102 protein-coding genes, 1 other RNA gene and 20 pseudogenes (2 of these 123 only partly in view) are annotated in these 110,839 nt (G+C 70.6%); 81 read left to right on the top strand and 42 right to left on the bottom strand.

The features are described 5' to 3' along the window. On the bottom strand, positions 1-251 hold the beginning of the coding sequence (locus tag LRS04_RS27300; RefSeq protein WP_308238228.1) for a PQQ-dependent sugar dehydrogenase. It extends 649 nt beyond the left edge of the window; the window shows 251 of its 900 coding nt (coding positions 1-251); its start codon is at positions 249-251; its stop codon lies beyond the left edge, outside the window. A gap of 23 nt (positions 252-274) precedes the next feature. Between LRS04_RS27300 and LRS04_RS27295 the strand changes: the two genes are divergently transcribed. From LRS04_RS27295 to LRS04_RS24630, 3 genes are all read left to right on the top strand, one after another. Further along, positions 275-505: a hypothetical protein gene (locus tag LRS04_RS27295; protein ID WP_308238227.1), complete on the top strand. Its 231-nt coding sequence runs from the start codon at positions 275-277 to the stop codon at positions 503-505. 364 nt (positions 506-869) lie between these two features. Next, complete coding sequence (locus LRS04_RS24635; RefSeq protein WP_257818709.1) at positions 870-2,039, top strand: acyl-CoA dehydrogenase family protein; 1,170 nt, start codon at positions 870-872, stop codon at positions 2,037-2,039. Beyond that, entirely contained in the window at positions 2,036-3,118 is a 1,083-nt protein-coding gene (locus tag LRS04_RS24630; RefSeq protein WP_257818708.1) for an acyl-CoA dehydrogenase family protein, read from the top strand. The genes LRS04_RS24635 and LRS04_RS24630 overlap by 4 nt, the downstream gene beginning before the upstream one ends. Before the next feature lie 14 nt (positions 3,119-3,132). Here LRS04_RS24630 and LRS04_RS24625 read toward each other — a convergent pair whose 3' ends face one another. Continuing rightward, on the bottom strand, positions 3,133-3,321 hold the full coding sequence (locus LRS04_RS24625) for a DUF3008 family protein (protein WP_257818707.1): 189 nt from the start codon (positions 3,319-3,321) through the stop codon (positions 3,133-3,135). 137 nt (positions 3,322-3,458) lie between these two features. On the opposite strand from LRS04_RS24625, the gene LRS04_RS24620 reads away from it, so the two are divergent. From LRS04_RS24620 to LRS04_RS24600, 4 genes and pseudogenes are all read left to right on the top strand, one after another. Further along, a complete protein-coding gene (locus LRS04_RS24620; RefSeq protein ID WP_257819247.1) occupies positions 3,459-4,220 on the top strand; it encodes an ion channel in 762 nt (253 codons plus the stop codon). An 84-nt stretch (positions 4,221-4,304) separates the two neighbouring features. After that, positions 4,305-5,381, top strand: coding sequence for a substrate-binding domain-containing protein (locus tag LRS04_RS24615; protein ID WP_257818706.1), 1,077 nt, complete (start codon positions 4,305-4,307; stop codon positions 5,379-5,381). A 102-nt stretch (positions 5,382-5,483) separates the two neighbouring features. After that, positions 5,484-6,676 (top strand): annotated as a pseudogene (locus LRS04_RS24605) (FAD/NAD(P)-binding protein). Next, positions 6,655-6,834: a hypothetical protein gene (locus LRS04_RS24600; protein WP_257818704.1), complete on the top strand. Its 180-nt coding sequence runs from the start codon at positions 6,655-6,657 to the stop codon at positions 6,832-6,834. Before LRS04_RS24605 ends, LRS04_RS24600 begins: the two are co-directional and overlap by 22 nt. A gap of 49 nt (positions 6,835-6,883) precedes the next feature. On the opposite strand, the gene LRS04_RS24595 is transcribed toward LRS04_RS24600, so the two are convergent. From LRS04_RS24595 to LRS04_RS24585, 3 genes are all read right to left on the bottom strand, one after another. Further along, positions 6,884-7,318, bottom strand: coding sequence for a glyoxalase/bleomycin resistance/extradiol dioxygenase family protein (locus LRS04_RS24595; protein WP_257818703.1), 435 nt, complete (start codon positions 7,316-7,318; stop codon positions 6,884-6,886). 79 nt (positions 7,319-7,397) lie between these two features. After that, positions 7,398-8,108, bottom strand: coding sequence for a YceI family protein (locus LRS04_RS24590; protein ID WP_257818702.1), 711 nt, complete (start codon positions 8,106-8,108; stop codon positions 7,398-7,400). A 23-nt stretch (positions 8,109-8,131) separates the two neighbouring features. Next, complete coding sequence (locus LRS04_RS24585; RefSeq protein ID WP_374576976.1) at positions 8,132-9,793, bottom strand: sigma-70 family RNA polymerase sigma factor; 1,662 nt, start codon at positions 9,791-9,793, stop codon at positions 8,132-8,134. A gap of 194 nt (positions 9,794-9,987) precedes the next feature. Here LRS04_RS24585 and LRS04_RS24575 point away from each other — a divergent pair. Further along, positions 9,988-10,458: pseudogene (locus tag LRS04_RS24575) on the top strand (MFS transporter); the annotation flags it as partial. 53 nt (positions 10,459-10,511) lie between these two features. Beyond that, positions 10,512-11,297, top strand: a complete 786-nt coding sequence (locus LRS04_RS24570) for an MFS transporter (protein ID WP_257818700.1) — start codon at positions 10,512-10,514, stop codon at positions 11,295-11,297. Here LRS04_RS24570 and LRS04_RS24565 read toward each other — a convergent pair. Beyond that, complete coding sequence (locus LRS04_RS24565) at positions 11,186-12,136, bottom strand: serine hydrolase (protein WP_257818699.1); 951 nt, start codon at positions 12,134-12,136, stop codon at positions 11,186-11,188. The two genes, LRS04_RS24570 and LRS04_RS24565, sit on opposite strands and share 112 nt — an antisense overlap. On the opposite strand from LRS04_RS24565, the gene LRS04_RS24560 reads away from it, so the two are divergent. From LRS04_RS24560 to dusA, 3 genes are all read left to right on the top strand, one after another. Then, complete coding sequence (locus LRS04_RS24560) at positions 12,135-12,269, top strand: hypothetical protein (protein ID WP_257818698.1); 135 nt, start codon at positions 12,135-12,137, stop codon at positions 12,267-12,269. The two genes, LRS04_RS24565 and LRS04_RS24560, sit on opposite strands and share 2 nt — an antisense overlap. A 163-nt stretch (positions 12,270-12,432) precedes the next feature. Continuing rightward, entirely contained in the window at positions 12,433-12,921 is a 489-nt protein-coding gene (locus LRS04_RS24555) for an OsmC family protein (RefSeq protein ID WP_257818697.1), read from the top strand. 135 nt (positions 12,922-13,056) lie between these two features. Continuing rightward, entirely contained in the window at positions 13,057-14,076 is a 1,020-nt protein-coding gene (dusA, locus tag LRS04_RS24550) for a tRNA dihydrouridine(20/20a) synthase DusA (RefSeq protein ID WP_257818696.1), read from the top strand. Here the strand turns inward: dusA and LRS04_RS24545 are convergent. From LRS04_RS24545 to LRS04_RS24535, 3 genes are all read right to left on the bottom strand, one after another. Continuing rightward, positions 14,020-14,562 carry a TIGR02281 family clan AA aspartic protease gene (locus LRS04_RS24545; protein ID WP_257818695.1) on the bottom strand — a complete coding sequence of 181 codons (543 nt, stop codon included), beginning with the start codon at positions 14,560-14,562 and terminating at the stop codon, positions 14,020-14,022. The two genes, dusA and LRS04_RS24545, sit on opposite strands and share 57 nt — an antisense overlap. A gap of 98 nt (positions 14,563-14,660) precedes the next feature. Further along, complete coding sequence (locus LRS04_RS24540; protein ID WP_257819246.1) at positions 14,661-14,849, bottom strand: DUF1289 domain-containing protein; 189 nt, start codon at positions 14,847-14,849, stop codon at positions 14,661-14,663. A gap of 28 nt (positions 14,850-14,877) precedes the next feature. Next, complete coding sequence (locus LRS04_RS24535; RefSeq protein ID WP_257818694.1) at positions 14,878-15,300, bottom strand: PaaI family thioesterase; 423 nt, start codon at positions 15,298-15,300, stop codon at positions 14,878-14,880. 191 nt (positions 15,301-15,491) lie between these two features. Between LRS04_RS24535 and LRS04_RS24530 the strand changes: the two genes are divergently transcribed. Continuing rightward, positions 15,492-15,833 carry a hypothetical protein gene (locus LRS04_RS24530; protein WP_257818693.1) on the top strand — a complete coding sequence of 114 codons (342 nt, stop codon included), beginning with the start codon at positions 15,492-15,494 and terminating at the stop codon, positions 15,831-15,833. Positions 15,834-16,000: 167 nt separating this feature from the next. Then, positions 16,001-17,476: a phospholipase D-like domain-containing protein gene (locus tag LRS04_RS24525; RefSeq protein WP_257818692.1), complete on the top strand. Its 1,476-nt coding sequence runs from the start codon at positions 16,001-16,003 to the stop codon at positions 17,474-17,476. On the opposite strand, the gene LRS04_RS24520 is transcribed toward LRS04_RS24525, so the two are convergent. Beyond that, complete coding sequence (locus LRS04_RS24520) at positions 17,454-18,194, bottom strand: endonuclease/exonuclease/phosphatase family protein (protein ID WP_257818691.1); 741 nt, start codon at positions 18,192-18,194, stop codon at positions 17,454-17,456. The two genes, LRS04_RS24525 and LRS04_RS24520, sit on opposite strands and share 23 nt — an antisense overlap. A 251-nt stretch (positions 18,195-18,445) precedes the next feature. On the opposite strand from LRS04_RS24520, the gene LRS04_RS24515 reads away from it, so the two are divergent. From LRS04_RS24515 to ligA, 30 genes and pseudogenes are all read left to right on the top strand, one after another. Continuing rightward, entirely contained in the window at positions 18,446-19,648 is a 1,203-nt protein-coding gene (locus tag LRS04_RS24515) for an acyl-CoA dehydrogenase family protein (RefSeq protein WP_257818690.1), read from the top strand. Positions 19,649-19,697: 49 nt separating this feature from the next. Next, a complete protein-coding gene (locus LRS04_RS24510) occupies positions 19,698-20,111 on the top strand; it encodes an endonuclease domain-containing protein (protein WP_308238226.1) in 414 nt (137 codons plus the stop codon). 9 nt (positions 20,112-20,120) lie between these two features. After that, positions 20,121-21,263: an acyl-CoA dehydrogenase family protein gene (locus tag LRS04_RS24505; RefSeq protein ID WP_257818688.1), complete on the top strand. Its 1,143-nt coding sequence runs from the start codon at positions 20,121-20,123 to the stop codon at positions 21,261-21,263. After that, positions 21,232-21,861, top strand: a complete 630-nt coding sequence (locus tag LRS04_RS24500; protein ID WP_257818686.1) for a DUF3052 domain-containing protein — start codon at positions 21,232-21,234, stop codon at positions 21,859-21,861. Before LRS04_RS24505 ends, LRS04_RS24500 begins: the two co-directional genes overlap by 32 nt. A gap of 82 nt (positions 21,862-21,943) precedes the next feature. Next, a complete protein-coding gene (locus LRS04_RS24495) occupies positions 21,944-22,837 on the top strand; it encodes a DMT family transporter (RefSeq protein WP_257818685.1) in 894 nt (297 codons plus the stop codon). Beyond that, a pseudogene (locus tag LRS04_RS24490) lies at positions 22,834-23,554 on the top strand (N-acetylmuramoyl-L-alanine amidase). The gene LRS04_RS24495 and the pseudogene LRS04_RS24490 overlap by 4 nt, the downstream one beginning before the upstream one ends. After that, on the top strand, positions 23,554-24,159 hold the full coding sequence (locus LRS04_RS24485) for an FMN-binding negative transcriptional regulator (RefSeq protein ID WP_257818684.1): 606 nt from the start codon (positions 23,554-23,556) through the stop codon (positions 24,157-24,159). The pseudogene LRS04_RS24490 and the gene LRS04_RS24485 overlap by 1 nt, the downstream one beginning before the upstream one ends. Before the next feature lie 45 nt (positions 24,160-24,204). Beyond that, an RNA gene (gene rnpB, locus LRS04_RS24480) (RNase P RNA component class A) lies at positions 24,205-24,588 on the top strand. Positions 24,589-24,868: 280 nt separating this feature from the next. After that, complete coding sequence (locus LRS04_RS24475) at positions 24,869-25,336, top strand: division/cell wall cluster transcriptional repressor MraZ (RefSeq protein WP_257818683.1); 468 nt, start codon at positions 24,869-24,871, stop codon at positions 25,334-25,336. After that, on the top strand, positions 25,333-26,268 hold the full coding sequence (gene rsmH / locus LRS04_RS24470) for a 16S rRNA (cytosine(1402)-N(4))-methyltransferase RsmH (RefSeq protein ID WP_257818682.1): 936 nt from the start codon (positions 25,333-25,335) through the stop codon (positions 26,266-26,268). The genes LRS04_RS24475 and rsmH overlap by 4 nt, the downstream gene beginning before the upstream one ends. Positions 26,269-26,757: 489 nt before the next feature. Continuing rightward, positions 26,758-28,440 carry a penicillin-binding protein 2 gene (locus LRS04_RS24465; protein WP_257818681.1) on the top strand — a complete coding sequence of 561 codons (1,683 nt, stop codon included), beginning with the start codon at positions 26,758-26,760 and terminating at the stop codon, positions 28,438-28,440. Next, positions 28,440-29,902 (top strand): annotated as a pseudogene (locus tag LRS04_RS24460) (UDP-N-acetylmuramoyl-L-alanyl-D-glutamate--2,6-diaminopimelate ligase). The gene LRS04_RS24465 and the pseudogene LRS04_RS24460 overlap by 1 nt, the downstream one beginning before the upstream one ends. Beyond that, on the top strand, positions 29,895-31,292 hold the full coding sequence (gene murF, locus LRS04_RS24455; RefSeq protein WP_257818680.1) for a UDP-N-acetylmuramoyl-tripeptide--D-alanyl-D-alanine ligase: 1,398 nt from the start codon (positions 29,895-29,897) through the stop codon (positions 31,290-31,292). The pseudogene LRS04_RS24460 and the gene murF overlap by 8 nt, the downstream one beginning before the upstream one ends. Then, positions 31,289-32,398 (top strand): phospho-N-acetylmuramoyl-pentapeptide-transferase, encoded by a 1,110-nt coding sequence (gene mraY, locus LRS04_RS24450; RefSeq protein WP_257818679.1) that lies wholly within the window; start codon positions 31,289-31,291, stop codon positions 32,396-32,398. Before murF ends, mraY begins: the two co-directional genes overlap by 4 nt. A gap of 19 nt (positions 32,399-32,417) precedes the next feature. Beyond that, positions 32,418-33,835: pseudogene (gene murD / locus LRS04_RS24445) on the top strand (UDP-N-acetylmuramoyl-L-alanine--D-glutamate ligase). Beyond that, positions 33,832-35,004 (top strand): putative lipid II flippase FtsW, encoded by a 1,173-nt coding sequence (gene ftsW, locus LRS04_RS24440; protein ID WP_257818678.1) that lies wholly within the window; start codon positions 33,832-33,834, stop codon positions 35,002-35,004. Before murD ends, ftsW begins: the two are co-directional and overlap by 4 nt. Before the next feature lie 13 nt (positions 35,005-35,017). Next, entirely contained in the window at positions 35,018-36,112 is a 1,095-nt protein-coding gene (murG, locus tag LRS04_RS24435) for an undecaprenyldiphospho-muramoylpentapeptide beta-N-acetylglucosaminyltransferase (RefSeq protein ID WP_257818676.1), read from the top strand. A gap of 172 nt (positions 36,113-36,284) precedes the next feature. Further along, positions 36,285-36,902, top strand: coding sequence for a hypothetical protein (locus tag LRS04_RS24430; RefSeq protein ID WP_257818675.1), 618 nt, complete (start codon positions 36,285-36,287; stop codon positions 36,900-36,902). Positions 36,903-37,265: 363 nt separating this feature from the next. Further along, positions 37,266-38,687, top strand: a complete 1,422-nt coding sequence (gene murC / locus LRS04_RS24425) for a UDP-N-acetylmuramate--L-alanine ligase (protein ID WP_257819245.1) — start codon at positions 37,266-37,268, stop codon at positions 38,685-38,687. Further along, positions 38,684-39,589 carry a UDP-N-acetylmuramate dehydrogenase gene (gene murB / locus LRS04_RS24420; protein ID WP_257818673.1) on the top strand — a complete coding sequence of 302 codons (906 nt, stop codon included), beginning with the start codon at positions 38,684-38,686 and terminating at the stop codon, positions 39,587-39,589. Before murC ends, murB begins: the two co-directional genes overlap by 4 nt. A 93-nt stretch (positions 39,590-39,682) precedes the next feature. Beyond that, positions 39,683-40,662: pseudogene (locus LRS04_RS24415) on the top strand (D-alanine--D-alanine ligase). Further along, positions 40,598-41,497 (top strand): cell division protein FtsQ/DivIB, encoded by a 900-nt coding sequence (locus LRS04_RS24410; RefSeq protein WP_257818671.1) that lies wholly within the window; start codon positions 40,598-40,600, stop codon positions 41,495-41,497. The pseudogene LRS04_RS24415 and the gene LRS04_RS24410 overlap by 65 nt, the downstream one beginning before the upstream one ends. A gap of 16 nt (positions 41,498-41,513) precedes the next feature. After that, on the top strand, positions 41,514-42,854 hold the full coding sequence (gene ftsA, locus LRS04_RS24405; RefSeq protein WP_257818669.1) for a cell division protein FtsA: 1,341 nt from the start codon (positions 41,514-41,516) through the stop codon (positions 42,852-42,854). Positions 42,855-43,110: 256 nt separating this feature from the next. Continuing rightward, a pseudogene (gene ftsZ / locus LRS04_RS24400) lies at positions 43,111-44,558 on the top strand (cell division protein FtsZ). A 249-nt stretch (positions 44,559-44,807) separates the two neighbouring features. Beyond that, positions 44,808-45,716 (top strand): UDP-3-O-acyl-N-acetylglucosamine deacetylase, encoded by a 909-nt coding sequence (gene lpxC / locus LRS04_RS24395; RefSeq protein WP_257818668.1) that lies wholly within the window; start codon positions 44,808-44,810, stop codon positions 45,714-45,716. Positions 45,717-45,778: 62 nt separating this feature from the next. Then, positions 45,779-45,985, top strand: a complete 207-nt coding sequence (locus tag LRS04_RS24390) for a hypothetical protein (RefSeq protein WP_257818665.1) — start codon at positions 45,779-45,781, stop codon at positions 45,983-45,985. Continuing rightward, positions 45,972-46,388, top strand: coding sequence for a pyridoxamine 5'-phosphate oxidase family protein (locus tag LRS04_RS24385; RefSeq protein WP_257818664.1), 417 nt, complete (start codon positions 45,972-45,974; stop codon positions 46,386-46,388). Before LRS04_RS24390 ends, LRS04_RS24385 begins: the two co-directional genes overlap by 14 nt. 121 nt (positions 46,389-46,509) lie before the next feature. Then, positions 46,510-47,451, top strand: a complete 942-nt coding sequence (locus LRS04_RS24380) for an outer membrane protein assembly factor BamD (protein ID WP_257818663.1) — start codon at positions 46,510-46,512, stop codon at positions 47,449-47,451. Between the two features lie 39 nt (positions 47,452-47,490). Continuing rightward, positions 47,491-49,181 (top strand): annotated as a pseudogene (gene recN, locus LRS04_RS24375) (DNA repair protein RecN). 35 nt (positions 49,182-49,216) lie between these two features. Further along, a pseudogene (ligA, locus tag LRS04_RS24370) lies at positions 49,217-51,555 on the top strand (NAD-dependent DNA ligase LigA). A gap of 79 nt (positions 51,556-51,634) precedes the next feature. Here the strand turns inward: ligA and LRS04_RS24365 are convergent. From LRS04_RS24365 to LRS04_RS24350, 4 genes and pseudogenes are all read right to left on the bottom strand, one after another. Further along, complete coding sequence (locus LRS04_RS24365) at positions 51,635-52,270, bottom strand: class I SAM-dependent methyltransferase (RefSeq protein ID WP_257819244.1); 636 nt, start codon at positions 52,268-52,270, stop codon at positions 51,635-51,637. Between the two features lie 121 nt (positions 52,271-52,391). Continuing rightward, complete coding sequence (locus LRS04_RS24360; RefSeq protein WP_257818661.1) at positions 52,392-52,769, bottom strand: M24 family metallopeptidase C-terminal domain-containing protein; 378 nt, start codon at positions 52,767-52,769, stop codon at positions 52,392-52,394. A 7-nt stretch (positions 52,770-52,776) separates the two neighbouring features. Then, positions 52,777-53,262, bottom strand: a pseudogene (locus LRS04_RS24355) (M24 family metallopeptidase); the annotation flags it as partial. Further along, positions 53,145-54,203: an aminopeptidase P family N-terminal domain-containing protein gene (locus tag LRS04_RS24350; RefSeq protein WP_257818659.1), complete on the bottom strand. Its 1,059-nt coding sequence runs from the start codon at positions 54,201-54,203 to the stop codon at positions 53,145-53,147. The pseudogene LRS04_RS24355 and the gene LRS04_RS24350, both read right to left, overlap by 118 nt. Before the next feature lie 96 nt (positions 54,204-54,299). Between LRS04_RS24350 and LRS04_RS24345 the strand changes: the two genes are divergently transcribed. Then, positions 54,300-54,650: a GIY-YIG nuclease family protein gene (locus LRS04_RS24345; protein WP_257818657.1), complete on the top strand. Its 351-nt coding sequence runs from the start codon at positions 54,300-54,302 to the stop codon at positions 54,648-54,650. Here the strand turns inward: LRS04_RS24345 and LRS04_RS24340 are convergent. Further along, a pseudogene (locus tag LRS04_RS24340) lies at positions 54,647-55,512 on the bottom strand (50S ribosomal protein L11 methyltransferase). The gene LRS04_RS24345 and the pseudogene LRS04_RS24340 overlap by 4 nt on opposite strands. A 42-nt stretch (positions 55,513-55,554) precedes the next feature. Continuing rightward, positions 55,555-56,052: a hypothetical protein gene (locus LRS04_RS24335; RefSeq protein WP_257818654.1), complete on the bottom strand. Its 498-nt coding sequence runs from the start codon at positions 56,050-56,052 to the stop codon at positions 55,555-55,557. A 121-nt stretch (positions 56,053-56,173) separates the two neighbouring features. Here LRS04_RS24335 and LRS04_RS24330 point away from each other — a divergent pair, with 121 nt between their 5' ends. Further along, positions 56,174-56,659, top strand: a complete 486-nt coding sequence (locus LRS04_RS24330; RefSeq protein WP_257818653.1) for a hypothetical protein — start codon at positions 56,174-56,176, stop codon at positions 56,657-56,659. A 3-nt stretch (positions 56,660-56,662) separates the two neighbouring features. Here the strand turns inward: LRS04_RS24330 and LRS04_RS24325 are convergent. Then, positions 56,663-58,994: pseudogene (locus LRS04_RS24325) on the bottom strand (UvrD-helicase domain-containing protein). Between the two features lie 103 nt (positions 58,995-59,097). Between LRS04_RS24325 and LRS04_RS24320 the strand changes: the two are divergent. Next, entirely contained in the window at positions 59,098-59,319 is a 222-nt protein-coding gene (locus tag LRS04_RS24320) for a hypothetical protein (RefSeq protein WP_257818651.1), read from the top strand. Between the two features lie 12 nt (positions 59,320-59,331). Here the strand turns inward: LRS04_RS24320 and LRS04_RS24315 are convergent, their stop codons facing one another. Then, positions 59,332-59,559, bottom strand: coding sequence for a ribbon-helix-helix domain-containing protein (locus LRS04_RS24315; RefSeq protein WP_257818649.1), 228 nt, complete (start codon positions 59,557-59,559; stop codon positions 59,332-59,334). A gap of 103 nt (positions 59,560-59,662) precedes the next feature. Here LRS04_RS24315 and LRS04_RS24310 point away from each other — a divergent pair, with 103 nt between their 5' ends. Next, complete coding sequence (locus LRS04_RS24310) at positions 59,663-60,421, top strand: ubiquinone biosynthesis protein COQ4 (RefSeq protein WP_257818647.1); 759 nt, start codon at positions 59,663-59,665, stop codon at positions 60,419-60,421. Here the strand turns inward: LRS04_RS24310 and LRS04_RS24305 are convergent. Both LRS04_RS24305 and LRS04_RS24300 read right to left on the bottom strand, forming a co-directional pair. Further along, positions 60,418-60,594, bottom strand: a complete 177-nt coding sequence (locus LRS04_RS24305; RefSeq protein WP_257818646.1) for a DUF4169 family protein — start codon at positions 60,592-60,594, stop codon at positions 60,418-60,420. The genes LRS04_RS24310 and LRS04_RS24305 overlap by 4 nt on opposite strands. Continuing rightward, positions 60,594-61,046, bottom strand: coding sequence for a DUF2214 family protein (locus LRS04_RS24300; protein ID WP_257818643.1), 453 nt, complete (start codon positions 61,044-61,046; stop codon positions 60,594-60,596). Before LRS04_RS24300 ends, LRS04_RS24305 begins: the two co-directional genes overlap by 1 nt. A gap of 90 nt (positions 61,047-61,136) precedes the next feature. Here LRS04_RS24300 and LRS04_RS24295 point away from each other — a divergent pair, with 90 nt between their 5' ends. Then, positions 61,137-61,373, top strand: a complete 237-nt coding sequence (locus LRS04_RS24295) for a DUF2171 domain-containing protein (protein ID WP_257818642.1) — start codon at positions 61,137-61,139, stop codon at positions 61,371-61,373. A gap of 6 nt (positions 61,374-61,379) precedes the next feature. Here the strand turns inward: LRS04_RS24295 and LRS04_RS24290 are convergent, their stop codons facing one another. The 3 genes and pseudogenes from LRS04_RS24290 to LRS04_RS28535 form a co-directional block, all read right to left on the bottom strand. Further along, positions 61,380-62,582 (bottom strand): pyridoxal phosphate-dependent aminotransferase, encoded by a 1,203-nt coding sequence (locus tag LRS04_RS24290; protein ID WP_257818641.1) that lies wholly within the window; start codon positions 62,580-62,582, stop codon positions 61,380-61,382. A gap of 134 nt (positions 62,583-62,716) precedes the next feature. Continuing rightward, positions 62,717-63,469 (bottom strand): calcium-binding protein, encoded by a 753-nt coding sequence (locus tag LRS04_RS24285; protein WP_257818639.1) that lies wholly within the window; start codon positions 63,467-63,469, stop codon positions 62,717-62,719. 27 nt (positions 63,470-63,496) lie between these two features. After that, positions 63,497-63,553, bottom strand: a pseudogene (locus LRS04_RS28535) (hypothetical protein); the annotation flags it as partial. Here LRS04_RS28535 and LRS04_RS24280 point away from each other — a divergent pair. From LRS04_RS24280 to modA (LRS04_RS24255), 6 genes are all read left to right on the top strand, one after another. Continuing rightward, positions 63,528-63,962, top strand: coding sequence for a hypothetical protein (locus LRS04_RS24280; protein WP_257818638.1), 435 nt, complete (start codon positions 63,528-63,530; stop codon positions 63,960-63,962). The pseudogene LRS04_RS28535 and the gene LRS04_RS24280 sit on opposite strands and share 26 nt — an antisense overlap. A 95-nt stretch (positions 63,963-64,057) precedes the next feature. Beyond that, positions 64,058-64,762 carry a TVP38/TMEM64 family protein gene (locus LRS04_RS24275; protein WP_257818637.1) on the top strand — a complete coding sequence of 235 codons (705 nt, stop codon included), beginning with the start codon at positions 64,058-64,060 and terminating at the stop codon, positions 64,760-64,762. Between the two features lie 253 nt (positions 64,763-65,015). Beyond that, the gene (locus LRS04_RS24270; protein WP_257818636.1) at positions 65,016-66,611 is read left to right on the top strand and encodes a 2-isopropylmalate synthase; all 1,596 of its coding nucleotides are present in this window, start codon (positions 65,016-65,018) and stop codon (positions 66,609-66,611) included. A gap of 165 nt (positions 66,612-66,776) precedes the next feature. After that, the gene (locus LRS04_RS24265; protein ID WP_257818635.1) at positions 66,777-67,658 is read left to right on the top strand and encodes a DMT family transporter; all 882 of its coding nucleotides are present in this window, start codon (positions 66,777-66,779) and stop codon (positions 67,656-67,658) included. 426 nt (positions 67,659-68,084) lie between these two features. Next, entirely contained in the window at positions 68,085-68,633 is a 549-nt protein-coding gene (locus tag LRS04_RS24260; RefSeq protein ID WP_257818633.1) for a kelch repeat-containing protein, read from the top strand. 75 nt (positions 68,634-68,708) lie between these two features. Next, positions 68,709-69,488 carry a molybdate ABC transporter substrate-binding protein gene (gene modA, locus LRS04_RS24255; protein WP_257818631.1) on the top strand — a complete coding sequence of 260 codons (780 nt, stop codon included), beginning with the start codon at positions 68,709-68,711 and terminating at the stop codon, positions 69,486-69,488. Here modA (LRS04_RS24255) and modB read toward each other — a convergent pair. Continuing rightward, complete coding sequence (gene modB, locus LRS04_RS24250) at positions 69,485-70,159, bottom strand: molybdate ABC transporter permease subunit (protein ID WP_257818628.1); 675 nt, start codon at positions 70,157-70,159, stop codon at positions 69,485-69,487. The two genes, modA (LRS04_RS24255) and modB, sit on opposite strands and share 4 nt — an antisense overlap. 3 nt (positions 70,160-70,162) lie before the next feature. Beyond that, entirely contained in the window at positions 70,163-70,903 is a 741-nt protein-coding gene (gene modA, locus LRS04_RS24245) for a molybdate ABC transporter substrate-binding protein (protein WP_257818627.1), read from the bottom strand. 58 nt (positions 70,904-70,961) lie between these two features. Here modA (LRS04_RS24245) and LRS04_RS24240 point away from each other — a divergent pair, with 58 nt between their 5' ends. The 7 genes from LRS04_RS24240 to rodA all read left to right on the top strand — a co-directional run bounded on the left by LRS04_RS24240 (position 70,962) and on the right by rodA (position 77,912). Continuing rightward, the gene (locus LRS04_RS24240; RefSeq protein WP_257818625.1) at positions 70,962-71,600 is read left to right on the top strand and encodes a TOBE domain-containing protein; all 639 of its coding nucleotides are present in this window, start codon (positions 70,962-70,964) and stop codon (positions 71,598-71,600) included. After that, positions 71,597-71,746 (top strand): TOBE domain-containing protein, encoded by a 150-nt coding sequence (locus LRS04_RS24235; RefSeq protein ID WP_257818624.1) that lies wholly within the window; start codon positions 71,597-71,599, stop codon positions 71,744-71,746. Before LRS04_RS24240 ends, LRS04_RS24235 begins: the two co-directional genes overlap by 4 nt. 247 nt (positions 71,747-71,993) lie before the next feature. Then, complete coding sequence (locus LRS04_RS24230; RefSeq protein ID WP_257818622.1) at positions 71,994-73,037, top strand: rod shape-determining protein; 1,044 nt, start codon at positions 71,994-71,996, stop codon at positions 73,035-73,037. A gap of 61 nt (positions 73,038-73,098) precedes the next feature. Next, a complete protein-coding gene (mreC, locus tag LRS04_RS24225) occupies positions 73,099-74,085 on the top strand; it encodes a rod shape-determining protein MreC (protein ID WP_308238225.1) in 987 nt (328 codons plus the stop codon). 142 nt (positions 74,086-74,227) lie between these two features. Further along, positions 74,228-74,752 (top strand): hypothetical protein, encoded by a 525-nt coding sequence (locus LRS04_RS24220; RefSeq protein WP_257818621.1) that lies wholly within the window; start codon positions 74,228-74,230, stop codon positions 74,750-74,752. Continuing rightward, positions 74,752-76,761, top strand: a complete 2,010-nt coding sequence (gene mrdA / locus LRS04_RS24215; protein ID WP_257818620.1) for a penicillin-binding protein 2 — start codon at positions 74,752-74,754, stop codon at positions 76,759-76,761. The genes LRS04_RS24220 and mrdA overlap by 1 nt, the downstream gene beginning before the upstream one ends. Further along, entirely contained in the window at positions 76,758-77,912 is a 1,155-nt protein-coding gene (rodA, locus tag LRS04_RS24210; protein ID WP_257818617.1) for a rod shape-determining protein RodA, read from the top strand. Before mrdA ends, rodA begins: the two co-directional genes overlap by 4 nt. Positions 77,913-77,915: 3 nt before the next feature. Here rodA and pip read toward each other — a convergent pair. From pip to LRS04_RS24200, 3 genes and pseudogenes are all read right to left on the bottom strand, one after another. After that, positions 77,916-78,907 (bottom strand): annotated as a pseudogene (gene pip / locus LRS04_RS24205) (prolyl aminopeptidase). A 9-nt stretch (positions 78,908-78,916) separates the two neighbouring features. Next, entirely contained in the window at positions 78,917-79,336 is a 420-nt protein-coding gene (locus tag LRS04_RS27285; protein ID WP_308238224.1) for an alpha/beta hydrolase, read from the bottom strand. Continuing rightward, on the bottom strand, positions 79,237-79,896 hold the full coding sequence (locus tag LRS04_RS24200; protein ID WP_308238223.1) for an alpha/beta hydrolase: 660 nt from the start codon (positions 79,894-79,896) through the stop codon (positions 79,237-79,239). Before LRS04_RS24200 ends, LRS04_RS27285 begins: the two co-directional genes overlap by 100 nt. Positions 79,897-79,957: 61 nt before the next feature. Between LRS04_RS24200 and LRS04_RS24195 the strand changes: the two genes are divergently transcribed. Further along, complete coding sequence (locus LRS04_RS24195) at positions 79,958-81,142, top strand: multidrug effflux MFS transporter (RefSeq protein ID WP_308238222.1); 1,185 nt, start codon at positions 79,958-79,960, stop codon at positions 81,140-81,142. A 22-nt stretch (positions 81,143-81,164) separates the two neighbouring features. Here LRS04_RS24195 and LRS04_RS24190 read toward each other — a convergent pair whose 3' ends face one another. From LRS04_RS24190 to LRS04_RS24175, 4 genes and pseudogenes are all read right to left on the bottom strand, one after another. After that, a complete protein-coding gene (locus LRS04_RS24190; protein WP_257818615.1) occupies positions 81,165-81,500 on the bottom strand; it encodes a DUF423 domain-containing protein in 336 nt (111 codons plus the stop codon). 1 nt (position 81,501) lies between these two features. Further along, on the bottom strand, positions 81,502-82,110 hold the full coding sequence (locus LRS04_RS24185) for an amidase family protein (RefSeq protein WP_257818614.1): 609 nt from the start codon (positions 82,108-82,110) through the stop codon (positions 81,502-81,504). An 85-nt stretch (positions 82,111-82,195) separates the two neighbouring features. Next, positions 82,196-82,924 (bottom strand): annotated as a pseudogene (locus LRS04_RS28530) (amidase); the annotation flags it as partial. Positions 82,925-82,932: 8 nt separating this feature from the next. Beyond that, positions 82,933-84,210, bottom strand: coding sequence for an aminotransferase class III-fold pyridoxal phosphate-dependent enzyme (locus LRS04_RS24175; protein ID WP_257818612.1), 1,278 nt, complete (start codon positions 84,208-84,210; stop codon positions 82,933-82,935). An 88-nt stretch (positions 84,211-84,298) separates the two neighbouring features. Here LRS04_RS24175 and LRS04_RS24170 point away from each other — a divergent pair, with 88 nt between their 5' ends. From LRS04_RS24170 to LRS04_RS24155, 4 genes are all read left to right on the top strand, one after another. Beyond that, the gene (locus tag LRS04_RS24170) at positions 84,299-85,462 is read left to right on the top strand and encodes an MFS transporter (protein WP_257818611.1); all 1,164 of its coding nucleotides are present in this window, start codon (positions 84,299-84,301) and stop codon (positions 85,460-85,462) included. Between the two features lie 21 nt (positions 85,463-85,483). Next, on the top strand, positions 85,484-86,242 hold the full coding sequence (locus LRS04_RS24165; RefSeq protein WP_257818610.1) for an N-acyl homoserine lactonase family protein: 759 nt from the start codon (positions 85,484-85,486) through the stop codon (positions 86,240-86,242). A gap of 89 nt (positions 86,243-86,331) precedes the next feature. Next, the gene (locus LRS04_RS24160; RefSeq protein ID WP_257818609.1) at positions 86,332-87,348 is read left to right on the top strand and encodes an NAD(P)-dependent alcohol dehydrogenase; all 1,017 of its coding nucleotides are present in this window, start codon (positions 86,332-86,334) and stop codon (positions 87,346-87,348) included. Between the two features lie 5 nt (positions 87,349-87,353). Beyond that, the gene (locus tag LRS04_RS24155) at positions 87,354-87,992 is read left to right on the top strand and encodes a carboxymuconolactone decarboxylase family protein (protein ID WP_257818608.1); all 639 of its coding nucleotides are present in this window, start codon (positions 87,354-87,356) and stop codon (positions 87,990-87,992) included. Between the two features lie 10 nt (positions 87,993-88,002). Here the strand turns inward: LRS04_RS24155 and LRS04_RS24150 are convergent, their stop codons facing one another. Continuing rightward, a complete protein-coding gene (locus LRS04_RS24150) occupies positions 88,003-88,509 on the bottom strand; it encodes a GAF domain-containing protein (protein WP_374577317.1) in 507 nt (168 codons plus the stop codon). A 115-nt stretch (positions 88,510-88,624) separates the two neighbouring features. Next, a complete protein-coding gene (locus tag LRS04_RS24145) occupies positions 88,625-88,975 on the bottom strand; it encodes a DUF6152 family protein (RefSeq protein ID WP_257818606.1) in 351 nt (116 codons plus the stop codon). A gap of 232 nt (positions 88,976-89,207) precedes the next feature. On the opposite strand from LRS04_RS24145, the gene LRS04_RS24140 reads away from it, so the two are divergent. From LRS04_RS24140 to LRS04_RS24125, 4 genes and pseudogenes are all read left to right on the top strand, one after another. Then, a complete protein-coding gene (locus tag LRS04_RS24140; RefSeq protein ID WP_257818605.1) occupies positions 89,208-89,723 on the top strand; it encodes a hypothetical protein in 516 nt (171 codons plus the stop codon). Positions 89,724-89,827: 104 nt separating this feature from the next. Then, positions 89,828-91,009 (top strand): CIA30 family protein, encoded by a 1,182-nt coding sequence (locus LRS04_RS24135; RefSeq protein ID WP_257818603.1) that lies wholly within the window; start codon positions 89,828-89,830, stop codon positions 91,007-91,009. A gap of 140 nt (positions 91,010-91,149) precedes the next feature. Next, positions 91,150-91,635, top strand: a pseudogene (locus tag LRS04_RS24130) (TonB-dependent receptor plug domain-containing protein); the annotation flags it as partial. Positions 91,636-92,950: 1,315 nt separating this feature from the next. Next, the gene (locus LRS04_RS24125; protein ID WP_257819243.1) at positions 92,951-93,601 is read left to right on the top strand and encodes a TonB-dependent receptor domain-containing protein; all 651 of its coding nucleotides are present in this window, start codon (positions 92,951-92,953) and stop codon (positions 93,599-93,601) included. A 672-nt stretch (positions 93,602-94,273) separates the two neighbouring features. On the opposite strand, the gene cysN is transcribed toward LRS04_RS24125, so the two are convergent. Then, positions 94,274-96,178, bottom strand: coding sequence for a sulfate adenylyltransferase subunit CysN (cysN, locus tag LRS04_RS24120; protein WP_257818602.1), 1,905 nt, complete (start codon positions 96,176-96,178; stop codon positions 94,274-94,276). Continuing rightward, positions 96,178-97,129, bottom strand: a pseudogene (cysD, locus tag LRS04_RS24115) (sulfate adenylyltransferase subunit CysD). Before cysD ends, cysN begins: the two are co-directional and overlap by 1 nt. 201 nt (positions 97,130-97,330) lie before the next feature. Between cysD and LRS04_RS24110 the strand changes: the two are divergent. The 8 genes and pseudogenes from LRS04_RS24110 to LRS04_RS24075 all read left to right on the top strand — a co-directional run bounded on the left by LRS04_RS24110 (position 97,331) and on the right by LRS04_RS24075 (position 104,084). Beyond that, positions 97,331-98,149, top strand: coding sequence for a TIGR02587 family membrane protein (locus LRS04_RS24110; protein ID WP_257818601.1), 819 nt, complete (start codon positions 97,331-97,333; stop codon positions 98,147-98,149). 2 nt (positions 98,150-98,151) lie between these two features. Then, the gene (locus LRS04_RS24105) at positions 98,152-98,574 is read left to right on the top strand and encodes a hypothetical protein (protein WP_257818600.1); all 423 of its coding nucleotides are present in this window, start codon (positions 98,152-98,154) and stop codon (positions 98,572-98,574) included. Between the two features lie 207 nt (positions 98,575-98,781). Then, positions 98,782-99,339 (top strand): biliverdin-producing heme oxygenase, encoded by a 558-nt coding sequence (locus tag LRS04_RS24100; RefSeq protein ID WP_257818599.1) that lies wholly within the window; start codon positions 98,782-98,784, stop codon positions 99,337-99,339. Continuing rightward, complete coding sequence (locus LRS04_RS24095) at positions 99,336-101,255, top strand: GAF domain-containing protein (RefSeq protein ID WP_257818598.1); 1,920 nt, start codon at positions 99,336-99,338, stop codon at positions 101,253-101,255. The genes LRS04_RS24100 and LRS04_RS24095 overlap by 4 nt, the downstream gene beginning before the upstream one ends. Then, positions 101,228-101,587: an ATP-binding protein gene (locus LRS04_RS24090; RefSeq protein ID WP_257818597.1), complete on the top strand. Its 360-nt coding sequence runs from the start codon at positions 101,228-101,230 to the stop codon at positions 101,585-101,587. Before LRS04_RS24095 ends, LRS04_RS24090 begins: the two co-directional genes overlap by 28 nt. After that, the gene (locus LRS04_RS24085) at positions 101,580-102,032 is read left to right on the top strand and encodes a response regulator (RefSeq protein ID WP_257818595.1); all 453 of its coding nucleotides are present in this window, start codon (positions 101,580-101,582) and stop codon (positions 102,030-102,032) included. Before LRS04_RS24090 ends, LRS04_RS24085 begins: the two co-directional genes overlap by 8 nt. Before the next feature lie 332 nt (positions 102,033-102,364). Further along, a pseudogene (locus LRS04_RS24080) lies at positions 102,365-103,570 on the top strand (ATP-binding protein); the annotation flags it as partial. A gap of 181 nt (positions 103,571-103,751) precedes the next feature. Beyond that, complete coding sequence (locus LRS04_RS24075) at positions 103,752-104,084, top strand: response regulator (protein WP_257819242.1); 333 nt, start codon at positions 103,752-103,754, stop codon at positions 104,082-104,084. Here the strand turns inward: LRS04_RS24075 and LRS04_RS24070 are convergent. The 5 genes and pseudogenes from LRS04_RS24070 to LRS04_RS24060 form a co-directional block, all read right to left on the bottom strand. Beyond that, positions 104,074-105,840 (bottom strand): response regulator, encoded by a 1,767-nt coding sequence (locus LRS04_RS24070; RefSeq protein WP_374577313.1) that lies wholly within the window; start codon positions 105,838-105,840, stop codon positions 104,074-104,076. The genes LRS04_RS24075 and LRS04_RS24070 overlap by 11 nt on opposite strands. After that, the gene (locus LRS04_RS28525; protein WP_374577311.1) at positions 105,837-105,992 is read right to left on the bottom strand and encodes a YfiR family protein; all 156 of its coding nucleotides are present in this window, start codon (positions 105,990-105,992) and stop codon (positions 105,837-105,839) included. Before LRS04_RS28525 ends, LRS04_RS24070 begins: the two co-directional genes overlap by 4 nt. A gap of 55 nt (positions 105,993-106,047) precedes the next feature. Then, a pseudogene (locus LRS04_RS28520) lies at positions 106,048-106,329 on the bottom strand (YfiR family protein); the annotation flags it as partial. Between the two features lie 33 nt (positions 106,330-106,362). Then, positions 106,363-107,265: a TonB-dependent siderophore receptor gene (locus LRS04_RS24065; RefSeq protein ID WP_257819241.1), complete on the bottom strand. Its 903-nt coding sequence runs from the start codon at positions 107,263-107,265 to the stop codon at positions 106,363-106,365. A 505-nt stretch (positions 107,266-107,770) separates the two neighbouring features. Then, positions 107,771-108,301 (bottom strand): TonB-dependent siderophore receptor, encoded by a 531-nt coding sequence (locus LRS04_RS24060; protein ID WP_257818592.1) that lies wholly within the window; start codon positions 108,299-108,301, stop codon positions 107,771-107,773. A 135-nt stretch (positions 108,302-108,436) separates the two neighbouring features. Here LRS04_RS24060 and LRS04_RS24055 point away from each other — a divergent pair. Then, positions 108,437-109,153, top strand: a pseudogene (locus LRS04_RS24055) (carboxylesterase family protein); the annotation flags it as partial. A gap of 73 nt (positions 109,154-109,226) precedes the next feature. Further along, the gene (locus tag LRS04_RS24045) at positions 109,227-109,985 is read left to right on the top strand and encodes a carboxylesterase family protein (RefSeq protein WP_374577310.1); all 759 of its coding nucleotides are present in this window, start codon (positions 109,227-109,229) and stop codon (positions 109,983-109,985) included. On the opposite strand, the gene LRS04_RS24040 is transcribed toward LRS04_RS24045, so the two are convergent. Continuing rightward, positions 109,982-110,839, bottom strand: the end of a protein-coding gene (locus tag LRS04_RS24040; RefSeq protein ID WP_257818591.1) for a PAS domain-containing sensor histidine kinase. Its footprint extends 858 nt past the window's final position; only the last 858 of its 1,716 coding nucleotides appear in the window; its start codon lies off the right edge, out of view; it ends in the stop codon at positions 109,982-109,984. The genes LRS04_RS24045 and LRS04_RS24040 overlap by 4 nt on opposite strands.

Raw genomic sequence — 110,839 nt, 5'->3', positions numbered from 1 at the left:
GCCGTGGCGATGTCGAACTCCCAGATCGCGGCGCGGCCCTGCTCGTTGTCCATGCCGTTCTCGCCGATGTTCGAGTTCGAGCCGACGGTGGCGTAGAGCTTCGCGCCGTCCGGGCTGGCGACGACGTTCTTGGTCCAGTGGTGGTTGATGGGCGGGCCGGGCAGGTCGAAGACCTTCGTGCCGCTTCCCTGAACGGCGGTGGCGCCGGGCTGGTAGGGGGAAGGCCACCACGCCGTCCGAATTGGCGACATACAGCAGGCCGCCCACCAGGGTCATGCCGAACGGCTGCTTCAGGCCGGTGGCGAAGTCGGTCCGGGTCTCGGCGACCCCGTCGCCGTCGGCGTCGCGCAGCAGGACGATCCTGTTCGGACTGGGCTTGGCCGAGCCCACCTTCTTCATCAGCATCTTCTGGAAGAAGCCCCGGATCCCCTGGTTGGACTTGCCCGCCTTGCTGGGTTCCGATGCGCTCTCGGCGGCCAGCACGTCGCCGTTCGGCAGGACGTAGAGCCAGCGCGGATGGTCGAGGCCCTGGGCGAAGCGGATCACCGTGAAGCCCGGCGGCGCCGTGGGCGCGGCCCCGTCCGGCCAGCCGACCACTTCGGGGACCCCCAGCATCGGCAGCAGGCTCGTCTGCGGCTTCGGAAGCGGCGGGTTGGGGCCGAAGCCCACCAGGGGATCGGAGGATCCCGGGCTGGAACAGCCGGCCAGCGCCAGCGCGCTGGCGCCGGCCACGATCAGAACGCTGCGCATGGCCCCATCCTCCCTGGTGGATTCAACCCACGGCCAGCTTGACCGGTTTCAAGGGTGACGTCGCGGCGCCGTTGCGAACGCTCCGCCATCGGGTCCAGGCTGGCGGCCGGGAGGATTCCATGGACCTGAGGCTCACGCCGGAGATGGCGGTGTTCCGCGACGAGGTGCGCGCCTTCCTGGCCAACCATGCCGACGAGTATCGTGACGGCCAGGCGAAGGACGTGCTGGCCTGGCAGCGCCTGCTGATCGCACACGGCTACGCGGCGCGGACGATCCCCAGGGCCTACGGCGGCTTCGGCGCCGAGCCGGACGTGCTGAAGGCGCGGATCATCGCCGAGGCCTTCATCGCCGCCGGGGCGCCGCGCGGCATCGCCAACCAGGGCGTCTCCATGCTGGTCCCGACGCTGCTCGAGGTGGGCTCCGAGGACCAGAAGAAGCGCTGGATCGGGCCGACCCTTCGCGGCGAGGTGGTCTGGTGCCAGGGCTACTCCGAACCGGGCGCGGGCTCCGACCTCGCCAGCCTGCAGACCAAGGCGGTCGAGGACGGGGATGACTTCATCATCTCCGGTTCGAAGATCTGGACGAGCACGGCGCACGCCGCCCAGATGATGTTCTGCCTGGTGCGCACCGAGCCCAACGCGCCCAGGCACGAGGGCATCAGCTATGTCCTGATCCCCATGGACACGCCGGGGATCGAGGTCCGGCCGCTCAAGACCATGACCGGCCAGGCCGAGTTCAACGAAGTCTTCTTCACCGACGTCCGCGTGCCTCAGGCCAATGTGGTCGGCGGCCGGGGCCGCGGCTGGTTCGTGGCGAACACCACGCTGAAGCACGAGCGCGGGATGCTGGGCGATCCCAACGCCACGGAGGCCCGCCTGAACAGCCTGATCGAGGTCATGAAGACCGAGACGGTGGATGGCGAGCGGATCCTCGACAACCCGGTGTTTCGCGACCGGCTGATGCAGCTTCAGGCGCGGGTCTTCGCCATGAAGTTCAACGGCCTCAGGATCATGACCGACGACACCGCGGGGCTCGCCCGGCTGGTCGTCAAACTGCAGGGGTGCGAGCTGAACCACCAGATCGCCGCCCTGGCGATCGATGCGCTCGGCGAACTCGGCGTCCTCTACCACGACGGCCCCCACCTCAGGGCCAAGGGGCGCTGGCAGTGGAACTACATGTTCGACCTCGGCCTGATCATCGGCGGGGGCACGGCGCAGATTCAGAAGAACATCATCTCGGAACGGGGCCTCGGCATGCCGCGCGAGCCCAGCAGCAGGGCGGCGTCATGAGGTTCGCGCTCTCGGAGGACCAGCGGATCCTGCAAGCCAGCCTCGGCAGGGCGCTGGCGGAGCTTTCGCCTCTGGACCGGGTGCGGCGGTTCGCCGATGGCGGCGAACAGACCGCACCCGACATCTGGCGGGGCCTGGCGGAGCTGGGCCTGCCCGGACTGCTCGTCCCGGGGAGTACGGCGGCCTGGGCCTGGGCCTCGTGGAGGCCGCCTTGGCCGCGGAGGCCCTGGGCGCAGCGGTGGCGCCGGCGCCGTTCCTGGGGTCCGTCCTGGGCGCCGCTGGCGCTCAGGGGCGGGACAGCCGAGCAGCGGGCGCGCTGGCTGCCGAAGCTGGCCGGCGGCGAGGCGACCGCCGGCGTGGCGATCTCGGAGGTCGTGGCCGGCGCGCGGGACGGAGCCGGGGTCACGGCCGAGGGTGGTCGGCTGACCGGCAAGGCCCTCTTCGTCATCGACGCCCCCGGCGCCCACCTGCTGATCGTCGCCGACCGGACCGGCGCGCTGCACCTCGTCGAGACCCCGCCGGCCCCGGTGGAGATGCCGAACATCGACGCCACGCGCCGTCTGTCCGAGCTGGTGTTCGACGGAACGCCAGCCGAGCCGCTGGGCGGGAACGACGGCCTCGCCCGTCTGCGCGACGCCGCCTGGGTGCTGCTGGCCGCCGACAGCCTGGGCGCGGGGCAGGTCATGCTCGACAAGGCCGTCGCCTACGCCAAGGAGCGCAAGCAGTTCGGCCGGGTGATCGGCTCGTTCCAGGCGGTGAAGCATCTCTGCGCCGAGATGGCCGCCGAACTGGAGCCGGCGCGGGCGCTCGTCTGGTACGCCGCCTACGCCTTCGACAATCCCGGAGACGTGGCCCCGGAGGAGGCGACCGTCATGGCCGCCCACGCCAAGGCGCACCTGTCCGAGATCGGCCGGTTCGTGGCCCGCACCTCCACCGAGGTGCACGGCGGCATCGGCATGACCGACCTGCTCGGCCTGCACTACTGGTTCAAGCGCATCGGCCTGAACCGGCAGCTCCTGGGCGGGCCCGAGCGGGTGCGCGAGGCCGCCGCCCGGGCGCAGGGGCTGGTTGCGGCCTAGGCGACCGGCGGGCGTCAGTCTCGGTCGACGTGCTCCGGCTTGCCCTTGCGCTTGGTGTGGGCGAACTCCTCGAGCTGCTTCTCGGTCATGGAGTCGGCCATCTGTTTGGAGGCGCCCTTGAGCTTCGACTTCGGCGTGTCGCCGCGCTTGGCGGAGAGCGCCGCGCCGGCGGCCTTCTGCTGGGCGGCGGATTTGGCGGGCATGGCTTGTCCTCCTGGCTGGACCGGGCGATGAGTGCCCGGCGCCGACGGGAAACCCGCGGGCGCCGCGGCCGGTTCACGGCCGCGAGGAGGATCCGGATTTGACCAGCCAGGCCGCGCTCACCGACCGTCGCCGGCGGATGCCCCGCCTGCGCGTCAAGCTGCGCGAGCTCTATCATGGCGACAGCCCCGGCGCGGTCCGCTTCCGCTACGGGGTGCTGATCCTCGATCTGATCCTGATCGCCTTCTTCATCGCCGCGCCGTTCCTGCGGGAGTATCCGGTCTTCCTGGTGATCGACTACGCCGTGGCCTTCGTGCTCTGCCTCGACATCGCGGCGCGCGCGCTGGCCTCGTCGAGCTTCCAGGGCTGGCTGATGCGGCCGATCCTCTGGGTGGATATCTTCGTCCTCCTGACGCTGCTGTTCCCGATGTGGCTGTTCAACCTGGCCTTCCTGCGCGTGCTCCGCCTCTGGTCGCTGGTGCACTCCGACTTCTTCTGGGAGACCGTCGGCCGCCGCTTCGACGACACGCGCTGGGAAGATTCCGCGAAGGCGCTCGCGACGCTGGTCACCTTCATCTTCGTGGTCACCGGCTTCGTGTACGCCAGCTTCGCGCGCGAACATCCCGGCATCACCGGCTACGTGGACGCCCTCTATTTCACCGTCACCACGCTGACGACCACCGGCTTCGGCGACATCACCCTGCCGGGCACGTGGGGCAAGCTGCTGACCATCTTCATCATGCTCTCGGGCATCTCCCTCTTCGTGCGCTTCGCCCAGACGCTCTTCCGGCCCTACAAGGTGCGCTTCACCTGCACGACCTGCGGACTCCTGCGCCACGACCCGGACGCGGTCCACTGCAAGGCTTGCGGCAAGCTGCTGAACATTCCCAACGAGGACTAGTGGCGTAATCCCCATCGTTACGATGGGGATTTCACAAGAGTGTCACAAGGCGCTGATAGGCCGCCGCAATCAACGGAGCCCAACATGCGACTCACTCTCCTCCTGACCGCCGCGGCGGTCGCGCTCACCGCCTGCGGCCAGCAGCCCGAGCCCAAGGTCGACGCCCAGGTCAGCGGCGGCGGCGGCGCCCGTAACCAGGTGTGGGCGGCGGGTTCGTCCACGGTCTTCCCGTTCGCCACGCGCGTCGCCGAGACGGTCGGCCGGACGACCGGCGGGACCGCGGCGAAGGTGGAGAGCCTGGGCACCGGCGGCGGCATCAAGCTCTTCTGCTCCGGCACCGGCGCGGGCTTCCCTGACATCGCCACGGCCTCGCGCGCCATGAAGAAGTCCGAGTGGGACGCCTGCCAGGCGGCCGGCGTCACCGAGATCGTCGAGCTGAAGTTCGGCTTCGACGGCATCGTCGTCGCCGACGCAAAGTCGGCCCCGACCTTCGCCGTCACCCGTGAGCAGATTTACAGGGCGCTGGCCGCCGAGCTGCCGCAGGGCTCGGGCTTCGCGCCCAACACCGCCGCCACCTGGAGCGCCGTGGCGCCCGGCCTGCCGAACGAACGGGTCCTGGTCTACGGCCCGCCGCCGACCTCGGGCACCCGCGACGCCTTCGTCGAACTCGCCATGGAGAAGGGCGCCGAGAAGCTTCCGGCCATGGCGGCCCTGAAGAAGTCCAACGAGGACGAGTTCAAGGCCAAGTCCCATACGCTGCGCCGCGACGGCGCCTGGGTCGACGCCGGCGAGAACGACAATGCCATCGTCCAGACCCTGGAGAAGACGCCTGGCGCGGTCGGCGTGTTCGGCTACTCCTTCCTCGAGAACAACCTCGACAAGGTGAAGGCGGCCAGCGTCGAGGGCGTCGCCCCGACTTTCGAGACCATCTCGAACGGCAGCTACCCGCTGGCGCGCTCGCTCTACATCTACGTGAAGAAGGCCAATGTCGGCGTGACGCCCGGCCTGCGCGAATACGTCAACGCCTTCGTCTCCGACGCGGCGGCGGGCAAGGGCGGCTACCTCCAGCAGCGCGGCCTGATCGCCCTGCCGCAGGCCGAGCACGAGCAGGTGAAGGCGACCGCCCAGGCGCTGACCCCGATGGCCGCGCCGACCAAGTAAGCGGCCCTGGGCCCCGGCCCAGAGAAACTGACTGGCGGCCGCCGCTGAATTCCTACAGAACTGGTGGAGATTTAGTCTCCATCAGTTCGAGGACTTCAGGGCATGTCGCTTTCGGACCCGCCCACCGTCGCCGTGGTCGGCGGCGGCTTCAGCGGCCTTCTTACCGCGATCCATCTCCTGGCGCGGGATCCCCGCCTGGTCGTCCGGCTGGTCGAGCGCGCGCCCCGGTTCGGTCGCGGCCGGGCCTACCAGACCCAGCATCCCGACCACCTGCTGAACGTGCGGGCCTCGAACATGAGCGCCTTCCCCGACCAGCCGGACCATTTCCTCGAATGGCTGGCGCGGGAGGACGGCGGGGGGCCGACACCTTCGTCAGCCGCGGCCGCTATGGCGACTACCTCCAGAGCCTGCTGCGGGACGAGGTCAGCGCCCCGAGCCGCGCCGGCCGCTTCTTGCTGGAGGCCGATGAGGCGGTGGCGCTGCAGCGCACGGGCGAGCGGTTCCGGGTCGCGCTCAGCGTCGGCCGCAGCTTCGAGGCCGATGCGGTGGTGCTGGCGCTCGGGCTGCTGCCGCCCGCTCCGCCGCCCGGTGCGACGGCCGAGGTGCTCGCCCACCCGGCCTATGTGGCCGATCCCTGGCGGCTGGACCCGGACACCGCGCCGGAGGGCGACGTCCTGCTGCTCGGCTCCGGCCTGACGATGGTGGACGTGGCGCTCAGCCTGGCCGGCGACCGCCGCCGGCTCACCGCCCTGTCCCGCCACGGACTGGTGTCGCGCAGCCACGGGCCGACCGCGACCGCGCCGCCGCCGGAGGGGGCCCTCGCCACGCCGCGCGCGGCGCTGCGCACGCTCCGGACCCAGGCGGAGAAGGTCGGCTGGCGCGCCGCCGTCGACAGCATCCGCCCGCTCACCGCGGACATCTGGCGAAGCTGGTCGATCGCCCAGCGTCGGCGGTTCCTGCGGCACGCCCGCCCCTGGTGGGACGTCCACCGCCACCGGATGGCCCCGGTCATCGCCGCGCGCCTGTCCGGCCTCGTGGTCTCTGCCGAGCTGGAGGTGCTGGCGGGCCGTCTCGAGTCGGTGGACACGGCGGGGGAGGGGTTCGCCATCCGCTACCGGCCGCGGGGCGAGCGCCAGGCCGCGAGCCGGCGTTTCGCCGCCGTGGTCAACTGCACGGGCCCGCGCGGCGACCCTGAGGCGGTGAGCTCCGGCCTGATCGCCGACCTGCGCGCGCGGGCGCCCTGCGGCGCGATCCCCTGGGTCTGGGCCTCGACGTGGACGACCACCTGCGGGTGATCGGCGCGAGCGGCGCGCCGACGCCAGGTCTCTACGCGGTGGGGCCGCTCACCCGCGCGGCGGTCTGGGAGGCGCTGGCCGTCCCCGACCTGCGCAACCAGACCGCCGAGGTCGCCGCGACGGTGGCCGCCGGCCTCGGGCTCCGGCGAGCCGCCTGACGTCGGCGGGGTCGGTCGCGGTCTCAGCCCGGCGCCATGGTCCCGGCCTTCAGCGCTTCGGCTGGTTCATCGCCCAGGTGACGCCGTAGGGGTCGACCAGCTCGCCATAGGTGTCGCCCCAGAACATCACCTGCGGCTCCACCTTGCCGGTGCAGCCGGCGTCGATGGCGCGTTTCCACCAGCCCTGGATGTCGTCGTCCGGGATCATGATCATCACGCTGAACGCCTGCGGCGCGACCTTCTCGAAGCCGTGTTCCGGGTAGAAGTCGCTGAGCATCAGCGAGCCGCCGTTGATGTAGACGTGCGCATGCATGGTCCGGCCCTGTTCGTCCGGCGGGATGATCGAGGCGATCTCCGCCCCGAAGGCCTTCACGTAGAACTCCGCCGCGGCCTTGGCGCCGTCGACGTTGAGATAGGTCACCAGCCCGCCCTTCACCGGGACCTGGGCGGCGGCTTCCGGGGCGGCTTCGAGGGTGTCGCTCATGTCGGTTGTCTCCCTTTTCCATGGCGGCCCTGGCCGGGCCGTCCCAAGGACGCACGGGCCGGGCCTGCGCCGACACAGCTCAGCCGGCGGGCGCGGCGGCCATGCTCCATTCGGTCTCGATGGCGACCGCGACCTCGTCGCCGACGCCCATGCTGGTCCCGGGCGCCGGCACGCCGTAGCCCATGCCGAAGTCCGAGCGCTTGAACGCCCCCTTCGCCGAGAAGCCGACGCGCGCGCCGCCGGGGTCCATGCCGCCGGGCGGATAGCCGCCGTTGAAGGTCGCCTCCAGGGTCACGGGCCGGGTCACGCCATGCAGGGTCAGGTCGCCGGTGACCCGGGCGGCGCGCGGTCCGGTCGGCTCGACCTTGGTGGAGCGGAAGGTGATCTGCGGGTGTTTGCCGACGTCGAACCATTGGGCGCCCAGCAGCTCGGTCTTGAAGCCCGCCGGCGGGGCCGGCAGGTCGAGCGAGGCGACGTCGATGGTCGCCTCGACGCTCATCGCCGCCGGGTTCGCGGGATCGAACTGCAGCGCGCCGCCGAGCTGGTCGAAACCCGCCGTATAGTTCGAGAACCCCAGGTGGCTGACCTGGAACGTCACGGTCGAGTGCGTCGGGTCGAGGGCGTAGCGCCCGGCCGGGGCGGTGATCGGTTGGACGGCGTTGATCTCGGCCAGGGTCTTGGGCGCGCCGGCCGCGGGCGCGGCCGCAGCCTGAGGCTCGGCGGCCTTCTCGGCGGGCGGGGAGCAGGCCGTGAGCGTGAGAGCCGCGCAGGCCAGGAGACGCAGACGCATGGGGAACTCCTCCTTGGGACGTATCAGCCGGCTGCGCGTGTCGCGCCGGCCCGGCTTTCCTCGATCAGGCGGTCGAGGTGCTTGCGGATATGGGCGGCCTCGGCGGCGGTGTTGGCGAGCGCGATGGCCTGGTCGAAGGCCGCCTTGGCCTCCTGCTCGCGGCCGAGCTGCAGGAGCAGCGCGCCCTTCACGCCGAAGAAGTGGAAGTAGCCCGAGAGCCGACCGGCGAGCGGCTCGATCATCTCCAGCGCCGCCTCGGGGCCCTTGACCTTCATCACCGCCACGGCGCGGTTCAGGGTGACGACCGGCGAGGGCTGCATGCGCTCCAGGGCGGCGTAGAGCAGGTCGATCTGCGCCCAGTCGGTGTCGTCGAACCGCTCGGCGCGGGCGTGCAGCGCGGCGATCGCCGCCTGGGCCTGGTAGGGGCCGGGCCTCGAATGGCGCATGGCCTTGTCGATCAGGGCCAGGCCCTCGGCGATCAGCTGGCCGTTCCACTGCGACCGGTCCTGGTCCTCCAGGAGGACGATCTCGCCCTCGGCGTCGAGGCGGGCGGGCGTGCGCGAGTGCTGCAGCAGCATCAGCGCTGTCAGGCCCATGATCTCGGGCTCGGCCTGGAACATCCGGAGCAGCAGGCGGCCCAGCCGGATCGCCTCGTCGCAGAGCTGGGCCCGCTCGGCGTTGTCGCCCGCCGAATAGCCCTCGTTGAACACCAGATAGACCATGGCGGCGACGGCCCCGAGCCGTTCGGAGCGTTCGGCCGGGCCCGGCGTCTCGAAGGGCGCGTCGCCGCCGGCCACGATCCGCTTGGCCCGCGTGATCCGCTGCTCCATGGCCGCCTCCGAGACCAGGAAGGCGCGGGCGATCTGCTTCACGCTGAGACCCGAGACGATCCGCAACGCCAGCGCGATCTGCTGGGTGGCCGGCAGGTCCGGATGGCAGCAGATGAACAGCAGCCTGAGGACGTCGTCCCGGTAGTCCGCGCCGTCCAGCCGCTCGGCCATCGGCGTCTCGACGTCGTCGAGGTCGGACAGCCGTTCCTCGTCGGGCAGCGCCTCGAGCCGCGCACGCTTGCGCACCCCGTCAAGGGCGGCGTTGCGCCCGACCAGGATCAGCCAGGCGGCCGGGTCGCGCGGCGGCCCGTTTTTCGGCCAGTTCTTCAGGGCCCTCAGGCAGGCGTCCTGGAACGCCTCCTCGGCGGTCTCCAGATCGCGGAAGTAGCGCAGCAGGGCGCCCACGGCCTGGGGACGGGCGGCCGTGATGGCGGCGTCGATCCAGGCCAGGTCGGTCATGCGGTCTCCGTGGCCTCGGCCGCGACGGTCTCGGCGGTGACGGGAGAGAAGACGCCGACGGGCCGGATCTCGTAGCAGCCGGTCGACGGGGTTCGCCTTGGCCAGGTCGCGGGCGATGCCGAGGGCCTCGTCGAGGCCGGCCACGTCGACGATGTAGAAGCCGAGGAGCTGTTCCTTGGTCTCCGCGAACGGCCCGTCGAGCACGAGGTCGTCGCGGCCCTTGCGCAGGGTGGTGGCCGCGGTGGTCGGCAGCAGGCGGGCGACCGGCCCGAGCTTGCCTTCCCGGGCCAGTTTGGTCTGCACGACGGCAAGCCTGGCCATGCAGGCGTCGTCCTCCTCCTTCGTCCAGGAGGAGACGCTGGCTTCGTCGTCGTAGCAGAGGATGGCGTAGAGCATGGCGGTCGGGCCTCGTTCGAGCGTAGGACGCCCAAGTATGCCCCGCCCCGACAGCTCGGGGCAGAAAAATGCCCGGGGCCGGTCCTGCGCCGGCGCGGCCTGCAGCCTCCAGCGCCTTGCCGCCGCGCCGGGCTCAGAGGCCGATCGGTCCGCCGCGGGTGGTCATCCGGGCACGGCGGGGTTAAGCGCGGTGCATGGCTCCCCGCCGACCTCCCGCGCCGCCGGACAGCAACCTCGCCGTGCCCGTGCTGCTGCTCATCGTGTTCGTCAGCCTGATCGGCTTCGGCGTGGTGATTCCGCTGCTGCCCTTCTACGCCAGCGTGTTCGACGCCTCGCCCTGGCAGGTGACGCTGATGTTCGCGAGCTTCTCCGCGGGCCAGTTCCTGGGCGAGCTCACCTGGGGCCGGCTCTCGGACCGGATCGGGCGGCGGCCGGTGCTCCTGATCACCATCCTGGCTTCGGCCGCCGGCTATGTGGCCCTGGCCTACTCGCCGACCATCTGGATCGCCATCCTGGTGCGCGGCCTGGCGGGCTTCTTCAGCGGCAACATCTCCACGATCCAGGGCTACATCGTCGACGTGACCCCGCCCGAACGGCTGCCCGGCCGACTGGGGCTTGTGGGCGGCGCCTTCGGGGTGGGTTTCGTCGTCGGCCCCTGGCTGGGCGGGGTGCTGGCCCGGCCCGAGCTCGGGCCGCCGGCTTCCATCCGCCGCTGCTGGTGGCGGCGGGGCTCTGCCTGGCGGCGACCGTCGGCGTCGTCGCCTTCGTGCGCGAGAGCGTGCGGCACGAAACGGCCCAGTTCGGCCGCCGGCCGGGGCCGCTCGCCTCCCTGCACGAAGCCTGGTCCGACGCCGTCCTGCGGCGGCTGATCGGCATGACCTTCATGGGCTTCGCCTCGTTCTCGGCCATGTGGGCGATCTTCGGCCTCTGGGGCGAGGCCCGCTTCGGCTGGGGCCCGAAGGAGATCGGCCTGGTGATGGGCGTGACCGGCGTGGCCGCCGCGCTCAGCCAGAGCTTCCTGTCCGCCGCCCTCGTGCGCCGCATCGGCAGCGTGTCCACCATCGTCGCCGGCCTGCTGGTGACCAGCGTCTTCCTCCTGGTCCAGGCGGCCTCGCCCTGGGTGTGGCTCTGCGTCGTGGCCATGACGCTCGCGGTCACCGGCCACACCATGACCCAGCCGGCGACCAGCACCCTGATCTCGCAGGCCGCCACCCCCGGGCCGCCAGGGCGCGATCCTCGGCGCCAACAACGCCGCGGGGTCGGCGGCGCGGGTGGCGGGGCCGGTGATCGCCGGCGTGCTGTTCTCCAGCACGACGTCCTGGGCGCCGATCGTCTTCTCGGCGCTCGGCATGCTGCCCGCCGCCTGGCTCGCCTGGCGCGCGGGGCGGCAGATCAGGCTGAGGGCCCGGGGCTAGGGCCGGCGCCCGCTTCCGCGGCGGGCACGATCCCGTCGGCCAGCAGGCGGTGCAGGGCGCCGATGTGGTCGCCTTCCCGCGGCGCGTAGGGGTCCGAGGTCATCACCACGGTCAGCCGGAGGTCCGGCACGATGTAGAGCATCTGGCCGCCATAGCCCCAGGCGAAGCGCACGTCGTGGCCGCCGGCCTCGCTCAGGAACCAGCCATAGCCATAGGAATTGCCGCTCCACGGCGAGACCGTGCGCGGCCGCCAGCTCTCCGCGATCCACGCCTCCGGCACGACCTGGCGGTCCCCGACGCGCCCGCCGTTCCGGTAGAGCTCGCCGAAGCGCGCCAGCGCGCGCGGGGAGAGCAGCATGTCGTTGCCGCCGAAGTAGATCCCTTGCGGATCGCGGGGCCAGGCCGGGATCTGGACGCCCAGCGGCTCCCCCAGCCAGTCCTGCGCCAGCGCCAGGGTGCTGCGGCCCGACGCCCGGGTGAGCATGGCCGAGACGAGGTGGGAGCTGCCGGTCGAATAGAGCATCCGGCCGCCGGGCTCGTCGACGAAGGGGCGGCCCAGCGCATAGCGCACCCAGTTGGGGCTGGAGACCCAGCGGCCGTAGTTCGCGCCCGACGTGCGGTCGAGACCCGCCTGCATGGACAGCAGATGCCCGACCGTGAGGCGCTGGAGTCGGGGATCGGGATTGGCCGGCGCATCGCGCCCGAGCACCGAGAGCACCGGCTGTTCGGCGCCTGTCAGGACCTCTTTCGAGATGGCGATCCCCACCAGCGCCGAGAGCACGGATTTCGAGGCCGACTTGACGTTCACCGGCCGGTCCAGCGGCGGGCCGCCGTTGAACCGGTGCTCGGCCAGGGTCTCGCCGTCCCGCAGCACCACGAGCGAACGGAGGCGGGGAAGCTGCGCGGCGTCGCGGACGACCTGCTGCATGCGGCTCGCCTCCAGGCCGCGTGTCGGCGCCGCCGGCGACGAGGCCTCGGTGCGCGAGGACGAGACGCTTTCCGCCGAGCATCCGCTCGCCCCGGCGACCGCAAGCGTCAGCGCAAGGACGATGGACCGTTGAAGCATGGATGCAACTTGGGGACCGGATTCCTCCGTTGAAGGCCCGCATCCGCGAAAAGCGCCGTCGGCGGGACCCTCGAACGCATGAGCCGCGCGCGTCGGCCTTGCCGGTTCGATATCCTGGCCTGCGCGGCAGCGCCGAAGAAGAGCGAGAGGAGCACCCTATGTCACCGCGGATCGAGCCCGGCGTCGTCGAGGTCCAGGAGACCCGGCGCGGACAGTTCCAGGTGGAAGTCCGGACGGGCGAAGCGTGCTTCCTGGCCGACGAGCCGGAGGCGGTCGGAGGCCTTGGATCCGGCCCGACGCCCTACGAGCTGCTGGCGTCGGCGCTCGGCGCCTGCACGGCGATGACCGTCCGGATGTACGCCGGCCGTAAGGGTTGGCCGCTGGAGGACGTGACCGTGCGCCTGCTCCATCGCCGGCCGGGTCCGCAGGCCCGGGATCACTTCGCCCGCGAGATCGTGCTGAAGGGGGCGCTCACCGACGACCAGCGGAGCCGCCTCCTGGAGATCGCCAACCGCTGCCCGGTGCACCAGACACTGGAGCGGGGGGCCGAGATCGTCACGGTCCTGGCGGAGACGCCTCACATCCATGGCCCCAGGCCCGCGGATGACGACCATGTGCGGGACATGGCGGACGTCTGCACGGTCTGACCCCCGAGGCGCGGCGCCGCGCCTCCCATGGGAGCGGGACGGTCTTCTTTCCGCGGGGACGTCCCCCTATATACCGCCGCCTGCACCGACGGCGGTGCGCCCATCGACGGCTCCGACACCCAGAATGACCGGCTAGTGCAGCGCCTTCCGCCCCACACACTTTCCGTCGCCCCGATGATGGACTGGACGGACCGGCATTGCCGGGTCCTGCACCGGACGCTGAGCGGCCGCGCGCTGCTCTATACGGAGATGGTGACCACCGGGGCGGTGCTGAACGGCGACCGGGAGAAGCTGCTGGGGTTCGATCCCGTGGAGCATCCGGTGGCGCTGCAGCTCGGCGGCTCGGAGCCGGCGGACCTCGCCGAGGCCGCGCGGATCGGCGAGGCCTGGGGCTACGACGAGATCAACCTCAACGTCGGCTGCCCGTCGGACCGGGTGCAGTCGGGCCGGTTCGGCGCCTGCCTGATGCGCGAGCCGGAGCTGGTCGCCGAGTGCATGGCCGCCATCGCCGAGGCGGTGAGGGTCCCGGCCACCGTGAAGTGCCGGATCGGCGTCGACGACCAGAACCCCGAGGAGAGCCTGTTCGGCCTCGTCGACCTCTGCGCCCGGGCCGGCGTCAGCCACTTCGTGGTCCATGCCCGCAAGGCCTGGCTGAAGGGCCTGTCGCCCAAGGAGAACCGGGACATCCCGCCGCTCGACTATCCGCTGGTCTGGCGGCTGAAGGCCGAGCGGCCGGAGCTGACCATCGTGATCAACGGCGGGGTCGCGTCGCTGGACGAGGCCGAGGACCACCTGCGCCACGTGGACGGCGTCATGCTGGGCCGCGCCGCCTACCATACGCCCGGACTGCTGGGGGAAGCCGACCGCCGGATCTTTGGAGACGGCCAGGATGTCGATGGCTTCGAGGCCGTCCGGCGCTACATCCCCTACGTCGAGCGGCAGCTTTCGGCCGGCGTCCATCTGGCGGCCATGACGCGCCACATGCTGGGCCTGTTCCACGGCATGCCGGGCGCGCGCGCCTGGCGGCGGATCCTGACGGTCGAAGGCGTGAAGGCGGGGGCCGGCGTCGAGGTGATCGAGCGCGCCCTGGCCGAGATCTCAGGGCTGCAGGAACAGCGCCTGGCGCGTGGCCTGGAAGCTGGAGAGGCGGCCTAGGTAGGTCATCCCGAGGAGCGAGCTGTCCAGCCCTTCCTCGATGACCAGGGCGTCGACGTTCTCGATCCGCGCGCCGTCCACCGAGACGGAGGCGAGCCTCACCGGCGCGGCGCGGGTGCGGCCGGCGGCGGTGCCGACCGTGTAGTCGAACTTCAGTTGCTCGATGCGGATGCCCAGGCGCTGGGCGTCGTTGGGGGTCAGCGCCACGGCGGTCGCGCCGGTGTCGACCAGGAAGCGCACGGCCTGGCCGTTCACCTCGGCCTGGGCCCAGTAGTGGCCGTCGGCGGCCTTGGGGATCTCGGCGCGCTCGCCGGCCGCGGGGTCGGCGGCCAGGGGCATGACCATGGCGGCTTCGGCGCGGGCGGCGCGCAGCTGCGGGGGCTTCGGGGCGAAGGCCACGACGGCGCCGGCCGACGCGAAGGCCGAGGCCGAGGCGACGAACGCCACGAGGGCATATCGCACGAGACTGGACGCCCGCTCGCTCATCCGTTTCGGGTTCCGCTCCGCCGCTTTGAAGGGCGAAGCCTAGGCCCGATCCGTTGTTAAGGGATGAACGACGGCGGTTAGCGGGCGGAAAGGCCGCGCTATCGGAACATCGCCAGCTTCTCGGGCCGAATGCGGCGCTTCCGCTCGGGCAGCTCGGCCATGATCGCGTCCCGCTCGGCGTCCGACAGCCTGGCCCACCCCGCCACCTCGTTGAGCTGGCGGTAGCAGCCCATGCAAAGGCCGCTCTCGCCGTCGACGACGCACACCTTGATGCAGGGGGTCCTGATGGCCTTCGGGGGCCGCCCGGCGGCGCGCTCATGTCCGCGCCTCGGGGAGCGGCAGGGCGTAGGCGACGCTGGCCTGGGCGGCCAGTCGGTCGGGGCTCTCGGTCCACAGCCGTACGTCGCAGACCGCGCTGCGGCGGCCGAGGTGCAGAAGCTCGGCCTCAGCGTGGATGTCGCCGGGCTTCGCGCCGCGCAGGAAGTTGATGGTCAGTTGCGAGGTCACGGCCATCAGCTGCTCGCCGATGTGGGCGAGGATCAGCGCATAGGCGGCGGTGTCGGCCATCGCCATCAGGTTTGGGCCGGAGACCAGCCCGCCGGGCCGCAGCATGACGTCGGCATAGGGGCGGACCGTCGTGCATCGGCCCGGCGCCACCGTCGTCACCCGCCATTGGGTCTCGGAATCCGTCCCGGGGAAGGCGCGCGACATCAGCGCATTCACCTCGTCGGCGGTCATGCAGGGCTCAAATCGCGCCATGCCGCCTTCATGCCCGGCCAGATCGAACATTACAAACAATTTATAGTCACAAGTAACAACGGTGTATCATTGCAGAAGTTTAATCCGAGTCTACTGAACATTGCCGGTAATTCATTTGAAGTAACGCAGGCTGCGGCGCAGTTTCCGTTCAGGAAGTTTCTGAGGGAGACGTGAGTATGAAAGTCGCCGCCATCGCCATCGCAGCTCTGGGTCTTGTCGCCGCCGGCCAGGCGGGCGCCGCTGAACGCGCGTCGGACCTCGACTACATGAAGGCCAACCGCTGCAAGGGCCTCGCCGAGACGCTCGGTTCGGTCGATACGGCTGGCCTCGACACCTATCTCAAGGCGCAGAAGAAGGGCCGCCAGAGCTTCGTGCTCGAACGTGGCGAAAGCGAATTCGACAAGGCGCGCCGGGAGGCCAAGAGCCCCGACCGCAAGGACCGCCTGAACGCCGAACTGACCGGGGCCTGCATGGCCTACATGGGGCCCGACAAGGCCGTCGCCGTCCGCTGACCCTCCGAGCCTGGCCCCAACTCCAGGTTCCGGCGCGCCGCTTCCCCCGGGGCGGCGCGCCTTTTTTTTTTTGCGAATCCGCCCTGGCGCTTTCGCTTGCACGGAACCCATCTTGGCGGCCAAGCTTTTGAGCGCTTCGAGCGCCGTTGGGGCGACCGGGGAGCATGATGTCGGCCTTGAGATCTGGTGATACCGTCTGGCGGACCGCGCGGGCTGACCGCGCCGCGTTCCTCATCGACACCGAGGCCTATTTCACCGCCGTCTTCGACGCCTTCCACAAGGCCCGCCGCTCGATCCTGCTGCTGGGCTGGGGCTTCGACCCCCGGACGCGCCTGTTCCCCGACGGCTACGATGGACCGGACGACCCGGACGAGGTCGGCCGCATCCTGGTCGACCTGGCCTGCGCCCGGCCCGACCTCGACGTGCGCCTGCTGATCTGGAAGTCGGCCCTGCCGATCAGCGCCACCCAGGAGTTCTTTCCGCACAAGGCGCGCAAATTCTTCAAGGACACGCCGGTCAAGTTCGTGCTCGACGACCACGTCCCGTTCGGCGCCTGCCACCACCAGAAGGTGCTGGTGATCGACGACCGTCTGGCCTTCTGCGGCGGCGGCGACATCGCCGTCGACCGCTGGGACACGGCGGGTCACCGCGACGACGACCCGCGCCGGATCATGCCCAAGCAGGAGTGCCACGCCCCCCGGCACGAGGTGATGATGATGGTCGACGGCCCGGCGGCGGCGGCGCTCGGCGACCTCGCCCGCGAGCGCTGGCGGCGGGCGACCGGCGAGACGGTGGCGCCGCCGCCGGACGCCGGCGGCGATCCCTGGCCCGACCATGTGCCGCCGCACCTACGCGAGGTCGAGGTCGGCATCGCCCGCACCGAGCCGGACTGGAAGTCCTATCCGCTGGTCAACGAGATCCAGAAGCTGACCCTGGCGGGGATCGCCGAGGCGACCGACACCATCTATCTGGAGAACCAGTATTTCACCTCGCCGCTGGTCTGCGAGGCCCTGGCCGCCAGGCTGGCCGAGCCCAATGGCCCGGAGGTGGTGATGATATCGACCGGCGTGGCCCCGAGCTGGTTCGACCGGCTGACCATGGACCGGACGCGCGGGACGATGATCTGGCGCCTGCGCGCCGCCGATGTCTTCGGCCGCTTCAAGGCCTTCTATCCGCGGACGCAAGGGGGCGAGGTGATCATCGTCCACTCCAAGGTCAGCGTCTTCGACGACCGGCTGGCCCGGGTCGGCTCGGCGAACCTCAACAATCGGTCCGGCGGCTTCGACACCGAGTGCGAGCTGGCGGTGGAATGCCACGACGAGGCCCACCGGCTGACCATCTCCGCCTTCCGCGACCGCCTGGTCGGGCACTTCATGGGCGTGACGGGCGACGCGGTCGCCAAGGCGCGGGCGGAGTTCGGCGGCCTTTGCCCCGCCATCGACGCCCTGAACCGCGAGGGCCGGCTCGCGCCCATCGAGCCGCCGATGATGACCGGGGTGGGCGAGTTCATCGCCGCCTACCACATCGGCGACCCGGTCGACACGGCCGACTCCTGGCGGCTCGCCCGGCGTCGCGAACGGCTGATGCGCGAGGCGCGGCAGGTCGCCGACGACCGTTCGCTCACGCCTCCGGGCGAACGCTGAAGTCCATCACCAGCGGCAGGTGGTCGGACGCCACCCGCCACGCCGGATCGAAGGGCACGAAGACGTCCCGCACCTCGATCTCGCGGCTGACGAAGATGTGGTCGATGCGCAGCACCGGCAGCGGGGAGGGGAAGGTCGCCGTCGGCGTCTTCTTCGGCGCCAGCCGGCGCGCGGGCTCCAGGCGGGCGGACAGCGTGCGGTAGACCACCGAGGTGGCGGTCGCGTTGAAGTCGCCCAGCAGGATGCGCGGGCCCTTGCAGCGCGGATGCTCCAGCCAGCCATGGCCGGCGAGGAAGGCCGCCTGGATCTGCTGCTCCTTCGGCACCAGGCCCAGGTGGGTGTTGATGATCTGGACCGGCCGGTCCTCGATCTCCACCTCCACCCACAGCGCGCCCCGCGGCTCGAGCTGGGGCAGCCGGGGATGGCCCGGCAGGGGGCCGGTCTGGATCAGGGTCTCGGGATAGGCCGTGAGGATCGCGTCGCCGTAGAGCTCCTCCTCGACCTTCAGCGCCGGGTGGAAATGGCTCGCCATCCGCAGCCGGTCGGCGATCTCGTGGGCCTGGTCGACGTTGTTGGTGCGCGCGCGCCCGACGTCCAGTTCCTGCAGGGCGACGATATCCGGCTCCAGGGTCGCGAGCACGTCGGCGATGCGCGGAACGTCCAGGCGGCGGTCGTTCCCGACGCAGCGGTGGACATTGTAGGTGACGATCCGGGGCATGGGGCGCGGATGTGTGGGCCTGTTCCGGGACGAGCGCAAGCTGGGCGAACGCCGGCGTCCCGCCCGGGAACCGCCGCCGCCGTCTGACTGCCTGAAACGCACGAGACGCCCTCTCGGCGGCGCCCCGCTCCGCTGACCTCCGAGGATAGAAATGACGTTGACGTAAGCGTCATCTTCCCATTTCGGCGGCTCAAGCGTATGGTCCGCGGCCTAGCGCCATACGCTGTAAAGACAAGCGACGGGAGACGCCCATGAACCTCGACTTCACGCCTGAAGAGAACGCCTTCCGCGACGAGGTCCGGGCCTTCATCCGCGACAACTATCCGGCCGAGCTGCGCGCCGCGCAGGACGAGCACCGGGCGCTGACCAAGGAGGAGTACCTCCTGTGGCACCGGATCCTGGCGAAGAAGGGCTGGGTCGCCCCGTCCTGGCCGGTGGAGCACGGCGGCACGGGCTGGACGCCCACCCAGAAGTACATCTGGTCCGAGGAGCTCGCCAACGCCGACGCCCTGCCGGTCCTGCCGTTCGGCGTCAGCATGCTGGCCCCGGTGGTCTACACCTTCGGCACCGAGGAGCAGAAGCAGCGCTTCCTGCCGGGCATTTACAACGGCGACGTCTGGTGGTGCCAGGGCTACTCCGAGCCGGGCGCCGGCTCCGACCTGGCCAGCCTGAAGACCCGCGCCGAGCGGATCACCGCCGACGACGGCAAGGAATATTACATCGTCAACGGCCAGAAGACCTGGACGACGCTCGGCCAGCACGCCGACTGGGGCTTCTTCCTGGTCCGCACCGACCCGGACGCCAAGCCGCAGTCGGGCATCTCCTTCCTGCTGATCGACATGAAGACGCCCGGCATCACCGTGCGCCCGATCATCACCCTGGAGGGCGGCCACGAGGTCAACGACGTCTTCCTCGACAATGTGAAGGTGCCGGTCGAGAACCGCATCTTCCACGAGAACCAGGGCTGGACCTGCGCCAAGGCGCTGCTGGCCCACGAACGCTCCGGCATCGCCGGCGTGGCGCGCTCCAAGCGCAACCTCGAGAAGCTCAGGACCATCGCCAAGACCGAGCGCTCGGACGCGGGCGGCTCGCTGCTGGGCGACGCCTTCTTCCGCCGCAAGGTGGCCGAGCTGGAGATCGACCTCTCGGCGCTGGAGTTCACCGAGCTCCGCACGCTCGCCGGCGAGAGCAGCGGCAAGGGCCCGGGTCCGGAGAGCTCGATCCTCAAGATCAAGGGCACCGAGATCCAGCAGCGCCTGCAGGAGCTCGCCCTCGAGGCCGTCGGCCACTACGGCGCGCCGTTCCTGCGCGACCTCGGCGACAACTTCCAGGCGGGCCCGGACTACGCCCGCGGCCTGGCCGGCGAGTACTTCAACGGCCGCAAGACCTCGATCTACGGCGGCTCCAACGAGATCCAGCGCAACATCATCGCCAAGATGGTGCTGGGGCTCTGATTTCGGCCGCAACGGAGAGCTCCCTCCCCCTTGCGGGGAGGGGCTGGGGGTGGGGGTGCCTGAGCGAACGCCTGGAGCGATCCACAAGTTCGACCGCGCAGCGTCTGCTGCGCGTCGGATGCGGCGCGAGCCCACGTACTCCGAGAAACAGCTCTGGAAAGCTCTCCGCACGACCGACCTGCATTTCCGGCGGCAAGCGCCTTTCGGGCCCTACGTCGTGGATTTCGTCTGCCACCAGCATCGACTGATCGTCGAACTGGACGGGGGCGTCCATGACCTGCCCGAGGTCGCAAGTCGCGACGCCGCCCGCGACACCTGGCTGACAGGCCGCGGCTACCGCGTTATGCGGTTCCGCAACGACCAGCCGGTGGACGACGTGCTGCAGATGATCTTCGCCCGGCTCAGCGCCGACACCCCCACCCCTAACCCCTCCCCGCAAGGGGGAGGGGGACGACGAGAGTAGGTCCTTCCGATGGATTTCAGCTTCACCGAAGAACAGTCGATGCTGCGCGACACGGTCGCGAGCTACCTGGCCGACACCTACGACTTCGACAAGCGCCGCGCGGCGATCTCGAAGGAGCCGGGCTGGCGTCCGGAGGTCTGGAAGGCCTTCGCCGAGGAGCTCGGCATCCTGGGCGCGCCGTTCTCCGAGGAGCTCGGCGGCCTGGGCGGCGGCCCGATCGAGAACATGATCGTCATGGAGGAGTTCGGTAAGGCGCTGGTCGTCGAGCCCTACCTGCCCACCGTGGTGATCGGCGGCGGCTTCCTGAAGCACTCCGGCCACGCGGGCGCCGCCGACCTGATCGGCGAGATCATCGCCGGCACGGCCACCTTCGCCTTCGCCTATGCCGAGCCCAAGGGCCGCTACAACCTCGCCGACCTGACCACGACGGCGAAGAAGGACGGCGCCGGCTGGGTGATCAACGGCATGAAGGCGGTCGTCGTCGGCGCGCCCTTCGCCAGCCACCTGATCGTCACCGCCCGCACCTCGGGCGGCCAGCGCGACGCCCAGGGGATCTCGGTGTTCGTCGTGCCGAAGGACGCCCAGGGCGTGTCCACCCGCGACTACCCGACCGTCGACGGCAACCGGGCTTCGGAAGTCACCTTCGAGAACGTCAGCGTCGGCGCCGACGCCCTGCTGGGCCCGGCCGACAACGGCCTGCCGCTCATCGAGAAGGTCGTCGACGAGGCGATCGCGGCGACCTGCGGCGAGGCCATCGGCGTGTTCCGCAAGCTCCACGAGGGCACGCTCGACTACACCAAGCAGCGCAAGCAGTTCGGCGCCCCGATCAGCTCGTTCCAGGTGCTGCAGCACCGGATGGTCGACATGTTCATCCAGCTCGAGCAGTCGATCTCGATGACCTACATGGCCACCATCAAGCTCAGCGACGACGCCGAGCGCTCCAAGGCGGTCTCCGCCGCCAAGGTGCAGATCGGCAAGGCCGCCAAGTTCATCGGCCAGAACGCCATCCAGCTGCACGGCGGCATGGGCATGACCGACGAGATGGCCATCGGCCACTACTTCAAGCGCGCCACCCTGATCGAGAGCGCCTTCGGAAACACCGATCACCACCTCGGCCGCTATGAGTTCCTCAGCCTCGGCCAGGCGGCTTAGGGGCCATGGGCAGGAGGCGCAGGTCAAGGCGACCTTCGCCGACGGCGAAGATGAGGGGCGGCTCCAGCTGGAGCCGCCCCGTCTCGTTTTCCGGGGCGCGCAACGCCGTGTCTTCGAGGGCGAGGCGCTGCAGGGCGTCCGCGCCGAGGGCGACGACCTCGTGCTGGCCGACGGCTCACGCTTCGCGCTGGGCGAGAAGCGGGCCGCCGCCTGGGCCGACTCCATCCTCAATCCAAGGACCCGGATGGCGAAGATCGGGGCGAAGCCCGGCATGCGCGCCGCCGTGATCGGCGTGGCGGACATCGACCTCACCCGCGAGCTGGCCGAGGCCGGCGCCCAGCCGGTGACCGAGCTCGCCGGGCTCGACCTCCTCTTCTACGCCGCCGACAGCGCCGAGGCGCTCGCCCGCATCGGCGACCTCGTCCCGACGCTTTCGGACATGGGCGCCCTCTGGGTCCTCTCGCGCAAGGGCAAGGCCGCCACTGTCAAGGACGTCGAGGTCATGGCCGCCGCCAAGGCCGCCGGCCTGGTGGACAACAAGGTCGTCGGCTTCTCCGACACGCTCACCGCCCTGCGCTTCGTCCGCCGCAAGGCGTGACGATGGGCTGCATCGAGGCTCCACCGGCCCTGCACGCGGCCGAGGTTGCCCGTCGGCCCGCAGCACCCTAACCGGAGAGGCGATGTCTCCCCGCGATCTCGGCCTGATGGTGATGGTGTGCCTGATCTGGGCCGCCAACAACGTGCTGTCGAAATATGTGGTCAGCGGGCTGAACGTGCCGCCGCTGGCCTATGCCGGCCTCAGGTTCGCCGTCGTGCTGCTCTGCGTCTTCCCCTGGCTGTTCCCGGCTCCCAGGCCGCTCTGGCGGATCGTGGTCGTGGGCCTCCTGATGGGCGGCGCGAACTTCGCCCTGCTGTTCGTCGGCCTGAAGACCGCCACGCCGTCGTCGGCGGCGGTGGTGCTGCAGCTCGGCATCCCCATGAGCATCCTGCTCTCCGTGCTCCTGCTGGGCGAGCGCATCCGCTGGCGCCGCGGTCTGGGCATCGCGCTGACCTTCGCCGGCGCCATGACGGTGATGTGGGATCCGCACGGCTTCGCGATCTCCACCGGCCTGCTGCTGGTCGCCGCCGCCGCCTTCGGCGGGTCGCTGGGCTCGGTGCTGATGAAACAGCTCGAGGGCGTGAAGCCCCTGCAGTACCAGGCCTGGGTCGGCTTCACCTCGCTCCTGCCGCTGACCCTGCTCTCGGCGGTCTTCGAGCCCGGGCAGGTCGAGAAGGTCATCGCCGCCGGCTGGCCGTTCCTGGGCGCGCTCCTGTTCTCGGCGCTGATCGTCTCGCTGTTCGCCCACTCCCTGTTCTACGTCCTCGTCCAGCGGCACGAGGCCAACCTCGTCTCGGCGTTGACGCTGATGACCCCGCTCGCCACCATCGCGCTCGGGGTGGCGGTCATGAACGACCCGTTCGGGCCGCGGATGGCCATCGGCAGCGCCGTCGCCCTGGTGGGCGTCCTGATCATCGCGCTGCGCGGCAACCAGGTCTGGCCCATGCTGCTCGCCATACGGAACCGCGCCCAATGAACGTCATCGAAGCCCCGTCGCCGAACTGGGACGCCCGGACCGCGCCGCCGGACACGCTGATCCTGCACTACACCGGCATGCCGACCGGTCAGGAGGCGATCGACTGGCTGCGCAACCCGGAGTCCAAGGTCTCCTCGCACTACGTCGTCGAGGAGGACGGCCGGGTCTTCCGGCTGGTGCCCGAGGAACGCCGCGCCTGGCATGCCGGCGTCTCCTTCTGGAAGGGCCAGCGGGCGCTGAACGGGACCTCCATCGGCATCGAGATCGTCAACCCCGGCCACGAGTGGGGCTACCGGCCGTTCCCGGAGGCGCAGATCGCCTCGGTGATCGCGCTCGTGGCCGACATCCGCACGCGCTGGACCATCGACGACGGCCGCATCGTCGGCCATTCCGACGTGGCGCCCGACCGCAAGGACGATCCCGGCGAGCTGTTCCCCTGGAAGCGCCTCGCCGAAGCCGGCCACGGCCTGTGGGCCGAGGCGCCCGCGGCGCCCGGCGCGCCGATCGGGGAGGGGGGAAACGGGCGCCGGGGTCTTCGCCTTCCAGGCCGGCCTCACCCGGCTCGGCTATGCCTGCCCGCCGTCCGGCCAGTACGACGCCCAGACGGCGACGGTCGTGCGCGCCTTCCAGCGCCACTGGCGGCCGGAGACGGTCGACGGCATCGCCGACGGCGAGACCCGCGCGCGGCTGATCGCGCTCCTCCGGCTCGGCGCCTGATGCATCCGGCCAGGCTCTTCCATGTGGAGGACGCCGGGCGGCTGGTCGCCCAGCTTGGCGCGCAGCCGTTCGTGACCATCTGCGCCGCCCCGGACGGCCGGCCGCGCGTGGCCCACGCGCCTGCGGTGGTCCGGCGGCTCGACGGCGGCCTCGCCGTCGACTTTCACCTGTCGCGCGGCAATGCGCTGAGCCCGTTCCTCGCCACGGGCTTCCGGGCCGTCGCCGTCAGCCTCGGCCCCGAGGCCTACGTCAGCCCCGACTGGTACGAGAGCCCCGACCAGGTGCCGACCTGGAACTACGTCTCCGTGGAGGCCGAGGGGCCGGTGGCGATCCTCGACGAGGCGGGCCTGATCGCCCAGGTCGACGCCCTGTCGGCCCAGGAGGAGGCCCGCCTGCTGCCCAAGCGGCCCTGGACCCGGGCCAAGATGAGCCCCGGCGTGTTCGAGAAGATGGTCCGCGGGATCGTCGGCGCCCGGCTGACCGTGGAGCGGCTGGAAGGGATCTCCAAGCTCTCCCAGAACAAGGCCGAGGCCGACCGGCTGGGCGTCATCGCCGCGCTCGGCGACCATCCGGTCGCGCGGCTGATGGAAAATGGGCCGGAATGACACCGGCTTGACCCCGCGGGGCCAAACGACCACTTTCCGCGCGGATCAGACGGCCGGGCGGTCGCGGCCCTTCGGGGTCGAGGAAAGTCCGGGCTCCACGACGACATGGCGGCGGGTAACGCCCGCCGGGGGCGACCCCAGGGATAGCGCCACAGAAAGCAAACCTCCGCCCCCTCGGGGACGGGAAGGGTGAAAGGGTGGGGTAAGAGCCCACCGGGAGGCTGGTAACAGTCGCCGCATGGCAAGCCCCGCCAGGAGCAAGACCGAATAGGGACCGCGCGCCGGGAGCAATCCGGGCAGGACCGTCGTTGGTCCGAGCAGGTCCGGGTAGGTCGCGAGAACCGGCCCGCGAGGGTCGGTCCAGAGGAATGGCCGCCGCGTCTCCTTCGGGAGGCGGCACAGAACCCGGCTTACAGGCCGTCTGATCCGTTCATCCTCAAGCCCCCCAACGGCGCCGTTTCGCCCCAGGTGTTAAAGCGTTCTCTGTATGTTCGGTGGATAAGTCTTATCGCCCCATTCTACTGCCTGCCGAGGGCATTGTTTTTGCGTGATTGAGTCTTCTGGAGTCATTGTATCCCAGTTGATCCCGTGTTAACCCAATCATCATCCGCTCACCCTGTCGCCCGACCCCGTTTCGGGGCGCCGGGCGACACCGGGGAGCGGTGACGGGGCGGCCGGGCGGCGGTCGCAGGGCAGGGGTTTTTCAGGCGTGTTTCTCTCGACCTTCGAGAAACAGTTGGACGCCAAGCGGCGCATCGTCGTGCCGCAGGACTTCCGCGCGCTCGCCGCCGGGCCGTTCGACGGCGTGTTCTGCTTCCCCTCCATCGAGGCCGACTGCATCGAGGGCGGCGGCAAGGCCCTGTTCGACCGCTACAACGGCGTCATCGAGGAGCTGGAGTTCGGCGACCCGCTGCGCTCGGCGCTGGAGACCTCCGTGCTCGGCGGCATGGCGCGCCTGTCCTTCGACACCGCCGGCCGCATCACCCTGCCCGAGACGCTCTGCGAGATGTTCGGCCTGACCGACTGGGTCGTCGTGGTCGGCATGGGCGACCGCTTCCAGATCTGGCAGCGCGAGGCCTTCCAGGCTCACCGCGCCGCCCAGCGCGAGCTGGCCCGCGACGGCCTGGCCCAGCTCCGCGCCCAGCAGCGCGCCGCCCGCCTCGGGGGCGGCCAATGAGCGAGGCTGCGCACGTCTCCGTCCTGCGCGACGAGGTGGTCGAGGCCCTCGCCCCCAAGGCCGGCGAGACCCACGTGGACGGCACCTTCGGGGCCGGCGGCTACACCCGCGCGATCCTGGCGACCGGCGCGTCCGTCGTCGCCTTCGACCGCGACCCGTCCGCCCGCCGCTTCGCCGGCGACCTGCCCGCCGACCGCTTCCGCCTGGTCGAGGCCCGCTTCTCCGAGATGGACGAGGTGCTGGGGGAGGCCAGCGTCGACGGCGTCGCCCTCGACCTCGGCGTCTCGTCCATGCAGCTCGACGAGGCCGAGCGCGGCTTCTCCTTCATGCGCGACGGGCCGCTCGACATGCGCATGGGCGATACCGGCCAGACCGCCGCCGACCTGGTCAACACCGCCGAGCCGGTCGAGCTGGCGCGCATCCTCTATGTCTACGGCGAGGAGCGGCAGAGCCGCCGGGTCGCCGCCGCCATCGCGCGCCGCCGCGCCGAGCAGCCGTTCACCCGCACGCTGGAGCTGGCCGACTTCATCGAGAGGGCGCTGGGCGGCCGCCGGGGCGCCAAGACGCACCCCGCCACCCGCTCGTTCCAGGCGATCCGCATCGCGGTGAACGAGGAGCTGTCCGAACTGGAGGCCGGCCTCGTCGCGGCTGAGAAGACCCTGAAGGCCGGCGGTCGCCTCTGCGTCGTCACGTTCCATTCGCTCGAGGATAGAATCGTCAAAAGCTTCCTGTCGGTGCGGGCAGGTAGAACGCCGGCTGGGTCGCGCCACGCGCCGCCGGTGGAAGCCGGCGCCGCCCCGAGCTTCCAGCTCCTGTTCAACGGCGCGAAGGCGCCGGGCGACGCGGAGCTGGCGGCCAATCCCAGGGCCCGTTCGGCGAAGTTGAGAGCGGCCGTGCGCACCGATGCGCCGGTCTGGAGAGATGCGGCATGACCTTGCTCGATCGGAGGGTTCGCGGGTTCCGCCTGGTCGACCTGGTCGCGCTGGGCCTGCTGGTGACGCTGATCCTGGGCGTCTACCTGGCCAAGACCGTCGCCGGCCGCGAGCGCGCCGAGATCGCCCGCATCGAGCGGCAGATCGGCGCCGAGAAGGCCCGCATCCGCCTGCTGCAGGCCGAGGTCAGCCACCTGGAGCAGCCGGCTCGGGTCGAGCACCTGTCCACCGCCTATCTCGGGATGAAGCCGGTCTCGGTGAAGCGCGAGGCCACCGTCGAGAACCTGCTCGACATCGCCCGCAACGCCCCGCCCGTGGTGCTGGCCGCCGCCGCGCCCGGCGACCTGCCGCCCGTCGTGATCGAGGAGACCGGCGCCGCGCTGGAGGCGGCCCCCGCCGTGTCCGCGACCCCCCGCCGAGGCCGGCCAATGAGCCTCGGCCTGCAATCCCTGGGCGGGGGCGCCGCTGTCGCGCTGGCTGGCCCGCTGGATGTGGGGCCTGGAGCACGCCTTCGAGCGCGCCCGGGCGTCCGGCCGGGCCGAGGACGACACCCGCCTGCGGATCTTCTTCGTCCTGGCGCTCTTCGCCACCGCCTTCCTGACGCTGGCGTTCGGCGCCACCCGTGCGGCGATGTTCTCGGGCCTGCGCCATGCCGACGGCCTCGCGCCCATCGCCGGGGCCGCGCGCGCCGACCTGACCGACCGCAACGGCCAGATGCTGGCCGCCGACCTCCTGCACTACGGCCTCTACATCGACCCGCGCGAGATCTGGGACACCGCCGAGACCCGCGCGGCGCTGGCCCGCACCCTGCCGGAGCTCGACCACCGCCGGCTGGAGCGCGCGCTGCGCGGCGAGCGCCGGGTGTTCGTGATGGGCGCGCTCACGCCCGAGCAGCGCGCCCGCGTGCACGAGCTCGGCCTGTCCGGCGTCTCCTTCGAGCCGGAAGAGCGCCGGGTCTATCCGCTGGGCTCCACCGCCGCCCACCTCCTGGGCTTCGCCGACACCGGCGGCGAGGGCCTGACCGGCGCCGAGGCCGCGCTCAACGAGGAGATCCGCCAGGCGGCCGCCCGCGGGGCGACGGTGCCGCTGTCCATCGACCTGCGCGTCCAGGCGGCGCTGGAGGACGAGCTCAACACGGCGGCCCGGGAGTTCAGCGCCAAGGGCGCCGTCGGCATCGTCACCAATGTCCACACCGGCGAGATTCTCGGGATGGCCAGCTATCCCACCTACGACCCGAACAAGCCGGGCGCCGCCAGCGACGACGCCAAGCTGAACCGCGCCGCAGCGTCGGTCTTCGAGATGGGCTCGACCTTCAAGGCGTTCACCGTGGCCATCGGCCTCGACGCCGGCGTCGCCACGCCCAGCTCCACCTTCGACGCCCGTGAGCCCTACAAGCTCGGCTACCGGACGATCCACGACTTCCACGCCGCCCGGAAGATCCTGACCCTGGTGGAGGTGTTCCAGCACTCCTCCAACATCGGCACCGCCAAGCTGGCCGTGGCCATCGGGCCGCAGCGGCTGTCGCAGTACTTCACCAACCTCGGCCTCACCAGCACCGCCAAGGTCGAGCTGATCGAGAGCGCGCGGCCGCTGACGCCGAAGAAGTGGGACGAGGACGCGGTGGCCTCCACCTCGTTCGGCCACGGCATGAACGTCTCGCCGCTGTCCCTGGTGATCGCCTACGACACCCTGATGAACGGCGGCCTGCTGAAGCCGCTGACCATCCGCAAGCTGCCGCCCGGCCAGGCGCCGGAGGGCCGCCGGGTGATGAGCGAACGCACCTCCGCCCAGATGCTGCAGATCATGCGCGCCAACGTCACCGGCGGCTCGGGCAAGTCGGCCAACGTCCCGGGCCTGTCGGTCGGCGGCAAGACCGGCACCGGGGAGAAGTACGATCCGGCGATCCGCGGCTATAATCACCAGCGGCAGGTGTCGTCCTTCGCCGCCGCCTTCCCGACGGAAGGGGCCATCGAGGACGACCGCTACATGGTGCTGATCCTGATGGACGAGCCCCGCGGCACGGCGAAGAGCTTCGGCCTGTCCACCGGCGGCGCGGTCGCCGCGCCGGTGGCCGGCCAGGTGATCTCGCGCATCGCCCCCTTCCTGGGCGTGCAGCGCAAGGCCTCGCTGGTCCCCGAAGGCGCGGCCTCGCCGTTCGCGGGAGAGTACTGATGCCCCGCCTGTCCGAACTCCTGCGCCGCGGTTTCGCCGACGATCCGGAGATCACCGGCGTCACCGCCGACAGCCGCAAGGTGGAACAGGGCTTCCTGTTCGCCGCCCTGCCGGGCTCCAAGGCCGACGGCGCGTCCTTCGCCGCCCAGGCCGTGGCCGCCGGCGCCGCGGCGGTGATCGCCGAGCGCGACCTCGACCTCTCCGCGCCGACCGTCGTGACGCCGGACCCGCGCCGGTCCTATGCGCTCGCCGCCTCGCACTTCTGGGGCGCCCAGCCGGCCACCTGCGTCGCGGTCACCGGCACCAACGGCAAGACCAGCGTCGCCAACTTCTGCCGCCAGATCTTCGCCCACGCCGGGCGCACCTCGGCCAGCATGGGCACCCTGGGCGTCACCGTCAGCCATCCCGACGGCCGCAACGACCAGATCACCCCGCCCGGCCTGACCACGCCCGACGCCGCCGACGTCGCCGAACTGCTGGCGAAGATCACCGAGATGGGCGTCACCCACTTCGCCATGGAAGCCTCGTCGCACGGCGTCGACCAGCGCCGGCTGGACGGCGTGCGCCTTGCGGCGGCGGGCTACCTCAACTTCACCCAGGACCACCTGGACTACCACGGCAGCATGGAGGCCTACCGGGCGGCCAAGCTGCGCCTGTTCGACACCCTGCTGCCGCGCGGCGGCATCGCCGTGCTGAACGCCGACTCCGGACGACTTCCCGGCCTTCGCCGCCGCCGCGGCCTGCGCGGGCCAGACGGTGTTCACCGTCGGCGAGGCGGGGCAGGGGCTGAAGCTCGTCTCCCGCACCCTGCTGCCCGAAGGCCAGCGGCTGGAGATCCTCGCCGAGGGCCGGACCTACACCGTGACCCTGCCGCTGGCCGGGGGCTTTCAGGCCTCCAACGCGCTCGTCGCCGCGGGCCTCTGCCTGGCCGCCGGCCTGACCCACGCCGAGGTGTTCGCCGGCCTGGAGGCGCTGGAGGGCGCGCCGGGCCGCCTGCAGCGCGTCGGCCACGGTCCGAACGGCGGCGAGGCCTACGTTGACTACGCCCACACCCCCGACGGCCTGGAGACCGTGCTGAAGGCGCTCCGCCCGCACGTCACCGGCAGGCTGATCGTGGTGTTCGGGGCCGGCGGCGACCGGGACCGGACGAAGCGCCCGATCATGGGCCGCATCGCCGCCGAGCTGGCCGACGTGGCCATCGTCACCGACGACAACCCCCGCTCCGAGGACCCCGCTGCGATCCGCGCCGAGGTGCTGGAAGGCGCCCATTCTTCAAGCAAAGGACGCGGCGCGAAGGACGTCGGCGACCGCCGCGCCGCGATCCGCGCCGCCGCCGCCATGCTTTCCGAGGGCGACATCCTGGTCGTCGCCGGCAAGGGCCACGAGCAGGGGCCAGACCATCGCCGGCGTCACCCATCCCTTCGACGACGTCACCGAGACCCGGGCCGCCCTCCATGGCTGACCCGCTCTGGACCGCTGAGGAGATCGCGGCCGCGACGGGCGGAAAGGTGGCGGGCGGCTTCCAGGCGGTCGGCGTCTCCATCGACACCCGCACGATCGAGCCGGGCGACCTGTTCGTCGCCCTGGGCGGCGTCCGCGACGGCCACGAGTTCGTCGCCCAGGCCCGGTCCAAAGGCGCGGCCGGCGTGCTCGCCTCGCAGCCGGTGGAGGCCCCGGCGGTGATGGTCGAGGACACCTTCGCCGCCCTCGAGAAGCTCGGCGTCGCCGCCCGCGAGCGCGCGCCGCAGGTCCGGCGCGGGGCCGTCACCGGCTCGGTCGGCAAGACCAGCGTCACCCAGGCGATCATGGCGGGCCTGCGCCTGGCCGGCCGGGCGCACTCGTCGGTGAAGAGCTACAACAACCACATCGGCGTGCCGCTGACGCTCGCCCGGATGCCGCGCGATGCCGAGCGGGCGGTGTTCGAGGTCGGCATGAACCACGCCGACGAGATCCGGCCGCTGGCGAAGTTCGTCCGTCCGCACGCCGCGGTGATCACCACCGTCGGCCCTGTCCACGTGGAGAACTTCCCGGACGGCGAGGCGGGCGTCGCCCGCGCCAAGGCCGAGATCTTCGAGGGCCTGGCGCCCGGCGGCGTCGCCGTGCTGAACGCCGACAACGTCTGGTTCGACCTGCTGAAGACGGAAGCGGAAAAGGTCGGCGCGACCATCCGCACCTTCGGCACGGGCGAGGGCTGCGACGCCCGGCTGATCGACTTCCAGGGGGCCGGCGGCCACGCCGTCGTCCAGGCCCGGCTGCACGGCAAGGCGCTGGACTTCCCGATCCTGCAGACCGGCTTCCACTGGGGGCTGAACAGCATGGCCGTCCTGCTGATGCTGGAGGCCCTCGACGTCGACCTCGGCGACAGCCTGGCGGCCCTGGGATCCTTCGAGCCGCTGGAGGGCCGCGGCGCCGAATACCTCCTCCGGCTGAAGGGCGGGACCGCCACCCTGATCGACGAGAGCTACAACGCCAATCCGGTCTCCATGGCCTCGGCGATCCGCACCCTCGGCGCCCGGTCCGTGGAGGGGCGGCGCATCGTCGCGCTGACCGACATGCTGGAGCTCGGCGGCGAGGCCCCGGCCTTCCACGCCGCCCTCGCGGAACCCCTCGATCGTGCGCAAATCGACCTCGTGTTCTGCGCCGGACCTTTGATGAAAAGCCTCTGGGACGCCCTTCCGCCGACTCGCCGGGGCGCGTACGCCGAAAGCGCGGCGGAACTCGCGCCGCGGATCGTCCAGGCCGTAGAGCCCGGCGATCTGGTGATGGTGAAGGGGTCGAACGGGTCCAAGGCCGGCGTGATCGCGCAGGCCCTGCGCGCGCTCGACTCCGCGGGTGAGGAGGGCGGCGCATGATCTACTGGCTCTACGAGCTTCTGGCCGCCGGCGGTTACATCCCGGGCCTCAACATCCTGAAGTACCAGACCACCCGCACGGGCCTGGCGATCTTCACCGCCCAGTTCATCGTCGTCCTGATGGGCTCGCGCTTCATCCGCTGGATGCAGGCCAAGCAGGGCAAGGGCCAGCCGATCCGCAAGGAAGGCATCGAGCGCCACATCGTCGAGAAGGCCGGCACGCCCACCATGGGCGGGGTGATGATCCTGGCCGGCCTGCTGGGCGGGACCCTGCTCTGGGGCGACCTGTCGAACCCCTACATCTGGGCCGTCGTCATCGTCACCGCGGGCTACGGCGCGCTCGGCTTCATGGACGACTACGCCAAGGTCACCAAGCAGACCACCGAGGGCGTCTCCGGCCGCGTCCGCCTCCTGCTGGAGGCGCTGATCGCCATGGCGGCGGTGGCCATCATCATCCTCTTCGCGGCCCGACCGCCGGAAAGCCCGGACCTGCTGACGTCCGTCACCTTCCCGATCTTCAAGCAGGCCTACCTCAACCTCGGCTGGGCCTATCTGCTGTTCGGCGCCTTCATCATCGTCGGCGCGGCCAACGCCGTGAACTTCACCGACGGCCTGGACGGCCTGGCCACGGTGCCGGTGATGATCGCCGCCGCCGCCTACGGCCTGATCGCCTACATCGTCGGCAACTTCGTCTTCTCGAACTACCTGCAGCTCCACTTCGTCCCGGGCGTGGGGGAGATCGCGGTGTTCTGCGGGGCGCTGATCGGCGCGGGCCTGGGCTTCCTCTGGTACAACGCGCCGCCGGCCAAGATCTTCATGGGCGACACCGGCTCCCTGGCGCTCGGCGGCGCGGTCGGCACCATCGCGGTGGCCACCCGGCACGAGATCATCCTGGCGGTCATCGGCGGCCTGTTCGTGGCCGAGACGCTGTCGGTGATGATCCAGGTCGCGTCCTTCAAGCTGACCGGCAAGCGCGTCTTCCGCATGGCGCCGGTGCACCACCACTTCGAGAAGCTCGGCTGGTCGGAGTCGACCGTGGTGATCCGCTTCTGGATCGTCGCGGTGATGCTGGCCCTCGTCGGCCTCGCCACCCTGAAGCTCAGGTAGGGGAGGGATCGCGCCAGCCATGATCCCGGTCCGCGGCTTCGAGGGGAAGACGGTGGCGGTGTTCGGCCTAGCCCGGACCGGCCTCGCCGCCGCGCGCGCCCTCATCGGCCGGCGGCCAGGTGGCGCTGTGGGACGACCAGCCCGCGACCCGCGCCGCGGCCCAGGCCGAGGGCTTCGAGCTCACCGACCTGACCACCGCCGACTGGAGCGCCTTCGCCGCGCTCATGCTGTCGCCGGGCGTGCCGCTGACCCACCCCGCCCCGCACTGGACCGTCGAGCGCGCCCGCGAGGCGGGCGTCGAGATCCTCGGCGACATCGAGCTCTTCGCCCGCACCGTCAACGCCGCGCCCGAGCACAAGCGGCCGAAGATCGTCGCCATCACCGGCACCAACGGCAAGTCGACGACCACCGCCCTGATCGCCCACATCTGCGCCCAGGCCGGGCGCGACACCCGCATGGGCGGCAACATCGGCGTGGGCGTGCTGGGCCTCGACGACATGCACGGCGGCGCCGTCTATGTGCTCGAGCTCAGCTCCTACCAGCTCGACCTGACGTCCAGCCTGCACCCGGACGTGGCGATCATCCTGAACGTCAGCCCCGACCACCTGGACCGGCACGGCGGCATGGAGGGCTATGTCGCCGCCAAGCGCCGCATCCTCGCCAACCAGGGCAAGGGCGACACCGCCGTCATCGGCGTGGACGATCCCTGGGGCGCGCGCATCTGCACCGAGATCACCGCCGCCAACCGCCGGACCATCGTGCCGGTCTCGGCGTCCAAGGCCATGGGCCGCGGGGTCTACGCCCTGCAGGGCATGCTCTACGACGCCACCGGCGAGCGCGCCGTCGAGGTCGCCGACCTGACCCGCGCCCGCTCGCTGCCGGGCCGGCACAACTGGCAGAACGCGGCCGCCGCCTACGCCGCCGCCAAGGGCCTTGGCATCCCGCCGGAAGAGGCGGCCGAGCACCTGATGAGCTTCCCGGGCCTCGCCCACCGGATGGAGACGGTCGGCGCCATCGGCCGGGTCCGCTTCGTCAACGACAGCAAGGCCACCAACACAGACGCCGCCCGCCAGGCCCTGTCGAGCTATCCGAAGGTCTACTGGATCGCCGGCGGCCAGCCGAAGACCGGCGGCATCGAGGCGCTCGCCGACCTCTTCCCGCGCATCCAGAAGGCCTATCTGATCGGCGAGGGCGCGCCGCTCTTCGCCGACACCCTCAAGGGCAAGGCCGAGGTCCAGGCGTGCGGGACGATGGCCGCCGCCGTCCAGGCCGCCTACGCCGACGCCGCCGCCTCGGGCCAGGACGCCATCGTCCTGCTGTCGCCGGCCGCCGCCTCCTTCGACCAGTTCAAGGACTTCGAGGACCGCGGCGAGGCCTTCCCGCGCCGCCGTCGCCGGCCTGCAGAACCCCGCCGCCGCCAACAAGGGCGCCGCATGACGCCCTCCCAGGCCCACGCCTTCGCCCGCTCCGACCGCACGCCGATCGGTGTCTGGTGGTGGACGGTGGACCGCTGGATGCTGGGCGTCGTCGGCCTGCTGATCTTCATCGGCGTCCTGATGTCGTTCGCCGCCAGCCCGGCGGCGGCCGTGCGGATGAACCTCGGCGACCCGTTCCACTTCGCGGTGCGCCAGTGCGTCTTCGCCGGCGCCTCGGCCGTCGTCCTGATCGCCGCCTCCATGCTCGACGTGAAGGGGGTCCGCAGGGCCGCCTTCTTCATCTGGCTGGCGGCCATCGCGGTGATGATCGCCCTGCCGTTCATCGGCCACAACGCCAAGGGGGCGACCCGCTGGCTGGAGTTCGGCGGCTTCACCTTCCAGCCGTCGGAGTACATGAAGCCGGCGCTGATCATCCTCGTCGCCTGGATGTTCGCCGAGGGCCAGAAGGGGCAGGGGGTGCCGGGCGTCTCCATCGCCTTCGGCCTCTACTTCATCTCGGTCGCCCTGCTGCTGATCCAGCCGGACGTCGGCCAGACGGTGCTGATCACGGTGGCCTTCGGCGCCGCCTTCTGGATGGCCGGCGTGCCGCTCTCCTGGGTGATGCTGCTGGGCGCGACCGCGATCGCGGGGCTCAGTTCGACCTACTTCCTGTTCCCCCACGTGGCGAGCCGCGTCGACCGCTTCCTCAGCCCCGACAAGGCCGACACCCACCAGGTCGACCGCGCCGCCGAGGCCATCGCCGCCGGCGGCTTCTTCGGCCGCGGGCCGGGGGAGGGCGTCATGAAGCGCCATGTGCCCGACCTGCACACCGACTTCATCTATTCGGTGGGCGCCGAGGAGTACGGCCTCATCTTCTCCCTGCTGCTGATCAGCCTCTTCGCCTTCATCGTGATCCGCGGCCTCTACCGGGCCATGAAGCTCTCCGACCCCTTCGAGCAGGTGGCCGCCGCCGGCCTCTTCGTGCTGGTCGGCCAGCAGGCCTTCATCAATGTGGCGGTGAACCTCAACCTGATCCCGACCAAGGGCATGACCCTGCCGTTCATCAGCTACGGCGGCTCGTCCATGATCGCCATGGGGCTGACGCTGGGCCTGGCCCTGGCGCTCACCCGCCGTCGTCCCGGGGCCTACCTGGCCAACGAAGGGCTCGCCAAGGCCGGCGCGTTCGCTTAGTGGCCTCGGCATCATGAATAAGCTCGCGGTCGTCGCCGCCGGGGGCACCGGCGGTCACCTGTTTCCCGCCCAGGCGCTCGCCGAGACGCTGATCGCGCGCGGCTGGCGCATCGTGCTGGCCTCCGACGAACGCGTGGCGGGCCTGGCGCAGGACTTCCCCGCCGAACAGCGCATCGGCCTCTCGGCCGCCACCTACAAGCCGGGCGACCCGATCGGCATGGCCCGCGCCGGCTTCGCCGTGCTCGGCGGCGCCCTGAAGGCCCGCCGCGAGTTCCGCAAGCTCGATCCCGCCGTGGTCGTCGGCTTCGGCGGCTATCCGTCGGCGCCCGCCCTGGTCGCCGCCATCCTCGACCGTCGCCCGACGGTGATCCACGAGCAGAACGCGGTCATGGGCCGGACCAACCGGATGCTGGCCAGCCATGTGAAGACCGTCGCCTGCGCGTTCCCGACCCTGCAGAAGGCTCCGCCGAAGGTGGCCGGCAAGGCGATCGTGGTCGGCAATCCCGTGCGCCCGCCGATCCGGGCGCTCGCCGAGCTGTCCTACACGCCGCCCGAGCCGGGCGGCCCGGTCCGCCTGCTGGTCACCGGCGGCAGCCAGGGCGCGCGCCTGCTCTCCGAACTGGTGCCCGAGGCGATCAAGGTCCTGCCCGAGGACCTGCGCCAGCGGCTTTCGGTCCAGCAGCAGACCCGCGCGGAATCCATGACCCAGGCCCGCCGGGTCTATCGCGACGCCATGGTCGACGCCGAGATCGCCCCCTTCTTCCGCGACCTCGCCGGCCGGCTGTCCGCCGCCCACCTGGTGATCGGCCGCTCGGGCGCCGGCACGGTCTGCGAGCTGGCGGTGGCCGGCAAGCCCTCGATCCTCGTGCCGCTGGCCATCGCCATCGACGACGACCAGGGCCAGAACGCCCGCCTGCTGGCCGAGGCCGGCGGCGCCGAGGTCGCCCGCGAGCACCAGCTCACCGTCGACAGCCTGGCCGGCGCCCTGGAGAAGCTGCTGAACAACCCGGCCCGCCTCACCCGCATGGCCGCCGCCGCCCGCTCCGTCGCCATCCCCGACGCCGCCGAGCGCCTCGCCGACGTGGTCGAACGCACCGCCCGCAGCTAGCCCTCTCCCTACCCTCTCCCTCTCGGGCTTCGCCCGGGGGAGGAGGAGTGGAGCTGAGACTCAAAGCCATCACCTCCTCTCCCCCGCGAAGCGGAGAGGGAGAGAGGGGGAGAGAGGCCTGCAGCCGAAAAACCTTGACTTGTCGGGCCTGGTATGTTCTCGTTTCGTTCTCATGGCCGACGACGCAGCCCAGCTTGGAGAAGACCGTCACACCGTGACGCTCCGCGCGCTCGCGGGGATGAGCCTCGAGCTCTGCCGCGACCTGCAGCGGCGGGCGCTGGACGCCGAGAGCCCCGAAGACGCCGTCCGCCTCGCCACCGCCTTCCACCGGGTCAGCCGCGGCCTGCGCCAGACGCTGGCGCTCGAACTCAAGCTGGTCCGCTACAAGGACGATCTGCACTTCAAGGCTCAGGAGAAAGCCGACCTCGCCGAAGCCCGGGCGAAGGCCGAAGCCGACCTGCACGAGGTCGCCGTCGACCAGCGCCGGAAGGACGTCTGGGAACAGGTCGGCGACTGCTTTTGGACCGAGCACGAAGGCGCCGACTGGAACCTCCCCGACGACGGGATCGACAAGCCCGACCGCCCGCCGCCCGAAGACCCCATGTGGGACAGGCTCGACGCCTTCCTCGATGAACAGGAAGCCAAGCCCGACTTCCTCACCCGCGACTTCGACCTCCTGGTCATCGAAGCCTGCGACGCCATCGGCGCCGACCCCACCCTCATCTACGACATCCGCGGCCGCGAATGGGCCGAACCCGAGACCGAGCCCGAGACCGCCGACTCCAGCTAACCCCCCTCCGCTCATCCCGGCGAAAGCCGGGATCCAAGCCAGAGTCCGCAGCCGCGCCGCGGGAATGAACCACAGAACCACACAGAACCACACAGAAGGCGGGCCACCGGATGGCCAGGCGCCTCCATCACCATGCGCGCCTTCCAGGCGCGCGATTCACGCTCGCCATCTCACCGACCTCAACCCGCTCGCCCCTTCTGTGTGGTTCTGTGTGTTTCTGTGGTTCCAAACCCGGACCGCACCCAGACCCGCCGGCCAGCACCCATCCGGGTGTCTCGTTGCGAAACCGGGATGACGGACGAAGGGGAAGAGGACGCGCTGCCGCCCCTTTCGTCTCCCGGCCTTTCCGCCTATTCCGGCTTCATGACTCGCCGCCCCGTCCCCTTCGAGATCGGTCCCGTGCACTTCGTCGGCATCGGCGGCATCGGCATGAGCGGCATCGCCGAGATCATGCTGCGCACCGGCTATACGGTGCAGGGCTCCGACGCCAAGGCCAGCGCCAACACCGAGCGGCTGGAGAAGCTGGGCGCGAAGATCTTCATCGGCCACGACGCGGCCAATGTCGAAGGCGCCTACGCCCTCGTCTATTCGACCGCCGTGAAGGCCGACAATCCGGAGATGGTCGCCGCCCGCGAGCGCCGCCTGCCGTTGGTCCGCCGGGCCGAGATGCTGGCCGAGCTGATGCGCCTGCAGTTCTCCGTGGCGGTGGGCGGCACCCACGGCAAGACCACGACGACCTCCATGGTCGCCTCCCTGCTGGACGCCGGCGGGCTCGACCCGACGGTGGTCAACGGCGGCATCATCAACGCCTACGGCACCAATGCGAAGGTCGGCGCCGGCGACTGGATCGTGGTCGAGGCCGACGAGAGCGACGGCACCTTCCTGAAGCTCAAGTCGACGGCCGCCATCGTCACCAACATCGACCCCGAGCACCTCGACCACTACGGGGACTTCGAGGCGGTGAAGAAGGCTTTCCGCGACTTCGTGGAGAACATCCCGTTCTACGGTTTCGCGGCGGTCTGCATCGACCACCCCGAGGTCCAGGCCATGACCGCCCGCGTCGAGAACCGCCGGCTCGTCACCTATGGCGTGAACCCCCAGGCCGAGGTCCGCGCCCACGACGTCAGCATGGGCCCCGAGGGCGCCCGGTTCTCGGTGACCATCCACGGCCGCGAGGCCGAGCCGGTGGTCTATGCCGACCTGCGCCTGCCGATGACCGGACAGCACAACGTCCAGAATGCGCTGGCCGCCATCGCCGTCGCCCGCGAGCTTGGCGTCGACGCCGAGGCGATCCGCAAGGGCCTGGCCGAGTTCGGCGGGGTGAAACGCCGCTTCACGACCACCGGCGTTGCCAACGGCGTCCGCGTCGTCGACGACTACGGCCACCACCCCGTGGAGATCGCCTCGGTGCTCAAGGCCGCCCGCGCGGTCACCGAGGGCAAGGTGGTCGCCGTCGTCCAGCCGCACCGCTACACCCGGCTCCGCGACCTCTTCGACGACTTCTGCCATTGCTTCAACGACGCCGACACGGTGATCGTCGCCGACGTCTATGCGGCGGGCGAGGCGCCGATCGAGGGTGTCGACCGCGACGCCCTGGTGGCCGGCCTGCGCCGCTACGGCCACCGCCGCGCCATCCCGCTCGCCTCGCCGAAGGAGCTCGCCGGCCTCGTGCAGGTGGAGGCCAGGGCCGGCGACGTGGTCGTCCTGCTGGGCGCCGGCGACATCACGAACTGGTCCTACGCCCTGCCGGGCGAGCTGGAAGCCCTGGGCCAGGCCGCCGAATGAGCTGGCTCGACGCCCTGCCGACCGTGCGCGGCAAGCTCCTGAAGGGCGAGCCGCTCGGCCCCTTCACCTGGTTCCGGGTCGGCGGTCCGGCCGATGCGATCTTCCTGCCCGAGGACGAGGACGACCTCGCCGCCTTCCTGAAGGCCCTGCCGGCCGAGGTCCCGGTGACCCTGCTGGGCGTCGGCTCCAACACCCTCGTCCGCGACGGCGGCGTGGACGGCGTGGTGATCCGCCTGGGCAAGGCCTTCGCCAGGGTCGAACCGCGCGGCGGCAACCGCATCTACGCCGGCGCGGCCGTGCTGGACGCGACCCTGGCGCGCGAGGCCGGCAAGGCCGGGATCGCGGGCCTCGAGTTTTACCGCGGCGTGCCGGGCTCCATCGGCGGGGCGCTGGTCATGAACGCCGGCTGCTACGGCTCCGAGACCAAGGACGTCCTGGTCGAGGCCTATGCGCTCACCCGCGCCGGCGAGCGGATCACCCTCTCCAACGCCGACCTCGGCTACAGCTACCGCAAGTCCGCCCGGGCCGCGGCCGAGCCGCTGATCTTCCTGGGCGCGCTCTTCGAGGGCCGGCCGGACGACCCGGCGGCGATCGCCGCCCGCATGGACGAGATCACCGCGCGCCGCGAGAAGACCCAGCCGATCCGCGAGAAGACCGGCGGCTCCACCTTCAAGAACCCGCCGGGCCATTCGTCCTGGAAGCTGGTCGACGACGCCGGCTGGCGCGGCAAGCCGTTCGGCGGGGCGATGTTCTCACCGCTGCACTCCAACTTCCTGATCAACACCGGCGAGGCGACGGCCGCCGACCTCGAGGGCCTGGGCGAGGCGGTCCGCGCCGACGTGAAGGCCAAGTTCGGCGTCGACCTCGACTGGGAAATCAAGCGTATCGGCAAGCCGGGCTAGGGGGCTGACAATGAAAGCATTCTTCCCGGCGACTGCCCTGGACACCGTCGCCGACCGCGACATCGACTTCCGCCAGTATCCTAAGGAGGCGAAGTGAGCCTTCCCCTTACCGGACATCACGTCGCCGTCCTGCTGGGCGGCCCCTCCTCGGAGCGCGAGGTCAGCCTCGTGTCGGGCCGCGAATGCGCCGACGCCCTGGAGCGCCTCGGCGCCAAGGTCAGCCGCGTGGACGCCGGCCGCGACCTGGCGCAGGTGCTGACCGGGCTGAAGCCCGACGTCTGCTTCAACGCCCTGCACGGCGAGTGGGGCGAGGACGGCTGCGTCCAGGGCGTGCTGGAGACGCTGCAGATCCCGTACACCCACTGCGGCGTGCTGGCCTCCGCGCTGGCCATGGACAAGGCCAAGGCCAAGGCGGTGCTGGCGGCGGCCGGCGTCGTGGTCCCGGGCGGCGGCCTCTTCAATCGTCACGACGTGGCCGCCGGCCATGTGATCGCGCCGCCCTATGTGGTGAAGCCGAACGCCGAGGGCTCCTCGGTCGGCGTGTTCATCGTCCACGAGGGGCGCCAATACCCCGCCGCAGGAGGTCGTGGCCCCGTCCTGGACCTTCGGCGAGGAGGTGATGGTCGAGCCCTACATCCGCGGTCTCGAGCTGGCCGTGGGGGTGATGGACGGCAAGGCCATGACCGTCACCGAAATCGTTCCGAAGACCGCCTTTTATGACTACGAGGCGAAGTACGGGGGAGGGCGGCTCGGAGCACGTGGTTCCGGCCAGGATTCCGCCGCATGCGATTGAAAAGGCGAAGAAACTTTCCGAGATGGCGCACGCCGCTCTTGGTTGTCGGGGCGTTACCCGGTCGGACCTGCGTTATGACGACATTAACGACATCATGGTCCTTTTGGAGGTCAACACCCAGCCCGGCATGACGCCCACCTCGCTCGTCCCCGAGCAGGCGGCGGCGCAGGGCGTGGGATTCGACGACCTGGTGCTGTGGATCACGGAGGACGCCTATGCCCGCGGCGGTGCGGGGAGGATCGCAAACTCAGGCGAAGCCTCGGGGCAAGCAGCCCCCTAGCGCCAAGCGCGCCCCGGCCCGCAGGCCGGCGGCGACTGCGGCTCCGCGCGCCGAGGGCGCCGGCATCTCTCCGAAGATGGCCCTGATCGCCTCCGTCGCCGTGCTGGCCATGGTGGGGGCCGGCGTGCTCGCCACCGGCGGCCGCGGCGAGCGGCTCGTCCACGACGTGGGCGTGGGCGTTGACCACCGGTTCGGCGCGGCGGGCTTCCGGCTTGCCGCCGTCCACGTGGAAGGCGCCTCGGCCATGGCCACGCCGGACATCGTCGCCGCCACCGGCGTCTACAAGGACCAGCCGCTGCTCGGCCTCGACCTGGAAGCCGTCCGCCAGTCCGTGGAGCAGGTGGGCTGGGTCAAGGAAGCGCGCGTCGTGCGCCTGCTGCCGGACACCCTGGTCATCGCCGTCGTCGAGCGGAAGCAGCTCGCCGTCTGGCAGCATGGCGGCCGGACCCTGGTCATCGACGAGCGCGGCCAGCCGATCCCCGAGGCCGATCCCGGCCGCTTCCCGACCCTTCCGCTGGTGGTCGGCCTGGGCGGCGCCGAGATGGCGCCCGGCATCCTGCCGACGCTGGCCCAGCGTCCCCGGCTGATGGAGCGGATGGAGGCGCTGGTGCGCGTCGACAACCGCCGCTGGGACCTGCGGATGAAGGACGGCTCGATCGTCCAGCTTCCCGCGGTCGGCGAGGAGGAGGCCCTGGGTCAGCTCGAGCAGCTGGACCAGCGCAGCCACATCCTCGAGCTCGGCTTCGAGCGCATCGACCTGCGCAACCCCGATGTGGTGGCCGTCCGGCCCCGACAGGCCGTCCCGGCCGGCCAACTCGTCGCAGAAGGCGCATGAGGACGTAAGGAAAGAGATGCTCAAGACCGCGTCGCGCGAAGAACAGAAGAAGAAGGAAGGCCGCGAAGGCCTCCGGGCCGCCATGTCGCGGCCTCAGGTCGTGGCGGCCGTGGACCTCGGCGCGTCCAAGGTCACCTGCTTCATCATGAAGCCGGACGGCGTGCGCCGCGGCGACCGCACCCTCACCACCTCCGGTGTCGGCTATGTCCAGTCGCGCGGCATCCGCGGCGGCTCGATCGTCAATCTCGACGAGGCGTCGGAAGCCATCGCGCAGGCCGTCGAGCGCGCCGAGAACGTGGCCGGCGTCAGCGTCCAGGGCGTCACCGTCGCCACCGCCGGCGGCCAGCTCACCTCCACCCGCGTGGCCGGTCGCGTCAGCCTTGGCGCGCGCCCGATCAGCGACAACGACCTCGTCCGGGCGATCAGCCACGCCCTGGCCCAGATCAAGCTGCCTGGCCGCCGGGCCGCCCACATCCTGCCGATCGCCTGGGCGGTGGACGGGCAGGGCGGGGTGCGCGACCCGCGCGCCATGTTCGGCCGCACGCTGGGCGTCGAGCTGCTCGTCGTCTCGGTGTCGGAAGCCGTCTTCCAGACGCTGGGCGCCTGCGTCGAGCGCGCCCACCTGCAGTTCGACGGCGTGGTCGCCGCCCCGTTCGTCTCCGCGCTCGCCGCGCTGGAGGAGGACGAGATGGACCTTGGCGCCGTCTGCATCGACATGGGCGGCGGCTCCACCTCGGCGGCGGTGTTCAACGCCGGCAGCCTCGTGCACGTGGAGACCGTGCCGGTCGGCGGCCAGCACGTGACCCAGGACATCGCCCGCGGCCTGTCGACCTCCATCGCCGGCGCCGAGCGCATCAAGACCCTGCACGGCTCGGCCATCGCCTCGGCCAACGAGGACCGCGAGATGATCGAGGCCCCGCCGCGCGGCGACGACCCCGGCGCCGGTCCCGTCGTGGCGCCGCGCTCGCTCCTGAAGGGCATCATCGCGCCGCGGGTCGAGGAGACGCTCGAGCTGCTTCGCGACCGGCTCAAGGCCAGCCATGCGCCGGTCGAGCCGGGCGCCGGTCTTGTCATCACCGGCGGCGCGAGCCAGCTCGCCGGCGTCCGCGAAGTGGCCGTGCGCGTGTTCGATCGCCCGGTCCGCCTCGGCCGTCCGCGCCGCGTGCCGCATCTCGCCGACGCGGCCTCCGGTCCGGCGTTCACCGCCGCCGCCGGCATCCTGCACCGCGCCGCGTTCGGTCCTCGCGAGGCGGTCAGCGCCAAGGCGCTCGCATCCGCCAAGCTCCGCCGCGAGCCCCTGGATCCCCGCGCCAACCCGGTCGCCAAGGCGGCCTCCTGGCTGCGCGACAACCTTTAGCGCTACCAGTCCGCCTTAAGCTTTACGGCCAAGCTCCGGGTTGCGAGACATGCCGTCGCAGCCTCCGCGCGATTCGCGCGACCCTTGTGGAGCAAGGGGAAAATTAGGGTCCGGGCGGGTCGAACGCCGTCCGACTCACGGTATGGCCTTAACCCTCGCTTAAGGATGACGGCGCAGATTTTCACCCATCCTTAAGGAGACGCTGGCCGGGCGGTCGGTCGGCGTTGATACGGTTTTGGGAAGGACGCAGGGTCCGATGGCAATTTCTCTTTCAGCTCCGAAGGCGACAGAACTGAAGCCTCGGATCGTCGTGTTCGGCGTCGGCGGCGCGGGCGGCAACGCCGTCAACAACATGATCGAGGCGGGGCTCGAAGGGGTCGAGTTCGTCGTCGCCAACACCGACGCCCAGCAGCTGCAGTTCTCCAAGACCGACCGGCGCATCCAGCTCGGCGTGCTGGCCACCCAGGGCCTGGGCGCCGGCGCGCACCCGGAAGTCGGGATGCACGCGGCCGAGGAGTCGATCCCGGAGATCGGCGAGCACCTGGACGGCGCCCACATGGTCTTCATCACCGCCGGCATGGGCGGCGGCACCGGCACCGGCGCGGCCCCGATCATCGCCAAGTGCGCCCGCGAGCGCGGCATCCTGACCGTCGGCGTGGTCACCAAGCCCTTCCACTTCGAAGGCCGTCACCGCATGCGCCTGGCCGACGCCGGCATCGGTGAGCTGCAGCGCTACGTCGACACGCTGATCGTCATCCCGAACCAGAACCTGTTCCGCGTGGCCAACGAGCGGACGACCTTCGCCGAGGCCTTCGGCATGGCCGACCAGGTCCTGCACTCGGGCGTGCGCTCCATCACCGATCTGATGGTGCTGCCGGGCCTGATCAACCTCGACTTCGCCGACGTCCGCACGGTGATGACCGAGATGGGCAAGGCGATGATGGGCACCGGCGAGGCGACCGGCGACGACCGCGCCCTGATGGCCGCCCAGAACGCGATCCAGAACCCGCTGCTGGACGAAGTGTCCCTGAAGGGCGCCAAGGCCGTGCTGGTGAACGTCACCGGCGGCCTCGACATGACCCTGCTGGAAGTCGACGAAGCGGCTAACGCCATCGCCGAGCAGGTCGACCCGGAAGCCAACATCATCTTCGGCGCCGCGTTCGATCCGGCGCTCGACGGCAAGATCCGCGTGTCGGTGGTCGCCACCGGGATGGACGGCGTCTCCATCGCCGCCATCGAGCCGCGCTTCGAGCGCCGCGCCAACACCACGGCCCAGCCGCTGACCATCCAGCCGGCCGCGCCGGCCGTGGAGCCGGAGCCGGTCGCCGCCGTGGAGGCCGAGCCTGTGACCGCCTTCGCCCAGGCCGAGGAAGAAGAACAGCCCGACCTCTATGCCGCGCCCGTGGCCGAGGCCCAGCCGGTCACCCGCATCGTCGATCCGGCCGTCGAGGATGTGTCCCACGACGAGCCCCTGTTCGCCGAGCCCTACGAGTCCCGGCGTCCGCGCGGCGGCTTCCTGAGCCTGTTCGGCGGCCGTCCGCGCTACGAAGCCCCGCCGCAGGCGGCGGCTCCGGCCCCCGCGCCGCGTGCGGCGGCGAGCCGCGGCGGCCCCCCTGCCGCCGGAAGCGCCGCAGGCCGCCGAGGAGCCCGACACGGGCGAGGACCTGGAGATCCCCCTCCTTCCTCCGCCGCCTCGCGAACTGAGCGGCCGCGACACCCGGCCGACGGTCTGAAAGTCCGCCCCGCAGCGCAGGCTGCGGGGCGTTTTTCGGTTGCCCGTGGGGCGGCGCCCATGACGGTTCTGCGACCTCGGACTAGGCCGCTGTTCACCGTCCCAAAGCGAAACAAAGCGAAACAGGAAGTGCTTTGCTGCGCTGCGGCAAACACCTTAGCCAGACGTTGGGACGTAGTGCGGCCTTCGCGGCCACTCGGACGATCACAGGAAATTCCCCTTTGGCCGCAGACGCATTTCAAGACCGGGCGTTCCAGCACACGCTCCGGGCCCCGGCGCTCTTTGCCGGCGTCGGCGTGCACACGGGCGCCTATACGCGCGTCGACGTGCGTCCGGCTCCGGTCGACCATGGGATCGTCTTCGTCCGCACGGACGTGATCGACCGCGACAACCGCGTGCCCGCGACGGGCGGGGCGGTCTGCAAGACGCAGCTCGGCACGGTCATCGGCAACGCCGCCGGGGTCACCGTCTCCACCATCGAACACCTGATGGCGGCCTTCGTGATGCTGGGCGTCGACAACGCGGTCGTCGAGCTCGACGGCCCCGAGATGCCGATCATGGACGGCTCGTCCGAACCCTTCGTGCGCATCCTCGACCGCGCCGGCCGCCGGGCGCAGGACGCCGCGCGCCGCTACATCGAGATCCTGGATGTCATCGAGGTCGTGGACGGCGACAAGCGCGCCGCCCTGGTGCCCGCCGAACGCTTCGAGATGGCGTTCGAGATCCGCTTCCCGACCGCCGTGATCGGCACCCAGGCCATCGACATGGTGATGGATGGCCCGACGTTCCGCCGGGAACTGGCCGATTGCCGGACCTTCGGCTTCGCCCACGAGGTCGAAGCCCTGCGCGCCATGGGCCTGGCCCGCGGCGGCAGCCTGGAGAACGCGGTGGTCATCGAGGGCGACCGTATCCTCAACCCGGAAGGCCTGCGCCGTCCGGACGAGTTCGTGCGCCACAAGGCTCTGGACGCCATCGGCGACCTCTATGTCCTGGGCATGCCGATCGTCGGCCGCTTCGAGGGCTCGCTGGCCGGCCATGCGATCAACAACCAGCTCGTCCGCGCGCTCCTGGCGCGCCCGGCCGCCTGGCGCGTGAAGACCTTCGTCGAAGACCTCGCCGAGGCCGTCTGAGGCCTGGGCTGTTGCGAGTCGTTCGCAGCGGGTGTTGACTGCCTCCGAAGAGGAGGCCTTCCATGACCGACGAGCCGATGCAGGCCGCGCTGGCGAGGCTCTACAAGCCGCCGCATCAGTTCACTGTCGCCAAGGCCATCGATCACATCGATCCACACGGTCGGAAGTTCATCGCGCATTCGCCTTTCGTGGTGATCGGCACGATGGGGGGAGGGCGGGCTCGACGTTTCGCCCCGCGGCGGCGGCCCAGGCTTCGTGAAGGTCGATGAGGCGGGCAAGGCGCTGTTCATGCCCGACCGGCCGGGCAACAACCGCATCGACAGCCTGAAGAACCTGTCCGAAACCGGCGAGATCGGGATGATGTTCATGATCCCGGGCATGGACGACGTCTACCGGGTGAACGGCCGAGCCGAACTCGTGAACGACCAGGACCTTGCCGAGGCCTTCATCGAGTTCGGAAAAGCGCCGCGTTCGGTGTTGCGTATCGAGGTCCGCGAGGCCTTCCTGCACTGCCCGAAGGCCCTCATGCGCGCCGACCTGTGGGGCGACACCCACCGCATCGAACGCGCGGAGTTCCCCTCGCTCGCCGAGATGGTGAGCGACCAGATCGGCCTGCCGAAACCGCAGACCACCCACGAACAGCAGGTGGCGCAACTGAAGGAAAGTCTCTAAGCGCCCTACCTCCGCCGCTTTCCCGCGGCATGGCAGCGCCTGTGGCCGGTTCCGTTTGCGGGTCCGGCCCGGCGTGGTTTAGAAGCGACTCCTCGCGTGGGGGCGCGCGTCTGTCCTTGAGGTGAAGGTGTCTCTGCTTCGCAATTCGTGGGCTCGTCCGGTTCTCATCGCCGGCGTGTGCGCTCTCGCCCTGACCGGATGCGCCGGCCGCCAGAAAAAGCCCCGGCTCGTCTATGAGGAGCGTCCGGTGGAGCTGCTCTACGCCACCGGTGCGGACCGTCTCGACCGCCGCCAGTGGGATCAGGCGGTGAACTACTTCCAGGAAGTGGAACGCCAGCACCCCTATTCGGAGTGGTCGCGCCGCGCGATCCTTATGCAGGCCTTCGCTCACTATCAGTCGAACGACTATGTGGAGGCGATCGGCGACGCCGACCGCTTCATCCAGCTCTATCCGGGCAATCCGGCGGCCGCCTACGCCCACTACATCAAGGCCATCTGCTACTTCGAGCAGATCGTCGACGTGGGCCGCGACCAGGCGGCCACGGGCCAGGCGCTCGGCAACCTGCAGGAAGTCGTCCAGCGCTATCCGCGCTCGGAGTACGCCGCCGACGCCCGCCTGAAGATCGACATGGTCAACGACCAGTTGGCCGGCAAGGAAATGACCATCGGCCGCTGGTACCTGCGGAACGGCGACACGCTGGCCGCCATCGGCCGGTTCCGGACCGTCGTCGACCGCTTCCAAACCACCAGCCACACGCCGGAAGCCCTCTATCGCCTGGTCGAGGCCTATCTGACCCTCGGCCTCTTGGATGAGGCCAAGCGCAACGGCGCGGTGCTCGGCCACAACTTCCCGGGCGATGCCTGGTACGGCGATGCTCACAAGCTGCTGACCTCGCGCGGGCTTCGTCCGGCGGTCGAGCCGAACAATGCGTCCGGCCGGCGCGGCTTCCTGAAGATCCCCTTCGTCAAGAACAAGTCGCAGACCATTGCGCCGCCGGCTGCGGCCGCCGCGCCGCCTGCGACCGACACCGCGGCGACGACGGAACCTAAGGCGAACAACTAGGGCTTCCCCGAGGCCCTGATTCCGGGCGATCCTCCCGCCGTGCTCATCGGACTCTGGATCCGCGACGTCGTCCTCATCGAGGCCCTGGACCTGTCCATCGGGCCAGGCCTGACCGCGCTTACCGGCGAGACAGGGGCCGGCAAGTCGATCATCCTGGACGCCCTAGGCTTGGCCACAGGCGCCCGCGCCGACGCCGGCCTCGTCCGCCGGGGTGCGCCACAGGCGGCGGTTTCCGCGGTCTTCGCGCCGGCCGCCAGCCACCCGGTCTGGGACCTCCTCGAGGAGAAGGGACTGTCCTACGCCAAGGACGAGGACCTGGTGCTTCGTCGCACCCTGGCTGCCGACGGCCGCAGCCGCGCCTTCGTCAACGACCAGGCGACCGGCGTGGGCGTGCTCAAGGAGGTCGGCGAGCTGCTGCTGGAGGTGCACGGCCAGCACGAAACCGTCGGCCTGCTGGACGCCCGCACGCACCGGCCGCTGCTGGACGCCTACGGTGATGTCGGGGCCCAGGCCGGGACCGTCGCCCAACACTGGAAAAGCTGGCGCGAAGCCCGCGAGCGGGCCGACGCCCTGCGTGAGGCCGTCGGCCGCTGGGCCGCCGAGACCGAGGAACTGCAGCTTCGCCTCTCCGAGCTCGACCGGCTCGATCCGAGGGAAGGGGAGGAGACCCAACTCGCGGAGGAACGCGCCGTGCTCGGCGCGGCGGAGAAGGCGCTGGCTGACATTTCCCAGGCGCGCGAGACCTTCGATGGCCTGGGCGGGAGGGTCGCCGGCGCGATCCGGGCGCTGGAGCGGGCGCGGGAGCGGGCGGTGACCGCCGGGGCGGCGGCGGACGGCTCGGCCGTCGGCCGGCTCACCCAGGCGTCCGAAGCCCTTGACCGCGTGCTGATCGAGGCCGGCGAGGCCGAGGCCGCCATCGACGCGGCGGCCGAAGCCTTCGAGTTCGAGCCCGACCGCCTGGAGAAGACCGAGGAGCGGTTGTTCGACCTGCGCGGCCTCGCCCGCAAGCTGAACGTCTCGGTGGAGGAGCTGCCGATCCTGCGCGTACGCTTCGCCGAGCGCCTCCGGGCCGTGGAGAACTCCGAGGGGGCCCTGAAGGCGGCCGAAGCCGAACTGGCCGCTGCTCGCGACGCCTACCTCGACGCCGCCAGGGACCTCACCGCCGCCCGCCGCGCCGTCGGCGACCGGCTGGCCGCCGCCGTGATGGACGAGCTGGGCCCGCTAAAGCTGGAGAAGGCCCGCTTCCGCGTCGCTGTCGAGCCGTTGTCCGAGGACCGTGCGGGGCCGGCCGGCCTCGACCGCGTGGCGTTCGAGATCGCCACCAACCCGGGGCGCCGTTCGGCGACCTGGGCGCCATCGCGTCCGGAGGAGAGCTCGCCCGCTTCGCGCTCGCGCTGAAGGCGGCGCTGGCCGGCCGCAGCGGCGGGCCACAGCCGTTGATGATCTTCGACGAGGTGGACCAGGGGGTGGGCGGCGCGGTGGCAGACGCGGTGGGCCTGCGCCTCAAGAAGCTGGCCGGCGACGCCCAGGTGCTGGTCGTCACCCACTCGCCGCAGGTGGCGGCCCGGGCGGAGGCTCACTGGCGGATTTCGAAAGCCGGGGAGGTGGCGCGCACGGCCGTCGAGGTCCTGTCGCCGGACGCCCGCGAGGAGGAGATCGCCCGCATGCTGGCGGGCGCCCAGATCACCGACGCCGCCCGCGCCGCGGCCCGGGCGCTGATCGGGGCCTAGTTTTCTCCGGCGCGGGATCGGCTAGGGTCCGCGCCATGGATTCCCGCAAGCCCGTCGACCAGCTCACCGAAGCCGAAGCCGTCGAGGCGCTGACCTTCCTCGCCGACGAGATCGCCCGGCACGACATCGCCTACCACCAGGAGGACGCGCCGGTCATCCCGGACGCCGAGTACGACGCGCTGAAGCGGCGGAACGACGAGATCGAGGCCCGCTTCCCCCCATCTGGTCCGGGAGAATTCGCCGTCGCTGAAGGTTGGCGCGGCGCGGTCGGAGAAGTTCAAGGCCGTCGAGCACGGCGTGCCGATGCTCAGCCTCGACAATGCCTTCGCCGATGAGGAGGCGATCGAGTTCGACGCCCGCATCCGCCGGTTCCTGCGCCTGCCCGCCGACGAGACGGTGGGCTACACGGCGGAACCCAAGATCGACGGCCTGTCCTGTTCGATCCTCTACCGGAACGGCGACCTCGTCCGCGCGGCCACCCGCGGCGACGGACGGGTGGGCGAGGACGTCACCGCCAACGTGCGCACCATCGGCGAGATTCCCACAGACTGGCGGGGGCGGGCTGGCCCGACGAGATCGAGGTCCGCGGCGAGATCTACCTGGGCCACGAGGAGTTCGCGGCCCTGAACGCCGCCGCCGCCGAGGCCGGGCAGAAGACCTATGCCAACCCGCGCAACGCCGCGGCGGGTTCGCTCCGCCAGATCGATCCGACCATCACGGCCCAGCGGCCGCTGAAGTTCTTCGCCTATGCCTGGGGCGCCCACTCCCCAGCCGTTCGCCAAGACCCAGTGGGAGGCGCTGCACAAGCTGAAGGCCTGGGGCTTCCAGACCACGCCGGAGAGCTGCCGGGTTGAGAACGCCAAGGGTCTGCTCGAGGCCTATGCGAAGATGGAGCAGGTGCGGCCCCACCTCGGCTACGACATCGACGGCGTGGTCTATAAGGTCGACCGCCTGGACTGGCAGCAGCGGCTGGGCTTCGTCTCCCGTGCGCCCCGCTGGGGCATCGCCCGGAAGTTTCCGGCCCAGCAGGCCCGCACAATCCTCGAAGCCATCGACATCCAGGTGGGCCGCACCGGGGCGATCACGCCGGTGGCGCGGCTGCATCCGGTAACGGTCGGCGGCGTGGTGGTGGTCAACGCCACCCTGCACAACGCCGACGAGATCGCCCGCAAGGACATCCGGGTGGGCGACACGGTGATCCTGCAACGGGCGGGTGACGTGATCCCGCAGATCGTCGCTATAGTGCCCGAGGAGCGGCCCGCGAACTCGGAGCCGTTCGCCTTCCCGACCCATTGCCCCTGCCCGCTTCACACCGAACTGGTGCGCGAGACGACGGCGTCCGGAGCCGAAACCGTCGTGCGCCGGTGCTCGGGCGAGTTCGCCTGTCCGTTCCAGAAGCTGGCCCACCTGCGCCATTTCGTCAGCCGCCGGGCGTTCGACATCGAGGGCCTGGGCGAGAAGCAGCTCACCCTCTTCACCGAAAAGGGCTGGCTCAATTCGCCCGCCGACATCTTCCGGCTGAGGGACCATCGCGACGAGATGCTGACGCTGGAGCGGTTCGGGGAAACCAGCGTCGGCAACCTGCTGGCCAGCATCGAGGACCGGCGGCGCATCGATCTCGACCGGTTCATCTACGGCCTGGGCATCCGTCACATCGGCGAGACCACCTCGCTGGCGCTGGCCCGGCACTTCGAGACGGTGGAGCGGTTCGTGGAGACCTCGAAGGCGGCTGCCGGTCAGACGGCCGGTCCGATGTACGCCGAGCTCTCCGATCTCGACGGCCTCGGGCCTACGGCGGTCGCCGCGGTCCTGGAGTTCGCGCGCGGCGGCCAGGGCGTCCTCGTCCCTCCGGACATCTCGTTCGACGGCCATCTCCGGCTCGTGATCCCGAAGCTGAACGCCCGGGCGCGGGCGGCTCTGGAGGCCCGCTTCGGCGACTGGGCAAGCTTCGAGGCCGCCGCACGCCAGGCAGCGGCCGAGACGCCGGGCGACGCCTTCCTGGAGGTCGCTTCGGTGGACGCCGTCGGCGTGGTGGCGGCGCGGATGATCGCCGAGTTCTTCGGCGAGGATCACAACCGCGCCCCTGGTGGACGACCTGCTCTCCGAACTGACCGTCATCCCCGCCGAACGCCCGAAGACCGACACGGCGGTGGCCGGCAAGACCGTGGTCTTCACTGGCGCCCTGGAACGCATGACCCGCGACGAGGCCAAGGCCCAGGCCGAGCGGCTGGGAGCCAAGGTCTCGGGCTCGGTCTCGAAGAAGACGGACCTGGTCGTGGCTGGTCCCGGGGCCGGCTCCAAGCTCAAGACCGCCACCGACCTCGGCATCCAGGTGATGACCGAAGACGAGTGGCTGGCGATGGTCGGGGGCTAGGGCGCCCGCGCCGTCACGATCCAGGTGGCGCTGTCGAGCTTCACGCCGTCCGGGCCGTCATGGCTGGCCAGGGCGTCCCTCACGGCGTCGACGACCGCGGGGCGCCGCTCCGGGTTCTCGCGCAGCAGGGCGCCCAGCGGGCCGACGCGCAGGCCCACTTCCGTGGCGGTGGGCAGGTCGTTGCCGCCGATCTTCTCGTCGTGCGGCGTGATCGCGACATCGGCGAAGCCCGCGGCGTCGAGGATGCTCCGCACCCGCTCGGGGTCCGCGAAGGCGAAGGGCCCCGGCGCCTGGGGATCGGCTTGCGGGGGAGGGGCGGAAGCAGGTGGGCCGCCGCCGCCATGGGCGTGGTCATGACCGGGTTCTCGGCCGCCGCGCGCCAGCAGACAAAGGCCAGGCGTCCGCCGGACTTCAGCGCCCGGCGGATGTTGGTGAAGGCGGCGACGGGATCCGCGAAGAACATCACCCCGAAGCGCGAGAAGACGCCGTCGAAGCTGCCGGGCGGAAAGGCATGCGTCTGCGCGTCGGCCTCGATGAACTCGACGCCGCTGGGCGCAGCTCGCGCGCGGGCGGCCTCCAGCAGCGGGCGCGAGATGTCGAGGCCGACCACCGCGCCGCCCGGCTGGACGCGCTCCGCCAGTTCGATCGTCGTCTCGCCGGCGCCGCAGCCGATATCTAGCAGCCGTTCGCCGGCGCTGGGCGCCAGCGCCGCCATGACCGCATGGCCGAGAGGGCGGAGCTGGCGGTCGAGCGGCGCCTGCATGGCGACCCAGGTCGGGCCCGAGGCCTCGTTCCAGAGCGCGATCTGACCCGCGTTGGGAGCCTCGCTCATGGCCTCAGACCGGCGCCGTGGCCTGTTCGAGCCAGGTCCGCACCGTGGGCTCCACCTGCGGCCCGACTACGGCCAGAACGCGGGCGTGATAGGCGTTGAGCTGGGCGCGCTCGGCGTCGGTGAGCAGCTTGGGCTCGATCAGCCGCCGGTCGATCGGCGCCAGCGTCAGGGTCTCGAAGCCCATCATCGGCCGCTCGCCGCCCGGGATGTCGGTGGGGGCGGTGACCACCTGCAGGTTCTCGATCCGGATGCCGTAGGCGCCTTCCTTGTAGTAGCCGGGCTCGTTGGAGAGGATCATGCCGGGGGCGCAGCGCGACGTTGTTCGGCGCCTTGGAGATCCGCTGAGGCCCCTCGTGGACGCCCAGGTAGCTGCCGACGCCATGGCCGGTCCCGTGGTCGTAGTCGAGGCCGTAGGCCCAGAGCGGCGCGCGGGCGAGCGCATCCAGAGCCGAGCCGGTGGTGCCGGCGGGGAAGCGGATGGCCGCCAGCGCCAAGTTGCCCTTCAGGACCAGGGTGAAGCGTTCGCGCATCTCCTGCGTGGGTTCGCCAATGGCCACCGTGCGCGTGATGTCCGTGGTGCCGTCGAGGTACTGGGCGCCGGAATCCACCAGGAGCAGGGAGCCCGGCTCGGCGCGCTTGTTGAGCCGCTCGGTTGGGCGGTAGTGGACGATGGCGCCGTTGGAGGCGGCCCCGGCGATGGTGTCGAAGGAGAGGTCCTTCAGCGCCCCGGTGGCCTCCCGGAAGCCCTCCAGGGTCTTCACGGCGGTGATCTCGTCGGGCGGGTTGATCTGCCCCTCGGTGGCCAGCCAGTGCAGGAAGCGGGTGACCGCCGCCCCGTCGCGGGCGTGAGCGTTGCGCGCGCCCTGGATCTCCACCTCGTTCTTGGCCGCGCGGGGAGCGCGCAAGGGTCGTCGGCGCGGACCGCCTCGGCTCCGGCGCCGGCCAGGGCCTCGAAGTACCAGGCCGAGGACTGGCCCGGATCGACCACCACCTTCCGTCCACGCAGCTCGGCGATGGCCTGGGGCAGGTCCTCGGGCGTCTCCAGGCGCACCTGATTGCCGAGCCAGGCCGGCAGTTCCGGCGTGACCTTCTGCGGATCAAGGAACAGCCGGGCCGACCCGTCGCGGTTCAGGATCGCCTGGCCGAGCGGCAGGGGCGAGCGGATGACGTCGCCGCCGCGGATGTTGAACAGCCAGGCGATGGAGGCGGGCGCCGTGAGGACCGCGGCGTCGGCTCCGCCGGGGAGCGACCCGCCGATGCGGGCGCGCTTCGAGGCGGAATCCTCGCCGGCGTATTCCTGCGGATGAGGGACGACCGGGGCCGTCGGCTGCGGCGGCCGGGCCTCGCCCCAGGCCTTGTCCAGCGGATTGGGCGTCACGGGACGGAGCTCCGCGCCGGCCTTGGAGGCGGCGGCCTTCAGGCGCTCCAGGGCGTCCGGGCTGTGCAGGCGCGGGTCGTAGCCGATCTTCTGGCCCGAGCCGGCGGCGGTCTCGAGATAGGCCGGCACGCCGCCTTCCACGAGGTCGCGGATCTCGAAGACGCCCTGGTCGACCTGGTCGCGGACCTGCAGGGTGTAGCGGCCATCCACGAAGACGGCGGCCTTGTCCTTCAGGATCACCGCCGCGCCGGCCGACCCGGTGAATCCGGTGGCCCAGGCCAGCCGGTCGTTGGCGGCGGGCAGGTATTCGTTCTGGTGCTCGTCCTCGTGCGGCACGAGGAAGCCGTCGAGGCCCTGCTCGGCCATGGCCTGGCGGATCAGCGGCACATGCCGGGGGCCGAAGGAACGGTCGGTGGTTTCGTCGAAGGTCTGGCGCATGGGAAGGGATTTAGTCGCTTCCCATGGCGGGGCAAAGGCAGGCTATTTCACCCGGGTATAATTGACGGCGAACCGGATGCCGCGTACGGGAGGGCCATGAGCAAGTCCGACCGCCGCGCGCTGATCCGCGACTACAAGGAGCAGAAGCCCCAGGTGGGCGTCTTCGCCGTGCGCTGCGCGGCGACCGGCGAGGCCTGGGTCGGCATCTCGAAGAACCTTGGCCAGCAGCGGAACGCGATCGCGTTCTCGCTGAAGATGGGCGGCGGCGGACGGCTGCATCGCGACCTTCTCGCCGCCCATCTGCGGCATGGGCCCGATGCTCTCGCCTACGAGATCGTCGAGGCGATCGACACCGAGGAGCTCGGGACCTACGGCATCGAGAGCCAGCTCAAGGACCGTCTGGCCCACTGGCAGGCTGAGCTCCCGGCGAAGAAGGTCTTCGGCTAGGCCCGCTTCAGGACCAGCGTCGCCCAGGCGTCGCGGTGCAGGCGCCGCACGAGGCGGAAGCCCTTGGACGTATAGGCGGCCAGCACGCGACGTTCCTGGGTGCGCAGCAGGCCCGACAGGATCGCCAGGCCGCCCGGCTTCAGGGCGAGCTTGATGTCGTGGCTGAGCGCCACCAGCGGGGAGCCAGGATGTTGGCGAACACCAGGTCGTAAGGGCCCTCGGCGCGGACCTTCTGGTCGTCGAGGCCGCTGGCGTGGATGAAGCGCGCGTTCGACTGGTTGAGGGCGGCGTTCTCGTTGGCGATCCGGACGGACGGGGCGTCGATATCGGTGCCGATGGCGACGCGGCTGCCGGTACGGGCCGCCGCGATGGCCAGCACGCCCGTGCCGCAGCCGACGTCCAGCACGCGCTCGAACCGCTGCGCCTTGAGCAGGTCGTTGAACGCCTGCAGGCAGCCGACGGTGGTGCCGTGGTGGCCGGTGCCGAAGGCGGCGCCCGCCTCGATGCGCAGGTTGACGGTGCTGGCCGGGGCCAGGCCCTTGTCGTGGGCCCCATAGACGAAGAAGCGGCCGGCGCGGACCGGCGGAAGACCGGACAGCGCCATCGCCAGCCAGTCGGCATCGGCGAGCTTCTCGGAGCCCACCCGCAGCCCGGGACGAGCGGCCAGCACTTCGAGGGCCGCGTCGCGCTCCTCGTTGCTCGTCGGGAAGGCGTCGATCCGCCAGATGTCGTGGTCCTCGTCCTCCTCGAGGATCGAGTAGGTGAGGGTCTCGGTGGCTGGGGTCTCGTCCAGCATGGCCGCGGCGGCCTCGGCCTCGGCGCGGGGCCCGCGGGCGGTGATCTGGAACGCGTCGTCGCTCATGCCGCGCCCCTTAAAGGGCGGAGCGCGGGATGGCTATGGGGTTCAGCCCTCGACGATGACCGTGGTGTCCCCGGTCGCCTCGGGCATGACCTCCTCGTCGAACGCCGGCGGCGGGGGCGGGGCGGCCTCGGCCGGGCGGGCATGGTCGTACCTCACCCCGCCGGACAAGGACGGATAGCTCGGCGCCTCGGGCGGTGGCTCCTCCCAACGGGCGGCGGCATATTGCACAGGCTCATGGGCCGCGGCGTCGAAGGCGCTGGCCTCGGCGGCCGGCGCGACCTCGACCGGCTCAGGCCCCTCCTGCCAGGCCACGGTTTTCCAGTCGGTGCCGACGACGTAGTCGGGGAGTTGGCCTTCCACATAGGCGAGGGTGCGGCCGTCGTCGAAGGGGCCCGTGGAGCGCGCGCCTGACCAGCCGGCGAAGATCTGCGGGCCCTCGGGCCGGTCGCCCGCGCCCAGATCCGGCTTCATCGCCCCGCCGAGCAGCAGGCCCGAGGCGGCGGCGATCCCGATCCCCAGGAGAGGCTTACTCCAGTCCACGGCGCTAACCTTCGTCTGTTTGGTTCCAAGGCCGCTACAGCGCGCAACTCGTGGGTTGGTTCAGCGCCAAGCTGGCGCCATCTGTGCCTCCACGCGTTCAGCCCCCGCGGGAGACCATGGCATGAAGAAATACCAACCCTTGTCGGAACGCCTGGCGGGCCATGAAGGTCCGGAATGGCAGGCGAGCTTTGCCGAGATCGAGGAGGTGCTGGGCTTTCCCCTGCCGAAGGTCGCCAGGTCCGGCCGGGCCTGGTGGGCCGACGCGGAGAAGCCGCACGCAAAGACCTGGAGCCAGCACGGCTTCCAGGCGCACGTGGATCCGGGGGCGGCGAAGGTGAGCTTCAGGCGCAGCGACATCGCCGCGGCGCCGGTCGCCGCCGTCCTGGCCCCGGTGGGCGAGATCGCCGCTGAACAGGTGAAGGCCGAGCCGGAGTCGGAGCCGCCGAAGCCGCCGTCCGCTGCGCTTGCACCGAGCACGCCCGGCGCGCCGCCTGCGCCGAAGGCCGGGGTCCCCGCCCTGGGCATCGCGGCCCTGGTCGCCGGCGGCGTGGCGCTGCTGGCGGGCATGGGCGCGCTGGCGGCGCGGCGGTTCGGCCGCCGGGCCTAGGCCTCAGGCCTTCTCCACGAAGCTGTCGAGCACCTTCTTCTCGCCGGCCTTCTCGAAGTCGACGGTGAGCTTGTTGCCGTCGACGCCGCGGACCTGGCCGTAGCCGAACTTGATGTGGAACACGCGGTCGCCGCGCTTGTAGGCGCTGGCCGCGGAGCTCTCGGCGACGAGGCGTCCCTCGCCCTCGATCACCTGCTGGCGGCCGGGATGGCTGCCGCGGTAGTTGGCGGCCTGGGCGCGCTTCCAGCCGGGGGAGGAATATCCGGCGCCGAAGGACGGGCTCTCGTCCCAGCGGCTGCCGTGCTGCTGCATGCCGGGTCCGCCGCCGTAGTAGCCGGTCTCGGAACTCGCCTCGACGTTGGCCAAGGGCAGCTCGTCCACGAACCGCGACGGGAGCTGGCTGGTCCACCTGCCATAGACCTGGCGATTGGCGGCAAAGGAGATGCGCGCTTCCTCGCGGGCCCGGGTGATGCCGACGTAGGCCAGCCGGCGTTCCTCCTCGAGGCCTTTCTCGCCCTTCTCGTCCATGCTGCGCTGGGACGGGAAGACGCCTTCCTCCCAGCCCGGCAGGAAGACCAGCGGGAACTCCAGCCCCTTGGCCTGGTGCAGCGTCATCATCTGCACCGCGTCGTCGCCGGCGTCGCGCTCAAGGTCCAGCACCAGCGAGACGTGCTCCAGGTAGGCCTCCAGCGTGTCGTGGGCCGCCATGGAGTTGACCAGTTCCTTGAGGTTTTCGAGCCGCCCCTGCGCCTGCGGCCCGCGGTCGAGCTTCAGCATGTCGGTGTAGCCGCTCTCCTCGAGGATCTGCTCCATGAGGCGGGGGTGCGCGATCCGCTCGGCGTCGGCGCGCCACCGGTCGAGGTCGCGCAGGAAGTTCGACAGCGAGGTTCGAGTCCGCGCGGCCAGCTCGTCGGTCAGCACCACCTGGCGGGCGGCATGGACCACGGGCACGCCGTTCAGCCGGGCGATCTGCAGCAGTTTCTGGACGGTGGTGTCGCCGATGCCGCGCTTCGGCTGGTTGACGATCCGTTCGAAGGCCAGGTCGTCGGCCTCGGACTGGATGAGCCTCAGGTAGGCGTGGGCGTCGCGGATTTCGGCCCGCTCGAAGAACCGCTGGCCGCCGATGATCTTCAGCGGGATCTGGAGCAGGGCGAAGCGCTCTTCGAAGGACCGCATCTGGAACGACGCCCGGACCAGGATCGCCATGTCCTTGTACTTGCGGCCGCTACGCTTGGCCTTCTCCACCTCGTCGGCGATCAGCCGGCTCTCGGCGTCGCCGTCCCAGACGCCGCGGACGATGACCTTCTCGCCGCCCTCGGCCTCGGTCCAGAGGGTCTTGCCGAGCCGGCCCTTGTTGGCGGCGATCAGGCCCGAGGCAGCGGCCAGGATGTGGCTCGTCGAGCGGTAGTTGCGCTCCAGGCGCACGACCTTGGCGCCGGGGAAGTCGCGCTCGAAGCGCAGGATGTTGTCCACCTCGGCGCCGCGCCAGCCATAGATCGACTGGTCGTCGTCGCCGACGCAGCAGACGTTCTGGCGGGCCTGGGCCAGAAGTCGCAGCCAGAGGTACTGGGCGACGTTGGTGTCCTGGTACTCGTCGACCAGCAGGTAGCGGAAGCGGTCGTGATACTCGGCGAGCACGTCCGGCTGGCTGGTGAAGATGGTGATGTTGTGCAGCAGCAGGTCGCCGAAGTCGCAGGCGTTCAGGACCCGCAGGCGCTCCTGATAGAGGCGGTACATCGCCTGGCCGCGGCCGTTGGCGAACTGGGTGTTCTCGGCCGCCGGGAGTTGGTCCGGGCGCCAGCCGCGGTTCTTCCAGTGGTCGATCAGGCCGGCCAGCATCTTCGCCGGCCAGCGCTTGGCGTCGATGTTCTCGGCCTGGAGGATCTGCTTGAGCAGGCGCTCCTGATCGTCGTCGTCAAGGATGGTGTAGTTGGACTTCAGCCCCACCAGTTCGGCATGGCGGCGCAGGATCTGGGCGGCCACGGAGTGGAAGGTGCCCAGCCAGCGCAGACCCTCGGCCTGGCCGCCGATCATGTGGGTGATCCGCTCCCGCATCTCGCGGGCGGCCTTGTTGGTGAAGGTGACGGCCAGCAGCTCCCAAGGCCGCGCCCGGCCGGTGGCCAGGATGTGGGCGAGGCGGGTGGTCAGCACGCGGGTCTTGCCGGTGCCGGGCGCCGGCGAGCACGAGCACGGGCCCCTCGGTCGCCTCCACGGCCTCGCGCTGCTCGGGGTTCAGGCCCTCGAGGTAGTCGCCGGGCCGCGCGTCGACGCGCGCCAGATCGCCGACGCGCGGGGCAGGGGGCTGGTACTCGGACTGGGATTCGGGCGGGGACATCGGAACATATGTAGCACAAAGACCCGCCGGCTTAAGGGGCGGGAGGAACTTCGCGAAGGGCGCCTCGTTCCGAAACCGGGGCAGGCGACGGAGGTGGCTGACCATGGCCGAGAGCCGACGCGAGCGGAAACCGACCTGGGCGGTCGCAATGGCCGCCGTCGTGGCGGCCTTGCTCGTCTTCGCCATCATATTCGCCTGGGTTCAGATGCGCGGCGCGGCCAGCGAAGCCGACTTGCGTATGGGGCCGTCCGTGCCAGAGCTGCCCACGCCCAGGCTGCCCGAGGCGCCGCGCCTGCCGGACGCGCCGATTCCGCGGCCCCAGTAGCAAAGGGGCCGCTCAGCGCTCGGGCGAGGCGGCTTCGCGGGCGTGCTTCAGGGCCGCCACCCGGCACGCCGAGGCCAGGGCCCGCTCGCCGCGCTGGGCGTCGATGCGGCCGATCAGGCCCGCGAGGCTGCCGCCGCGCGCCTGGGCCATCTCCTCCAGCACCGCCCAGAACTCCGGCTCCAGCGCGATGGAGGTCGCGTGGCCGGACAGGAGGACGGAGCGTTTCCGCAGGCTCGGCATAGCCTTTGTTTACGGCGCTCGCGTATTTCGGCCAACGGGTCTTGCAAAAAGATGACGCCTGCGTCATTTTTAGGCCGCTGAAATCCGCCAAGGGCTCCCCACCATGGCCATGACCGCCGATACTCTCGACGCCAAGTACGTCCCGCCGCGCGCCTCCACGAAGATGGACTGGCCGCACGCGTTCCGGGCGCTGCGCCGCCTGCTGGCCGACAAGGAAGACACCACCGCGGTCTTCGAGATCATGCGGTCGCTGAACGGCGCCTCGACGGCCAAGAACTACCACCGGCTGCTGAATACCCCGCAGGGCGGGCGCATCGCCTACCAGCGCGAGGAATTCGCGCGCCGGCTGATGGACGACGCCTGGCTGGACAGCCTGCCCGAGGGCTCGGTTGGCGCGGCCTACCGCCACTTCATCCGCTCGGAACAGCTTTCGGCCGAGGGCCTCGCCGAGGTCAGCCGCCAGGGCCTGTCGCAGATCGACGAGCCGCATCCCTACGCCTGGTTCGGCCGCCGCACCCGCGACGTGCACGACATCTGGCATATCCTCACCGGCTATCACCGCGACGCCCTGGGCGAGGCCTGCCTCGTGGGCTTCTCCTACGCCCAGACCAAGGGACTGGGCTGGCTGCTCATCGCGCTGGGGGCCAGCTCGCGGGCCGGCCGCCACAAGGGCTATCCGTACCGCAAGGCGATCTGGCAGGGCTACCAGCGCGGCAAGGCCGCCAAGTGGCTGCTGGCTGAGGACTACGAGGCCCTGATGGCCGAGCCGCTGGAAGCCGCCCGCAAGCGGCTGAACATCACCCCGGCCACGATCTACGATTCGATCCCGGCGGACGCTCGCGACCTGGTCGTCGCGCGCTAGTCCTCCCGCCGGGTCTGGTCGTGAAGGCGCCTGGCCTTCTCGGCCTCCAGCTTCGAGACCGTCTTCTCGCTCTTCGTGCGGCCGAACCGGACCCGGTTCTCGGCGGCGGTCTTCTGCGCGTCCACCTTCGCACGGGCCTTGCGCGTCTTGTTGAGGTTGATCGGCTCGACCATCAGAAGGCTGCGGCGCGGGCCATCACCGCGGCAAAGACCGGGATGAGGGCGAAGAGGGCCAACTCGGCGAACAGGAAGGCTCGGACCCGAGAGACCTCCTCCTCGAACGGGCAGAAACCCGGCTCGACCTTCAGCCGCCTCCGCCAGCGGAAGATGGCGATGGTGGGCGGGGTGGAGAGCAGGCCGACGCCGGCGAAGGCCGCCATCTTGGCCCAGAACCACGGGTTGGGGACATAGGCGTCCGGCCCCTTGATCCCGTAGATCACGCGCAGCACGCCGACGACGATGATCAGGCCGGCGAAGAGGCCATAGTGGGCGTCGACGATCCCCAGGCGCTTCAGGCCCGTGGCGGTCATGCCCGGCCGCAGCATGGCAAGCTCGGCGGCCAGCAGGACGGCGAGCCCGAACGCCAGCAGGTGGTGGGTGATCGCCAGGATCAGGTCGAGGGTCATGGCCGGGACCATGACACGGGCGGAGGCGAGCGCAACCGGCGCCTTGGCTTCCTCGTTTGGCCCCCGCGAACCGCCACACGAGGAAGCCCCATGATCCAGCCCGCCGAGATTCACCCGCACATGGAAGTCATCGGCTCCGACGGCGACCACGTCGGCAAGGTCGACCATGTGCTCGGCGACGAGATCGAGCTCGCCAAGTTCGACATCGGCTCCGGCCTGAAGCACCACATGGTGCCGCTGAGCTGGGTGGACCGGGTCGAGGACGACAAGGTCTGGCTGAACCGCACCAAGGACGCCGCCAAGGCCGCGTGGAAAACGCGGATGTAGGGCGGCCTACCGGACGCTGGCGCAGAACCGCTGGATGCGGCCGCAGGCGTCCTCCAGCACGGTGTTCGAGGTCGCGTAGCTGATCCGGAAGAACGGCGAGAGGCCGAACGCCGCGCCGTGCACCACGGCCACGCCTTCGGTCTCCAGCAGCTCGGTGGCGAAGTCGGCGTCCGAGCCGATGACCTTGCCGCTCGGCGCGGTCTTGCCGATCAGCGCCTCGCACGACGGATAGACGTAGAAGGCGCCTTCCGGGGTGGGGCAGTGCAGGCCGCTCGCCTGGTTGAGCATGGAGACCACCAGGTCCCGGCGCTCCTGGAACAGCTTCTGGTTCGGCTTGATGAACGCCTGGCTGCCGTTCAGCGCCTCGACCGCCGCCCACTGCGAGATGGAGGTCGGGTTCGAGGTCGACTGGCTCATCACCTTGCGCATCAGGTTGATCAGCTCTTCCGGGCCGGCCGCGTAGCCGATCCGCCAGCCGGTCATGGCGTAGGCCTTGGAGACCCCGTTCATGGTCAGGGTGCGGTCGTAGAGGCCGGGCTCCACCTCGGCGATCGTCGAGAACTCGAAGTCGTCGAACACCAGGTGCTCGTACATGTCGTCGGTGAGAATCCAGACGTGCGGATGCTTCAGCAGCACGTCGGCGAGGCCGCGCAGCTCCTCGCGGGTGTAGGCCGCGCCCGACGGGTTCGACGGGGAGTTCAGGAGGACCCAGCGGGTCTTCGGCGTGATCGCCGCCTCGAGCTGCTCGGGGCGGACCTTGAAGCCGGCCTCGGCCGAGGTCATCACCGCCTTCGGCTCGCCGCCGGCCAGCAGGACGATGTCCCAGTAGCTCACCCAGTAGGGCGTGGGCACGATCACCTCGTCGCCCGGGTTCAGGGTGGCGACCATGGCGTTGTAGATCACCGGCTTGCCGCCCGGCGACACGTTCACCTGGCTGGGCTTGTACTTCAGCCCGTTCTCGCGCTCGAACTTGGCGCAGATGGCTTCCTTCAGCTCGGGGATGCCGTCGACGTTGGTGTACTTCGTCTTGCCGTCGCGGATGGCCTTGATGGCCGCTTCCTTGATGTTGTCGGGCGTATCGAAGTCGGGCTCGCCGGCGGCCAGGCCGATGACGTCGCGGCCCGCGGCCTTGAGTTCCCGCGCCTTCTGGTCGGCCGCCAGGGTGGCGGACGGCTTCACGCGCGAAAGAGCGGCAGACTGCAGCGGCATGGGAATGGGCCCCCGGGGTTTGTGCAATGCGGGATTGGGGGCGGTTTAACGAGAAGCCGCCCCCGGGGCAAACCCGAAGCAAGCGGAGATTCCGCTGAGCTTCGGCGCCCCGGAGGCGTAGAGACGCCTGGGGCTCAGGCGATGTAGAAGTCGTCGCCGAGGAAGTTCTGCAGGCTGATGTCCGCCAGCGTCCTTCCGATCAGCAGGACGGCGATGTCGGCCCCGTTGGTCGCGTCGCCGTCGGTGTCGGCGAAAACGATCAGGTCGTCGCCCACCTGGGCCACGGCGTACTGGGCGCCGGTATGCTGGATGTGCTCGTCGGCGATGGCGTGGGCCTGGGCGTAGCCGTCGGCCACGAACTCCGAATAGCCGCGCGGCAGGATGGTGTAGATGCTCACCTGGGCGAAGCTGATGGTGTCGCTCACGTCCCAGTCCGCGATCACGTGGTCGGCGCCCTCGGTGGGCCCGAACTTGGCGGCGAACTCGAACCTGTCGCGGCCCTCGCCGCCGTAGAGCAGGAGCTGGTCGTTCGACGCCGCCACCAGGGTGTCGTTCCCGGCTCCGCCGTCGAGCAGCGAATGGCCGAACCCGTAGGCCACCAGCATGTCGTCGCCTTCGCCGCCGAGCAGGGCGTCGGAGCCGTCCATGTTGGTGATGGTGTCGGCGCCTTCGCCGCCCATGGCGAAGTCGTCGCCGGCCCCGGTGATGATCTCGTCGTTTCCGCGGTCGCCCCGCAGGACGTCGTCGCCGTCCTTGCCGCCGATGAAGTCGTCGCCCTGGCCGCCGTAGATGATGTCGTCGCCGTCGCCGCCGACGATCTCGTCGTTGCCCTGGTTGCCGTGCGCCCAGCCGCCACGGGTCTCGCCGTAGCTGGCCACATAGATCACGTCGTGGCCCTGCCCGCCGTAGAGGGTGTTGGCGCCCTGATCGCCCTCGAGCGTGTCGTTGCCGGAATTCCCCCTGCAGCAGATCGTCGCCGCCGTAGCCGCGCATGTAATCGTCGCCGCCGCCGCCGTAGAGAGCGTCGGACGCGGTCCAGCCGCCCATGCCGTCGGGCCCAGAGCCGCCGATCCGAAGCACCGATCCGTCTTCGGCGAGGGCGTAGCCGCGCTGGCTGATCGTGGCGAGCTCCGCGCCGAACTCCACCGTGCGGTCGCCGTAGGTCACCGTGATCCGGCCGGGCACGGGCAGGTTGGCGGGGCTGAAGGCCACGCTGATGCGGTTGGCGGAACCGCCCGCGAACGTCAGCCGGTCGCCGGCCTGGATGTTGAGCGCCTGTTCGGCGGTGATGGTCTCGAAGGCGTAGGTCGCCACTTGAAGCCTCTTAAGAACGAAATCCCTCTCGGCCGACACGAGCTTGGCCGTAACGACGGTAGATGAGTGATGTTGCGTAAAAACGCAACACAGAAAAACGCAACTGGGCGCGGGAGCCGGCATGCTTGACCCATCCGCCCTGATGGGCGACCTGAGCGCCGATGCGCGGCCTTCTGCAGTTCCTCTCGGACATGGACGCCAAGGCCTGGCGGGCGCTGGCGGTCTCCTTCGTGCTGTTCGGCGGGGTCGGCGTGGTCTTCCTGTTCGGGGGCCAGGTGCTGGGCTTCGACGGCGAGGCGACGGTGGAGCGCTGGATGGGGGCGGGCGCCGGGGCGTGGGCGCTGCCGGTGGCCGTGGCGGCCTTCGCCCTTCTGGCGTTCGTGGGCGTCCCGCAGATCGTGCTGATCGCCGCCGCCGTGGTCGCCTTCGGCCCGGTGACCGGCGCGGTCTACTCCTGGATCGGCACGATGGTCTCGGCCCTGGTCGGCTTCTACCTGGGCCGCGCGGCGGGGGCGAAGACCCTGGAGCGGTTCTCCGGGGCGGGCGTCCAGCGGTTCATGCGGATGGTCGGAGAGAACGGCTTCCTGGCCAGCCTGATCGTCCGGCTGGTGCCCTCGGCGCCGTTCATCGTGGTCAACATGGCGGCGGGCGTGACGCCCATGCGCAGCCTGCAATTCGTGGCCGGCACCGGCATCGGCATCGTGCCGAAGATCGTGCTCACCGCCTTCGCGGGCGCCTCCATCGTGCAGCTCATGCGCGGCGAGATCGGCCGCCACGCGTGGACCATCGCCCTGGTCGCGGTGCTCTGGCTGGGTCTTGGCTGGCTCGCCCGGGGCTGGCTCAGGCGGCGGGAGCGGAACGGCTGAGCTTGGGGTGGACGGGCAGAATCTTGCCGTAGACGTCCGAAAACCCCTGCGACACGCAAGATGCTTGCCCCGAAGCGCCCGCTTCGGTACAGACTTGCGCCATGCAAACGCGGCGCGACAGCCTGCTTCTTCTCTCGCTGGGGCTTAGCCGCCCCTGGGCCTCTCTAGGCCCGCGAGACTTCGCGGCCGGGCGCTCAGGGGCTTTCGAACCCCCGCCCGACGACCCGAAAACCTCCGCGAAGAGACTTCTCCCATGACCGCCCAAGCTTCGGACACCGTATCCGAGATCGCACCCCGCTCCGAAAAGGACCGGGTCATCGTCTTCGACACCACCATGCGCGACGGCGAGCAGTCGCCCGGCGCCTCCATGTCGCTGGACGAGAAGATCGAGCTCGCCAAGATCCTCGAAGACCTGCGCGTCGACGTGATCGAGGCCGGCTTCCCGATCGCCTCCAACGGCGACTTCGAGGCGGTCCGCGCGATCTCCGAGATCGTCACGGAGAGCACGGTCTGCGGCCTGGCCCGCGCGGGCATGGCCGACATCGAGCGGTGCGCCGAGGCGATCCGCAAAGCGAAGCGCGGACGGATCCACACCTTCCTCTCCACCAGCCCCTCTCACCGGGACCACATCCTGCGCGCCAGCCAGGAGGACATCCTGGAGATGATCACCAAGTCGGTGACCCACGCCCGCAACCTGTGCGGCGACGTGGAGTGGTCGGCCCAGGACGCCACCCGCACCGAGCAGGACTTCCTGCGCCGCTGCGTCGAGGCCGCGATCCGCGCCGGGGCCCAGACGATCAACCTGCCGGACACGGTGGGCTACAGCTACCCGTCCGAGTACGCGGACATGTTCCGCGACATCATCGAGAACGTCGACGGCGCCGACCGGGTGATCTTCTCCACCCACTGCCACAACGACCTGGGCCTGGCCGTCGCCAACAGCCTGGCCGGCGTGCAGGGCGGCGCGCGGCAGGTCGAGGTGGCGGTCAACGGCATCGGCGAGCGGGCCGGCAACGCGGCCCTGGAAGAGATCGTCATGGCGCTGCGGGTCCGCGGCGACACCCTGCCGTTCTTCACCGGCATCGAGACCCAGCACATCACCCGCGCCAGCCGCTACGTCTCCGCGATCACCGGCTTCCCGGTGCAGTTCAACAAGGCGATCGTCGGCAAGAACGCCTTCGCCCACGAGAGCGGGATCCACCAGGACGGGATGCTGAAGGACCGCGGCACCTACGAGATCATGCAGCCGGAGGACGTGGGGCAGGGCTCCTCGAACCTGGTGATGGGCAAGCACTCCGGCCGCCACGCCTTCCGCGAGAAGCTGAAGGCGCTGGGCTACGAGCTGGGCCAGAACGCCCTGAACGAGGCGTTCCAGCGCTTCAAGGACTTGGCCGACAAGAAGAAGCACGTCTTCGACGACGACCTGGTCGCCCTGGTCGACGACGCCCTGGCCAGCCAGGCCGACCGCGTGCAGGTGAAGCACCTGCGGGTGATCGCCGGCACCGAAGGGCCGCAAGAGGCCTTCCTGACCGTCACCATCGACGGCGCCGAGAAGTCCGCCAACGCCACCGGCGACGGACCGGTCGACGCGGTGTTCAACGCCATCCACGAGGTCGTGCCGCACGAGGCCATCCTGCGCCTGTTCCAGGTGCACGCGGTGACGGAGGGGACCGACGCCCAGGCCCAGGTCTCGGTCCGCCTCGAGGAGGACGGCCGCATCGCCACGGGACAGGCCGCGGACACCGACACGCTCACGGCGTCGGCCAAGGCCTACGTGAACGCCCTGAACAACCTCATGGCGCGCAAGGAGAAGAGCGCGCCGGACGCCCGGGTGGCGAGCGGGTTCTGAGACGTATCATCCCTCCCCTTCAGGGGGAGGGTGGAGCGCGGCAGCGCGCGACGGGTGGGGCTTCACGTCCAGGCGCCGTGCTTGATCGTGGCTTCCCCACCCCGCTCGCCCTTGGCGAGTCGTTCCCTCCCCTGAAGGGGAGGGATGACGTGGGATTCTATTGCCATGCTCTGGGTTTTCCTGGCCGCCGTGGCCGCGCCGCTGCAGGTGGCGCGCAACGCCATGCAGCGCGGGCTGGTGGGCGACGCCGGCCCGTGGGGCGCGACGCTGGTCCGCTTCCTGTTCGGCCTTCCGTTCTCGATCCTGATCTTCACCGTCGTGGCGCTGCTGACGCGCGACGCCAAGCCCGATCCGTCGCTGCGATTCTGGCTGGGCGCGATGGTCGGCGCCATCGCCCAGGTCGCGGCCACCGGCTTCCTGTTGATGGCCATGCGACGGTCCGGCTTCGCGGTGGCGAGCGTGCTGCAGCAGTCGGCCCTGCCGCTTGGCGCCTTGCTCGGCTGGGTGGCGCTGGGCGACGACCTCGCGGCCCACGCCTGGAGCGGGATCGCGCTGGCGACCGTGGGCCTGGGCGTGCTGTCGTGGCCCAGGCGCGACCAGATGGAGCACGGCCTGGCCGGCGGTCTGCTCGGCCTAGCCGCCGGCGCAGGCTTCGCGGTCGCTTTCAACGGCTACCGGCAGGCGGGCCTGGCGCTGGATCCGGCCCACCCGATCTTTTCGGCCACCGCGGCCCTGGTGGTCGCTCAGGTCATGCAGTCGGCGGTGCTGACCGGCCTGCTCGCGGCGACCCGGCCCGAGGCGCTGCGGGCCGTCGCCACCTCCTGGCGCTCCTCGCTGGCGGCGGGCTTTTTCGGATCTCTGGCCTCAGCCTGCTGGTTCGCGGCGCTCGCCTTGTCGCCGGCCGGGCCGGTGCGCGCCGTCGGCCTGATCGAGACGCCGATCGCCGCCGCCGTCGGCCATCGCCTGTTCCGCGAGCGGCCGAGCGCGCGCCAGTGGGTCGGCGGCCTGCTGACGACGCTGGGTGTGCTGATGACGACGCTCGGCTGAGGCGCCAGATTGGCCGGATGATCGATCGCCGAACCGTCCTCGCCGCCGGCCTCGCCGGCGCTGTGCCCGCCGCGGCGGGCGCCGCCGCCCGGTGGAGCCCCTGCGCCGACATCCCCTGGACCGTGCAGGAGGTCTATGGCGCGGCCTTCCGCGGCCAGGTGGCGATCGCCGGCGGCATGTCGCCGGGGCTTCAGGGCCTCCGCGCCGGGATCAACCCGCAGGACCGTCTCGGCCTCTACAATCCCACGACGGACCGCTGGACGGAGGGGCCGCGGCTGCCGTTCGCGCGCCACCATCCGGTTCTGGCCGCCGCCCGCGACCGGCTCTACGCCTTCGGAGGCTTCCAGGTGACGGAAGAGGGCGGCTGGGTGGCGATCCCCGACACCCTCGCCTTCGACGGCAAGGCCTGGACCCCCCGCGCCGCCCATGCCGCAGCTCCAGTGCGAGACCGTGGCGGTGACGCTGGGCGACCGCATCCACATCGCCAGCGGCCGGGCGCCGAAGGGCGCCTCCAACCGCGCCTGGAACGACCAGGGCGACATCGCCCTGCACCAGGTGTTCGACGCGCGGGCGCAGCGGTGGTCGATCGCCGCGCCTTGCCCGCTGGCCCGCAACAGCGCGACCGGCGCGGTCCTGGACGGTGTCTTCTACCTGGCCGGCGGCCGTCGCGTGGGGGAGGGCAACTCCGCGCGGCTCGACCGCTATGATCCGAAGACCGACCGCTGGGAGACCCTGCGCCCCATGCCCCGCGCCGCGGGCGGGCTGGCGGGCGCCGCGGCGGGCGGCAAGCTCTATGTGTTCGGCGGCGAGGGCGGTCCGGGCGTGATCCCCGACTGCTGGGTCTATGATCCGGCGACGGACCAGTGGGCCGCGGGGCCGGCGATGCGCACTCCGCGCCACGGCCTGGCCGGCGTCGCGATCGGCGGCAGGGTGTTCGCCGTGGGCGGCGGGGCGAAGGATCCGGCGGCCAGGTGACCGCGGTCACGGAGGTCCTGGCCGGAATCTGAGACGCCTTGGCTTCGCCCTATTCCAAGCTCTACTAGAGGATCGATGACCTCCCGGCGCGCCACCCTGCAGATGGCTGTGGCTGCGGCCCTCGCGCCGCGGGCGGTCCTGGCGCAGCCGGCGCCGGTTATCGCCGCGGCCTCCGACCTCGCCGACGCCTTGCCCCTGGTGATCGCCGCCTACCAGAAACGCACCGGCAAGACCGTGCGGGTGCTCTACGGGCCCAGCGCCGGGTTCGCCCGGCAGATCCAGGGCGGCGAGACACGGTTCGAAGTGTTCATGGCCTCGGACGAGGCCTATGTGGACCAGCTCCAAAAGGCCGGGCTCACCGCCAATTCGGGTGCGCTCTACGGGATCGGACGGCTTTGCCTGTTCGTGCCCAAGGCCTCGAAGGTCCGCCTGGACGCCCGCCTGCGCGACCTCGCCGCGGCGGCGGAGGACGGCCGGCTGCAGAAGCTCGCGCTCTTCACCACCAATGGTCCCTATGGCCGCGCCTCCCGCGACGCCCTGACCCAGGCGAAGGTGTGGATGCCCCTGCAGCCGAAGGTCGCCCTCGTCGAGACATCGACCCAGATGGCCCAGGTCGTCACCTCCGGGGGCGTCCAGGCGGCGCTGCTGCCGCTCAGTATCGCGGTCGTCCCGAAGGTGCAGGGGGCCGGGACCTACGTCCTGGTCCCGGAGACTGCGCACAAACCCATGCGCCAGCGCGCGGTGGTGCTGAAGGGCGCGAGCGCCGGGGCGGAGATGTTCTACCGGTTTCTGCGCGATCCCGAGGCCCGGGCGATCCTCAAGACCCACGGCTTCAGGCTGCCTGGGGGGCGCTAGAGGTCTTCCGTCGCCGTCCGCGCGACACGTCGCTCGAGCATCAGGAGCGCCAGCATGACCGCGAAGCCGAAGGCGACCAGCAGGCCGGCCAGCACATGGGCGTCGCGCCATTCGAGGGCCTCCACCAGCCGGTAGATCTCGATGGAGAGCACCTCAGTTTTCCCCGGGATGCCGCCGCCGATCATCAGCACCACCCCGAACTCCCCCACCGTGTGGGCGAAGGTCAGGATGGCGGCGACGAAGTAGCCGGGCGCGGCCAGCGGCAGGGCGATGCGGCCGAAGACGGTCAGGGGATGGGCGCCCAGGGTGGCGGCGGCGTCGAGGTTGTGGCGTCCCACGGCCAGGAAGGCGTTGCGCAGCGGCTGGACCGCGAAGGGCAGGGAATAGACCAGCGAGCCGATGACGAGGCCGGTGAAGGTGAAGGCCAGGGTGCGGACGCCCAGCGCCTGCAGCGGCGCCATCAGCAGGCTGTCGGGGCCAAGCGCGAGCAGCAGGTAGAAGCCCAGCACCGTCGGCGGCAGCAGGATCGGCAGGCCGACGACCGCGCCGACGATCTCCCGCGCGACCCCCTGTCCCCGGGCCAGCCACCAGGCGATCGGCGTCGCCAGCACGAGGAGCAGGACCGTCGTGAGGCCGGCCAGGCGGGCGGTGGTCCAGATCACCTCGGCCATGCGTCAGCGGACCTGGTAGCCGTACCGGCGGATCACGGCCTTGGCCTCCGGGCTTTTCAGGAACTGCAGGAAGGCGACGGCGGCCGGATTGCTTCGGCCGGTCCTGAGCAGCACGGCCTGCTGGTCGATCGGCGTGTGGAGGCTGGCCGGGACCAGCCAGCGCGAGCCGCCCGTCCCGGCGACCGCCTGTGAGAGCGCCACGAAGCCGACCTCGGCCGCTCCGGTCTGGGTGAACTGCCACGCCTGGGTGATCGAGGCGCCCTGGACGATCTTCGGCGCGAGCCTGTCGTAGAGGCCGAGCTTGCGCAGCGTCTCCACCGCCGCGACGCCGTACGGGGCGGTCTTCGGGTCGGCGATGGCCAGCTTCTCGAAGCCGCCCTTCCGGAGCACCTCGCCCCGTCCGTCGACCCGCCCGCCGTCGCGGCTGTAGAGCACCAGGCGGCCGGTGGCGTAGGTGAAGCGCGTGCCGGGAACCGTCAGGCCCGCGGCCTCCGCCCTCTGCGGCCGTTCCGCGTCGGCGGACAGGAAGACCTGGAAGGGCGCCCCGTTGGCGATCTGGGCGTAGAACTGGCCCGACGAGCCGAAGCTCAGCGTCGCCGTGTGACCGGTGCGGGCCCTGAACCGCTCGGCGATGATGCGGGCCGGCTCGGCGAAATTCGCGGCCACGGCCACGGACGCCTCGGCGGCGCCGGCCGTGGCGGGCGCCAGCAGAGAGGCGGCCAGCGCCAGCAGTCCCCTGAGCATGCCCCTCTCCGATATGTGGTAAGACTACATAACGCCTCGACGCCGCCCTGGAAACCACATGACCGAAGACCTCCGCGCCAGCCTGACCTTCCGACGCGGCGGCGCCCGCGTCGGGCTGGAACGCGTGGCCCTGCTGGAGGCGGTGGCCGAACTCGGATCGATCAGCGCCGCGGCGCGGAAGCTGGACCTCAGCTACAAGACGGCCTGGGATGCGGTGCAGGCGCTCAACAACCTCTTCGAGGCCCCGCTGATCGCCGCGGCGCCCGGGGGCCGGCAGGGCGGAGCTGCGTCGCTGACGCCGAAGGGCCATGCGGTGGTCGCCGCCTTCGGCCGCGTGCGGGCCGAGATCGACGCCGCGCTCGCCAAGCTCGAAAGCCACGTGGCCGCCGAACCGGTCGGCGACCTCTTCTGGAGCCTCGGCATGCGGACCAGCGCGCGCAACGCCCTTCGGGGCCGGATCAGTCACATCACCGGGGGCGCCGTCAGCGCCGAGGTGACGCTGGACATCGGCGAGGGCGTGGCGATCGTGGCGAGCCTTACCCGGCGAAGCGTCGAGGAACTGGGCCTTGCCGCCGGCCAGCCGGCGATCGCCCTGATCAAGGCCAGCTTCGTGGTGCTGGCGCGGGGGAGGGCCTGCGCACCTCGGCCCGCAACCAGATCGCGGGCGTCGTGGTCCGCCGCGAAGACGGCGCCGTGAACAGCGAGATCGCGCTCGACATCGGGGCCGGCAAGACCCTCGTCGCCACCGTGACACTGGAGAGCGCCGAGGCGCTCGGCCTCGCGCCCGGGGCGGCGGCGACCGCGCTCGTGAAGGCGCCGCATGTCATCCTCGCGGTGGAGTAGCGAACCCGTTGGGCGCCACCCTCCAGAACCGTGGCGATTCTCGGGCGAACCGCGCAGCGGAAATTCGCGCGCGACGCGAGAGCGCAGAGCTCCGTTTCGCGCTTGAATTCAACCACCCCACAGGGCAGAGGGGGAATGAACCTGCCAGCAAAGCGGTGCGACTCAGCGCAATCTCGTGCGCAAGTCGGGTCGTTTCGGTATCGCCGGCGGACCGCACGTTTTCAGCCCCCATGCACCAGGGCCTTGCATGATCCAATCCCTCTTCGGCGCGATCTCGAATGACATCGCCATTGACCTCGGCACGGCGAACACGCTGATCTACATGAAGGGCAAGGGCATCGTGCTCAACGAGCCCTCGGTGGTCGCGCTGCGCAACGTCGGCGGTCGCAAGGTGGTGCACGCCGTCGGCATCGAGGCCAAGCAGATGCTCGGCCGCACTCCCGGTCACATGGAAGCCATCCGTCCGATGCGCGACGGGGTCATCGCCGACTTCGAAGTCGCCGAGGAGATGATCAAGTACTTCATCCGCAAGGTTCACAACCGCAAGGGCTTCGTGAACCCGAAGGTGATCGTGTGCGTGCCGTCGGGCGCCACCGCGGTGGAACGCCGCGCCATCAACGACAGCTGCCTGAACGCCGGCGGCCGCCGCGTGGGCCTGATCGACGAACCGATGGCCGCCGCCATAGGGGCTGGCCTGCCGATCCACGAGCCCACCGGCTCGATGGTGGTCGACATCGGCGGCGGCACCACCGAGGTGGCCGTCCTCTCGCTCTCGGGCATCGTCTATTCCCGTTCGGTCCGCGTCGGCGGCGACAAGATGGACGAGGCGATCATCAGCTACATGCGCCGCAACCATAACCTCCTGATCGGCGAGACCACCGCCGAGCGGATCAAGAAGGAGATCGGCACGGCCCGCGCGCCGGCCGACGGCGAAGGCCTCTCCATCGAGGTGAAGGGTCGCGACCTGATGCAGGGCGTGCCGCGCGAGGTCCGCATCTCCGAGAAGCAGGCTTCGGACGCGCTCTCCGAGCCGGTCGGTCAAATCGTCGACGCGGTGAAGATGGCGCTGGAAGCCACCCCGCCGGAGCTTGCCTCGGACATCGCCGACAAGGGCATCATGCTGACCGGCGGCGGCGCGCTGCTGCGCGGCCTGGACGCCGAGATCCGCGACCACACGGGCCTGCCGGTGACCGTGGCCGACGACCCGCTGAGCTGCGTGGCGCTCGGGTGCGGCAAGGTGCTCGAACATCCGAAATGGATGAAGGGCGTCCTCGAATCGACGCTAGCCTAGGACCGGTAATCTGACCGGACGCGAATGGGCGGCCGGGGGGCGCGCGCAGACGAGGCTTTAGGTGTCCTTACGGGACAGTCCGCTTGGTGAACTGAAGGTCCCGCTGGCCTGGACCGCGGCCGTGGCCGTGATCGTGGCCGGCGTCGCGGCCACGGCGGTCCTCATGTCGGACCGTCGCGAGACCTTCCAGGCCGAGGCCTACGGCGCGAGCCGCAGCGTGTCTGACCGCGTCCTGACCCCCGTGGGCGAGGTGCTGTCCGCGCCCGGCCGCTGGACCGGCGCCGGCGTCGAGACGATCCGCGGCTACTTCTTCGCGGTCTCCGAGAACCGCCGGCTGAAGGGCGAGCTGCGCGAGATGCGCCAGTGGCGCGACGTGGCCATCGCGCTGCGCGACACCAACGAACGCTACCGCGTCCTGCTGGGCCTCAAGACCGATCCGCCGATCCCGATGGTGGCGGCCCGCATCGTGACCGACAGCCGCGGCCCCTACGCCAACACCCGCCTGGCCAATGCCGGCCGCGAGAAGGGCGTCGAGAGCGGCAATCCGGTGATGAGCGAGCACGGCCTGGTGGGCCGGGTGATCGGGGTGACGGATGGGGCGAGCCGCGTGCTGCTGCTCACCGACATCGCGTCGCGGACGCCGGTGATGATCGACCGGACCAACGCGCGGGCCATTCTGACGGGCGACGGCGGACCGAACCCCAAACTCGACTACCTGCGCGGCATCGATCCGGTGAAGCAGGGCGACCGCATCCTGACCTCGGGCGACGGCGGCGTGCTGCCGCGCGGCCTGCCGGTCGGCACGGCGGTGAAGGGCCTGGACGGCCAGTGGCGGGTGGTGCTGGCCTCGGACAAGTCCGCCATCGACTTCGTGCGCATCCTGCTCTTCGAGGATTTCACCCAACTGGTGAACTACAAGGACCTCGACAGGACGAGTGTCCCGCCGCCGACGCCCGGCGCGCCGACCCTGCCGCCTCCAGTTCCGGCGACGCCGCCCCCACGGGCGCGACGACCCCGGCAGTCACCGGCGCCGCGCCCGCGCCGCTGAACCGCGCCCCAGCCCCGGCGGCTGGGCCTGCGGCGCCCGCCGCCGCCACGCCCGCGCCCAAGGCCGCCGCCACGCCGCCGCCCAAGGCGGCCACGCCGGCTGCGAAGGCTGCGGCGACGCCGGCGCCGAAGGCCGCCACGCCATGAGCCAGGCCCGGTCGCTCGAACCCTGGAGGTGGCTGGGCATCCCGATGGTGCAGGTCCTGGCGGCGACCATCCTGTTCGGCGTGCCGCTGCGGATCTGGGGGCTCAGGCTGCCCGAACCGATCTTCCCGCTGGCCGTGGTGTTCGCCTGGGCGGTGATCCGCCCCTCGATGATCGCGCCGTTCCTCGTGCTGGCGATGGGCTTCTTCCTCGACCTCTACTGGGGCGGGCCGCTGGGCCTGTGGGCGCTGTGCCTGCTGATCGCCTATGGCGTGGTGCTGGCGGCCCGGCCGATCATGGCCGGCCAGAGCCGGACGATCCTGTGGGCCTGGTACGCGCTCGTGGTCGCCACAGGCCATGCTGGCGGCCTATCTGTTCGTGATGCTGGACGTGAAGAATCCGCCCGGCCTGATCCCCATGCTGTGGCAATACCTCGCCACAATCATCCTTTATCCCTTCGCACATCGGCTCATCGACATGTTCGAAGACGCCGACGTCAGGTTCCGGTAGGGGGCGCCGGTTAATGGCCGAACCCGCGATCTACTTCGAGGATGTCAACGAGCGGCAGGGCGTGTTCCACCGCCGGGCCTTCCTGCTGGGCGGCATCGCCGGTCTTGGGATCACCGCGCTCGGCGGCAGGCTGGCCTACCTCCAGCTTCTGGAGACCCAGCGGTACGAGAAGCTGTCGGCGTCCAACCAGTTCAATTTCAAGCTCGTCACCCCGCCTCGAGGCCTGATCACCGACCGCAACGGTGAGATCCTGGCGGCCAACCGACCGAACTTCCGCCTGCTCGTCGCCCGCGACGAGGACCAGAAGCCGGAAGACACCCTGAAGACGCTCGCCAACTTCGTGCCCATCGAGGAGCCGCGCATGAAGCGGCTGGTGCGCGACATCAAGAACGCCCCGAAGCGCGCGCCTGTCTCGGTCATGGAGGACATGAGCTGGGAGCAGTTCAGCGCGATCAACGTCCGCGCGCCTGAACTGCCCGGCGTCACCGCCGACATGGGCGAGGTCAGGGTCTATCCGCACGGCGGCGCCTTCGCCCACGTGATCGGCTACGTCGCCAAGGTGAACAGGGAAGACATCAAGCCGACCGGCCCGAACTCCGACCCGATCATGCTCCACCCGAGCTTCCGGATCGGCAAGCAGGGCGTCGAGAAGGCCTTCGACCTGGACCTGCGGGGCAAGCCCGGCGCCCGCAAGGTGGAAGTCGACGCCAACGGCCGCGAGGTGCGCCACGACCCGAACGGCGACATCCCCGCTGTGCCGGGCCAGGAAATCCAGCTCACCCTCGACGTGGACATCCAGAACCGCGCGCTCGAGGTGTTCGGCGAGGAGAGCGGCGGTGCGGTGATGATCGACTGCCGCACGGGCGACATCCTGTGCATGCTGTCCGCGCCCAGCTTCGACGCCAACCTGTTCGTCCGCGGGCTGCAAGGCGCCCAGTACCGGGCGCTGGCCAACTACGAGCGCAATCCGCTGCTCGACAAGTGCCTGTCCGGCACCTACCCGCCGGGCTCGACCTTCAAGACCATGACCGCGCTCGCGGCTCTGGAAGCCGGGATCGATCCGGAGCTTCGGGTGTCATGCGGCGGCGGCATGCAGTTCGGCGGCCGCTACTTCCGCTGTCACAAGAAGGAAGGCCACGGTCCGCAGAACATGCGGGACGCGATCAAGAACTCCTGCGACGTCTATTTCTACAGCGTGGCGCATCGCATCGGCCCGGACCGCATCGCCGCCGTGGCCCGTGAGTTTGGCTTCGGCCAGACCTTCGACATCGGCATTCCCGGCCAGAAGAAGGGCATCGTCCCCTCGACCGAATGGGTCCGGAAGAACCGTCCGAGGGATCCCAAGTGGCATCCCGGCGAGTCGCTCAGCTACGGCATCGGCCAGGGTATGTTGACCGCCAACTGCCTGCAGCTGGCGGTGATGACCGCCCGCCTCGCGAACGGCAAGAAGGCGCTCAATCCGCGGCTGATCAAGTCGGTCGGCGGCAGGGAGATGAAGCGCGGCTCGGACGCGCCGGACCTGCCGTTCCCGCAGGACCACCTGAACTATGTCCGCGACGGCATGGCCGCGGTGACGGAGGCGGGCGGGACCGGCTTCCGAGCCTCGCAGCTCGGCCTCGGCGACATCCTGATGGCCGGCAAGACAGGTACGGCGCAGGTCTACAGCTACAAGGCCGGCGGGACGCGCGGGAAGGGCGGCCCTGGCGGCTGCGCGACCACGGCCTGTTCGTGGCCTTCGCGCCGCTCGATGCGCCCCCGCTATGCGCTCGCGGTCATCGTCCAGCACGGCATGGGCGGCTCTACGGCCGCCGCGCCGCGTGCCCGCGAGATCATGCGCGTGGCCCTCTTGAAGGATCCCGAACTCGTGGCGCGCATCCAGAAGCCGCTGCCCATGCCCGAGCTCGCGCCCGACCCCGAGGCCGACATCGTGCCGGAGGCGCCGCTGATGGCGACAGCCGAGGCGCCCCCGCGCCCGGCTTCGGGCGCGCCCGCCGCCGCTCCTCCCGCGCGAGATCCCGCATGACCGTCTCGGCGCTCACCCGCCCCGGCGAACGCGACCGGCTGATCGTCAAGCTGAGTGAGATCGACTGGATCTTTGTCCTCTTCCTGTGCCTGATCGCGGGCGCGGGCGCCGTGATGCTGTTCTCGGTGGCCGGCTCCTCCTGGACGCCCTGGGCCGCCAACCACGTGATCCGCTTCAGCATCTGCCTGGGGATGATGATCGCGCTGGCGATGATCGACATCCGGGTCTGGTTCGCGCTGTCGTATCCGATCTACGGCTTCGGCCTAGTGCTGCTAGTCGCCGTGGAGCTTTTCGGCGACACCCGCCTGGGCGCCCAGCGCTGGCTCTCCATCGGGTCGTTCAGCTTCCAGCCGTCCGAGATCATGAAGCTCGGCATCGTGATGGCCCTGGCGCGGTTCTATCACTCGGTCTCGGCGGATCAGGCCAGGCTCTCCTGGTGGCTGGCGATCCCGGCCCTGATGATCTTCGTGCCGGTGCTGCTGGTGGCCCACCAGCCGGACCTCGGCACCGCCATGCTGATCCTGCTGACCGGAGCGGCGATCGTCGTGCTGGCCGGCCTCGACTGGCGGATCATCGCCGGCGCCATCGCCGCGTTCATCGCCATCGTGCCGCCCTTCGTGATCTTCGTGATGCACGACTACCAGCGCCAGAGGGTGCTGACCTTCCTCGACCCCGAGAGCGACCCCTCCGGGTCGGGCTACCACATCCTGCAGTCGATGATCGCCCTGGGCTCCGGCGGCCTGCTGGGCAAGGGCTACGGCCTGGGCTCGCAGAGCCAGCTCAACTTCCTGCCGGAGAAGCAGACCGACTTCATCTTCGCCACGCTCGCCGAGGAGTTCGGCTTCGTCGGCTGCATCTCGGTGCTGATCCTCTATGCGGCCGTGATCTTCATGGCGCTCAGGACGGCCTACATCAGCCACAGCCACTTCGGCCGGCTGGCGGCCGCGGGGCTGATCTCGACCTTCACCCTCTACGTCCTGATCAACGGGGCGATGGTCATGGGCCTGGCGCCGGTGGTGGGCGTGCCGATGCCGATGCTGTCCTACGGCGGCACCGTCATGCTGACGGTGATGATCGGCTTCGGGCTCGTCATGAGCGTGCGCGTGCACCGCTATTCCGAGATCACCTCGGGTAAGGGCTCGCTGCTTTAGGGCTCAGCCCCGGAAGGCCTGATCCGTCGCCCGCACCAGGGCGTCGACGATGCCCGGCTCCGTCGAGGCATGGCCCGCGTCCCAGACGATCTCGAAGCGGGCCTCGGGCCAGGCGGTCTTCGCTTCCAGGCCGCTTCCATGGGCGTCACCACATCGAAGCGGCCCTGAACGATCCAGCCTCGGATGTCGCGGATCCTCGCCACGTTCTCGAGGATCCAGCCGTCGTTCGGGAAGAAGCCGCCGTTGGCGAAGAAGTGGCACTCGATCCGCGCGAACGCGATGGCGAAGTCGATTTCGTTGAACTTCGACGGCCGCGCCTCCGGGCCGCGGATCGAGATCGTGTCGCCCTCCCACTGGCTCCACGCGGCGGCGGCCTCAGCCTGCACCCGCCGGTCGGGATGGGTCAGGCGCTTGTGGTAGGCGCCGATCATGTCGCCGCGCTCGGCTTCCGGGATCGGGCGGACGAACCTTTCCCAGGCGTCCGGGAACAGCATGCCGGCGCCGTCCTGGTAGAACCACTTCAGCTCCCGCTCGGTGAGCAGGAAGACACCCCTCAGCACGAGGCCCGAGACCCGCTCGGGATGTTTGATCGCGTAGGCCAGCGCCAGGGTGGAGCCCCAGGAGCCGCCGAACACGCACCACTTGTCGATGCCCAGGTGCTCGCGCAGCCGCTCGATGTCCTCGATCAGGCTCCAGGTGGTGTTGTCGTCCAGGCTGGCGTTCGGGCGCGAGCGGCCGCAGCCGCGCTGGTCGAAGAGGGCCATCCGCCATTTCGCCGGATCGAAGAACCGCCGCATGGTCGGGTTGATCGCCCCGCCCGGACCGCCGTGCAGGATGACACAGGGCTTGCCGTCCGGGGCGCCGCATTCCTCGAAATAGATCTCGTGCGGGCCGCCGGTGGCGAGCCACCCGGCGTTGAACGGCTCGCTTTCGGGGAACAGCCCCCGCCGGTGCGCAGATCCGGAGACGGCGGGCAGGGGCGTATTGCGTTCCATGCCTTCCTTCTACTTCGGGAAGCGGCGGCGCATCCAGTCGAGGATCAGCCGGTTCACCTCTTCCGGCTTCTCCTGCTGCGTCCAGTGGCCGGAGCCCTCGACCATGTGCGTCTCCAGGTCGCCGACGAGGGCCTTCATCGGCTCGGCCATCTCGGGCGTCAGCACGGCATCGAGTTCGGCGGTGATCATCAGGCAGGGGAAGCCGTCCACACGCTGTGGCAGGCCCTCGGCGCGCTGCCAGTTGGCGGTGAAGTTGCGATACCAGTTCACCGGCCCGCCGAAGCCCGTGCGCTCGAAGGCTTCGACGAAGGGCGCCAGCTCCTCCGGCGTCAGGAGCTGGGCGCCGTCGTCGGCGCCGTCCCACTGCTGGAGCAGGTCCTTGAAGGCGAAGGTCGAGCCGCCCTCGGCCGGCTGGGCGGCCGCCTGCATGGCGCGGGGCCGGCGCATGAAGAAGCGCATGGTCTTCTCGACGTCGGCGCCCAGCACGGACCCGGTTCGTCCGGAGTCTGGAACCAGACGATGTACATGTCCGGCCCGAAGCGGTGGCGGAAGATGGCGATGGGATCGACCGGCGCGCGCGGCAGGAAGGGCGTGTTCAGGCCGATCACCCCGGCCACGCGGTCGGGGTGGAGCAAGGGCATCTGCCACACGACGATGCCGCCCCAGTCGTGGCCGCAGAACACCGCCTTCTCCACGTCCAGGTGGTCGAGCAGGCCCACGAGGTCGCCGGTCAGCTGGTCGATGCCATAGCTCTCGACACCGGCCGGAGTGGACGAGAGGCCGTAGCCGCGCTGGTCCGGCGCGATCACCCAGCGGCCGGCGTCGGCAAGCGCCTTGATCTGGTGGCGCCAGGAGAAGGCCAGCTCCGGGAAGCCGTGGCACAGGACGATCGGGATCCCCGCGCGCGGGCCCGCCTCGTAGTAGGCGATCTCGACGCCGTTCACCTGCGCCCGCCGGACCGGCGGCATCATGGATCTGAGTGCGGACATCGTTCGTGTTCCCTCGTATTCGCGCTGGTCCGCGCCGAGCCGTGACTGTAGGCAAGCTTTCGTGACGTCAGCCATCCCCGAACCTTCGCCGAGGGCCGCGACGCCGTGGGGCCTCGTCGTGCTGCTCGGGCTGCTGACGGCGATGGGGCCACTCTCCATCGACATGTACCTGCCGAGCCTCCCGGCGATCGGCGACGACCTCCGGGCCTCGGCGAGCCAGACCCAGGCGACGGTGGCGGCCTTTCTGGCCGGCATGGCCATCGGCCAGTTCTTCTACGGTCCGGCGTCGGATCGGTTTGGCCGCCGTCCGCCGATCCTGCTGGGCGCGGCGATCTATGCCGTGGCCTCGCTCGGCTGCGCGCTCGCCCAGTCGCCGGAGCAGCTGATCTGCGCGCGCTTCCTGCAGGCCCTGGGCGCCTGCGCCGGCGGTGTCGTCTCCCGCGCGGTGGTCCGCGACCGGTTCGAGCACACCGAGACCGCCCGGATGCTCAGCCTGATGATGCTGATCATGGGGCTGGCGCCGATCCTGGCCCCGCTGCTGGGCGGCCTGCTGCTGGCGGTGGGCGGCTGGCGGACCATCTTCGGGTTCATGGCCGCCTTCGGCGCGGCGATCGGCGTCGCCGCCTTCCTGCGCCTGAAGGAATCCCGCTCCGAGGCGACCCAGGCCCAGGCGCTGTCCGAACACCCCTTGCGGGCCTACCTGGCCCTGCTGCGCCAGCCGCGGCTGGTGGGCTACGGCCTGGCCGGCGCGCTGAACGGGGCGACGCTCTTCACCTACATCTCCTCGTCGCCCGAACTGCTGATCGAGATCTACGAGGTGCCGGCCGCCCAGTTCGGCTGGCTGTTCGGCCTGAACGCCGCGGGGATCATTGGGGCCAACCAGGTCAACCGCATCCTGCTGCGGCGGCGCACGCCGGACGAGGTGCTGGCCCGGGCCAGCCTGGTCGCCGTCGGGATCGCGGGCCTGCTGCTGCTGGCGGCGGTGAGCGGGATCGGCGAGCGCTGGACGGTGCTCCCGCTGCTCTTCTGCTTGCTGGCGACCTACGGCTTCATGCAGGGCAACACCATGGCCGGCGCTCTGAACATCGACCCGCTGCGGGCGGGCTCGATCTCCGCCCTGCTCGGGACCGCCTCGTTCGGCGTGGGGGCGATCGCCCGGCGGCTTCGGGCGCCTTCCACGACGGCACGCCGCGACCCATGGCGATCGTCATGTTCGCGACGCTCTGCGGCTCGGCCCTGGCGCTGAGGCTGCTGGCGCTCCCGAAGCCTCAGGCCCGGTAGGCGGCCCAGGCCAGCATCGCCCAGCCGCCCATGAAGGCGAGGCCGCCCATCGGCGTCACCGCCCCCAGCACGCGCGGCGCGCCGAGCGCCATGGCGAACAGAGAGCCTGAGAACAGCACCACCCCGGCCAGGAACAGTGGCGGGGCGATCCGGGCGCTGAACTGCACCGCGGCGAACACCGCGAGCACATGGACGAAGCCATAGAGCGCGCCGGTGCGCAGCCACTCCTGGGCCTTGGGGTCGGGGATCCCGTGCGCCCCGAAAGCCCCGAAGCCGACGCACGCCAGGCCGAACAGGGCGGCCGTGACGAGATAGCCCTTCATCTCAACCCCAGACCTGCGGACGGCGATCCTTCCAGGGGCATTCCTTCTCCAGTTGCCCGGCCAGGCGGTAGAGCGTCGCCTCGTCGGCGAAGCGGCCGGTGAACATCATCCCGATCGGCAGGCCGCCCTCCGACTCCCAGAGCGGCAGGGAGAGCGAGGGCTGGCCGGTGAAGTTGAAGGGCGGGGTATAGGGGTAGGTCGCCGCCTGCCGCCGGTCGAACTCCTTGAGGTCGTCCATCAGCGGGTCGAGCCAGTCGGCGCGCGGCGCCGGCGTCGCCATCACCGGACTGAGGTAGACGTCGATGTCGTCGAAGGCGGCCAGGATCTGGCGGTTCATCAGGCGGAGCTGCTGGAAGCCCCAGAACGCCTGTTGGCCGGTCAGCCGCTGGCCGGCCGCATAGGCCCGGCGGGCGAGGGGGCCGAGCTCGCCCTCCGCCGGCTCGCGTCCGAGCTGCTCCACCCAGCGCTGGATGTTGGCGGCGAAGTTGGACGCGCTGGCCAGCCCCTGGGCGCGGTAGAGCGTCCGGTAGTCGATCCCGAGCCCGCGCTCGAAGACCTCGTGGCCCAGGCCCTTCAGCAGCTCCACGGTGCGGTGGAGCGCGCCGAGCATCTCGTCCGGGGATCGGCCGGCCGCTGGGCGTCTCCGCCGACCAGGCGATCCGCAGCTTGCCCGGGCTCTTGGAGACCTCGTCGAGGTAGGGGCCGTCCTTGGCCGGCGCCTGAAACGGATCGTCGGCCTGGGCGTAGCCGGTGGCGTCCAGCATGGCGGCGCTGTCGCGCACCGTGCGGCTGACGACGTGGTGCACCGAGAAGCCGAGCGCCCCGTCCGAGACCTCGCAGATCGGGGTGCGGTCGCGGGTGATCTTCATGCCGACGAGGCCGCAGTTGGCCGCCGGGATGCGGATCGAACCCAGGCCGTCGCTGGCGTGGGCCAGCGGCACGAGGCCCGCCGCCACCGCCGAGGCCGCGCCGCCCGACGAACCGCCGGCGATATGGTCGGGGTTCCAGGGGTTGCGGCAGGAGCCCAGCCGCTCGGAGTTGGTCACGCCGGGGATGCCGAACTCCGGCGTGTTGGTCTTGCCCAGCAGGATCACGCCCGCCGCCCGGTAGCGCCGGACAAGCTCGCTGTCGTCGGCGTCGGCGGCCACCTGGGCGAAGTAGCTGGCCGAGGTCCGCGGCCATCCCTTCACCTGGGCGCCGAGGTCCTTGATCAGGAACGGCACGCCCTTGAACGGCCCGTCGGGCAGGGGCTCCGTCGCCACGCGCCTGGCCTCGTCATAAGCCTTGTAGACCACGGCGTTCAGGACCGGATTGTGGTCCTCGATCCGGTCGATGGCCGCCTCCACCAGCTCGCCGGGGGTCACCGCCCGTTTGGCGACCAGCTCGGCCAGGCCCAGGCCGTCGTATTCGGAGAAGGTGGTCATCTTCGGCATCAGCGGGCTCCGGCGGAGAGGAAGGCGAGCTTTTCCACGGGCGCCAGCTCGCGGACCTGGCGCTTGAGCGCGGCGAACGCGCCCTCGGCGGCGTCGAGCGCCTGATCGATGTCGGCCTCGGTCATGGCCGCGCACAGGAACATGTTGTGCCAGGGGTGCACATAGACGCCGCGGGCCAGCATCTCGGAGGCGAAGCAGAAGCCCTTCCTGAGGTCCGGGTCGTCGTCGAACAGGAAGAGGGGCAGGGTGGAGGGGCCCGTCTGGCGGAAGCCGAAGCCGGCGGCCGACGCCCGTTCGGCGAGGCCCGCCCGCAGGCGGTCGCCGAGCGCGGTGATGCGCTCCAGGTAATCCGTCTCGCGGATGAGGCGCAGCGTCTCCAGCCCCGCCGCCATCGGCGCGGCCGCGTACCAGAAGGAGCCGGTGACGTAGATCGAGGCGGCCGCCGCCCGCGCCTTGTCCGAGCCCAGCAGGGCGGAGATCGCGTGGCCGTTGGCGACGCACTTGCCCCAGGTGGAGAGGTCCGGTTGGACACCGATGCGGCTCCAGGAACAGTCGCGGGAGAGCCGGAAGCCGGCGCGGACCTCGTCGACCACCAGCAGCGCCCCGGCAGCGTCGCAGAGCTCGCGGGCGCGGCGGGCATAGGCCGGGTCCGGCTCGGCCTGATCGATGAAGGCGTCGTGCTTGAAGGGCGCGGCGAAGATGCAGGCGAGGTCGTCGCCGGCCTGGGCGACCGCGGCCTCGAGGCTGGCGATGTCGTTGTAGTCGTAGAAGAGCTGGTGGGCCCGGTCGCTGTCGATCACGCCCGCGGGCCGGGGCGTGCACCAGGCAGCCGCGCCGTGATAGGCGCCCTTGGCGCGGACGACCGTCTTCCGCTTCGTGTGCGCGCGGCTCACCACCAGCGCCATGGACGTGGCGTCCGTGCCGTTCTTGCAGAACATCGCCCAGTCGGCATGGCTGACCATGCCGGTCAGCGCCTCGGCCAGCTCGACCATCAGGGCGGTGGGACCGGTCAGGGTGTCGCCCAAGCCGAGCTGCCGGACATAGGCCGCGTCGATCTCCGGCTGGGCGTAGCCGAACAGGTTCGGGCCGTAGGCGCACATGAAGTCGAGGTAGCGGCGGCCATCGGCGTCCCAGATGTGGGCCCCTTCGCCCCGCTCGAAGAACTGCGGGCAGTCGTCCGGCAGCAGGGCCACCGACTGGTGCCCGTACATCCCGCCCGGGATCACCGCCGCCGCGCGTTCGCGCAGTTCCCGGTCCCGGCTGTTGGCGCCTGCCATCACCCGCCTCCCTTATCGTTGGTAAGACATTACGCTGGACGGCCGGACTGTCACCCCAGATCGACCGACTCCGGATAGAAGACCCCCCATGTCCCCCGCCGTCCGCATGGGGCTCTACTACGGCGCCATCTTCATCGGCACCGGCGCGAGCTCGCCCTATCTCCCGGTCTGGTTCGAGCACCGGGGCCTTTCGGGCGCGCAGATCGGGCTGATCCTCTCCCTGCCGATGCTGGCGCGGGCGGTCAGCGCGCCCCTGCTGGCGATCTGGGCCGACAGCTTCCGGCTCCGCCGCACGGCGCTGATCATCATGGCCGCCGTGATCACCGGCCTCTTCGCGCTGATGGCCCTGCCGTTCGGCTTCGCCTGGTGGGCGGTGGTGTGGTTCGCGGCCTCCTCGATGTTCTCGACGCTGTCGCCCCTGACGGATGTGATCGTCCTGAAGCGGGCGGCCCGGGACGGCTTCAACTACGGCTGGCCGAGGGGGATCGGATCGGCGGCCTTCATCGTCGCCAACATCGTGGTGGGCTGGATGGTGGCGCGCGGATCGCCGGAGCTCGTCCTGGTCTGGATGGTGGCGGCGGCAGCGCTGGCCAGCCTCTGCGCCCGGCTCCTCCTGCCTCCCGACGAGGTCCACGAGGGCGGGCCGACGCCCAGCTTCGCCGAGCGGATGGCGGGCCTGAACGGCCTGCTGCGGGACCCCGTCTTCATGACCGCGGTGATCTCGGCCGGCCTCATCCAGTCGGCGCACGCCTTCTACTATTCGTTCTCGGCCCTCACCTGGCGCCAGCAGGGCATCCCGGAGAGCATGACCGGGGTGCTGTGGGCTGTCGGCGTCGCCGTGGAGATCGGCTTCCTCTGGTTCATGGAGCCGCTGCGCCGGCGCGCGGGACCGCGGCGGCTGCTGGCGATCGGCGGGGCGGCGGCCGTGGTGCGCTGGACGATCCTCGCCTTCTCGCCGCCCCTCTGGCTGATCTTCCCTCTGCAGGCCCTGCACGCGCTCAGCTATGCGGCGACCTTCCTGGCCTCGATCCAGCTCGCCGAGAGCCTGTCGACCCCGCGCAACGCCTCGGCCGGCCAGGCGATCAACTCGGCGCTGTCGTCGGGCATCCTGGCGGGCCTGGCGACCATGGCGTCGGGCTGGCTGTTCGACGGCTACGGCGCGCAGGGCTACCTGCTGATGGCGGCCATGGCGCTGGCGGGCACGCTGGGCGCGCTCCGCCTGTTCGGCATGCGCAGGCTGGACCCGGCCTGACCCGCGGGCCTAGGCTTGGCCATGGCGATGAAGCTCTCCGGCTGCCTCTGCGGCCAGTTCCACAGCTCCGGCGCGGGCATGGGCCTGGCCGAAGACCGCGTCAGCGTGCCGATCCCGTTCTATGTGTTGGAGCACGCGGACGGCGTGGCCCTGTTCGACGCCGGCGTCCCGGCCGCCATGCTCGACCGTAATGACAGCTATCTCGCGGCGCTGCAGGGCCAGGGGATGGATGTCAGCCTGGCGCCGGAGGAGACGGTGACCGCGCGGCTCGAGGCCCTGGACATCGATCCGGCCCGGGTGCGCCACGTCGTCCTCTCGCACCTCCACTTCGACCACGCCGGCGGCCTGCGCGAACTGCCGAACGCCACGCTCGTCGTGCAGCGCCGCGAATGGGAGGCCGGGTTCGAGCCGGAGCTCTCGGCTAGGTACGGCCTTCGCAAGCGGTACTTCGACCTCGGCCACCCGGTGGTGCTGGTGGACGGTGAGCACGACCTGTTCGGCGACGGCTCCGCGGTCTGCGTCCCGAGCCACGGCCACACCCCGGGCCACCAGTCGTTGCGGGTCCGGAGCGAGCAGGGCGACCACATCCTGGTGGGCGACGCCTGCTACAGCTGCGAGGTGGTGGAGACGCGCGCCTTCCCCGACTACTCGGACCACGACGCCATGAACGCCTCGCTCGACCGGCTGCTGGCGCTGCGCGAGCCCGGAACCGTGATGGTCTACGGCCACGACCGGAGCCAGTGGGGCGAGACGCCGGTGCTGCCCACCGCCCGCGCCTGACGCAGGGTGCGCCTGACGTTGGGTGAATCTTGCGGCCAGGAGGCGCCGCGCGCCTAATCCGCGGCCACGAAGCGGAGGAGCACCCCGGCATGCGCGCGATCCAAGTCGCCGAGCCCTACGGCATCGACAAGGTCGAGGTGGTCGAGGTCCCGGACCCGACGCCCGGTCCGGGCGAGGTGCTGGTGAGGATGCGGGCGGTCTCGCTGAACTACCGCGACCTGCTGATGGTCCAGGGCATGTACGGCCGCGGGCCGGCGCCGACGACGACCATCACGCCCTTCTCCGACGGCTGCGGCGTCGTCGAAGCCGTGGGCCCGGGCGTCACCCGCTTCAAGGCCGGCGACCGGGTCGCCACCATGTTCTTCCAGGGCTGGATCTCCGGGCCGCCGACGCTGGAGAAGGCGCTGACGGCGCTCGGCTATCCGATCCCGGGCGCCGGACGCGAGCTGGCGACCTTCAGCGAGCAGGGGCTTTCGAAGGTCCCGGAGTTCCTCACCGACCAGGAGGTCGCCACCCTGCCGTGCGCCGGCCTGACCGCCTGGCGGGCGCTCTTCGAGGACGCCAACCTCCAGCCCGGCGACACCGTGGTGCTGCAGGGCACCGGCGGGGTCTCGATCTTCGGCCTGCAATTCGCCCACGCCGCCGGCTACCGGACGCTGATCACCTCGTCCTCCGACGACAAGCTGGAGCGGGCGAGGGGCCTCGGGGCCGACCACCTGGTGAACTACAAGGATACGCCCGACTGGTCGAAGCCGGTGCGCGAGGCGACCGGCGGGCGCGGGGCCGATTTCATCATGGAGGTCGGTGGTGGCGGCACCATCGACCAGAGCATGAAGGCCGTCCGCATCGCCGGGCACATCTCGATCATCGGCGTGGTCGCCGGCATGGGGGCGGGCTTCAATCCCGCGGGCCTGATCGGCAATGCGGCCAAGCTGCAGGGGGTCTTCGTCGGCTCCCGTGACATGTTCGAGGCCATGTGCCGGGCGATCGAGCTGCACCGCATCCGGCCCGTCGTCGACAAGGTCTTCCCTTTCACCGAGGTCCAGGCCGCCTTCCGCGCCATGCAGGCGGGCGAGCACTTCGGCAAGATCGTTCTGGAGTTCTGAAACCCATGCCCCGCCTGCGCCAGGTCGCCCGCAAGGACGCGACCTCCGAGATCGTCACCAAGACCTACGACCGCCTGTTCGGCGACCGCGACCCTGTGGCCGAACCCGGCACCGCCACCGGCACCCGAGGCGACTGGTGGACGGTCTTCGCCCTGGTCCCGGACATCCTCGACCACGCCAACAAGGGCTTCGCGCTCTATCGCGCGCCGGAACGCAAGCTTGACCCGGTGCTGCGCGAGCTCGCCCAGACCCGCGCCGGCTTCAACAAGGGCAGCCAGTTCGTCTTCTCGCAGCACTGCAAGAGCCTGCGCGGCCTGAAGGTGGACGAGGCCAAGATCGCCGCCGTGCCGCACTGGCCGGTGTCAGACCTGTTCGACGAGAAGGAGCGGGCGGTGTTGGCCTATGCGGACTGCCTGAGCCTGCAGTCGGGACGGACGCCGGAGGCGGTGTTCGACAAGCTCCGGACCTTCCTCTCGGACGAGGAGATCATGGAGCTGACCTACATCACCTGCCTCTATGACATGCACGCGGTGATGACCCGGGCGCTGCGCCTCGAGTTCGACGACCGCGACGAGCCGGTGGTCGAGGTGGCGGCGCCCGAGAAGTTCGAGGGCCTCGACTTCCTGGACACCGGCCGGCGGTAGCGGCCCAACCTCAGTGACGCGGCTCGCGCGCCTGCAACGCGCGCCGCAGTTCCAGGTGGGTCATCACCAGATTGCCGAGGGCGACGAGGCCCGTCCGCTGGTCAGAGGTGAGGCCGCCGGGCCGAGGCTGATGGTCGAGGACGCAGACCGTGCCGATGGGCAGCTTCTCCGGCGTGGTGAGCACGGCGCCGGCGTAGAATCGCAGGTACGGCTCGCCGGTGACCAGAGGGTTGCATGAGAACCGGTCGTCCTTGGTCGCGTCCTTCACGACGACCAGGCCCGATTGCAGCAGGGCCTGCGCGCAGAAGGAGGTGGCGAGCGGTGTGCTCCGGACGCCCAGGCCCACCTCGGACTTGAACCACTGGCGGTCGCGGGCGATCAGGTTCACGACCGCGATCGGCGTCCCGCAGAGGATCGAGGCCAGTTGAGCGATATCGTCGAACGCGCGCTCCGGCGCCGTATCGAGGATGCCATAGCGATCCAGCGCCTTCAGCCGCGCTTCTTCATCCCAAGGCATGGACACGCACGATACTCCTACCGCTGGACCCCAGACGGGCGGCCTCCCCAGCACATAGCCGGAGTGACGATCGAGCGACAGGCCGTCGCGCGTGGGGCGGGCCCGGCCGCGGGCGTCAGCGCAGCTCGACGACCTTGCCGTCGACGGTGACACGCTCCAGCCGCATCTCGGCCGTGCCGTCGCTGCGCGGATAGCCCTCCAGGGTGACCGGCTTACCGGCGGCGAGCATCTCGCGGGTCAGGCCGCGGGCCTCCATGCGGGCGAGCGGGGCCAGGATGACCTCCCAGGTCTTGCCCTGGTAGGCGACCTTGGCGGTGGCGTGCGGATTGCCCCAGGCGAGGTCGGAGACCGGTGCGGTCACCTTGATCGTCTTGTCGGCGTCGTAGGAGCTCCAGCCGTGGTGGGCGAGGGCCGCCGGGGCGGCGCCCAGGGCGAGAGCGAGGGCCAGCGGGAGGGGGCGGATCATCAGTGTACTCCTGTGGGGGCCTGCCGCCACCCTAGCATGCAATTCGCAAGGCGGCGCGCCGAGGATGCGGATCCGCGTAACCGCACTCTCCCGGCCGCGCCGGATTTGGGAGCGGATTGCGTCTCCGCGACAACATGGCGACCGTTTTCGGGCATGATTTTGCCTCACGGGGTTGCCGCGGCGTTCGACGTGCCTGAAGACACCCCCGCGGATGCGTGGGGGTCTCAAGAGTATGCGTAACGAACGGGCGCTGAAGGTCGCGGGCGCGTTGGCGGCGGCGATCCTGGTGGGCTCTGCGGCCGAGGCCCAGGGACCGTCGGCGGGGGTGACCGCGATTATGGGGGCCACGGTGTTCCCGGCGACCGGCGCGGAACCGTTCGTCGCCAACGTCGTCATCCGGGACGGCCGCATCGCCGAGGTGGGGCCGAAGGTCCGCGCGCCGCGCGGCGCCACCGTCATCGACGCCAAGGGCAAGGCCCTGCTGCCGGGCTTCTTCGACCTGCACACCCACTGGACGCCGAACGGCCAGCCGAACATCACCCCGGAGATCGCGAACGCCTACATCGCCGCCGGCGTGACGACCGTGAACGATTTCCACCAGTCCCCCGGAAAGCTGGGCGCCCCGCCGCCAGTGGCTGTCGACGCTCTATTCGCCCCACGTGAACTTCACCGCCCGGACCTCGACGCCGGGCGGCCACGGCGCCGACTGGGCCGACGTGAACACCACCAAGTGGGTCAACACGCCTGAGGCCGCCCGCCAGGCGATCCGCGAGCTGGTCCCCCTACAAGCCCGACGTCATCAAGGCGTTCGCCGACGGCTGGCGGTACGGCACGGCGCCGGACAACACCAGCATGGACCAGGGCACGCTCTCGGCCCTGGTCGACGAGGCGCACAAGAACGGCTGGAAGGTGGGCACGCACTCCGTGACCGTCGACCGCGGGGCCGTCGCCGGCCGCGCCAAGGTCGACTTCATCGCCCACAGCCTGCAGGACCGGCCGATCGACCCTGAGGCCATCGCGGCGATCAAGGCGGGCGGCACGAGCTATGCGCCGACCCTGGCGGTCTATGAACCGGTGAAGCCCGGCGCGAAGCCGCCGGAGAACCCCGAGGACGCGCGCTTCAAGCAGTCGGTCCGCAAGTTCGGCTTCGCACTCCACAACGTGAAGGCGCTGCACGACGCCGGCGTGCGCGTGGCGCTGGGCACGGACGCCGGCATGCCCGGCACGCCGCACGGCGTGTCGACGCTGCGCGAGATGGAGCTGCTGGTGCAGGCCGGCCTGACGCCGAAGGAGGCCCTGATGGCCGCCACCGCGAACAGCGCCGCCGTCCTCGACATGCTGGGCGACCGCGGCACGATCGAGAAGGGCAAGCGCGCCGACCTGGTGCTGGTCGACGGCCAGCCCTGGAAGGCGATCTCCGACGTCCGCAAGACCAACCGGGTCTTCGTTGACGGCCGTGAGGTCTTCGGCCCGGGCGCGAAGCCGCCCAGGGCGAACAGCGAGCGGGCCATGCCGGCAGTGACCGTCAAGCCGCTGATCGACGACTTCGAGCGCGACGACGGCCGCACCCAGCTCGACACCGTGCGCACCGACGGCATGGACGGCGGCCATGACCGGACCGTGCAGGTGAGCCAGGTGATCGACCGCACCGGCGGCGGCAAGGCGCTGAGCATCGCCGCCCGCATGGCGGTGAAACAAGACCCGCAGGCGGCGGTGATCCTGCCGCTGACCCGGGGCTCGGTGCAGCCGGTGGACGCCCGGGCCTTTCAGGGCGTGAAACTCGACGTCCGCGGCGACGGCGGGACCTATGAGGTGATGGTCAACACCCTCTCGGGCCGCTGGATGGCCGAGGTGAAGGCGTCGAAGGACTGGTCGACGGTCGAGGTGCCGTTCAGCGCGCTGAAGCGGGCGCCAGGCCGCAGTGCGTCGAGCGCGCCGTGGACCGGCGGCGACCTTGTCGAGGTCGAGGTCGGCGGCTCGCGGGCCGGCGGCCAGAAGCTGTGGCTCGAGGTCGACAACGTGCGGTTCTACTGATCGCGCACGCGACGTTTCCGGACAGCGGCTGCCCGCGGGGGCGGCGGCTCAATCGGTCGGACAAGGAGCGAAGACCTCCGCCGGCCAAGTTCAAGAGGGGGTAATCCCAAGTGAGTTCAAGACTGTCTTTGCGCGCCCTGATGATGGGCACATCGGTTCTCGCCGGCCTGGCCTTCGCCGGCCAGGCGCTGGCCCAGGCCTCCGAAGAGACGGCGGTCGAGGAGATCGTGGTCGTCGGCTCGCAGATCGAGGGGTCCAAGGTCACCGCGGCCCTGCCGGTGACCGTGGTGGGCGCCGACGACATCGACGCCGTGGCGGCGACGTCCGGCGACGACCTGTTCCGCTCGATCCCGCAGATGGGTGACGTGAGCTTCAACTCGGCCTACCTGCCCAACTCGTCGAACTCGGCGCGCGGCGACGTGGGCTCGGTGAACCTGCGCAACCTCGGCGTCGGCAACACCCTCGTGCTGCTGAACGGCCGCCGCGTGGTCGCCCACCCGACCAGCCGTGCGGACGAGAACCTCGTCCCTGTGCTGACCTACAACACCAACGCCATCCCGGTGTCGGGCCTGAAGCGCCTGGAAGTCCTGCGCGACGGCGCCGCCGCCCTCTACGGCTCGGACGCGGTCGCCGGCGTGGTCAACACCGTCCTGATGGACAACTTCGAAGGCCTGCAGGTCGAGGCCCAGTACGGCGCGGCCGAAGGCACGAACCTGACCGAGACCGATTTCAACGTCATCGCCGGCAAGAACTGGGACCGGGGCAACCTGACCCTGTTCGTCAACTACGCCGAGAAGAGCGCGCTGCGCGCCTGGGACCAGGACTACACCTCGTCCTCGGACAAGCGTCCCCTGTTCGCCGGCACCCGCTTCGCAGGCGCCGCCAGCCTCGACGGCCGGACCACCACCATGCCGTGGGCCTCGCTGCAGACCCTCGGCAACGTGGCCGTGCGCCAGAACGGCAACCTGATCACCTCCACCGCCGGCGCCTTCCACACCCAGCCGACGACCTTCGCGGGTTGCCGGGTGACGCTGGGCTCGTACTGCATCGACGACGCCGCTCCGGCCACCGCCGGCGAGGACCGCGACCTGCGCTACGACGCGGCCAGCTTCAACACCTCGGTGATGCCGGAGACCGAGCGCCTCAACCTGTTCCTGAGCGGCAACTGGGAGCTGACCGAGGAGATCCAGGCGTTCGGTGAAGTCGGCTACTACGCCGCCTCGACCCACAGCGTGCAGAGCCCGACGGCGACGCTGTCGTCGCTGCCGATGGCCATTCCGGCGTCCAACTACTGGAACCCGTTCGGCCCGACGACCTTCGCCAACGGCCAGGCCAACCCGAACCGCCTGCCGGGCCTCAGCGTCGGCCCGGCCGGCGTGGCCGTGGTGCTGCGGGGCTACACCTTCGCCGATGTCGGCCCGAACGAGGTGGATGTCGACCTCACCCAGACCCGTTTCCTGGGCGGCCTGCGCGGCGAGAAGTTCGGCTTCAACTGGGAAGGCGGGCTCCTCTATTCCCACGCCAAGTCGGACGACGTGTCGGACGGCATCAGCGCGACCCTGCTCCAGCAGCAGCTCGCGCTGTCGACGCCTGACGCCTACAACCCGTTCAACGGCGGCACCCCGGGCAATCCGAGCATCGGCGACGGCACGCCCTCGTCGCAGGCGGCCATCGACGCGATCTCGATCCGCACGCGTCGCCTGGCGACCAGCTCGCTGTCGCTCGTCGACTTCAAGGTCTCCAAGGCCGACCTGTTCGCCCTGCCGGGCGGCGATCTCGGCTTCGCGGCCGGTGTCGAATGGCGCCGTGAGACCCAGCAGGACGACCGCGACCCGCGCCTCGACGGCACGGTGACCTTCACCGACGCGGTGACCGGCATCGTCTACGGCAACGACCTGGTCGGCTCGTCGCCGTCCCCCCGACACCAAGGGCAAGCGCAAGGTGGCCTCGGCCTATCTCGAGTTCGCGATCCCGGTCGTCTCGCCCGAGATGAACATCCCGTTGGTGCACAACCTCGAGTTCCAGCTCGCGGGCCGCTACGAGGACTTCTCGGACGTGGGCGATGTGGCCAAGCCGAAGGTCGCCGGCGCCTGGGACATCTTCGATGGCCTGCGGATCCGCGGCTCGTGGGCCCAGGGCTTCAAGGCCCCGAACCTCGAGCAGATCAACGCCACGCTCGTCACCCGCTCCAACACCCGCACCGACTGGGTGAAGTGCGAGGCCGACCTGCGCGCCGGCCGGATCGCCAGCTTCTCCAACTGCGCCCGTTCGCAGTCCACCACCGCGCGTCGGGCCGGCAACCCGGACCTGAAGCCGGAGGAGAGCGAAACCTGGGGCGTCGGCGCGGTCTTCGAGCCGCACTTCGTGCCGCCGGAAATGGGCCGCTTCACCTTCACGCTCGACTACTGGAACGTGAAGCAGGAGGGCATCGTCGGCCTGTTCGGCGAGGGCAACGCCTTGATCCTCGACTACCTGGAGCGCGTCCAGGGCCGGTCCAACCCGAACGTGATCCGCGCGGCGGCTCCACCGCCGACGACATCGCGCTCTTCAACAACACCGGCCTCGCGCCGGTGGGCTCGGTCCTCTACGTGAACGACCAGTACCAGAACCTCCTGCCGCAGGAGGCCGAGGGCCTGGACATCGGCGTGATCTGGCGGCTCGACACGGACCGCTTCGGTTCGTTCGACGCCAACTTCAACGCCGCCCATCTGATCAAGTTCTACCGCTCGCCGTCTCCGGACATCGCCGCCCTCATGGCGGCGCGCGACGCGGGCACGATCAACGCCGGCACGACCATCACCGGCGGCGGCGACCTGATCCGTCAGAACGGCCGTCCGGAGTGGAAGTGGAGCGCGTCGCTGACCTGGCGCTACGACCAGTTCACCGTGGGCGCCTTCACCCAGTACGTCGACGACGTGGAGGACACGGGCATCCGTGACAGCGCCGGCGACCCGTGGGTGGTGGACAGCCAGCTCACCGGCAATCTCTACGGCCAGTACGAGTTCCAGGACGGCTGGGCGAGCGACACCCGCCTGCGCATCGGCGTCCGGAACATTACCGACGAGAAGCCGCCGCTGGCGACCGATGGCTACCTGGCCGCGCTGTACCAGCCGTACAGCCGCTACTGGTACGTGAACGTCCGCAAGACGTTCTAAGGACCTGGACGCGCCCTTCCGCCCGCGAGGCGGAAGGGCGGTCACCGGATACGGAAAAAGGCCCGGCGAGCGATCGCCGGGCCTTCTTCGTTGGCAGCTCCGGATCTCGTCAGATTCCCGGGTCGAAGGCGCCTTCCAGCCAGGCGAAGATCTGCTCCGCGGCCTGTTCCGGGGCGAGCTTCGTCGTGTCGATGACGATCTCGGCGTGCTCCGGCGGTTCGTAGGGGCTGTCGATGCCGGTGAAGTTCTTCAACTGGCCGGCGCGGGCCTTCGCGTAGAGGCCCTTCACGTCGCGCCGCTCGGCTTCCGCCAGCGGCGTGTCGACGAACACCTCCACGAACTCCCGCTCGCCCATCAGCTCGCGGGCCATCCGGCGCTCGGCCCGGAACGGCGAGATGAAGGAGACCAGCACGATCAGGCCGGCGTCGACCATCAGCTTGGCGACCTCGGCCACCCGGCGGATGTTCTCGACCCGGTCTTCCTCGGTGAAGCCCAGGTCCTTGTTGAGGCCGTGGCGGACGTTGTCGCCGTCCAGGAGGTAGGTGTGCCGCCCCTCGGCGTGGAGCCGCTTCTCGAGCAGGTTGGCGATGGTCGACTTGCCGGCCCCCGAAAGGCCGGTGAGCCAGACGACGCGGGCCTTCTGGCCCTTCGCCGCCGAGCGGGCCGCCTTGCTCACGTCCAGCGCCTGCCAGTGGATGTTCTGGCTGCGGCGGAGCGCGAAGTGCAGCATGCCCGCGCCCACCGTCCGGTTGGAGATCCGGTCGATGAGGATGAAGCCGCCGAGGTCCTTGTTCTCGGCATAGGCGTCGAAGGCGATGGGCGCGTCGAGCGCCAGGTTGCAGACGCCGATCTCGTTCAGCTCCAGGCGGGTCGCCGCCAAGTGCTCCAGGGTGTTCACATTGACCTTGTACTTGGGCTCGGTGACCTGGGCGGCGACCGTACGGGTCCCGAGCTTCAGGAGGTAGGGCCGGCCCGGCAGCATCGGCTCGTCGTCGAACCAAACGATCGTGCTCTCGAACTGGTCGGCGACTTCCGCCGGCTGGCCCGCCGCAGCCAGCACGTCGCCGCGGGACACGTCGATCTCGTCCTTCAAGGTGATGGTCACCGACTGGCCGGCGACCGCTTCGGGCAGGTCGCCGCGGAAGGTGACGATGCGGTCGACGGTGCTCTCGCGGCCGGAGGGCAGGGCCTTCACCCGGTCGCCCGGCTTCACCACGCCGGACGCGATCAGGCCCGAGAACCCGCGGAAGTCGAGGTTCGGCCGGTTGACCCACTGGACCGGCATGCGGAAGGGCTTCTCCCGCAGGTCGTCCTCGATCGGCGCCTCCTCCAGCCACCGCATCAGCGGCGGGCCGGCGTACCAGGGCGCCTGGGGAGAGGGTTCGGTGATGTTGTCGCCCTTGAGCGCCGACATCGGGATGGCCGTGAAGTGCTCGATGCCGATCTGGGCGGCGAAGGCGCGGTAGTCGGCGAGGATCTGGTCGAAGACAGCCTGCGACCAGTCCACCAGGTCCATCTTGTTGATCGCCAGGACCACGTGGCGGATGCCGAGCAGGCTGACGAGGTAGCTGTGCCGCCGGGTCTGGGTCAGCACGCCCTTGCGCGCGTCGATGAGGATGATGGCTGCGTCCGCCGTGGACGCGCCCGTCACCATGTTGCGGGTGTACTGCTCGTGGCCGGGCGTGTCGGCGACGATGAATTTCCGCTTGTCGGTCGAGAAGAAGCGGTAGGCCACGTCGATGGTGATGCCTTGTTCCCGCTCGGCGGCGAGGCCGTCGACGAGGAGGGCGAAGTCGATGTCGCCGCCCTGGGTGCCGACCTTCTTGGAATCCCGCTCGAGAGCCGCGAGCTGGTCCTCGAAGATCATCTTGCTGTCGTAGAGCAGCCGTCCGATCAGGGTCGACTTGCCGTCGTCCACCGAGCCGCAGGTGAGGAACCTCAGCAGCGACTTCTTCTCGTGGGACTCGAGATAGGCCTCGATGTCCTCGGCGATGAGGCTGGATTGATGGGCCATCAGAAATAGCCCTCCTGCTTCTTCTTCTCCATCGAGGCGGCCTGGTCGTGGTCGATGACCCGGCCCTGGCGCTCCGATGTGGTGGTGAGCAGCATCTCCTGGATGATTTCGGGCAGGGTCGCCGCCGTGCTCTCGACCGCCCCCCGTCAGCGGATAGCAGCCGAGCGTGCGGAACCGCACCGAGCGCATCTGCGGGGTCTCGCCGGGGAGCAGGCGGAAGCGGTCGTCATCGACCATGATCAGCGTGCCGTCACGCTCCACCACCGGCCGTTCGGCCGAGTAGTAGAGGGGGACGATCGGGATCTTCTCCAGGTGGATGTATTGCCAGATGTCCAGCTCGGTCCAGTTGGAGATCGGGAACACCCGGATGCTCTCGCCCGGGTTCTTCCGCGTGTTGTAGAGCCGCCAGAGCTCGGGGCGCTGGTTCTTGGGGTCCCAGCGGTGCTGGGCCGAGCGGAACGAGAAGATCCGCTCCTTGGCGCGAGACTTCTCCTCGTCGCGCCGCGCGCCGCCGAAGGCCGCATCGAAGCCGTACTTGTCGAGCGCCTGCTTCAGCCCCTCGGTCTTCCACATGTCGGTGTGCAGCGGACCGTGGTCGAAGGGGTTGATGCCGCGCGCCTCGGCCTCGGGGTTCTTGTGCACCAGCAGTTCGAAGCCGAGCTCGCGCGCCATCCGCTCGCGCATCTCGTACATCGCCTTGAACTTCCACGTCGTGTCGACGTGCAGGAGCGGGAAGGGCGGCCGGGACGGATAGAAGGCCTTGGCCGCAAGGTGCAGCATCACGGCGCTGTCCTTGCCGATGGAATAGAGCATCACCGGGCGCTCGGCCTCGGCGACGACCTCGCGCATGATGTGGATGCTCTCGGCTTCCAGGCGCTGCAGGTGGGTGAGCGTTGACGAGGTCAAACGGCCTTCGCGGGTCTGGAGGTCGGGCGCGACGCGGGCGTCCATGCGGTTTCGGGACCTTACTGCAATCAGAATTCCTCCGCGCGCCGGGCGGCGTGCGGGTCGGGCCCTGCGCCTCACTTAGAGAAGCGACCCGGAGGCGGCAAGCCGAGGACGCCCCAGGAAATCTGCAGAGCCGTCCAGCGGAATTGCCGAGCCGTCCCGGCCGATGGCGCCGAGCTTGGCTGCTGTGCGTTGAGCCGGATGATGGCGCGCGTCGCAACCGAGGAGCACTACGGCCGGGGCCTGGCGCGCGCGTGCGCCGGCGCGATCATCTTCTCGTTTCCGCTGATCATGACCATGGAGATGTGGGAGCTGGGATTCTACGTGGACCGCCTCCGGCTCGGACTCTTCGTGCTGGTCACGGCGGCGACGGTCTGGGGCCTGGCGAGCTTCGCGGGCTTCCGGGAGAGCGCCGGGCGCGTGGACGACCTGCTCGACGCCTTCGCCGCGCTCGCCGTCGGCTATGTGATCTCCGCGGCCATGCTGGCGCTGTTCGGCCTGCTCACGCCGGACATGGCCCTGCGCGAGGTCGTGGGGATGGTCGCGATCCAGGCGGCGCCCGCGAGCATCGGGGCGATCGTCGCCGACAAGCAGCTCCAGGGCGGCGGGGAGGGCGGCGAGAACCCCCGGGAGGAGCGCGCGGGCTATGTCGGCCAGCTGTTCCTGATGGCGGCCGGGGCGCTGTTCCTGGCCTTCAACGTCGCGCCGACCGAGGAGATGATCCTGATCGGCTACAAGATGAGCGCCTGGCATGCGATCGCCGCGGCGGCGGCCTCCCTGCTGCTCCTGCATGCGCTGGTCTACACGGTGGGTTTCGCGGGCCAGGCCGAGCATGAGACGCACCTGCGCGCCTTCATCGACTTCACGCTCGCCGGCTACGGCATCGCCCTGCTGGTCAGTCTCTATATCCTCTGGACCTTCGGTCGCCTGGATCACGCCGGCGCTGCGGAGACGGTGCGCGCGGTCGTCGTCCTGGGCTTTCCCGCCGCCCTGGGCGCGGCGGCGGCCCGGCTCCTGGTGTAGCCATGGCCCCACCCCGCAAACGCGCCGGCAAGGCGGCGAGGCCTTCGCTTCGCGAGCGCACCCCGATCGTCGAGTGGTGCGCCGCCGCCCTCGGCCTCATCCTGACCCTCGGCGTGGTCGGCTACTCGGCCTGGGAGGGGCTCGGCGGCGGCGGCGGTCCGCCGGACCTGCGGGCCGAGGTGCGCGAGGTCCATGCGCTGGGCTCCGGCCACGTGGTCGAGTTCCAGGTCCGCAATCTCAGCGCCGCCACCGCCGCCGACGTGGTGGTGTCCGCCACCCTCCGGAGCGGCGCGGCGGCCGAAACCCACAGCGTAACGCTCGACTACGTCCCGGGCCTTGGGGCCGCCCGCGGCGGGCTGGTGTTCAAGGCGGACCCGGCCGGCGGGACGCTGACCATCGCCGCCGAGGCGTACGGCGAGCCCTAAGTCCTGAAATAACGAGGAATTGCGGCGGAGCTTGAACCCTTTCGAAATCTGCGTGTTGTGCAGCCACGGGGCTGTCCCGGCGTGCGAAACGCCGGCGCAGGCGCTTGCCCTTGTCCGGCGTTTGATGTTTCGTCCCGGGCTCGGGAGGGGCTGAGCAGAAAGAGTGTTCCGCCCGCGATGTACCGTTCCTTGGATTTCCGTACTTCTTTGCCGGACCTTGCGACGCACCTGCGCGCCGAGACCTCGGGCGCCCACCACTCTCTCGAGACCTCACTCGACCTGCTCCGTCGGCCGGCCGACAGACAAGGCTTCCTGGAGGTGCTGGAACGGTTCCATGGGTTCCATGCGGTATGGGAGGGGGCCATCCGCACGCGATCGACCTATGCCGCCTTCCATGCCTCGCGCGCCCGCCTGCCGCACCTGCGGCGGGACCTGGCGGCGCTCGGCCGTACGACCGCCGAGATGCGGATGCTGCCCCATTGCCTCGAGGCCGACGCTCTGGTGGACGGCGCCGCCCGCACACTGGGGTCTATCTATGTCCTGGAGGGTTCGACCCTGGGCGGACAGGTGATCGCCCGCGAACTGGCGGACAGCGGCTGGCTGCCGAGGGGCGGGCTCACCTACTTCAATCCCCACGGGCGGCGGACCGGGGAGATGTGGCGGGGATTCCGCACCTGGCTGGGCGACCAGGAGGTCGACTGGGACGAGACGGTCGAGGGCGCCAGGCGAACCTTTGCCCTACTTGAGAGTTGGGCCGCCCGATGAGCGACACCCTGACGTCCCAGCAACCGCCGCGCGATCTCGACCTGGACGCCTGCGCCGCCGAGCCGATCCGGATTCCCGGCGGGATTCAGCCGCACGGCGCGCTCCTCGTCCTGGACCCCGAGCGCCTGACCCGGCTGCAGGGCAGCGCGAACCTCGCCGAGTTCACCGGCCTCGACCTCGGCCAGGACCAGGCGCTGGACGCCGTGGCGGGCGGCAAGGCGCTGGCCGCTGAGCTGCGCCGCTGGCTGGCCGCTGTCGATCCGGCCCTGTTGCGCACCGTCGAGATCGCCGGGCGGACGCTGCAGGTGTTCGCCCACGCGACGCCGCAGGGCCTGATCGTCGAGTTCGAGGCCCCGCCGGCCTCCGAGGCCGAGACCCTCGAGGGCCTCTATCCGCGCCTGCGGCAGTTCCTCGATGCTATCGGCCAGGCCGCCGACGTGAAGGCCATCGCCGACGCCGCCGTCCATGAGGTGCGGGCGCTCACCGGGTTCAACCGGGTGATGCTCTACGCATTCGACGAGGAGGGGGTCGGCACGGTGCTTGCCGAGGACGGCGACGGGGTCCTGCCGTCGTACCTGAACCAGCGGTTCCCGGCCTCGGACATCCCGGCCCAGGCCCGGGCGCTCTATGTCCAGAACCGCGTCCGCCTGATCCCCAATGCGGACTACGCGGCCTCGCCGATCACGCCGGCCGCCAGTCCGGTGGACGGCGGCCCGCTGGACCTCAGCCATGCGGCGCTGCGCAGCGTCTCGCCGGTGCATCTCGAATACATGCGCAATATGGGCACCTGGGCGTCGATGTCGGTCTCGGTGATCGTCGAGGGGCGCCTGTGGGGCCTGATCTCGGCCCACAACCGCGAGCCCCGGCAGGTCAACGCCCAGGTCCGCACGGCCTGCGATATCCTGGGCCAGGTGCTGTCCCTGCAGATCGAGGCGCGCGAGCAGGCGGAGCGCAACGGCCAGCGTCTGCAGCTCAAGCAGGTGGAGACCGAGCTCCTGGCGCAACTTGCGCTCGCCCAGAACTTCGAGATCGGCCTGATCGACAACGCGCCCCTGTGGCTTGGCCTGACCAATGCGCGCGGCGCGGCGGTGGTCCGCGAGGGGCGGGTGAAGGCGGCCGGCTCGACGCCGTCGGTGGACGAGATCCGCACCCTCGCCGATATGCTGGGCGCGCGCGGCGAGGAACTGGTCGTCCTGGATTCCATCGCCGAGGTCCTGCCTGCCGCGGAGAGCTATGCGGCGCTGGCCAGCGGTCTCCTGGCCGTGCCGATCTCGCAGATCCACGCCGACTACATCATGTGGTTCCGTCCCGAGGCGATCCGCACCATCGAGTGGGCCGGCGACCCCAAGAAGCCGATGACCCCCGGCGTCGACCGGCTCAACCCCCGCAAGTCCTTCGAGATGTGGCGTGAGCAGGTGCGCCTGCGCAGCATGCCGTGGACGGCGGCCGAGATCGACACGGCGACCGGCTTCCGGAGCGCCATCCAGAGTTTCGTCCTGCGGCGCGCCGAGGAGCGGGCGGAGCTGACGACCCGGCTCGAGGCCATCAACAAGGAGCTGGAAAGCTTCTCGTACTCGATCTCCCACGACCTGCGGGCCCCGTTCCGGCACATCGTCGGCTATGCCGAGCTGCTGTCCGACCGCCAGCGCGACCTGGATCCCAAGTCCGCCCACTACCTGCAGAGCATCCAGGACGCCGCCCTCTCGGCGGGCCGGCTGGTGGACGACCTCCTGAACTTCTCGCAGCTCGGCCGGGCCAGTCTGGCGAAGGACCGCATCGACATGGTCAAGCTGGTGGCCGAGGTTCGCCGGTCGCTGAGCACGAACTCGACGGCCGCCAGATCGACTGGCAGGTGGGCGACCTGCCCAGGGCCTGGGGCGACGGTGCGATGGTCCGCCAGATCCTGCAGAACCTGATCCAGAACGCCATCAAGTATTCCGCCGCGCGCGAGCGGACCGAGATTTCGATCTCCGGCGAGGACCTTGGCCGCGCCGTCGCCTACACGGTCCGCGACAATGGCGTGGGCTTCGACATGGCCTATGCGCACAAGCTGTTCGGCGTCTTCCAGCGGCTGCATCGCAGCGAAGACTTCGAGGGCACAGGCATCGGCCTGGCGCTCTGCAAGCGGATCGTCGACCGGCATGGCGGGACCATCACCGCCAACAGCGTGGTCGACGGAGGCGCGACCTTCACCTTCACCTTGCCCAAGCGCGAGAGCGCGCAACTAGGAGACTTCCCGCGTGGCTGATCTGAGGCCAATTCTTCTGGTGGAAGACAATCCCCGGGACCTCGAGCTGACGCTCGCGGCGCTGGCCAAGTGCCAGCTCGCCAACGATATCGTGGTCGCCCGCGACGGGGCCGAAGCCCTCGACTTCCTCTACTGCAAGGGCGAGTACGCCGATCGCACGCCCGGAGACCCGGCGGTGGTGCTGCTGGACCTGAAGCTGCCCAAGGTCGACGGCCTGGAGGTGCTGGAGAAGGTCAAGGGCGACAGTCTGCGTCGGCAGATCCCCGTGGTCATGCTGACCTCCTCGCGGGAGGAACGCGATCTCGTGAAGAGCTACGAGCTCGGCGTGAACGCCTTCGTCGTGAAGCCGGTGGACTTCAACGCCTTCTTCGAGGCGATCCAGGATCTCGGCATGTTCTGGGCGATCCTCAACGAGCCGCCGCCGAGGAGCCTGGCCGATGCCTGATTCCGGTGTCCGGGGGCGGATGCGGGAGCTGCACATCCTCCTTCTGGAGGACAGCGAGATCGACGCCGAACTGCTGGCCGCGCACCTGACCAAGGCGGACCTGGCGTTCAGCCTGCGCCGGGTCACCAACCGGCGGGAATTCGTCACCGCGCTGGAGGAAGGCGGGGCCGACGTGATCCTCGCCGACTACTCCCCTCCCGGACTTCGACGGCCTCTCGGCCCTGAACATCGCCCGCGCCCTGCAGCCGGACCTGCCCTTCATCTTCGTCTCGGGCGTGGTGGGCGAGGAGTTCGCGACCAACGCGCTGAAGCGTGGCGCGACCGACTACGTGATGAAGCGCAACCTCACCCGGCTGGCGACGGCCGTGGAGCGCGCGCTGGAACAGGCCCGCGAGCGTCACGAGCGGCAGGCCGCCGAACGCGCGCTGATCGAGCTGAACGCCCGTCTGGAGGACGAGGTGGCGCGCCGGACCGCAGAGCGCGACCGCATCTGGACGCTGGGCCGCGACCTGTTCGCCGTGCTGTCCTTCGATGGCGTGCTCCGCCGCGTGAACCCGGCGTGGGAGCTGCTGCTGGGGCACCGGTCCGAACGGCTGATCGGCGAGCGCCTCGAGAACCTGGTCGTTCCGGAGGACCAGCCGATCATCGCCGAGATGGCGCGCAGCCTGTCCCAGGGCGAGGTGGTGGAGCGGTTCGAGACCCGGCTGCTGGCCATCGACGGGACGTGGCGCTGGATATCCTGGACCGGCGCGGCGGACGACTTCGCCTATGCCGTCGGCCGGGACATCACCGCCGAGAAGGCCGCCGCCGTCGCCCTGGCCGAGCGCAACCGCGAACTGGCCGCCCAGATCGAGGAGCGCGAACGGGTCGAAGCGACGCTGCGCCAGATGCAGCGGCTGGAAGCGGTCGGCCAGCTCACGTCCGGCGTGGCGCACGACTTCAACAATCTCCTGACCGTGATCCTCGGCAACATCGGCTTCGTCGAGAAGTCGCTGGCCCGGCAGAAGATCGACGGGGCCATCGGCGAGCGGATCAGCCACATGCGCACGGCCGCCGAGCGTGGCGCGAAGCTCACGGCCCAGATGCTCGCCTTCTCGCGCCGGCAGAAGCTGGAGCCCAAGCCCGTCGACCTGAACGAGACCGTGGCCGGGATGCGCGACCTGCTGCACTCCACCATGGGCGGCAGCGTGCGGCTCGAGACGGTGCTGAAGCCGGAGCTGTGGCCGGCGCTGGTCGACCCCACCCAGATCGAACTGATCATCCTCAACCTGGCGATCAACGCCCGCGACGCCATGGAGGTCGGCGGCGGCCTGAGCGTCGAGACCGCCAACGTCACCCGCACGACGGCGCCGGCCCGGCCGGAGGAGCCGCCGCCCGGCGAGTACGTCATGCTGTCGGTCAGCGACACCGGCCCCGGCATGACCGACGAGGTCCTGGCCAAGGCCTTCGAGCCGTTCTTCACCACCAAGGCGGTGGGCAAGGGGTCCGGCCTGGGCCTTGCCCAGGTCTACGGCTTCGCCAAGCAGTCGGGCGGCGGCGTGAGCATCGAGACGCGGCTCGGCGAGGGCACGACGGTGAAGGTGTTCCTGCCCCGGGCCGAGGGAGTCGCGCGCCGCGATCCCGAGACCCGTTCCCGCGCCGTGGCTCCGGTCGACGCCGCCAGCCACACCGTGCTGGTCATGGACGACGACAGCGCCGTGCGGGGAAATCACCGCGGCCATGCTGACCGAGCTGGGCTACGGGGTCCTGGAGGCCGGCAGCGGCGGCGCCGCGCTCGACATCCTGAAGGCCGGCCAGCCGATCGACATCCTGCTCGCCGACTACGCCATGCCCGGGATGAACGGCGTCGAGGCGGCCCGTGCGGCGGTGGAGCTGCGGCCCGGCCTGCCGGTCCTGTTCATCACCGGCTATGCGGACCTCAAGGCCCTGCGCGACGTGGGCGAGGACCGGATCATCCAGAAGCCGTTCCGGGACGACGAACTGGCCCGCAAGGTGGAGGCCGCGCTCGGCCGGACCGGCGGCTCCGGCAAGGTGGTGCCGCTCAGGCGCTAGAGCGCGTCGGGTCCTGCGCCTTCAGCCCCTCGGCCACGGTGCGGGCGAGATCGTCCATCTCGAAGGGCTTGCGCAGGATCACCGCCTGGCCGCCCAGCGCCGCCTCGACGGCCGCGCTGTCGGCATAGCCGCTGGCGAAGACGATCGGCAGCCCGGGCCACCGCTCGCGGGCGAGCGCCGCGGCCTCGGCCCCGTTCATCCCCGGCATGGCGAAGTCCATCAGCACCAGGTCCGGCTGGTCCTGGGCCAGCATCTCCAGCGCGCGCGCGCCTCCGTCGGCGGCGATCACCCGGTAGCCGAGCAGTTCGAGGGTGTCGCGGACCAGGTTGCGGACCTCGGCGTCGTCGTCGACCACCATCACGCAGGCGCCCTCCGCGGGGGCCAGCACCGGCGCCTGGGCCGACCGGCCGGCCTGAACGGCCTCGACCGGCGTCTGCGACCGGCGCAGCAGCAGGCGCACCGTCGTCCCCTGACCTGGCTCGCTGTCGATGGTCGCCTGGCCGCCCGCCTGGCGCGCCACGCCATAGACCTGCGAGAGCCCAAGTCCCGTGCCCTTGCCGACGCCCTTGGTGGTGAAGAAGGGGTCGAAGGCCCGCTCGGCGACCTCGGGCGGCATGCCGGCCCCGGTGTCGGAAACGCTCAGCTCCACATAGGCGTCGGGATCGAGCACCGGATGCCCCGGCGGGACCTGGATCACCTCGGTGGCGATCACCAGGCGGCCGCCGTCCGGCATGGCGTCGCGGGCGTTGATCGCCATGTTCAGCACCGCCAGCTCGAGCTGGGTGCGGTCGGACAGCACCGGCAGCGCGTCGTCGTCGAGGCGGAACTCCAGCTCGATGTCGCCGCCGAGGCTGCGGGTGATCAGGTCGCGCATGTCGGCGATCAGCTCGCTGACGATGAACGGACGCAGCTCGAGTTTCTGCGCGCGGGAGAACGCCAGGAGCTGGCGCGTCAGGCTGGCGCCCCGCTCGGCGGCCTGCAGGCCGTTGCCCGCCCAGACGGCGACCTTCTCCGTCTCTGCCGGTTTGCGGCGGATCAGCTCGAAGGCGCCGTGCACCACCTGCAGCAGATTGTTGAAGTCGTGCGCGATGCCGCCGGTGAGCTGGCCCAGCGCCTCCATCTTTTGGCTCTGGCGCAGCGCCTCCTCGGCCCGGGCCCGTTCGCGCATCTCCACGGTCAGCTTCTCGTTGGCCTCGGCCAACTCGCCGGCGCGCCGCTGGAGCTGGGCCGCCGAACGGGTGATGACGCCCAGCATCAGCAGGGAGACGACGGTCAGAACCGCCAGCCCGCTGTGCCGGCCCAGGAAATCCCCGAACGGCTCGCGGGCGGTCCGCAGGTAGACAGCGCCCAGCCGGACGCCCTGTTCGGAGACCGGCACGCTGACCTCGGCGGCGCCCTGCCGGAAGGCGGCGACCGTATCCACGAGGCGGGCCGGCGGCGGTGAAGTGGGGCGGCGGGCGTAGGTGACCAGCGGGCCGCCCTCGGTGTCATAGACCGCCGCGGCGGCGATCCGGCGGTTGGCGCGCAGGGCGTCGACATATTCCCGCATGGTCGGGCGGTCGTCGAAGGCCAGGGCGGCGGTCACGCTGGCGGCCAGGATCTCGGCCTGCACGACGGCCGCCCGCGCCGCCTGGGCGCGGTAGACCTGTTCGGCGCGCAGCCCCAGCAGCAGGCCCACGGCCAGCAGGGCCACGGCGGCCAGGCCGGCCAGATTCACCTGGCCGCGGATCGAAAGGCGGGGCCAACGCAGGTTCATCGCTTCACCGACAGGCCGAGCGCGAGCAACTTCGAGCTGATCGCCAGCCCGTTCTCCGACGCCTGCTGCGCGTCGATATGGAAGCGGACGCGGTTTTGGAAGACCACGAAATGGATCATCCCCCGCGTACTCCCGCGTGTGGAGTCGGTCACCGTGAGCACCGGGGCGCCGCGCACCCGCCGCCAGCGCCTGGGCGGTGGTCTGCCGGTGCGAGCCGGCGGCGTAGAGCACCTGGCAGCCCGAGCTGCGGTCCACCGTGGCGAGCCGCCGGACGTTGACCTGGGCCGGAACCTGGGCCGCCAGCGCGTCGCCCACCGGATCGTCGCCCAGCACGCAGAGCCGGACAGGCCCGCCGGCCGAACCGGCGGGCCAGCTCACAAAGGCGGCGAACTTGGTGAGGAACGCGGCCTTGACGGCGTATTCCAGCGGCTGCGCGCCCGCCGCCGTGCCCAGCGCCAGCAAGCCGGCCAGTGCGCCGGCCGCGATCATCCAACGGTCCGAGGCTCGCCGCGCCGCCGCCATTCAGGGGGTCCAGCGAAGGGTCACGAAGGCGCTCCGAGGAATTTCGCTGCGCCGTGTCTCGCTGGCTTCGGCATGACGTGCGTGCAGCAGGTCCTGGCCGCTCACCGCCAGCTCGATCTGGTCGGTCACCCGCCAGGCCAGGCGCAAGCTGGCCTCGGCATAGCCCGACGCGCCCACATAGCCGGAGGCCGCCAGCCGCGGCAGGTCGTCATAGACCCGCAAGGCCATGTCGAGGCTCAGACGATCCGTCAGATCCATGCGCGAGCGGATCTTGCCCCAGTAGCCGGGGTCCGCGCCCATGGCCTCGAACCTGGAGATATCGCGGCTGCCAGGCTTCAGTCGGAACTCCTTCTCCAGGATCGAACCGCCGAGGCTGAGGCGCCACCAGTCGGCCACCTGCACCTCGCCCCAGGCCTCCACACCCCATGTCTCGCCCTCCATGGTGTTGCCCACGAGGACTGGCCGGGGCCAGCTCAGGTCAAGCTCGTTCGTCCGGATGTCGTCGTAATCGTGGAAATAGGTCGTCACTGTGACGCTGGCCGCGTCGGTGATCCGGCCCCGGTAGCCGAGTTCGTAGGCGATCAGCTTCTCCGACCCCATGTGGCCCGGGTCGACCAGCCCCGGGATCGAGAAGTCCCGCTCGATGCGCGACGGATTGCGGATCGCGCGCGACACCGCGCCCCAGACGAACTGCCGCTCCGAAATCCGCCAGCCCAGGCGGGCGTTCGGCATCCATTCGGAGGTCGTGTAGTCGTTGGCCTCCAGCTTGAGGCCGAGGGTCAGCAGCAGGTCCGGCCGCAGCGCGATTTCGTCCTGGATGAACAGGTTGGCGATGTCGTTCCGCCGCCTTGGCGGGTCGAGAAGCTGGGGATCGGAGAGGGTGCGGAACTCGTCCTTCGTGATCCGGTAGCCGCCCCCCAGACAACCGCATGGCGGGCGCCGAGCGGAAAGGCGTGCTGGGCCTGGACGTCCCAGGTGCGCAGCCTGTCGTGGACACCGCGGACCTGCCGCTCGATCTCGTCATAGTAGGCCTGGACCTCGATCGATGCGCCGCCCATGGCGTGGGTCCAGCGGCCGAGCACATTGCCGCCGCGGGAGTAGCCCTGGCCGAAGTCCAGGGTGTGCTCGATGTTGGCGTCCTGCAGATCACCCTGCAGGGTGATCGCATCGACGCCGCGCGCCCAGTCGGCGCGGAATCCGGCCTGCCAGCCGTCCCATCCGTCATTGGCGCTGGAGCCGTCGGCTTCCTCGAGGTCGGCGCGCCGGAAGGCCGTGGCGTACACCCGGCCCGCGCCGGAATCGCCGAGCTGGGCCCCATAGCGAAGGCGCACGTCGCTATCGAGCGTGCCCAGGTTGACCACCGCCAGGCCGCCCTCGGTGTCGAAGGCGCTGCGGGTGGTGACGTTGATCACGCCGTTGACCGCGTTGGCGCCCACAGCGTGCCGCCGGGGCCGCTGATCACCTCGATGCGGTCGATATCGTCCATCAGGACGTGATGCTCGTCCCAGTCCACGCCCGAGAAGAGCGGGGTATAGACGCTGCGCCCGTCGACCAGCACGAGCAGCTTGTTGGCCGACTCGAAGCCCGCGAAGCCGCGGGCGGTGATCGAATAGTCGAGCGCGTCGATGCGCATGACCTCGAGATTGGGGGCGAGCCGCAGCGCCTCGGGGATAGTCTGCGCCCCCGATTGCCGGATCGCCTCTTCGGTGACGACGTAGACGGAGGACGCCGCGTGGTTCAGGCCCTCTGGCCGCTTGGACACCGAGGTGACGTTGATTTGCGCCAGCTCGTCGATGGAAAGGCCGCCCAGCTCGCGAGCGGCCGCGTCCGCAGCCAGCGTCACCTGGGCGCACGCCGGTCCGCCCCACGCGAGCGCCAGGGCCGCGAGGCAGAGTCCGAGTCCTGTGGGGCGTTCCGCCCCGACCGTCGTCGTCTTCATGACCCCCGTCACGCCACGCATCGCAAGTCCGAGCTTGGGCGTGGTTTCATGCCTAGAACTCCGTAGCGAGCCATCCGTTGCCTTGGCTGTGACGCGGCGCTTTACAGTCCCTTAGGATCGCGTAGAAAAACGGGTATGCTCCGGCGTCAGACCGGAGGCTTGCTCCCGGGGGAAACAATGTCCGTCGCACGCGCGCTCGCCGTCGTCCTGGCCCTTGGCCTCGCGGCCGCCTCGCCACCCGCCACGGCGCAGCCGGCCGTCGCGGGCGCCGCGCCCGTCGCCGCCGGACCGGTGGTGAAGCTTTCGCAGGGCTCCGTCCGCGGAACCGTCGCCGACGGCGCCGCCGTCTTCCAGGGCATCCCGTTCGCAGCCCCGCCGGTCGATGACCTGCGCTGGAAGCCACCCGCCGAGGCGGCGAAATGGACCGGCGTCCGCGACGGAACGAAGCCGGGCGCCAACTGCACCCAGTCCGAGGACTGCCTGTTCGTGAATGTCACCCGGCCGGCCGGCGCCAAGGCCGGCGCGAAGCTGCCCGTGATGGTCTGGATCCACGGCGGGGCCTTCGTCGCGGGCAACTCGACAGCGGCCTTCGGGGCGGTGCATGACGGGACCGAGTTCGCGAAACAGGGCGTGGTCCTCGTCACCCTGAACTACCGCCTGGGCCGCGCGGGCTGGTTCGCGCATCCGGCGCTGACCAGGGAGGGCGGGCCCACGGGGAACTACGGCCTGATGGACCAGGTCGCGGCGCTGAAGTGGGTGAAGGCCAACATCGCCAGCTTCGGCGGCGACCCGGGCAATGTGACGATCTTCGGCGAGAGCGCCGGCGGCATCTCGGTCTTCTACCTCATGCTGGCGCCCGCAGGCCCGCGGGCTCTTCCACAAGGCGGCGTCGGAGAGCGGCTTCGCGCGCCATGTCCCCGCCAGCCTGCAGGCCGCCGAGGCGCTGGGCCTCAAGGCCGCCCAGGCCGCCGGCGTGCAGGGCGAGGACGCCACGGCCGCCGCCGCGCTCCGCAAGCTGCCGATCTCGGCCATGCCCTATACCGAGCCCTTCACCGCCCGCGCCCAGCCGATCCTCGACGGGACGTGGATCAGCTCGGGCATCGCCGAGGGCTTCGCGGCCGGCCGCCAGGCCAAGGTCCCGCTGCTGACCGGCGGCAACTCCAATGAGGCGAGCCTCTTCCGGCCGCAGCCGGCGCAGCTCGACCTGGTCCCGGAAGCCGCCCGTCCGTCCCTGAACGCCGCCTTCGATCCGGAGAACACCGGCGACAGGACGAAGATCGTCCACCGCCTGAGCACCGCGACCCTGGTGACCGAGCCCGACCGCAACGTGGCGCGCCTTCAGTCCAAGGCTGGCCAGCCGGTCTATCTCTACCACTTCTCCTACGTGACCCCGGCCGAGCGCGAGAAATCGCTGGGCGCGGCCCACGCCGCGGAGATCAAGTACGTGTTCGGCGGCGCGGCCCAGAAGTTCGCCCCGGAGGACGTGGCGATCTCAAAGGCCATGAACGCCTACTGGGCGGCCTTCGCGAAGACCGGCAATCCGGGGTCCGCCGGCGGGCCCGCCTGGCCGCGGTTCGCGCCGAAGGAGACGGCGATCGAGTTCGCGAACGATGGCGTCCACGTCCGCGACCAGCACCAGAAGGCCCGGCTCGACTGGGTCGAGCAGAGCCTGGCCAAGCGCTAGCCGATCTCCAGCGGGCCCGGATCTGTCCCGGGCAGGGGGGCGGTGATGCTGCAGACCAGGCCTTCCGGCTCGTAGCTGACCGCCACCTTTGCCTGGAGGTCGGCCTTCAGGCCCTGGCGGATCAGGCGCGTGCCGAAACCGGACCGCGCCGGCGGGCTCACCGGCGGGCCGCCCCGTTCCCGCCACGAGATCGCGATCTCGCCCGCGGCGGGGTCGACGTCCCACGAAAGCGAAACCTGGCCTTCGGGCTTCGAGAGGGCGCCGTACTTCGCCGCATTCGTCGCCAGCTCGTGCAGGGCGAGCGCCATGGCGGTCGCGGACTTGGGCGGCAGGTGCACCGGAGGGCCGCCGTAGGAGAAGCGCTCCGGCCGGCCCGATTCCGCATGGGGGCTCGCCACCTGTGCGGCGATCGCCTCGAGACCGGCGCCGGACCAGTCTTCGGCGATCAGCACGTCGTTCGCCTGGGCCAGCGCGATCAGCCGCGCGGCGAAGGTGTCCCGGACGTCCTTGGGCACGTCGGCGCGCTGCAGCGTCTGAGCGGCGATCGCCTGGACCGTGGCCAGGGAGTTCTTCACCCGGTGGTTCAGCTCGTTGAGCATCAGCCGCTGCCGGGCCTCGGCGGCCCGCCGGGCGCTGATGTCGCGGACCACCGCCTCCACCCCGCCGTTCGACAGGGATCCGGCGCTGATCTCCACCTCCACCCAACTGCCGTCCTTGCGACGAAGGCGCCGATCGGCGACGGCCGGCTGGTCGCGGCCGCCTGTCCGGCGCCACGTGGCGGCCGGGCCCACGTCGTCGCCTCCTAACAGAAGGCGGGAGTCCATGCCGATCAGCTCGTCGCGGGGGTAGCCGAT

Source organism: Phenylobacterium sp. J367, from assembly GCF_024699985.1.
Lineage (GTDB): Bacteria > Pseudomonadota > Alphaproteobacteria > Caulobacterales > Caulobacteraceae > Phenylobacterium.
This window is presented reverse-complemented; position numbering and strand designations above follow the sequence as displayed.

Coding starts and splice junctions, on each gene's coding strand:
- LRS04_RS24365 (WP_257819244.1), bottom strand. CDS start 52,270: ATGGCGGCGCTGGCGCCCAGCGCCGGCGAACGGCTGCTAGATATCGGC.
- LRS04_RS24155 (WP_257818608.1), top strand. CDS start 87,354: ATGCCCCGCCTGCGCCAGGTCGCCCGCAAGGACGCGACCTCCGAGATC.
- LRS04_RS24500 (WP_257818686.1), top strand. CDS start 21,232: ATGAGTTCCTCAGCCTCGGCCAGGCGGCTTAGGGGCCATGGGCAGGAG.
- LRS04_RS24635 (WP_257818709.1), top strand. CDS start 870: ATGGACCTGAGGCTCACGCCGGAGATGGCGGTGTTCCGCGACGAGGTG.
- LRS04_RS24360 (WP_257818661.1), bottom strand. CDS start 52,769: ATGGCGTCGGCAGCTACCTGGGCGTCCACGAGGGGCCTCAGCGGATCT.
- LRS04_RS24615 (WP_257818706.1), top strand. CDS start 4,305: ATGCGACTCACTCTCCTCCTGACCGCCGCGGCGGTCGCGCTCACCGCC.
- LRS04_RS24345 (WP_257818657.1), top strand. CDS start 54,300: ATGAGCAAGTCCGACCGCCGCGCGCTGATCCGCGACTACAAGGAGCAG.
- LRS04_RS24525 (WP_257818692.1), top strand. CDS start 16,001: ATGTCGGCCTTGAGATCTGGTGATACCGTCTGGCGGACCGCGCGGGCT.
- LRS04_RS24175 (WP_257818612.1), bottom strand. CDS start 84,210: ATGGCAGGCGCCAACAGCCGGGACCGGGAACTGCGCGAACGCGCGGCG.
- LRS04_RS24265 (WP_257818635.1), top strand. CDS start 66,777: ATGCTCTGGGTTTTCCTGGCCGCCGTGGCCGCGCCGCTGCAGGTGGCG.
- LRS04_RS24430 (WP_257818675.1), top strand. CDS start 36,285: ATGGCCGACGACGCAGCCCAGCTTGGAGAAGACCGTCACACCGTGACG.
- LRS04_RS24135 (WP_257818603.1), top strand. CDS start 89,828: ATGGACCAGGGCACGCTCTCGGCCCTGGTCGACGAGGCGCACAAGAAC.
- modB (WP_257818628.1), bottom strand. CDS start 70,159: ATGGCCGAGGTGATCTGGACCACCGCCCGCCTGGCCGGCCTCACGACG.
- LRS04_RS24465 (WP_257818681.1), top strand. CDS start 26,758: ATGTGGGGCCTGGAGCACGCCTTCGAGCGCGCCCGGGCGTCCGGCCGG.
- LRS04_RS24485 (WP_257818684.1), top strand. CDS start 23,554: ATGCATCCGGCCAGGCTCTTCCATGTGGAGGACGCCGGGCGGCTGGTC.
- LRS04_RS24110 (WP_257818601.1), top strand. CDS start 97,331: ATGGCGCGCGTCGCAACCGAGGAGCACTACGGCCGGGGCCTGGCGCGC.
- LRS04_RS24140 (WP_257818605.1), top strand. CDS start 89,208: ATGCGTAACGAACGGGCGCTGAAGGTCGCGGGCGCGTTGGCGGCGGCG.
- LRS04_RS24170 (WP_257818611.1), top strand. CDS start 84,299: ATGTCCCCCGCCGTCCGCATGGGGCTCTACTACGGCGCCATCTTCATC.
- ftsW (WP_257818678.1), top strand. CDS start 33,832: ATGACGCCCTCCCAGGCCCACGCCTTCGCCCGCTCCGACCGCACGCCG.
- ftsA (WP_257818669.1), top strand. CDS start 41,514: ATGCTCAAGACCGCGTCGCGCGAAGAACAGAAGAAGAAGGAAGGCCGC.
- LRS04_RS27285 (WP_308238224.1), bottom strand. CDS start 79,336: ATGCAGGCGGCCGCCCAGCCGGCCGAGGGCGGCTCGACCTTCGCCTTC.
- LRS04_RS24230 (WP_257818622.1), top strand. CDS start 71,994: ATGATCCAATCCCTCTTCGGCGCGATCTCGAATGACATCGCCATTGAC.
- LRS04_RS24165 (WP_257818610.1), top strand. CDS start 85,484: ATGGCGATGAAGCTCTCCGGCTGCCTCTGCGGCCAGTTCCACAGCTCC.
- LRS04_RS24590 (WP_257818702.1), bottom strand. CDS start 8,108: ATGCGTCTGCGTCTCCTGGCCTGCGCGGCTCTCACGCTCACGGCCTGC.
- murG (WP_257818676.1), top strand. CDS start 35,018: ATGAATAAGCTCGCGGTCGTCGCCGCCGGGGGCACCGGCGGTCACCTG.
- murF (WP_257818680.1), top strand. CDS start 29,895: ATGGCTGACCCGCTCTGGACCGCTGAGGAGATCGCGGCCGCGACGGGC.
- LRS04_RS24295 (WP_257818642.1), top strand. CDS start 61,137: ATGATCCAGCCCGCCGAGATTCACCCGCACATGGAAGTCATCGGCTCC.
- LRS04_RS24505 (WP_257818688.1), top strand. CDS start 20,121: ATGGATTTCAGCTTCACCGAAGAACAGTCGATGCTGCGCGACACGGTC.
- LRS04_RS24535 (WP_257818694.1), bottom strand. CDS start 15,300: ATGACCGCCGACGAGGTGAATGCGCTGATGTCGCGCGCCTTCCCCGGG.
- LRS04_RS24350 (WP_257818659.1), bottom strand. CDS start 54,203: ATGCGCCAGACCTTCGACGAAACCACCGACCGTTCCTTCGGCCCCCGG.
- modA (WP_257818631.1), top strand. CDS start 68,709: ATGACCTCCCGGCGCGCCACCCTGCAGATGGCTGTGGCTGCGGCCCTC.
- LRS04_RS24630 (WP_257818708.1), top strand. CDS start 2,036: ATGAGGTTCGCGCTCTCGGAGGACCAGCGGATCCTGCAAGCCAGCCTC.
- LRS04_RS24240 (WP_257818625.1), top strand. CDS start 70,962: ATGACCGAAGACCTCCGCGCCAGCCTGACCTTCCGACGCGGCGGCGCC.
- mrdA (WP_257818620.1), top strand. CDS start 74,752: ATGGCCGAACCCGCGATCTACTTCGAGGATGTCAACGAGCGGCAGGGC.
- LRS04_RS24555 (WP_257818697.1), top strand. CDS start 12,433: ATGTCACCGCGGATCGAGCCCGGCGTCGTCGAGGTCCAGGAGACCCGG.
- LRS04_RS24105 (WP_257818600.1), top strand. CDS start 98,152: ATGGCCCCACCCCGCAAACGCGCCGGCAAGGCGGCGAGGCCTTCGCTT.
- LRS04_RS24075 (WP_257819242.1), top strand. CDS start 103,752: ATGCTGACCGAGCTGGGCTACGGGGTCCTGGAGGCCGGCAGCGGCGGC.
- LRS04_RS24145 (WP_257818606.1), bottom strand. CDS start 88,975: ATGATCCGCCCCCTCCCGCTGGCCCTCGCTCTCGCCCTGGGCGCCGCC.
- LRS04_RS24595 (WP_257818703.1), bottom strand. CDS start 7,318: ATGAGCGACACCCTCGAAGCCGCCCCGGAAGCCGCCGCCCAGGTCCCG.
- modA (WP_257818627.1), bottom strand. CDS start 70,903: ATGCTCAGGGGACTGCTGGCGCTGGCCGCCTCTCTGCTGGCGCCCGCC.
- LRS04_RS24200 (WP_308238223.1), bottom strand. CDS start 79,896: ATGTCCGCACTCAGATCCATGATGCCGCCGGTCCGGCGGGCGCAGGTG.
- mraY (WP_257818679.1), top strand. CDS start 31,289: ATGATCTACTGGCTCTACGAGCTTCTGGCCGCCGGCGGTTACATCCCG.
- LRS04_RS24515 (WP_257818690.1), top strand. CDS start 18,446: ATGAACCTCGACTTCACGCCTGAAGAGAACGCCTTCCGCGACGAGGTC.
- LRS04_RS24560 (WP_257818698.1), top strand. CDS start 12,135: ATGCGGCTCGCCTCCAGGCCGCGTGTCGGCGCCGCCGGCGACGAGGCC.
- LRS04_RS24545 (WP_257818695.1), bottom strand. CDS start 14,562: ATGAGCGAGCGGGCGTCCAGTCTCGTGCGATATGCCCTCGTGGCGTTC.
- LRS04_RS24565 (WP_257818699.1), bottom strand. CDS start 12,136: ATGCAGCAGGTCGTCCGCGACGCCGCGCAGCTTCCCCGCCTCCGTTCG.
- LRS04_RS24160 (WP_257818609.1), top strand. CDS start 86,332: ATGCGCGCGATCCAAGTCGCCGAGCCCTACGGCATCGACAAGGTCGAG.
- LRS04_RS24090 (WP_257818597.1), top strand. CDS start 101,228: ATGGTCCGCCAGATCCTGCAGAACCTGATCCAGAACGCCATCAAGTAT.
- LRS04_RS24585 (WP_374576976.1), bottom strand. CDS start 9,793: ATGCTCTACGCCATCCTCTGCTACGACGACGAAGCCAGCGTCTCCTCC.
- rodA (WP_257818617.1), top strand. CDS start 76,758: ATGACCGTCTCGGCGCTCACCCGCCCCGGCGAACGCGACCGGCTGATC.
- LRS04_RS24220 (WP_257818621.1), top strand. CDS start 74,228: ATGAGCCAGGCCCGGTCGCTCGAACCCTGGAGGTGGCTGGGCATCCCG.
- LRS04_RS24410 (WP_257818671.1), top strand. CDS start 40,598: ATGCCCGCGGCGGTGCGGGGAGGATCGCAAACTCAGGCGAAGCCTCGG.
- LRS04_RS24185 (WP_257818614.1), bottom strand. CDS start 82,110: ATGCTCGGCGCGCTCCACCGCACCGTGGAGCTGCTGAAGGGCCTGGGC.
- LRS04_RS27295 (WP_308238227.1), top strand. CDS start 275: ATGCCGAACGGCTGCTTCAGGCCGGTGGCGAAGTCGGTCCGGGTCTCG.
- LRS04_RS24320 (WP_257818651.1), top strand. CDS start 59,098: ATGGCCGAGAGCCGACGCGAGCGGAAACCGACCTGGGCGGTCGCAATG.
- LRS04_RS24275 (WP_257818637.1), top strand. CDS start 64,058: ATGCGCGGCCTTCTGCAGTTCCTCTCGGACATGGACGCCAAGGCCTGG.
- LRS04_RS24300 (WP_257818643.1), bottom strand. CDS start 61,046: ATGACCCTCGACCTGATCCTGGCGATCACCCACCACCTGCTGGCGTTC.
- LRS04_RS24270 (WP_257818636.1), top strand. CDS start 65,016: ATGACCGCCCAAGCTTCGGACACCGTATCCGAGATCGCACCCCGCTCC.
- LRS04_RS24150 (WP_374577317.1), bottom strand. CDS start 88,509: ATGCCTTGGGATGAAGAAGCGCGGCTGAAGGCGCTGGATCGCTATGGC.
- LRS04_RS24620 (WP_257819247.1), top strand. CDS start 3,459: ATGCCCCGCCTGCGCGTCAAGCTGCGCGAGCTCTATCATGGCGACAGC.
- LRS04_RS24305 (WP_257818646.1), bottom strand. CDS start 60,594: ATGGTCGAGCCGATCAACCTCAACAAGACGCGCAAGGCCCGTGCGAAG.
- LRS04_RS24520 (WP_257818691.1), bottom strand. CDS start 18,194: ATGCCCCGGATCGTCACCTACAATGTCCACCGCTGCGTCGGGAACGAC.
- LRS04_RS24060 (WP_257818592.1), bottom strand. CDS start 108,301: ATGAAGACGACGACGGTCGGGGCGGAACGCCCCACAGGACTCGGACTC.
- LRS04_RS24290 (WP_257818641.1), bottom strand. CDS start 62,582: ATGCCGCTGCAGTCTGCCGCTCTTTCGCGCGTGAAGCCGTCCGCCACC.
- LRS04_RS24070 (WP_374577313.1), bottom strand. CDS start 105,840: ATGAACCTGCGTTGGCCCCGCCTTTCGATCCGCGGCCAGGTGAATCTG.
- LRS04_RS24095 (WP_257818598.1), top strand. CDS start 99,336: ATGAGCGACACCCTGACGTCCCAGCAACCGCCGCGCGATCTCGACCTG.
- cysN (WP_257818602.1), bottom strand. CDS start 96,178: ATGGCCCATCAATCCAGCCTCATCGCCGAGGACATCGAGGCCTATCTC.
- murB (WP_257818673.1), top strand. CDS start 38,684: ATGAGCTGGCTCGACGCCCTGCCGACCGTGCGCGGCAAGCTCCTGAAG.
- LRS04_RS24390 (WP_257818665.1), top strand. CDS start 45,779: ATGACCGACGAGCCGATGCAGGCCGCGCTGGCGAGGCTCTACAAGCCG.
- LRS04_RS24625 (WP_257818707.1), bottom strand. CDS start 3,321: ATGCCCGCCAAATCCGCCGCCCAGCAGAAGGCCGCCGGCGCGGCGCTC.
- LRS04_RS24260 (WP_257818633.1), top strand. CDS start 68,085: ATGCCGCAGCTCCAGTGCGAGACCGTGGCGGTGACGCTGGGCGACCGC.
- LRS04_RS24190 (WP_257818615.1), bottom strand. CDS start 81,500: ATGAAGGGCTATCTCGTCACGGCCGCCCTGTTCGGCCTGGCGTGCGTC.
- LRS04_RS24310 (WP_257818647.1), top strand. CDS start 59,663: ATGGCCATGACCGCCGATACTCTCGACGCCAAGTACGTCCCGCCGCGC.
- rsmH (WP_257818682.1), top strand. CDS start 25,333: ATGAGCGAGGCTGCGCACGTCTCCGTCCTGCGCGACGAGGTGGTCGAG.
- murC (WP_257819245.1), top strand. CDS start 37,266: ATGACTCGCCGCCCCGTCCCCTTCGAGATCGGTCCCGTGCACTTCGTC.
- LRS04_RS24315 (WP_257818649.1), bottom strand. CDS start 59,559: ATGCCGAGCCTGCGGAAACGCTCCGTCCTCCTGTCCGGCCACGCGACC.
- LRS04_RS24495 (WP_257818685.1), top strand. CDS start 21,944: ATGTCTCCCCGCGATCTCGGCCTGATGGTGATGGTGTGCCTGATCTGG.
- LRS04_RS24330 (WP_257818653.1), top strand. CDS start 56,174: ATGAAGAAATACCAACCCTTGTCGGAACGCCTGGCGGGCCATGAAGGT.